The 114,435-nt window shown below is 64.2% G+C and carries 97 protein-coding genes and 2 pseudogenes (1 of these 99 cut by a window edge); 54 read left to right on the forward strand and 45 right to left on the reverse strand.

Annotated features, from left to right (window positions below; genetic code table 11):
• Window positions 1-174: 174 nt before the first annotated feature.
• Genes AC0L3C_RS01810 through AC0L3C_RS01820 form a run of 3 tightly spaced genes read right to left on the reverse strand, consistent with a single transcriptional unit; the run spans window position 175 to window position 3,283 of the window.
• A complete protein-coding gene (locus tag AC0L3C_RS01810; protein ID WP_473406997.1) occupies window positions 175-1,167 on the reverse strand; it encodes a Bug family tripartite tricarboxylate transporter substrate binding protein in 993 nt (330 codons plus the stop codon).
• A gap of 52 nt (window positions 1,168-1,219) precedes the next feature.
• Window positions 1,220-2,479 (reverse strand): CaiB/BaiF CoA transferase family protein, encoded by a 1,260-nt coding sequence (locus AC0L3C_RS01815; RefSeq protein ID WP_473406998.1) that lies wholly within the window; start codon window positions 2,477-2,479, stop codon window positions 1,220-1,222.
• A gap of 9 nt (window positions 2,480-2,488) precedes the next feature.
• Window positions 2,489-3,283 (reverse strand): enoyl-CoA hydratase/isomerase family protein, encoded by a 795-nt coding sequence (locus AC0L3C_RS01820; protein ID WP_473406999.1) that lies wholly within the window; start codon window positions 3,281-3,283, stop codon window positions 2,489-2,491.
• 119 nt (window positions 3,284-3,402) lie between these two features.
• Between AC0L3C_RS01820 and AC0L3C_RS01825 the strand changes: the two genes are divergently transcribed.
• The 6 genes from AC0L3C_RS01825 to AC0L3C_RS01850 all read left to right on the forward strand — a co-directional run bounded on the left by AC0L3C_RS01825 (window position 3,403) and on the right by AC0L3C_RS01850 (window position 7,380).
• Window positions 3,403-4,068: a GntR family transcriptional regulator gene (locus AC0L3C_RS01825; protein WP_473256921.1), complete on the forward strand. Its 666-nt coding sequence runs from the start codon at window positions 3,403-3,405 to the stop codon at window positions 4,066-4,068.
• A 189-nt stretch (window positions 4,069-4,257) separates the two neighbouring features.
• Window positions 4,258-5,229, forward strand: coding sequence for an MBL fold metallo-hydrolase (locus tag AC0L3C_RS01830; protein ID WP_473407000.1), 972 nt, complete (start codon window positions 4,258-4,260; stop codon window positions 5,227-5,229).
• A gap of 200 nt (window positions 5,230-5,429) precedes the next feature.
• Window positions 5,430-6,875, forward strand: coding sequence for an L-lactate MFS transporter (locus AC0L3C_RS01835; protein WP_473407001.1), 1,446 nt, complete (start codon window positions 5,430-5,432; stop codon window positions 6,873-6,875).
• Window positions 6,872-7,027, forward strand: a complete 156-nt coding sequence (locus AC0L3C_RS01840) for a hypothetical protein (protein WP_473278071.1) — start codon at window positions 6,872-6,874, stop codon at window positions 7,025-7,027. Before AC0L3C_RS01835 ends, AC0L3C_RS01840 begins: the two co-directional genes overlap by 4 nt.
• Before the next feature lie 7 nt (window positions 7,028-7,034).
• On the forward strand, window positions 7,035-7,160 hold the full coding sequence (locus AC0L3C_RS01845) for an MFS transporter small subunit (RefSeq protein WP_473278070.1): 126 nt from the start codon (window positions 7,035-7,037) through the stop codon (window positions 7,158-7,160).
• Window positions 7,161-7,170: 10 nt separating this feature from the next.
• Window positions 7,171-7,380 carry a hypothetical protein gene (locus AC0L3C_RS01850; protein WP_473407002.1) on the forward strand — a complete coding sequence of 70 codons (210 nt, stop codon included), beginning with the start codon at window positions 7,171-7,173 and terminating at the stop codon, window positions 7,378-7,380.
• 27 nt (window positions 7,381-7,407) lie between these two features.
• Here the strand turns inward: AC0L3C_RS01850 and AC0L3C_RS01855 are convergent, their stop codons facing one another.
• The 3 genes from AC0L3C_RS01855 to AC0L3C_RS01865 form a co-directional block, all read right to left on the reverse strand.
• Window positions 7,408-8,301 carry a LysR family transcriptional regulator gene (locus AC0L3C_RS01855; RefSeq protein WP_473407003.1) on the reverse strand — a complete coding sequence of 298 codons (894 nt, stop codon included), beginning with the start codon at window positions 8,299-8,301 and terminating at the stop codon, window positions 7,408-7,410.
• A gap of 280 nt (window positions 8,302-8,581) precedes the next feature.
• Entirely contained in the window at window positions 8,582-11,731 is a 3,150-nt protein-coding gene (locus AC0L3C_RS01860) for an ATP-binding protein (RefSeq protein WP_473407004.1), read from the reverse strand.
• Between the two features lie 242 nt (window positions 11,732-11,973).
• Window positions 11,974-13,332, reverse strand: a complete 1,359-nt coding sequence (locus AC0L3C_RS01865; protein WP_473256929.1) for an FAD-binding protein — start codon at window positions 13,330-13,332, stop codon at window positions 11,974-11,976.
• Between the two features lie 326 nt (window positions 13,333-13,658).
• Here AC0L3C_RS01865 and AC0L3C_RS01870 point away from each other — a divergent pair, with 326 nt between their 5' ends.
• On the forward strand, window positions 13,659-15,479 hold the full coding sequence (locus AC0L3C_RS01870) for a peroxidase family protein (protein WP_473407005.1): 1,821 nt from the start codon (window positions 13,659-13,661) through the stop codon (window positions 15,477-15,479).
• Between the two features lie 3 nt (window positions 15,480-15,482).
• Window positions 15,483-16,427 carry a hypothetical protein gene (locus tag AC0L3C_RS01875; protein ID WP_473256930.1) on the forward strand — a complete coding sequence of 315 codons (945 nt, stop codon included), beginning with the start codon at window positions 15,483-15,485 and terminating at the stop codon, window positions 16,425-16,427.
• Here AC0L3C_RS01875 and AC0L3C_RS01880 read toward each other — a convergent pair.
• Window positions 16,424-17,152 carry a haloacid dehalogenase type II gene (locus AC0L3C_RS01880; RefSeq protein WP_473407006.1) on the reverse strand — a complete coding sequence of 243 codons (729 nt, stop codon included), beginning with the start codon at window positions 17,150-17,152 and terminating at the stop codon, window positions 16,424-16,426. The genes AC0L3C_RS01875 and AC0L3C_RS01880 overlap by 4 nt on opposite strands.
• A gap of 116 nt (window positions 17,153-17,268) precedes the next feature.
• Between AC0L3C_RS01880 and AC0L3C_RS01885 the strand changes: the two genes are divergently transcribed.
• Window positions 17,269-17,700: a DUF3772 domain-containing protein gene (locus AC0L3C_RS01885; protein ID WP_473407007.1), complete on the forward strand. Its 432-nt coding sequence runs from the start codon at window positions 17,269-17,271 to the stop codon at window positions 17,698-17,700.
• A gap of 143 nt (window positions 17,701-17,843) precedes the next feature.
• Window positions 17,844-18,509, forward strand: coding sequence for a hypothetical protein (locus AC0L3C_RS01890; protein ID WP_473407008.1), 666 nt, complete (start codon window positions 17,844-17,846; stop codon window positions 18,507-18,509).
• 91 nt (window positions 18,510-18,600) lie between these two features.
• On the opposite strand, the gene glpX is transcribed toward AC0L3C_RS01890, so the two are convergent.
• The 4 genes from glpX to AC0L3C_RS01910 form a co-directional block, all read right to left on the reverse strand.
• Window positions 18,601-19,602, reverse strand: a complete 1,002-nt coding sequence (glpX, locus tag AC0L3C_RS01895; protein ID WP_473256933.1) for a class II fructose-bisphosphatase — start codon at window positions 19,600-19,602, stop codon at window positions 18,601-18,603.
• 96 nt (window positions 19,603-19,698) lie between these two features.
• Window positions 19,699-21,015, reverse strand: coding sequence for a homoserine dehydrogenase (locus AC0L3C_RS01900; RefSeq protein ID WP_473256934.1), 1,317 nt, complete (start codon window positions 21,013-21,015; stop codon window positions 19,699-19,701).
• A gap of 29 nt (window positions 21,016-21,044) precedes the next feature.
• Window positions 21,045-22,265 carry an LL-diaminopimelate aminotransferase gene (locus tag AC0L3C_RS01905; protein WP_018454429.1) on the reverse strand — a complete coding sequence of 407 codons (1,221 nt, stop codon included), beginning with the start codon at window positions 22,263-22,265 and terminating at the stop codon, window positions 21,045-21,047.
• Between the two features lie 214 nt (window positions 22,266-22,479).
• Entirely contained in the window at window positions 22,480-22,755 is a 276-nt protein-coding gene (locus tag AC0L3C_RS01910) for a hypothetical protein (protein ID WP_027517741.1), read from the reverse strand.
• A gap of 254 nt (window positions 22,756-23,009) precedes the next feature.
• Here AC0L3C_RS01910 and AC0L3C_RS01915 point away from each other — a divergent pair, with 254 nt between their 5' ends.
• From AC0L3C_RS01915 to AC0L3C_RS01925, 3 genes are all read left to right on the forward strand, one after another.
• The gene (locus AC0L3C_RS01915; RefSeq protein ID WP_473256935.1) at window positions 23,010-24,818 is read left to right on the forward strand and encodes a PHA/PHB synthase family protein; all 1,809 of its coding nucleotides are present in this window, start codon (window positions 23,010-23,012) and stop codon (window positions 24,816-24,818) included.
• A 65-nt stretch (window positions 24,819-24,883) separates the two neighbouring features.
• A complete protein-coding gene (locus AC0L3C_RS01920; RefSeq protein WP_007591527.1) occupies window positions 24,884-25,282 on the forward strand; it encodes an MAPEG family protein in 399 nt (132 codons plus the stop codon).
• Window positions 25,283-25,463: 181 nt separating this feature from the next.
• Window positions 25,464-26,231: an outer membrane protein gene (locus AC0L3C_RS01925; RefSeq protein ID WP_473256936.1), complete on the forward strand. Its 768-nt coding sequence runs from the start codon at window positions 25,464-25,466 to the stop codon at window positions 26,229-26,231.
• Window positions 26,232-26,379: 148 nt separating this feature from the next.
• Here the strand turns inward: AC0L3C_RS01925 and argC are convergent, their stop codons facing one another.
• The 3 genes from argC to AC0L3C_RS01940 form a co-directional block, all read right to left on the reverse strand.
• Complete coding sequence (gene argC, locus AC0L3C_RS01930; RefSeq protein WP_473256937.1) at window positions 26,380-27,378, reverse strand: N-acetyl-gamma-glutamyl-phosphate reductase; 999 nt, start codon at window positions 27,376-27,378, stop codon at window positions 26,380-26,382.
• A complete protein-coding gene (locus AC0L3C_RS01935; RefSeq protein WP_473256938.1) occupies window positions 27,375-28,043 on the reverse strand; it encodes an FMN-binding negative transcriptional regulator in 669 nt (222 codons plus the stop codon). The genes argC and AC0L3C_RS01935 overlap by 4 nt, the downstream gene beginning before the upstream one ends.
• A gap of 223 nt (window positions 28,044-28,266) precedes the next feature.
• Window positions 28,267-28,797 carry a DedA family protein gene (locus tag AC0L3C_RS01940; RefSeq protein ID WP_473256939.1) on the reverse strand — a complete coding sequence of 177 codons (531 nt, stop codon included), beginning with the start codon at window positions 28,795-28,797 and terminating at the stop codon, window positions 28,267-28,269.
• 273 nt (window positions 28,798-29,070) lie between these two features.
• On the opposite strand from AC0L3C_RS01940, the gene parE reads away from it, so the two are divergent.
• From parE to AC0L3C_RS01960, 4 genes are all read left to right on the forward strand, one after another.
• Entirely contained in the window at window positions 29,071-31,113 is a 2,043-nt protein-coding gene (gene parE, locus AC0L3C_RS01945) for a DNA topoisomerase IV subunit B (RefSeq protein ID WP_473256940.1), read from the forward strand.
• A gap of 434 nt (window positions 31,114-31,547) precedes the next feature.
• Window positions 31,548-32,336, forward strand: coding sequence for an outer membrane protein (locus AC0L3C_RS01950; RefSeq protein WP_473256941.1), 789 nt, complete (start codon window positions 31,548-31,550; stop codon window positions 32,334-32,336).
• 233 nt (window positions 32,337-32,569) lie between these two features.
• Window positions 32,570-32,755: a hypothetical protein gene (locus AC0L3C_RS01955; protein ID WP_007591540.1), complete on the forward strand. Its 186-nt coding sequence runs from the start codon at window positions 32,570-32,572 to the stop codon at window positions 32,753-32,755.
• 21 nt (window positions 32,756-32,776) lie between these two features.
• A complete protein-coding gene (locus AC0L3C_RS01960) occupies window positions 32,777-33,547 on the forward strand; it encodes an SDR family NAD(P)-dependent oxidoreductase (protein WP_473256942.1) in 771 nt (256 codons plus the stop codon).
• Window positions 33,548-33,655: 108 nt separating this feature from the next.
• Here the strand turns inward: AC0L3C_RS01960 and AC0L3C_RS01965 are convergent, their stop codons facing one another.
• Window positions 33,656-34,426, reverse strand: coding sequence for an outer membrane protein (locus AC0L3C_RS01965; protein WP_473256943.1), 771 nt, complete (start codon window positions 34,424-34,426; stop codon window positions 33,656-33,658).
• A gap of 179 nt (window positions 34,427-34,605) precedes the next feature.
• A complete protein-coding gene (locus tag AC0L3C_RS01970) occupies window positions 34,606-35,862 on the reverse strand; it encodes an FAD-dependent oxidoreductase (RefSeq protein ID WP_473256944.1) in 1,257 nt (418 codons plus the stop codon).
• A gap of 119 nt (window positions 35,863-35,981) precedes the next feature.
• On the opposite strand from AC0L3C_RS01970, the gene AC0L3C_RS01975 reads away from it, so the two are divergent.
• Window positions 35,982-36,116, forward strand: a complete 135-nt coding sequence (locus AC0L3C_RS01975) for a hypothetical protein (RefSeq protein WP_456764490.1) — start codon at window positions 35,982-35,984, stop codon at window positions 36,114-36,116.
• A gap of 65 nt (window positions 36,117-36,181) precedes the next feature.
• On the opposite strand, the gene AC0L3C_RS01980 is transcribed toward AC0L3C_RS01975, so the two are convergent.
• Window positions 36,182-37,696 carry a caspase family protein gene (locus AC0L3C_RS01980; protein WP_473407009.1) on the reverse strand — a complete coding sequence of 505 codons (1,515 nt, stop codon included), beginning with the start codon at window positions 37,694-37,696 and terminating at the stop codon, window positions 36,182-36,184.
• 208 nt (window positions 37,697-37,904) lie between these two features.
• Between AC0L3C_RS01980 and AC0L3C_RS01985 the strand changes: the two genes are divergently transcribed.
• The 4 genes from AC0L3C_RS01985 (at window position 37,905) to fabA (ending at window position 42,609) form a co-directional block, all read left to right on the forward strand.
• A complete protein-coding gene (locus tag AC0L3C_RS01985; protein ID WP_473407010.1) occupies window positions 37,905-38,870 on the forward strand; it encodes a helix-turn-helix transcriptional regulator in 966 nt (321 codons plus the stop codon).
• Window positions 38,871-39,168: 298 nt separating this feature from the next.
• The gene (locus tag AC0L3C_RS01990; RefSeq protein ID WP_473407011.1) at window positions 39,169-40,737 is read left to right on the forward strand and encodes a DEAD/DEAH box helicase; all 1,569 of its coding nucleotides are present in this window, start codon (window positions 39,169-39,171) and stop codon (window positions 40,735-40,737) included.
• A 165-nt stretch (window positions 40,738-40,902) separates the two neighbouring features.
• Window positions 40,903-41,970, forward strand: coding sequence for a GGDEF domain-containing protein (locus tag AC0L3C_RS01995; RefSeq protein ID WP_473256948.1), 1,068 nt, complete (start codon window positions 40,903-40,905; stop codon window positions 41,968-41,970).
• 108 nt (window positions 41,971-42,078) lie between these two features.
• Window positions 42,079-42,609, forward strand: a complete 531-nt coding sequence (fabA, locus tag AC0L3C_RS02000) for a bifunctional 3-hydroxydecanoyl-ACP dehydratase/trans-2-decenoyl-ACP isomerase (protein WP_473407012.1) — start codon at window positions 42,079-42,081, stop codon at window positions 42,607-42,609.
• Window positions 42,610-42,612: 3 nt separating this feature from the next.
• Here the strand turns inward: fabA and AC0L3C_RS02005 are convergent, their stop codons facing one another.
• The 8 genes from AC0L3C_RS02005 to AC0L3C_RS02040 all read right to left on the reverse strand — a co-directional run bounded on the left by AC0L3C_RS02005 (window position 42,613) and on the right by AC0L3C_RS02040 (window position 50,197).
• A complete protein-coding gene (locus tag AC0L3C_RS02005; protein WP_473407013.1) occupies window positions 42,613-43,068 on the reverse strand; it encodes a TfoX/Sxy family protein in 456 nt (151 codons plus the stop codon).
• A 162-nt stretch (window positions 43,069-43,230) separates the two neighbouring features.
• Complete coding sequence (locus tag AC0L3C_RS02010; protein ID WP_081747958.1) at window positions 43,231-43,641, reverse strand: HesB/IscA family protein; 411 nt, start codon at window positions 43,639-43,641, stop codon at window positions 43,231-43,233.
• Window positions 43,642-43,702: 61 nt separating this feature from the next.
• A complete protein-coding gene (locus AC0L3C_RS02015; protein WP_007591551.1) occupies window positions 43,703-44,074 on the reverse strand; it encodes an SUF system Fe-S cluster assembly protein in 372 nt (123 codons plus the stop codon).
• Window positions 44,071-45,318, reverse strand: coding sequence for a cysteine desulfurase (locus AC0L3C_RS02020; RefSeq protein WP_473256950.1), 1,248 nt, complete (start codon window positions 45,316-45,318; stop codon window positions 44,071-44,073). The genes AC0L3C_RS02015 and AC0L3C_RS02020 overlap by 4 nt, the downstream gene beginning before the upstream one ends.
• Window positions 45,315-46,619 carry a Fe-S cluster assembly protein SufD gene (gene sufD, locus AC0L3C_RS02025; RefSeq protein ID WP_473278053.1) on the reverse strand — a complete coding sequence of 435 codons (1,305 nt, stop codon included), beginning with the start codon at window positions 46,617-46,619 and terminating at the stop codon, window positions 45,315-45,317. The genes AC0L3C_RS02020 and sufD overlap by 4 nt, the downstream gene beginning before the upstream one ends.
• An 11-nt stretch (window positions 46,620-46,630) precedes the next feature.
• Complete coding sequence (gene sufC / locus AC0L3C_RS02030) at window positions 46,631-47,383, reverse strand: Fe-S cluster assembly ATPase SufC (protein WP_473407014.1); 753 nt, start codon at window positions 47,381-47,383, stop codon at window positions 46,631-46,633.
• Between the two features lie 61 nt (window positions 47,384-47,444).
• The gene (gene sufB / locus AC0L3C_RS02035) at window positions 47,445-48,941 is read right to left on the reverse strand and encodes a Fe-S cluster assembly protein SufB (protein ID WP_007609805.1); all 1,497 of its coding nucleotides are present in this window, start codon (window positions 48,939-48,941) and stop codon (window positions 47,445-47,447) included.
• Between the two features lie 116 nt (window positions 48,942-49,057).
• The gene (locus tag AC0L3C_RS02040; RefSeq protein WP_473407015.1) at window positions 49,058-50,197 is read right to left on the reverse strand and encodes a cysteine desulfurase family protein; all 1,140 of its coding nucleotides are present in this window, start codon (window positions 50,195-50,197) and stop codon (window positions 49,058-49,060) included.
• Between the two features lie 344 nt (window positions 50,198-50,541).
• On the opposite strand from AC0L3C_RS02040, the gene AC0L3C_RS02045 reads away from it, so the two are divergent.
• Window positions 50,542-51,189, forward strand: a complete 648-nt coding sequence (locus tag AC0L3C_RS02045) for an alpha/beta hydrolase (RefSeq protein WP_007591562.1) — start codon at window positions 50,542-50,544, stop codon at window positions 51,187-51,189.
• Between the two features lie 121 nt (window positions 51,190-51,310).
• Here the strand turns inward: AC0L3C_RS02045 and AC0L3C_RS02050 are convergent, their stop codons facing one another.
• The 3 genes from AC0L3C_RS02050 to AC0L3C_RS02060 form a co-directional block, all read right to left on the reverse strand.
• Complete coding sequence (locus AC0L3C_RS02050) at window positions 51,311-51,634, reverse strand: DMT family transporter (RefSeq protein WP_473256953.1); 324 nt, start codon at window positions 51,632-51,634, stop codon at window positions 51,311-51,313.
• A gap of 9 nt (window positions 51,635-51,643) precedes the next feature.
• A complete protein-coding gene (locus tag AC0L3C_RS02055; RefSeq protein WP_473256954.1) occupies window positions 51,644-52,321 on the reverse strand; it encodes a glutathione S-transferase family protein in 678 nt (225 codons plus the stop codon).
• A 107-nt stretch (window positions 52,322-52,428) separates the two neighbouring features.
• The gene (locus tag AC0L3C_RS02060) at window positions 52,429-53,532 is read right to left on the reverse strand and encodes an anhydro-N-acetylmuramic acid kinase (RefSeq protein ID WP_473407016.1); all 1,104 of its coding nucleotides are present in this window, start codon (window positions 53,530-53,532) and stop codon (window positions 52,429-52,431) included.
• A gap of 164 nt (window positions 53,533-53,696) precedes the next feature.
• On the opposite strand from AC0L3C_RS02060, the gene tyrS reads away from it, so the two are divergent.
• The 4 genes from tyrS to AC0L3C_RS02080 all read left to right on the forward strand — a co-directional run bounded on the left by tyrS (window position 53,697) and on the right by AC0L3C_RS02080 (window position 58,995).
• Window positions 53,697-54,950 carry a tyrosine--tRNA ligase gene (tyrS, locus tag AC0L3C_RS02065; protein WP_473407017.1) on the forward strand — a complete coding sequence of 418 codons (1,254 nt, stop codon included), beginning with the start codon at window positions 53,697-53,699 and terminating at the stop codon, window positions 54,948-54,950.
• 57 nt (window positions 54,951-55,007) lie between these two features.
• Window positions 55,008-56,279, forward strand: a complete 1,272-nt coding sequence (locus tag AC0L3C_RS02070; protein WP_473256957.1) for an MFS transporter — start codon at window positions 55,008-55,010, stop codon at window positions 56,277-56,279.
• Window positions 56,280-56,499: 220 nt separating this feature from the next.
• Window positions 56,500-56,904 (forward strand): DoxX family protein, encoded by a 405-nt coding sequence (locus AC0L3C_RS02075; protein WP_007609771.1) that lies wholly within the window; start codon window positions 56,500-56,502, stop codon window positions 56,902-56,904.
• 396 nt (window positions 56,905-57,300) lie between these two features.
• Window positions 57,301-58,995 (forward strand): methyl-accepting chemotaxis protein, encoded by a 1,695-nt coding sequence (locus AC0L3C_RS02080; RefSeq protein WP_473278047.1) that lies wholly within the window; start codon window positions 57,301-57,303, stop codon window positions 58,993-58,995.
• A 124-nt stretch (window positions 58,996-59,119) separates the two neighbouring features.
• Here AC0L3C_RS02080 and AC0L3C_RS02085 read toward each other — a convergent pair whose 3' ends face one another.
• Window positions 59,120-62,917, reverse strand: coding sequence for a YhdP family protein (locus AC0L3C_RS02085; RefSeq protein ID WP_473407103.1), 3,798 nt, complete (start codon window positions 62,915-62,917; stop codon window positions 59,120-59,122).
• A 204-nt stretch (window positions 62,918-63,121) separates the two neighbouring features.
• Here AC0L3C_RS02085 and AC0L3C_RS02090 point away from each other — a divergent pair, with 204 nt between their 5' ends.
• On the forward strand, window positions 63,122-63,814 hold the full coding sequence (locus tag AC0L3C_RS02090) for a peroxiredoxin (protein ID WP_473407104.1): 693 nt from the start codon (window positions 63,122-63,124) through the stop codon (window positions 63,812-63,814).
• Between the two features lie 110 nt (window positions 63,815-63,924).
• The gene (locus AC0L3C_RS02095) at window positions 63,925-65,283 is read left to right on the forward strand and encodes a M23 family metallopeptidase (protein ID WP_473407018.1); all 1,359 of its coding nucleotides are present in this window, start codon (window positions 63,925-63,927) and stop codon (window positions 65,281-65,283) included.
• A gap of 37 nt (window positions 65,284-65,320) precedes the next feature.
• Here the strand turns inward: AC0L3C_RS02095 and AC0L3C_RS02100 are convergent, their stop codons facing one another.
• Window positions 65,321-65,959, reverse strand: a complete 639-nt coding sequence (locus AC0L3C_RS02100) for a TetR/AcrR family transcriptional regulator (protein ID WP_473407019.1) — start codon at window positions 65,957-65,959, stop codon at window positions 65,321-65,323.
• Window positions 65,960-66,173: 214 nt separating this feature from the next.
• Between AC0L3C_RS02100 and AC0L3C_RS02105 the strand changes: the two genes are divergently transcribed.
• The 3 genes from AC0L3C_RS02105 to AC0L3C_RS02115 are packed head-to-tail and all read left to right on the forward strand — an operon-like array spanning window position 66,174 to window position 72,009.
• The gene (locus AC0L3C_RS02105) at window positions 66,174-67,736 is read left to right on the forward strand and encodes an efflux transporter outer membrane subunit (protein WP_473407020.1); all 1,563 of its coding nucleotides are present in this window, start codon (window positions 66,174-66,176) and stop codon (window positions 67,734-67,736) included.
• Window positions 67,737-67,753: 17 nt separating this feature from the next.
• A complete protein-coding gene (locus AC0L3C_RS02110) occupies window positions 67,754-68,878 on the forward strand; it encodes an efflux RND transporter periplasmic adaptor subunit (RefSeq protein ID WP_473407021.1) in 1,125 nt (374 codons plus the stop codon).
• Window positions 68,879-68,889: 11 nt separating this feature from the next.
• Window positions 68,890-72,009, forward strand: coding sequence for an efflux RND transporter permease subunit (locus tag AC0L3C_RS02115; protein ID WP_473407022.1), 3,120 nt, complete (start codon window positions 68,890-68,892; stop codon window positions 72,007-72,009).
• 9 nt (window positions 72,010-72,018) lie between these two features.
• Here AC0L3C_RS02115 and AC0L3C_RS02120 read toward each other — a convergent pair whose 3' ends face one another.
• The 6 genes from AC0L3C_RS02120 to AC0L3C_RS02145 all read right to left on the reverse strand — a co-directional run bounded on the left by AC0L3C_RS02120 (window position 72,019) and on the right by AC0L3C_RS02145 (window position 80,552).
• Complete coding sequence (locus tag AC0L3C_RS02120) at window positions 72,019-73,254, reverse strand: ABC transporter substrate-binding protein (RefSeq protein WP_473256966.1); 1,236 nt, start codon at window positions 73,252-73,254, stop codon at window positions 72,019-72,021.
• A 108-nt stretch (window positions 73,255-73,362) separates the two neighbouring features.
• Window positions 73,363-74,274, reverse strand: a complete 912-nt coding sequence (locus AC0L3C_RS02125; RefSeq protein ID WP_473278041.1) for a DMT family transporter — start codon at window positions 74,272-74,274, stop codon at window positions 73,363-73,365.
• A gap of 138 nt (window positions 74,275-74,412) precedes the next feature.
• On the reverse strand, window positions 74,413-75,294 hold the full coding sequence (locus AC0L3C_RS02130) for an NAD(P)-dependent oxidoreductase (protein ID WP_473407023.1): 882 nt from the start codon (window positions 75,292-75,294) through the stop codon (window positions 74,413-74,415).
• Window positions 75,294-76,425 (reverse strand): peptide chain release factor 2 gene (gene prfB / locus AC0L3C_RS02135; RefSeq protein WP_473407024.1). Its coding sequence is split into 2 segments (ribosomal slippage): window positions 75,294-76,355 and window positions 76,357-76,425, totalling 1,131 coding nucleotides; the frame shifts between segments, so codons are not numbered across the junction. The genes AC0L3C_RS02130 and prfB overlap by 1 nt, the downstream gene beginning before the upstream one ends.
• 111 nt (window positions 76,426-76,536) lie before the next feature.
• Window positions 76,537-79,038 (reverse strand): penicillin-binding protein 1A, encoded by a 2,502-nt coding sequence (locus AC0L3C_RS02140; RefSeq protein WP_473256970.1) that lies wholly within the window; start codon window positions 79,036-79,038, stop codon window positions 76,537-76,539.
• Window positions 79,039-79,265: 227 nt separating this feature from the next.
• The gene (locus AC0L3C_RS02145) at window positions 79,266-80,552 is read right to left on the reverse strand and encodes an N-acetylmuramoyl-L-alanine amidase (RefSeq protein ID WP_473278039.1); all 1,287 of its coding nucleotides are present in this window, start codon (window positions 80,550-80,552) and stop codon (window positions 79,266-79,268) included.
• Between the two features lie 704 nt (window positions 80,553-81,256).
• On the opposite strand from AC0L3C_RS02145, the gene AC0L3C_RS02150 reads away from it, so the two are divergent.
• Entirely contained in the window at window positions 81,257-84,322 is a 3,066-nt protein-coding gene (locus AC0L3C_RS02150; protein WP_473407025.1) for an Rne/Rng family ribonuclease, read from the forward strand.
• A gap of 67 nt (window positions 84,323-84,389) precedes the next feature.
• Here the strand turns inward: AC0L3C_RS02150 and AC0L3C_RS02155 are convergent, their stop codons facing one another.
• Window positions 84,390-85,073, reverse strand: coding sequence for a helix-turn-helix domain-containing protein (locus tag AC0L3C_RS02155; protein ID WP_473407026.1), 684 nt, complete (start codon window positions 85,071-85,073; stop codon window positions 84,390-84,392).
• Between the two features lie 208 nt (window positions 85,074-85,281).
• Between AC0L3C_RS02155 and AC0L3C_RS02160 the strand changes: the two genes are divergently transcribed.
• From AC0L3C_RS02160 to AC0L3C_RS02170, 3 genes are all read left to right on the forward strand, one after another.
• Window positions 85,282-86,778: an amidase gene (locus AC0L3C_RS02160; RefSeq protein WP_473407027.1), complete on the forward strand. Its 1,497-nt coding sequence runs from the start codon at window positions 85,282-85,284 to the stop codon at window positions 86,776-86,778.
• Window positions 86,779-86,893: 115 nt separating this feature from the next.
• Complete coding sequence (locus AC0L3C_RS02165; RefSeq protein ID WP_473407028.1) at window positions 86,894-88,120, forward strand: MFS transporter; 1,227 nt, start codon at window positions 86,894-86,896, stop codon at window positions 88,118-88,120.
• 17 nt (window positions 88,121-88,137) lie between these two features.
• The gene (locus AC0L3C_RS02170) at window positions 88,138-89,370 is read left to right on the forward strand and encodes an NAD(P)/FAD-dependent oxidoreductase (RefSeq protein ID WP_473256976.1); all 1,233 of its coding nucleotides are present in this window, start codon (window positions 88,138-88,140) and stop codon (window positions 89,368-89,370) included.
• A 72-nt stretch (window positions 89,371-89,442) separates the two neighbouring features.
• On the opposite strand, the pseudogene AC0L3C_RS02175 reads toward AC0L3C_RS02170, so the two are convergent.
• Window positions 89,443-90,278, reverse strand: a pseudogene (locus tag AC0L3C_RS02175) (helix-turn-helix transcriptional regulator).
• An 89-nt stretch (window positions 90,279-90,367) separates the two neighbouring features.
• On the opposite strand from AC0L3C_RS02175, the gene AC0L3C_RS02180 reads away from it, so the two are divergent.
• The gene (locus AC0L3C_RS02180; protein WP_473407029.1) at window positions 90,368-91,237 is read left to right on the forward strand and encodes an SDR family oxidoreductase; all 870 of its coding nucleotides are present in this window, start codon (window positions 90,368-90,370) and stop codon (window positions 91,235-91,237) included.
• 35 nt (window positions 91,238-91,272) lie between these two features.
• On the opposite strand, the gene AC0L3C_RS02185 is transcribed toward AC0L3C_RS02180, so the two are convergent.
• The 3 genes from AC0L3C_RS02185 to AC0L3C_RS02195 all read right to left on the reverse strand — a co-directional run bounded on the left by AC0L3C_RS02185 (window position 91,273) and on the right by AC0L3C_RS02195 (window position 94,521).
• Window positions 91,273-92,607, reverse strand: coding sequence for a dicarboxylate/amino acid:cation symporter (locus AC0L3C_RS02185; protein WP_473407030.1), 1,335 nt, complete (start codon window positions 92,605-92,607; stop codon window positions 91,273-91,275).
• Window positions 92,608-92,691: 84 nt separating this feature from the next.
• Complete coding sequence (locus tag AC0L3C_RS02190; RefSeq protein ID WP_473407105.1) at window positions 92,692-93,246, reverse strand: biotin transporter BioY; 555 nt, start codon at window positions 93,244-93,246, stop codon at window positions 92,692-92,694.
• A gap of 87 nt (window positions 93,247-93,333) precedes the next feature.
• Window positions 93,334-94,521 (reverse strand): pyridoxal phosphate-dependent aminotransferase, encoded by a 1,188-nt coding sequence (locus tag AC0L3C_RS02195; RefSeq protein ID WP_473407031.1) that lies wholly within the window; start codon window positions 94,519-94,521, stop codon window positions 93,334-93,336.
• Between the two features lie 218 nt (window positions 94,522-94,739).
• Between AC0L3C_RS02195 and AC0L3C_RS02200 the strand changes: the two genes are divergently transcribed.
• The 10 genes from AC0L3C_RS02200 (at window position 94,740) to aat (ending at window position 104,685) form a co-directional block, all read left to right on the forward strand.
• A complete protein-coding gene (locus AC0L3C_RS02200; RefSeq protein ID WP_473407106.1) occupies window positions 94,740-96,143 on the forward strand; it encodes a M48 family metalloprotease in 1,404 nt (467 codons plus the stop codon).
• Between the two features lie 113 nt (window positions 96,144-96,256).
• Window positions 96,257-97,024, forward strand: coding sequence for a DsbA family protein (locus tag AC0L3C_RS02205; RefSeq protein ID WP_473407032.1), 768 nt, complete (start codon window positions 96,257-96,259; stop codon window positions 97,022-97,024).
• Between the two features lie 207 nt (window positions 97,025-97,231).
• Complete coding sequence (locus AC0L3C_RS02210) at window positions 97,232-98,110, forward strand: DUF1236 domain-containing protein (protein WP_473407033.1); 879 nt, start codon at window positions 97,232-97,234, stop codon at window positions 98,108-98,110.
• A gap of 259 nt (window positions 98,111-98,369) precedes the next feature.
• A complete protein-coding gene (gene aroQ / locus AC0L3C_RS02215; RefSeq protein WP_473256982.1) occupies window positions 98,370-98,837 on the forward strand; it encodes a type II 3-dehydroquinate dehydratase in 468 nt (155 codons plus the stop codon).
• 37 nt (window positions 98,838-98,874) lie between these two features.
• A complete protein-coding gene (gene accB / locus AC0L3C_RS02220) occupies window positions 98,875-99,363 on the forward strand; it encodes an acetyl-CoA carboxylase biotin carboxyl carrier protein (RefSeq protein WP_473256983.1) in 489 nt (162 codons plus the stop codon).
• Between the two features lie 60 nt (window positions 99,364-99,423).
• On the forward strand, window positions 99,424-100,782 hold the full coding sequence (gene accC, locus AC0L3C_RS02225; RefSeq protein ID WP_473256984.1) for an acetyl-CoA carboxylase biotin carboxylase subunit: 1,359 nt from the start codon (window positions 99,424-99,426) through the stop codon (window positions 100,780-100,782).
• 105 nt (window positions 100,783-100,887) lie between these two features.
• Entirely contained in the window at window positions 100,888-102,405 is a 1,518-nt protein-coding gene (locus tag AC0L3C_RS02230; RefSeq protein ID WP_473256985.1) for a sensor histidine kinase, read from the forward strand.
• A complete protein-coding gene (locus tag AC0L3C_RS02235; protein ID WP_007609730.1) occupies window positions 102,402-102,842 on the forward strand; it encodes a response regulator in 441 nt (146 codons plus the stop codon). The genes AC0L3C_RS02230 and AC0L3C_RS02235 overlap by 4 nt, the downstream gene beginning before the upstream one ends.
• Window positions 102,839-103,954: a sensor histidine kinase gene (locus AC0L3C_RS02240; protein ID WP_473278030.1), complete on the forward strand. Its 1,116-nt coding sequence runs from the start codon at window positions 102,839-102,841 to the stop codon at window positions 103,952-103,954. Before AC0L3C_RS02235 ends, AC0L3C_RS02240 begins: the two co-directional genes overlap by 4 nt.
• A 50-nt stretch (window positions 103,955-104,004) precedes the next feature.
• Window positions 104,005-104,685: a leucyl/phenylalanyl-tRNA--protein transferase gene (gene aat / locus AC0L3C_RS02245; protein ID WP_026232743.1), complete on the forward strand. Its 681-nt coding sequence runs from the start codon at window positions 104,005-104,007 to the stop codon at window positions 104,683-104,685.
• 26 nt (window positions 104,686-104,711) lie between these two features.
• Here the strand turns inward: aat and AC0L3C_RS02250 are convergent, their stop codons facing one another.
• Window positions 104,712-105,752, reverse strand: coding sequence for a DUF2155 domain-containing protein (locus AC0L3C_RS02250; RefSeq protein ID WP_473256987.1), 1,041 nt, complete (start codon window positions 105,750-105,752; stop codon window positions 104,712-104,714).
• 255 nt (window positions 105,753-106,007) lie between these two features.
• On the opposite strand from AC0L3C_RS02250, the pseudogene AC0L3C_RS02255 reads away from it, so the two are divergent.
• Together AC0L3C_RS02255 and AC0L3C_RS02260 are read left to right on the forward strand one after the other, a co-directional pair.
• Window positions 106,008-106,142: pseudogene (locus tag AC0L3C_RS02255) on the forward strand (alpha/beta hydrolase); the annotation flags it as partial.
• A gap of 13 nt (window positions 106,143-106,155) precedes the next feature.
• The gene (locus AC0L3C_RS02260) at window positions 106,156-107,172 is read left to right on the forward strand and encodes a Na+-dependent transporter (RefSeq protein ID WP_473256988.1); all 1,017 of its coding nucleotides are present in this window, start codon (window positions 106,156-106,158) and stop codon (window positions 107,170-107,172) included.
• Window positions 107,173-107,234: 62 nt separating this feature from the next.
• On the opposite strand, the gene AC0L3C_RS02265 is transcribed toward AC0L3C_RS02260, so the two are convergent.
• Complete coding sequence (locus tag AC0L3C_RS02265; RefSeq protein ID WP_018454491.1) at window positions 107,235-107,411, reverse strand: hypothetical protein; 177 nt, start codon at window positions 107,409-107,411, stop codon at window positions 107,235-107,237.
• 128 nt (window positions 107,412-107,539) lie between these two features.
• Entirely contained in the window at window positions 107,540-108,481 is a 942-nt protein-coding gene (locus tag AC0L3C_RS02270; protein ID WP_473278029.1) for a GlxA family transcriptional regulator, read from the reverse strand.
• A gap of 91 nt (window positions 108,482-108,572) precedes the next feature.
• On the opposite strand from AC0L3C_RS02270, the gene AC0L3C_RS02275 reads away from it, so the two are divergent.
• A complete protein-coding gene (locus AC0L3C_RS02275; protein ID WP_473407034.1) occupies window positions 108,573-109,259 on the forward strand; it encodes a DJ-1/PfpI family protein in 687 nt (228 codons plus the stop codon).
• A gap of 126 nt (window positions 109,260-109,385) precedes the next feature.
• Window positions 109,386-110,033, forward strand: a complete 648-nt coding sequence (locus AC0L3C_RS02280; RefSeq protein WP_473407035.1) for a glutathione S-transferase family protein — start codon at window positions 109,386-109,388, stop codon at window positions 110,031-110,033.
• Window positions 110,034-110,394: 361 nt separating this feature from the next.
• Here the strand turns inward: AC0L3C_RS02280 and AC0L3C_RS02285 are convergent, their stop codons facing one another.
• Window positions 110,395-110,802 carry an NADH:ubiquinone oxidoreductase subunit NDUFA12 gene (locus tag AC0L3C_RS02285; RefSeq protein WP_354054866.1) on the reverse strand — a complete coding sequence of 136 codons (408 nt, stop codon included), beginning with the start codon at window positions 110,800-110,802 and terminating at the stop codon, window positions 110,395-110,397.
• Between the two features lie 247 nt (window positions 110,803-111,049).
• Between AC0L3C_RS02285 and AC0L3C_RS02290 the strand changes: the two genes are divergently transcribed.
• The 3 genes from AC0L3C_RS02290 to AC0L3C_RS02300 all read left to right on the forward strand — a co-directional run.
• Entirely contained in the window at window positions 111,050-111,730 is a 681-nt protein-coding gene (locus tag AC0L3C_RS02290) for a BA14K family protein (RefSeq protein ID WP_473256991.1), read from the forward strand.
• Between the two features lie 239 nt (window positions 111,731-111,969).
• Window positions 111,970-112,392, forward strand: coding sequence for a response regulator (locus AC0L3C_RS02295; protein WP_473256992.1), 423 nt, complete (start codon window positions 111,970-111,972; stop codon window positions 112,390-112,392).
• Window positions 112,389-114,435: the 5' portion of a CHASE3 domain-containing protein gene (locus tag AC0L3C_RS02300; protein ID WP_473407036.1), read on the forward strand. 206 nt of this gene lie beyond the right edge of the window; only the first 2,047 of its 2,253 coding nucleotides appear in the window; its start codon is at window positions 112,389-112,391; its stop codon lies off the right edge, out of view. Before AC0L3C_RS02295 ends, AC0L3C_RS02300 begins: the two co-directional genes overlap by 4 nt.

Here is a 114,435-nt window from a genome sequence, read left to right on the forward strand (position 1 = left end):
CCCCCCCCCCCCCGCGCCGCCCCCCCCCCCCCCCCCCCGCCCCCGCGGGGGGCCCCCCGCCCGGCCCCCCCCCCCCCCCCCCCCCCCCCCCCCCCCACGGCGGAGTTTGTGGCACGAACGCCGAGATGTAGCTGGAAGGCCTGTCCACGTGGTCACCCATGCAAGAGTGCCGTCCTACTTCACCAACCAGCCCTGCTCGCCCGCGACCTGCTTGACGCGCTCGAGGTCCTCCTTGATGAATTTGTCGAGCTCGTCCCCGGTCAGGAACGTGTCGATTTGGGAGCTCTTCTCGATGTAGTCCTTCCAGTCCGGTGTCGCCTGCACCTTTTTCATCAGGTCAACATAGAATGCGGCCTGGTCCGGGGTGACCTTGCCGGGGAGCCACACTGTCCGCGGCTGCTCATATTGCTTGATGTCGAGGCCCTGCTCGACACAGGTCGGAACGTCGCCCCAGCCCTCGGTCGCGGTGACCTTGGCACCCTGCGGCAGCCGCTTCGGACTGAAAACGCAAAGCGGTCGTTGCGTTCCACCGCGCCATTGCCCGAGACTTTCGCTGGGATTGTTGACGTGGGAGTCGAGATGGCCGCCGGCGAGCTGCACGGCGGTCTCGGCGCCGCTCTTGAAAGGGATATAGGTCAGCTTGATGTGGCCGGCCTTCTCGATCATGCGGGTCAGCACCTCGTCGGTGTCCTTCGACTGCGCGCCGCCCATCTTGAATTCGCCCGACGCGGCCGCCTTCAGATAGTCGCCCGCCGTCTTGTACGGCGCGTCCTGCTTGACCCAGAGCAGGAACTCGTCCTGCGCCATCGCCGCGATCGCAGTGAGATCGGTGTAGTTGAAGGCGACCTTGGAGACGAGCGGCTGCTGCCAGGCATTCGACGTGCCGAAGATCACCTTGTAGGGATCGCCGGCGGATGCCTTGCCGTAAACATAGCCTTCCGCGCCGCTGCCGCCCCCTTTGTTGACGACGACGATCGGCTGCTCCACCAGCTTGTGCTTGGTGATGATGTTCTGCACCGCGCGCGCGAGATTGTCCGTGCCGCCGCCGGGCCCGGCGGTCGCCACGAACTCGATCGGCTTTTGCGGCTGCCAGGCGCTGAGCGCCGGCATCGTACCGGCGAGCACAATTGCGGCGGCGGAGAGCAGAAGTGTTGACGTCCGACCCATGATGTCCTCCAGCTGATTTTTGTCTCTTGTTCTTGTTTTTCTCGACGTCCGGTCAGGCGACGCGTTCCTCGCGTCTTCCTGAGGCCGTGACGATCGCGCCTTCTTTTTCGAGCGCTTCGATCTGCTTCTGGTCGAACCCGTGCTCGACCAGCACCTCGCTTGTATGCTCACCGTAGACCGGCGCGCCGGTGCGCACTTTGCCTGGGGTCTCCGAAAACTTGACCGGCAAGCCGATGGTCTTCACCGGACCGAGCGTGGAATGCTCGACCTCGACCACCATCTCGCGCGCCAGCGTCTGCGGATCGCGAAGCGCCTCCAGCATGTCGTGCACGGGTCCGCACGGCACGCCCTTCTCGTCCAGCGCCGCGAGCCAGTGCGCCCGCGTGCGGGTGCGGAAGCGCTCGCTCAGAACGGCTTCGAGCTCCTTCAGATTGGCCATGCGGTCGGCGCCGTTGATGAAACGCGGATCGGAGGCGAGCTCACTCGCGCAGAGGGCGTCCAGCATCAACAGCCAGTGCTTCTTGTTGGCGCCACCGACCACCAGCCAGCCGTCCGAGGCCTCGAAGGCCTGGTACGGCGCATTGAGCGGATGGGCCGAACCCATGGCGCGCGGCGCGGTGCCCGCCGCGAGCGCGATGGTCGATTGCCAGTAGGTCTGCACCAGCGCGGCCTCGTAGAGCGAGGTCTCGACCCACTGCCCTTCGCCGGTCTTGAGACGATGCGTGTAGGCCGCGAGGATACCCATGCTCGCGAGCAGACCGGCGGTGATGTCGGACAGCGGCGGACCGCATTTCACGGGCGGACCATCGGGACGTTCGCCGGTAAAGCTCATGATGCCGCTCATGGCCTGGGCGACCAGATCGAAGCCACGGCGATGCTTGTAGGGTCCGGTGCGGCCAAAGCCCGACAGCGAGCAATAGATCAGCGCTGGATGCTGCTTGTGCAGATCGTCGTAGCCGAAGCCAAGGCGCTCCATGGCGCCCGGCGCAAAGTTCTCGACCAGCACGTCGGCGCCCGCGATCAGCCGCCGCAAGACCTGCTTGCCGCCATCGGTCTTCAGATCCAGCACGATGCCGCGCTTGTTGCGGTTCATCATCAGGAAGGAGGCCGCCTCGTCGCCAATCTTCGGCGGCACCGAATGGCGGGTGTCGTCACCGTTCGGCGATTTCTCGATCTTGATGACGTCGGCGCCCATGTCGGCCAGCATCAAAGTGCAGGTTGGCCCCGCCATGACATGGGTGAGATCGATGACCTTGAGGCCGGCAAGCGGCCCCGAACGGCGGGAGGTTGATTGCGGGCGATCGCTTTGCATCGGGGCGTCCTATTGGCCGCGCCATTTCGGCGCGCGCTTGGTGAGGAAAGCATCGAGCCCTTCGCGAAAATCCTGGCTCGTGTAGCACATCAGGATGAGGTCCTCGCCTTCGTCCGGCGTCAGCCGCCTTTGCAGGCGCGCAACGGCCTGCTTGGTCGCATTCAGCGTCAGCGGCGCGTGACTGGCGAGCAATCGCGCAACTTCGTCTGCGCGCCTGTCGAGCGCCGCAAGATCCTCGACGACTTCGCCGAGCAGCCCGACACTCGCGGCCTCCGTCGCGTCAACCAGCCGCGCGGTGAAGATCAGATCCTTGACGCGGGCAGCGCCGATCAGTGCGGTGAGACGACTGACATTGGACATCGACAGGCAATTGCCGAGCGTGCGGGCAATGGGAAAGCCGATTTTCGCGCTTTGGGTGCCGATGCGGAGGTCGCAGGCCGCGGCAATGCCCGCGCCGCCGCCGGTGCAGAACCCGTTGATCGCGGCGATCGTCGGCACGCGGCACTGTTCGAGCGTGGTCAGCACCCGATCGATGCGGTTCTCGTAGTCGATCGCGTCCTGCGGTGACTTGAAATCGCGGAACTGATTGATGTCGGTGCCCGCGGCAAACGCCTTGTCGCCGGCACCGCGCAGCACCAGCACCTTGACCGCGTGATCGTCGTTGATCTCCTCGCAGATCGCGGCAAGCCGCTCGTACATCGCGAAGGTGAAGGCGTTGCGGGCCTGCGGACGGTTGAAGGTGATCCGTCCGATACCGTCCTGACGCTCGAAAACGAGGTCTTCCGCCACCACCTGCTGGTCCATTTCCTCAATGTCCTTCTGCTTTTTTACATTTTTGAATGCAAAATAATCGATTTACAAGCTGGAACTTGCATTAATTCGCATCTAGCTTCTATTTTTGCATTCAAATGGACTTCAGACCCATGCTTCATGAGGAAGTCGTCGGCCGCATCCGGACCATCCTGCTCGACGGCGAAATTCCACCGGGCGCGCGGATTCCCGAGCGCGAGCTGTGCGAGCGGCTTCAGATATCGCGCACGCCGCTCCGCGAGGCGCTCAAGGTGCTTGCCGCCGAAGGGCTCGTGCAGCTCCTGCCGCATCGCGGTTCGCGTGCGGCAAAACTGACCGACAAGGACATGCGCGACCTGTTCGAGGTCTGCCAGGGTCTCGAGGCACTCGCCGGAGAACTCGCCTGCGAGCGCATCACGGACGCCGAGATCGACGCGATCGCCGGCGCGCACGCGGACATGGTGCATCATCATCGCGAGGGCGACCTGATCCAGTACTATCGCGGCAACCGCGCCATTCACGAAGGCATCGTCGCTGCGGCCGGAAACCCGGTGCTTGCGGGGCTGTATGCGTCGGTGACCGCGCGCATCCGCCGCGCGCGTTATGTCACGCCGATGACGCCCGAGCGCTGGGCGGTCGCTGTGAAGGAGCACGACGCCATCCTGAATGCACTGCAGAGGCGCGACGGCGTCGGCCTCGCCCATATCCTGCGCGCGCATTTGCGCCACAAGCGCGAAGAGGTTTTACAGGCGGGCTTTGCCGAAACGGAAGGCAGTGACCTGGTGCCGCGGATTGCGTGAGACGGCATTCGCGACGCGGAAAGAAACTTGCGGCCCCGCGACAACGCGCGGTCAAGAGACACAATCGCGACACAATCATTGATTGCATTCAACTGTACGGTCGGATCGTGCTGACGCGAGGCGATCGGCGCAGGCCGAAATAACGCGCAAACAATTGCGCAAAACAAAAGACAAAAGCGGAGGAAACGCATGACAATCGATGTCTCACGTCGCGCCTTGTTCGCCCTCGGGGCTGGCCTTGGTGCCAGCGCAATGCTCGGCAGCAGCGCGATAGCGCGCGCTCCCAAGCTCGGCACCCAGACGCCTTACTGGCACCGCTTCGTTCTCGGCGATGCCGAAGTCACCATCGTCTCCGACGGCCCGCTGCCGCTCGGCGATCCCTCCGGCACCTTCACCGGCGTTCCCAAGGAAGAGGTGAAGAAGATGCTGGCAGACAACTTCCTGTCGCCGGACAATGTCGTGCTCGAACAGAACTCGCCGATCGTCAACACCGGAGACAAGCTCATCCTGTTCGATACCGGCATGGGCAGTTCCAAGCTGTTCGGCGCCACCACCGGACGGCAACAGAAGAGCATGACCGAAGCAGGCATCAAGCCCGGCGACATCGATGCGGTGGTCTGTTCGCATGCCCATATCGACCACATCGGGGGCATCGTGGACGACGGCGGCAAGCCGCTGTTTCCGAACGCGCAGATCTACATCTCGCAGACCGATTTCGACTTCTGGACCGACGAAGGCAAGCTCGGCAGCGACGCCAAGGATTTCGTCGTTCACGCCCGCAAGAACCTGCTGCCGGTGCGCGACCGCATCGTGTTCTTCAAGGATGGCCAGGAATTCCTGCCCGGCGTTCAGGCGATCGCAGCGCCCGGTCACACCGTCGGCCATACCATCTTCATGGTCTCGTCGGCCGGCAAGTCCTTCGCCTTCATGGGCGACCTCTCGCACCATTCGGTGCTGCTGCTGGAGCGGCCGCGGATGGAATTCTCCTACGATACCGATCCCAAGCAGGCAGCCGAGTCACGCGTAAAACTGCTGACCATGCTTGCGGCGAACAAGATCCCGGTGATGTCCTATCACTTCGCCTGGCCGGGCTACGGCCATGTCGCCAAGGCCGGCGAAGGATTCCACTATTATCCCGAACCGATGCAGATGACTTTGTAGATCGTCGAGGTCCGGGCAGCGCCCGCTGCCCGGACTAGTTGCTTCCCGCCCAACACGCTTTTTATATCCAATATTCCGATTTAATCGGCCAATATTATTCGTTTGTCAAAATCGTCCTCCTGCGTAGCCTAGGCAGCGCGGCTATCGCCCGCGCCCTGAACGGCCGCCTCCAAGAATGGCGAAGCACGAGGAGGATGAAGATGACGACGACGCTCGACGCATCGGGAATGCCTGCACGCTCGCTACTGCGGTTTCTCGATCGCGAGCATACGATCGCAAGGCCGGGCTATAGCCGATGGATGGTGCCGCCCGCGGCGCTTTGCGTGCACCTCTGCATCGGGCAGGCCTATGCCTTCAGCGTCTTCAACCTGCCGATGACCAAGCTGATCGGCGTCACGCAATCGGCGCCCGGCGACTGGAAACTGACCGAGCTCGGCTGGATCTTTTCCATTGCGATGGTGTTCCTCGGACTGTCGGCCGCGGTGTTCGGACGCTGGGTCGAGGAAGGCGGCCCGCGGCGCGCGATGTTCACCGCCGGCGTCGCCTGGGCGAGCGCCTTCCTGATCTCGGCACTCGGCGTGTATCTCCACAATCTCTGGATCATCTATCTCGGCTACGGCGTGGTCGGCGGCTGCGCGCTTGGCATCGGCTACATCTCTCCGGTTTCGACGCTGATGAAGTGGTTTCCCGACCGGCCGGGCATGGCGACGGGCATGGCGATCATGGGCTTTGGCGGCGGCGCACTGATCGCCTCCCCCTTCTCGGTCTGGCTGATGAGCAAGTTCGCCAGCGCGACCGACGTCGGCGTGCTCGGCGCCTTCATCACGCTCGGCTGCGTCTATTTCGTCTTCATGATGGTCGGGTCCGCAATCGTGCGCGTGCCCGCGCCGGGCTGGAAACCGGACGGTTACGTGCCGCCGACAACCGCGACCAAGCTGATGACGAAGAATGACGTGTTCGTCTACCAGGCAATCAAGACGCCGCAGTTCTGGCTGATCTGGATCGTCTTGTTCTGCAACACCACGGCCGGCATCGGCGTGCTCGGCCAAGCCTCGGCGATGAGCCAGGAGATGTTCCCGGGGCACATCACCGCGGTCGCGGCCGCCGGTCTCGTCGGCCTGATGAGCCTGTTCAACATGGGCGGACGCTTCAGCTGGGCCTCATTGTCCGACTTCATCGGACGCAAGAACACCTATTTCGTCTACATGGTACTCGGCTTCGCGCTTTACGTGACCGTGCCGTATGCCGGCGCGAGCGGCAATGTCGTGCTGTTCGTGCTGTGCTTCCTGATCATCGTCAGCATGTATGGCGGCGGATTCTCGACGGTGCCGGCCTATCTGCGCGACATGTTCGGCACCCGCTATGTCGGAGCCATCCACGGCATCCTGCTCACGGCATGGTCCATGGCCGGCATCGCCGGACCGGTACTGATCAATTACATCCGCGAATACAACGTCACCCACGGGGTGCCGAAGGCGCAGGCCTACAACACCACCATGTACATCATGGCTGGACTGCTCGTGGTCGGCTTCCTCGCCAACCTCTGCGTCCGCGCCGTCGACAAGCGCCATCACATGAAAGACGACAACGCAGGTTTCGAGCCGGCGCGCGCTTGGGCCGCGGCGGAACAGAAGGAGCGACCATGACAACGACATCGCGAAGCGAAGCGTCATTCTCCCAGCTGCTGCTGAGCTGGATCACCCATCGTGTGTCCCGGATGACGGCGATCGAGCCGTCCCATCGCGCCAGCGAGATCGCTGCCGCCGCCGCGGCGAGCAACAATCCCTCGGGAGCATGACGTCATCATGCATCATGCCAAAATCGTAAAAACCACGCCGCTGCAATTGGCGCTGGCCTGGAGCTTCGCAGGCATCCCCTTGCTTGCGGGCGTCATCCAGACCCTGCTCAACGCGATGAAGCTGTTCCAGTAGGCACGAACCCATGCGCTCGACGGACAAGCCCGCAACGCGCGTCGGCGGCGCGCGGCAATTGATCGCCGATGAGGGCTTTACCTTCTGCATGCTGGCCGCGGTGTTCGCCGCTGCGGTTTTTGCGTTCGGCTTCGACGCGACCCCGGACATCGTCATCGCCATGCTCGCGATCGGCGTGGTCACGGCCGTCGCCGAAACCCACTTGCACCGCCTGCGCTAGTACCCTCCGCCCGCTGCGAGCCTGCTGTCAGTGGCGTTTGCGCACGCTCCGCGCCGGCGTTTCCGTCACGCGCCGCGCTTGCTCGGCGGCGAGGTCGCGCATGATCACAATGGCGTTCTGTACATGGTCGTCCGACTGGTCGACCGAATAGACGACATAGGCCGGCATGGAGAACTTCGGCGCGCCGGCCACCAGGTGCAGGCGCCGCGCCTTCAGCAGCGGCTCGACGATCCGGTGCGCGAAGTAGCCGGAGCCGCCGTTTGCCAGAACATGCTGAAGCCCAAGCCAGCCGATATTGGCAGTCAGCGCGGGCCCCGCAAAATTGGGGAAGACGGCGCTGTGGCGGGCATAGAATTCCGGCCCCCAGTCGACATAGACGTAGCCTTCCTGCGGCTCGGGTTCGCTTTTAGGATTGGTCGAGACCAGCACCAATTGCTCCTCGATCAGCAGCTCGACTTTCAGGCCGGGCCGGCTTTGCGGCGTGTACATCACGCCGATGTCGATGCGGCCCTCGACCAGCCCCTGCATCAACTCGGGCTCGAGCGCGCTCTCGGCGCGGATGGAGATTTGCGGATTGGCCTCCTGCATGCGCGGCAGCCAGAGCAGCAGAAACTCCTCCCACAGCCCGATGCGGCCGCCAATCACCAACGCCCCGCTAAAGCCCTTGGGAACGCCGACATCATGCCGGGCTTGCTCGACGGTGCGCACCAGGGTCGAGGCGTGACGCTGGAATTGGCGCCCGGCTGCCGTCAGCGTCGCCCCGGCCTTGTTGCGCACGAACAGCGTGCAGCCAAGCAGGTCTTCGAGGCTCTGGATCCGCGTGCTGACGGTGGATTGACTGACGTGAAGCCGCTCGGCGGCCGTAATGAAATTGCCCGTCGCGACCACGGTCAGGAATGTACGCGCAAGCTCGGTATCCAAGGGCGGGCCTCACATCGACATAGTCGATATGAAAGGCGCTCTCTTGAGGGATGTCAAACCGTAGAAAGGCTGCCTAGCACCCCGAGCTTGTCCGCCATTCAGCCAAGATCCTTAGCACGGTGTCCCGATTGCCGGATGCCTCGATCAACCCTCTGGAGCGGACCGTATTCGATCGGCCTTACCCATGAAAGCGGTCAACCCGATCTTCTGCGCGGCGGCGAAATCGCCGATGCGCACCGTCTCGCCGGACGATGTCCTGATCGACCCCGGATCTGAGCCGTCAGCGCGAGCGCTCCTGGAGGGAGTGCAACAGCCTGCTGGCCTCCGGACGATCGCCGCCGTCCGGCTGACCGACAAAAAATTGCAGTTCGTGATGCAGGAGCGTCCGGGCGCGCTCGGTCTCTCCTTTGGCGGCGAGCAGGCGCGCAAGACTCTCCGCGGCACGTAGGCCAAATCCGTGCTGGCCACGACGATTGGCAAGCGCGAGCGCCAGCTCGAAGTTCCGCTCGGCCAGCGAAGTGTCGTTGATCTGCGCATGTGCGGCAAATCGCCCTTCGATGCGCAGGCACTCGGCCTCATACCAGTAATTGCCACCCCGCCCGAAGACGTTGCGCGCCTGATCGAGACAACGCCGTGCGTCTGCCAGACGGTCGGCGCGGACATAGGCCTCAGCCAACCAGCAGAGGTAAGTGGGCAGCCAATAGACGAGGTGCGCCGTCTGCAGAAAATCGCGCTGCTTCTCAAGCAGATCGATGCCTTCCGCGAGGCGGCCGCTTTCAACGTCGGCCCAACCGAGAAATGTCCGTGCCACCGAGACCCAGAGCGGAAGCTCCCGTCTGATCGCCCCATCGAGCGTCTGCTGGGCGAGCGCCCGCACCGTCTGCACGTCCCGCTCCAGCGTGTAGAGCATGCAGGCGTGGGCATAGGCGTAACCGAGGGTATGGGCATGCGACAATTGCTGCGCGTGTCGAAGTGCCTCTCGGCCGTGCGTGACCGCGTCGGCAACTCGGCCCACCAGCCAGTAGCAGATGCACAGGTTGGACAGGCTCGTGATCTGCACGTCAGTGCCGTATGTCACGCCCGTCGCGCGGTCGGCGGCAGCATCGTAGAGTTTGGCGGCCCGATCGAGATGGACGCACGCCTGCTCGGTCTCCCCATCGAGCAGCGACGTGCCGAGCAGGCGGTGGCCCACCATCCGATCGGCCCTCGTTCCCTTTTGCTCGGCGAGCGTCAGAAAATCCCGCGCCAGCGTGCCGGCCTCCCGCACGTTGCTTGCAACACGCAAATAAGACCATCTTGCGTACAGCGCCGGAAAGATGCGCGGATCGTTGTCGAGGGCACGGCAGAGCTCGATGGCGCGGCTGCTGACGTCAGCGACCGCATCGGCGCCGAATCCCTGCAGCGCGATCGTGGGTCCGATCAGCGCGATCTGGGCGTTCAGCTCCAGATTGTCCCGTTCAAGTCCCGCCGGAAGCTTCCTGATCTCCTCCAGCGCCATATTGAGCTCGGCGACGGCTTCCAGATTAGCCGAACGTTCTGCTGCCTGCTGGGCCGCCTTGAGCCGCATCTGTGCCGCCCGGGAGGTGCGCCCGGCCTCGGACAGATGCTGCGCAAGATAGCCGGGTTCGGTGATGGCAACCTCCGGCAGATGGAGCTCGATCTCTGCAGCCACGCGGTCGTGAAGCTCTCGTCTCTGCCGTTTGAGAAGCGAATAATAGGCAACGTCCCGGACCAGCGCATGCTTGAAGGAGTAGACCTTTTCGTCGTCGTTGCGCTCAAGTCCTATCAGTCCAGACGCTCGCAGCCGCTCGAGGGCCGGTTCGAGGCCATCTTCAAGCTCGCCGGCGACGGCAGCAAGAAGCCGATGCGGAAAGCTTCGGCCGATCACCGACGCGAGCTGCGCGACCGCCTTGGCATTGCCAAGGCGCTCGAGACGCAGCATCAGGGAGTCGTAGAGCGCCGATGGCACTTCTGAAGGTCCGCTGCCGCCGGCCGTTCGGACGCCCGGATCGACTTGGCCAGTTTCCAGGGCCGCCGCCGCCAGCTCTTCCACGAACAGCGGCACACCGTCCGATCGCGCCACAATCTGCTGGATCAGCTGGTTTGATAGCTGTTTGTCGCGCACGACCGATCCGGCAAGATAGCGGCAGTGCTCATCGTCGAGACGCTGAAGCACTATACGCAGGATCGTGGGCGACACGTGACCAAGCACGGATGCCCGGCTGGTGACCACTAGGAGATTCCGCGTACCGCCGATCTGGCCGGCAATTCGCTCGACGATCTCGATTGTCGATGGATCGGCCCAGTGAAAATCCTCAATCAGGATCAGGCCGGCTTCGCCGCGCGTTTGCGAGATCAACAGCCGCACTGCCGCATCACGCGTCTTTCGACGCTGCTCCTGCGCGTCGGGAATGATCGGGCCTGACGCCGCCGGCACCGCCAAGCCGAGCATCCGGCCGATCAGCGTCAACTGCTCCTCATCGCCGCCGGACGTCGCGGCCACGAAATCACGCAGACGCGCCAAATTCGCCTCGGCGTCTCCATCCCTGCCGATGCCGACGCGCTGCTCGAGCGCCCTCATGATCGGGTATAGCGGCGTGTTCTGATGCGGGGCGGAGGCCTGGATCACCAGCATCAGGTCGTCCGGCAGCGCGGCCCTTTCGATCAGCTCCAATGCCAGGCGCGATTTTCCGATCCCGGGCTCCCCGGTGATCTCCACCGTACGCCCCTGCCCGGTCCGCACCAGCTCCCACGCTTGCAGCAGCTGGTCCATTTCAGCGACCCTGCCCACCAGGCGCGAGGCATTGCGACGGCGTGCACGATGGCCGCCGCCATCTTCCAACGCCTCGCTCACGACGAGAAAGACCTCGACTTTTCGCGACAATCCCTTGAGCGAACGCATACCGAGCGGTTGCAGGGCGAATTTGCCGCGGAGGAGACGCCTGGTCTCACCGCTGATCACGAGTGAATTGGGCTCGCCCATTTCCAGCAACCGGAATGCGACGTTAGGCGTTTCGCCGACGATCTCCGTCGCATCGTGCACATGGCCCGGCCCCGCCTTGCCGATCACCGCAACGCCCGTATGGACCCCGATCCGAACGCGAAGCGGTTCCTGGATCGCCGCGATGGCGCGCTCGCTCAATTCGTGAAGTGCCCGCAACAACACAAGGCCGGCGCGTACCGCGCTCTCGGCCTCGTTCTCCGATGCGAGGGGATAGCCGAATTCCGCACGGATGCCGTCGCCGATGTAGTTGACGACGCTACCTCCGGCATTGCTGATGCATTGCGAGCTTATCGCCTGGAATTCCAGCAATATTTCGCGCAGATCCTCAATGTCGCAACGCTCGGAGAGGCCCGTTGAATCAACGACGTCGCAGAACAGAACGGTGAGCTGCCGGCGTTCGGGTACTCTGTCGTGAGGGTCGTCCATTACTCATCCCGGAATTCTGACAATGTTCCGCGGTTCGATTGGCGCCGCTACCGTTTCCTGAGCGCGCAGAGATTGCGCCATTCTCTTGAGAGAAGTCCACCTCTTGAGAGAAGTCTACGCCGCCGTGGGTGACAATCAATCAGCCACACTGTCCGACCACGTCGCACGAAATTTCCGGTCCAGGTCGGATATTGCAGGCACGTCAACTTCCGTATCACGGCTCCAGGCTGGCCATAACCGGCTCAGAGCAGATTGGCAAAAAACGGGTTCAGCATACGCCCGTGCGGATCCTCCAGCCTGACTTGCGCAGAAAACTGCGTCCATCGCGCTCCATACGCGGCCGTGACATGCTGCCGCGTGACGAACGGACTCTGATTCAGCAAAGGAATGCCATTCCTCTTGTGCGCGAACTCATTGAACTCCTCCAAAAACCCGTCCCACGCCGGCCTGTCCGTAAAAGCGTGAATGGGGTCGACCGAAAAAACGTCTCCGTCATGCGAGTAGGACAACAACGAATGCTCGTCTTTCCGGATGAAGTAGGAGCCAAGCGCCATGTTGCAGCGAAAGTCATGATCCTCGAAATATTTTTCGCTGAAGTCCACGTAGTCGCGCAGCACACTCAGCCATTCAGAGCGCGGAAATGCCCAGAATGTAAATGCATATCGCGCCGACGGCGGCGTCTTGCTGTAGTCGATGGTCTTGTCGGGATTGTACAGCGTCGCCCCGCCGACCAAGTGCAGGAATGACATCAACAACCGGCTGCCAACGAACCACGTGTCGAGCGACGCATCCCGGAGAGGCTTGGTCGGGATGCTGCTGTCGATAAACCTGCCAACGCGGGCTTCCGTATGGTTCCAGAGGGTACGGCGGCCGGCGGCGAACAGCGACCCTAACGGCCCAACCCTGTCGACAGGATGCCGCGTCTGGAAATGCGCCTTTCGACCGACCGTCCAACAGATCAGGCCTCGCGATGCATCGATGATTCCATCCACTTCCTTCTCGGTCAGCTCTCCGATCGGGCGCGGCAAATATCTAAAGTGGACCGCTTCCAGCGCCTTGATGCGAAACGTCACCTCGTAGATGACGCCGCACAGGCCGTAACTCGAGCGCATCAAGTACATCAGTTGCGGGTTTTTATCCTCCGATGCTTCCGCCAACCCGCCGCTGGGCGTCACCCATTTCATCGCTGTGATGTACGAGCCGACCTGCCCAAACTCGCCGCCGTCCAGGCCGTCCTTGGTGTGGCAGCAGGCCGCCGCACCGAGCGTCATGTTCCCGATTTCGATATTGGTCAGAAACTGGAGGTTCATCGCCCGCAATAGCCGCGATGCAGCAATGAACTGGAGACCGGCCTCGGCCGTGAACGTCATGCTGTGTGGATCGATCTTGTGGATGCGGCTCATCCCGGACATGTCGATGATCGTCCCGTCCGAGGACGCGCAAGGCGTCAAGGAATGATAGCTGCCCATCGCCCGAACAGGGCTTGGGTAGCGATCGGCATCCCTGAGGATCGATTGAATCTCGTCGACGGAGCGCGGTGACACCAGCTGCGCGGGAGAGCTTGTGATCCCGCCGTCGTAATTGCGAACCATGATGCCCATCTGCGTCACCCCCTTGACGGCGAAACACGCAACTTAAGATGGCTTTTCGGCCTTGCCGGCGCCGGTGCCAGCCTGGTTCTCACGAGGTGAAGCGCGTTGTCGCGCAGCTTCGCCCCGCTCACGGAAATTCAGCCGGGGCGCCCGATGCACCCACGGCTGTACGCCATCCTATCCGAGCAAACATTTAGCGGACAGCGGAAATCGAACGACCGGGCGACCGCGGCCTCCGGAAAGCCACGTTGGCAAACGGGCATTTTGGTGCTATTGAACTGCATTTACTAGTTGCAAGTTGACTTTATTTCACGCGATTGCGTTTGGGAGCGTCAATGTCCCGCGAGAACGATGGTTTTGGCTTCCATCGTGACCTGCTCCAGGCAATCCTGGATGTTGTCTATCGGGCCATTAACTTCCTTGTGAGATGGGACCACCTGCCGACCCTGCTCGGAGCTGCCAATCTTTCGGTGTTCCGCGACCGGCTGCGCGAGCACAATCTCCACCATACCGGCTACGGCCCGACATCGCCCGGCTGGAGCACCGGCAATGACAGGTGGCGTTCCGCCGACGGCTCGTTCAACAGCCTCGACCATCCGCGCATGGGCATGGCGGGCGCCCGGTTCGGACGCAATTTCCCGCTGCCGGAATGCGTGCCGGACGGCGTCGACGATCTGCTCGAACCCAGTCCGCGCGAAATTTCGACGGAATTGCTGGCGCGCGACCAATTTATTCCCGCGACCAGCCTCAATGTGCTGGCCGCCGCCTGGATTCAGTTCGAAACGCATAATTGGTTCAGTCATGGGGTGCCCGAGCCGGGAAACGAGTTCAAAATCCCGCTAAAAGCGGGCGACCAATGGCCCAAGAATGAGCGGCTCGACGACTGCATGAAGATCCGTCGCACGGTTTGCGACCAGACATCGCGTGAATCGTGGCTCGGCGCCACACCGACATTTCGCAATTTCAACTCGCACTGGTGGGACGCCGGGCAGATCTACGGCAGCGATCGCGCGAGGCAGATGCAGATCCGATCCGGCGTCGATGGGAAGATCAGGGTCGGCGATGATGGGATGCTCCCAGCCGATCCGGTCCATCCGGGTGCCGATCTCACCGGCTTCAATGACAATTGGTGGGTCGGGCTCAGCCTGCTGCACAATCTCTTCGCGCGTGAGCACAATTTCATCTGCGATGGCTTGAAGACCCGGTATCCGGACTGGAATGACGAAGAACTATTCCAGCGTGCGCGCCTGATCAACGCGGCCCTGATCGCCAAGATCCACACCGTCGAATGGACGCCAGGCATCCTCGGCCATCCTGCGCTGGATTTCAGCATGCACGCCAACTGGTCGGGGATACCATACCGGGTGCTGCGCGCAGTGCTCGGCAAGAACAGCGAGGCCGCCTATGGCATCATCGGCTCTCCGACGGACCAGCACAGCGCGCCCTACGCGATGACCGAGGAATTCACCGCTGTCTACCGCCTCCACCCGTTGCTCCCCGACAAGATGGATGTGCGGCGGCTCGATACCACAGAGCCAAAATCTTGCGACTTGGTCAACATGCAGGGGCGCGTCTCCCGCAAGTTCGTTCAGTCTCACGGCTTCGCCAACCTGATGTACTCCTTCGGCACCGCTCATCCCGGCGCCATTCGCCTCCACAATTACCCCAACTTCCTGCGCCAGTTCACTAAAGACGGCCAGCCGCTGCTGGACGTGGCCGCGATAGATATCATGCGCGATCGCGAGCGCGGCGTGCCGCGCTACAATCGTTTCCGCGAGCTGGTCGGCAAGAAGCGCGTCAAGACATTCGAGGAAATCACCAGCATCCCCGGTGCCGCCAAGAAGATGCGCACGATCTACAAGGGCGACGTCGACCGCGTTGATCTGATGGTGGGGCTGTTAGCCGAGGACCTGCCGGACGGTTTTGGCTTCAGCGATACCGCCTTTCGCATCTTCATCCTGATGGCATCGCGGCGTCTCAAGAGCGACCGCTTTTTCACCGACGACTACCGGGCGGAAGTTTACACGAACTTCGGTCTGGACTGGATCCAGAACAACGGAATGAAATCGGTCCTGCTGCGGCATGTGCCGCAACTCGGATCGGCGCTCGAGGGCGTCAACAACGCCTTTGCCCCCTGGAACGTGCTGCGAGGCTGACCCATGGCCCTCATCCTCAGCATTCCGGGCCTCGTCCGCCTCGCTGTCGTCCGCGATCCCGACGAACTGCTCCGCGTCAACAACGCGGGTACCGTCGCCCGCCCACTCTCCGGCCGCGGAGGCCTGTTCAATCGCTCGGTCGCGGCAAAGCTCGCCGTTTTCCGTACGCCCGATGGCGACATCTGGCCGGCGTTTCGCGACCGGCACGATCCATTGCGCGTGGCCCATCAAGCGACCCTCGAATCCGCGCTTTCGAATGTCGAGCCACTGTTGCAACGGATCGCGCCGGAGATCGCCGAGCTCGGCAATTACATCCGCGACGGGCACGCAGATCGCAGCATGGGCGTCGTTGTTCAACAAGCGATAGGCCGGCTCTTCTTCGCCGACTATGTTGCGAGCGAGGAGTCCTACGCCGCCGCGCGCACGTTGCAGGCCTGGCTGTCGGCCTGGCCGCTGCGTGCACACTGGATCAGATGCAGCGGCGCGTTGAAGGCTGCGCTCGATCGAATTGAGGCAGCCTCGCGCGGCGATATGGCTTGCGCGCATGCAACTGCGCTTGCGATGGACAACATCGTGAAGTCGATCGATCTGATGCGCGAGCTGGTGCTTCGCGGCGACAATCTGGCGAAGATCGAACCGCAGGATGCTCTGCTTCGCACGTTGCGCGCGCCCGCGCGCGTGATCCGCGAAGCGCGCGATGGAGACTGTGTTGGTTTGATCCGGCTGCGGTCACGGACGTTGGTGCTGCTAGCGGTCGAGGGCGCCCGACAGCAACGTGCCTCCGACCCGGGATTCGCATTCTTTGCCGATGCGTGGAATCGTTGCCCCGCGCACGGCATTGTCCCCGCGTTGCTCATCGAGGTCTGGCAGGCGGCAAGGACCAACAAGAAGCACAGCGCGACGGGAACGCCACCGCAAGGTGGAGTGCCAACGTCGCGACCGGCCTAGCACCCGAGCTTGTCGGCGATTCCGCCAAAATCCTTGGCGACGATGTCCCAATTGCCGGTGGCCTCGAAATCGACCTTCTGGAGCGGACCGTATTCCGTCGGCCGCGCCACGAAGGCCGTCTTCAGCCCGTTCTTCTGCGCGGCGGCGAGATCGCCGTTGTGGGCGGCGACCATCATCACCTGCTCCGGCTTGAGGCCGAGCAGGCGCGCGGCGCCGAGATAGGTTTCGGGATCGGGCTTGTAGTGCTCGAACAGCTCGGCCGACATGATGAGGTCCCAGGGAAGCCCTGCGAACTTTGCCATGTTGGTCAGCAGCGCGACATTGCCGTTCGACAGCGGCGAGATCACGAATTTCGTCTTCAGCTGCGTCAGGCCCGCCACGCTGTCGGGCCACGGGTGCAGGCGGTGCCAACCCTTGGTGAGGTGATCGAGATCGGCTTCGGTCAGGCCTGGAATCGAAAATTGCGCGACCAGCTTTTCGAGCGAGCGGCGATGCAGATCATCTAACATGACATAGCCGCGCTCGGGATTTTTGCGCACGTCATCCATCGAGGCCATGTACATGCCGCGCCAGCCGTCGACCAAGGCGGTCCAGTCGGCGGAGATGCCGCGGCCCTTCGCCCACCACATGAAGTCCGTGATCAGGCTGGTGCGCCAGTCGACGACGGTGCCGAACACGTCGAAGACGAGGGCTTTGACGGCGGTGAGATCGGAGGTCGTGGTCATGTTTCGCTTCGCGGATTTTCCGCGCTCCGGGTGGCTTTGTCTCAGATGAAGGGCTTTAAAGCATGATCTTTTCCATGCAACAATAGCGCTAGTCCGCCACACCAGACACGCATAAGATGAACAAGGTTACGGGCCTCAACCAGTCGGGGTGCAGCGTATTTGTCATGACCAACCCTGTTGCATTTGTTTTATTAGAGAACGCCGGCCTTCCAGAAGAGAAGGTCCTGGTCGAGACGCTACGCCGCCGACATCCAGGCTTGCATTGGGAGATCAGCACGGCCGCAGCACCTGCGGAAGCCGACGATCTGCTCCTGATCCGCGTGGGCGATCATTTGGCGGGAGTCCTTTTGATGCGTGCGCCAACGCCGATCAATCCGTCGGCGTGGCAACAGGCCTCCTCGGAATGGCCGGAGGCATTGCAGGCGCTGGAGAACCACCGTGCGAACCTGGTCGTCTCAATGACGGGTTCTGCTGCGAAGGGTGCGGAAACCGGGAAGCCCAGTGTGATCGAAAGCACCCGCATCGTCACTGCCGTCGTCGTAGCCTGATTGAGGCGCAGCCTGGCTGTCTGGCCATAGCCTGGAACGGACAATTCGGACGCTCTCCCGAACAGTGGCTAGAGCAGTCCCGCCGATCGTTCGATCCGTTTCCGGATCATCCATACAGCCTATGGATCGAGATTGTTCACTTCGTGAGCGGCAAGACGATTGGGGCTTACACGAAAGGACTATCCGCATTCATCGGACGCGAGATCGAATTTGAGGTGGACGGGCTCGATGAACGCACAGTCACGGCCCGCGTTGCCGGCCTTTCATCCTACCTGATCGCAAACGGCATTGAGGCCGGGCCCAAGAGCGGTGCCGTGTTCGAGGCCGACTCCGAGGTCGATCATCACGTTGCGGTGCTCCATCGCAATTCGCGCTTTCGGATCGGGCCGGTTATCTCGTTCTTTTCTCTTCAAGACCGAGCTGGAAGGCTCAAGACCTACCAGATCATTCCGTCATCTCTCGCGCGAAATCACCCGCTTCTGATCATGCTGGGCAAGGTCGGGCTTTTCGATCCGACGAAGTCCGAAAATCTCATAGAGCTGCGGCCAGATCACTACGTTTCGGAAACTCGCCTGGAGAGCCTCGATGGCGGCGTGTCGCAAGAGCTGTCCAAAATGCTCGCGACCGACGCCTATGCCGAGGCGGACACGAACGCGCGCCGCGCGCTCGCGAGCGGAGACATAGCGTCAGCGACGTCTTTTTTGCAGCCTTGGGCTGAGGAAGTTGGCCAGCTTCAAGAGGCGCTCCAACTCGCTCTGACCTTGTGCGACGCGTTCATGTTCATGCCGGCGGCGGCGCGCCACCCCTAGCGGACACGCGATGGATCAGGTCCGTCGAGGTGCCTACACGGCGGCGTCCGGCTGAACCGGCCGAACGAGCGCACGCGGGATGGTTGCGGACTTAGTCCAAATGGAACTTCGCCAGCTCGCGGTGCTCGGCCTTGATGTAGCGCACCGTGCCGGTGACCGAACGCATCACCACCGTCTCGGTCTCGATCACGCCGTCCTTGCGGAATTTGACGCCCGACAACAGCGAGCCCGTGGTGACGCCGGTGGCGGCGAACAGGCAGTCGCCGCGCGCCATGTCCTCGATGCCGTAGATCATCTTGGGATCGTTGACGCCCATCTTCGCCGCGCGCTCGCGCTTCTCCTCGGAGTCGAGGATGAGACGGCACTGCATTTGGCCGCCGATGCAGCGTAGCGCCACGGCCGCGAGCACGCCTTCCGGCGCGCCGCCGGTGCCGAGATACATGTCGACGCCGGTATTGTCAGGGTCGGCGCAGTGGATCACGCCGGCGACGTCGCCGTCGGTGATGAGGCGCACGGCGGCGCCGGTCGAGCGCACGCTCTCGATGATGCTGGCATGGCGTGGCCGGTCGAGCACGAGAACGGTGATGCCGTCCGGCTTGACGCCCTTGGCCTTGGCAAGGCGGCGGACGTTTTCGGCCGGCGTCGCATCGAGCTCGACGACGCCCTTGTCATAGCCGGGACCGATCGCGAGCTTCTGCATGTAGACGTCGGGCGCATGCAGCAGAGTACCGCCGTCGGCCATCGCCATGGTGGCGATCGACCCCGGCATGTTCTTCGCGCACAGCGTGGTGCCTTCGAGCGGGTCGACCGCGATGTCGACCTGCGGGCCGGCGTTCATGCCGACCTTCTCGCCGATGAAGAGCATCGGCGCTTCATCGCGCTCGCCCTCGCCGATGACGATTGTGCCCTCGATCGGCAGCTTGTTGAGCTCGCGCCGCATTGCATCCACCGCGGCCTGGTCGGCCGCCTTCTCGTTGCCGTGCCCGCGCAGACGCGCCGAAGACACCGCCGCCCGCTCCGTCACACGCACGATCTCCAGCGTGAGAATGCGCTCGAGCAACGCTTGCGGCGGGACTGAAATATGGGTCGACATCGGCTCACTCCTTCGAAACAGTTTTGGACGGACATCTCCGCCGCATCAACTCGTAACACCCACAGTTCGTTCGAACCGTGTCATTGCTAAGCATGCTCAGTTCTTCTCGATCCTGATGACCTGCGGCCGTCCGCTGATCACCTTGTCCTTCTGCACGGCCGCGAGCGCGCGGCGCACGGCGTCCTCGTGCGTGGCATAGGTTATGAGAATGACGGGCACCGGGACCGCCTTGCCGTCTGCCGGCGCAGCGCCGCCATTGGGATGGCGCTGCACGATGGACTCGATCGAAATCTTCTGCTCCGCGAGCCGTGTCGCGATCGCAGCCGCGGTGCCCGGGAAATCGCGTGCCAGAAGGCGGATGTAGTAGCCGCCCTCGTGGCGCTCCATCGGCGCCTTCTTGGTATCGCGCAGCTGTGAAACCGGCCGGCCGAACGGATTGGCGCGGATGCCGCGCGCGACGTCGGCGACGTCGGCGACGACGGCGGATGCGGTCGCAGCGCCGCCGGCACCGGGGCCGACCAGCGTGATCGGCGGGATGCCTTCGCCATCGATCGTGACAGCATTGGTGACACCCATCACCTGTGCGATCGATGAGGATTTTGGAACCATGGTCGGATGCACGCGCTGCTCGATGCCCTTGGCGGTGCGAACGGCGACGCCGAGCAGCTTGAGCCGGTAACCAAGATCGTCGGCGGCACGGAGATCTTCCGGCGCGATGGAGGAGATACCTTCGACATAGACCGCGCTTTGAGCAACTTTCGTGCCGAAAGCGAGGCTGGCGAGAATGGCGAGCTTTTGCGCAGTATCGTGGCCGTCGACGTCGAACGACGGATTGGCCTCGGCATAGCCGAGCCGTTGCGCGTCCTTCAGGCATTCGGCGAAGGACAGGCCCTCCTGCTCCATCCGGGTCAGGATGTAGTTGCAGGTGCCGTTGAGGATGCCGTAGACCCGGTTGATGCCGGTTCCGGCAAGACCTTCGCGTAACGTTTTGATGACAGGGATCGCAGCGCCGACGGCTGCCTCGAAATTCAGCGCGCCGCCGTGCTTTTCGGCGGCCTTTGCCAGCTTGAGACCGTGCTTTGCCAGCAACGCCTTGTTGGCGGTGACGACGGACTTGCCGGCGTTCAGCGCGGCTTCGACCGCCGCCAGCGCGGGATCGCCGGAGCCACCCATCAGCTCGACGAAGCAGTCGATGCCGGGATGCGTGGCGAGGGCGATTGGATCCTTGACCCATTCGACGCCCCGCAGATCGACGCCGCGCTTCTTCGCCTTCGAGCGCGCGGTGACGGCGACGACGCGGATGCCGCGGCCGCTGCGGCCGGCAAGCACGCGCGCCTGCGTTTCAATCAGACGGACAACTTCGGCGCCCACGGTGCCGAGCCCCGCTATGCCCACTTTCAGGGGTGCAACCATGATGCCTTGGAAAACCTGCGGAAGAGAACTTAACGCCGAGTGGCGAGCGGAACGACGTTGTGCAACGTTTCGATGCCGCTTTCAAGGAAGCGGCGCACGCCGCGCGCGGCCTGCCTGATCCGTTGCTCGTTTTCCACCATGGCGATGCGGACATATCCTTCACCATGTTCGCCGAAGCCGACGCCGGGCGAGACCGCGACACCGGATTTCTCCACCATCAGGGTCGCGAACTGCATGCTGCCGACGCTGCGGAAGGCTTCCGGCAGCGGCACCCAGGCGAACATCGATGCTTCCGGCGGCGGGATCTCCCAGCCGGCACGGCCGAACGATTCCACCAGCGCGTCGCGCCGCTTGCGGTAGGTGTCGCGCATCTCCTTGATGCAATCGTCCGGTCCGTTCAGCGCGGCGGTCGCCGCGACCTGGATCGGCGTGAACGCACCGTAGTCGAGATAGGATTTGACGCGGCCGAGTGCCGCAATCACGCGCTCGTTGCCGACCGCGAAGCCCATGCGCCAGCCAGCCATCGAATAGGTCTTCGACATCGAGGTGAACTCGACGGCGACGTCCATCGCGCCCGGCACCTGGAGCACCGAGGGCGGCGGGTTGCTTTCGTCGAAATAGACCTCGGCATAAGCGAGATCGGACAGGATCAGGATCTCGTGCTTCTTCGCGAACGCGACCAGGTCCTTGTAGAAGTCGAGGCTCGCAACATAGGCGGTCGGATTCGAGGGATAGCAGACGACGAGCGCCAGCGGCTTCGGGATCGAATGCACGATCGCCCGCTCGACCGCCTCGAAGAATTGCGGCGTCGGCTCCGAGGGCACCGAGCGGATCACGCCGCCCGCCATCAAGAAGCCGAAGGCGTGAATCGGGTAGCTCGGATTGGGACAAAGGATGACGTCGCCGGGCGCGGTGATCGCCTGCGCCACGTTGGCAAAGCCCTCCTTGGAGCCGAGCGTCGCCACCACCTGGGTGTCGGGATTGAGCTTCACGCCGAAGCGGCGGGCGTAGTAGCCGGCCTGGGCCCGGCGCAGCCCGGGGATGCCGCGGGAGGCCGAATAGCGGTCGGTGCGCGGCTTGCCCAACGTCTCCTTCAACTTCTCCAGCACATGCGCTGGCGCCGGGAGGTCCGGATTGCCCATGCCGAGGTCGATGATGTCGGCGCCGGCATTCCGCGCGGCTGCCTTGGCCCGGTTGACCTGTTCGAACACGTAAGGCGGAAGGCGGCGGATGCGGTAAAACTCTTCCATGGCTCTCTCGGCTCCGGGCAACCGGTCAGGACAGAATCGACAGGCCACAAAGACCAGGCGGACGGCGCCCGCGTCCCTCGCGAAAATTACTCAAGATCAAATACTTAGAGCAATCATCGACAACGGTGACTGAAGTCGTTCGCCCTGACTCTCGGCTGAACTAAGGTCTTTTAGCACGGCGAGCCGGAGGCGCCAGCGATTACCTTGCGGCGCCCTATTTCGCGTCCTTGGTGGCAACCGCCTGACGGTCGCGCGCGGCAGCAAGTTCGGCCTCGATCTTGGCGCGTTGGTCCGGCGGCATGACCGCCTGATCGCGATCCGGCGGCAGATCGTGCACCGGCAGATAGCTACCAGCCTCCCTGGGATGCGCTTGCGCATCGGAAGGCGTCATATCCGCGAGCTGGCTCGAGCAGCCGCCTAAGGCGAGCGTCGCCATCAGCAGCGCGCCACAGATCCGCCGCGACTTTTGCAGGTCCCTCAACGCCAACACTAGGGAAATCCCCACTTCGTCCCAAAGCACGGCCCCGGGGCAACCTTACCCAAGTCCGCGCCCAAGCTCAAACCATTGCTGCCCAAATGGTGCGAGCGAGAAAATAGCCCCAGTCCACCAAGCCGAGCGGTGCGGCTCGATTGTGACGGAACCAAGAAAATTTGTCGCACTGCAACACATCTTCGAGAGTGTTTAACGCCAAACATGCGAGCTTCGCGGTGACGAATACGGAATGAATCGTTACTGTTCGCCTCATGAGTATGGCCACGACCGATACGCCCAAACCCGAGACGAAGTTCGATGCGGAAGCCTTCGCGATGAATGTCGCGCGGGCAATGGAAAGCGGCGGCAAGGCGCTCGCCGCGTACCTGAAGCCGCGCGAGAGCGGCGAGGTGCAGGATCGTCCGCCGGCGGAGCTTACGGAGGTCGTCAAGACCTTCACCGCCGTCGCGGAATACTGGCTGTCGGATACGTCGCGGGCCTCCGAGCTCCAAACCAAGCTCGCCAAGGACTATCTCGACCTCTGGGGCTCGGCGGCGCGCCGCATGGCCGGTCAGGACGCACCGCCTGCGATCGCGCCCTCGCCGCGCGACAAGCGCTTTGCCGATCCGGAATGGAAGTCGAACCAGTTCTTCGATTTCATGATGCAGCTCTACCTGCTCACGACCAAATTTGCGCAGGAGCTTGTGCGGGACGCCGAGGGGCTCGATCCGCAGACCCGCCGCAAGGCCGAATTCTACGTCCAGCAGGTCACCAACGCGATATCGCCGTCCAATTTCGTGCTGACCAATCCGGAAGTGCTGCGCGCGACGGTAGCCAGCAGCGGCGAAAATCTGGCGCGCGGCCTGAAGATGCTGGCCGAGGACATTGCCGCCGGCAAGGGCACGTTGAAGATCCGTCAGTCCGATCCGGACAATCTCGTCGTCGGCGTGAACATGGCGACGACGCCGGGCAAGGTGATCTACCAGAATGAGATGATGCAGCTGATCCAGTATGCGCCGGCGACGGAGAAGGTGCTGCGCACGCCGCTCCTGATCATCCCGCCCTGGATCAACAAGTTCTACATCCTCGATCTCAAGCCGGAGAAATCCTACATCAAGTGGTGCGTCGATCAGGGCATCACCGTGTTCGTGATCTCATGGGTCAATCCCGACAAGCGTCTCGGAGCCAAAAGCTGGGAAGACTACATGAAGGAAGGCCCGCTCACGGCGATGGACGTGATCGAGAAGGTTACCGGCGAGATGAAGGTGCACACCGCCGGCTATTGCGTCGGCGGCACCATGCTCGCGACCACGCTGGCCTGGCTCGCCGAGAAGCGCCGCCAGCGCGTGGCATCCGCGACGTTCTTCGCGGCACAGGTCGACTTCACCCATGCCGGTGATTTGCTCGTGTTCGTCGACGAGGAGCAGATCGCATCGCTCGAGCAGGACATGAAGGCGGCGGGCGTGCTCGAAGGCTCGAAGATGGCGATGGCCTTCAACATGCTGCGCTCCAACGATTTGATCTGGTCCTATGTCGTCAGCAATTACCTCAAGGGCCAGCAGCCGAGCGCGTTCGACCTGCTGCACTGGAATTCGGACGCGACGCGCATGACGGCGTCGAACCATTCGTACTATCTGCGCAATTGCTATCTCGAGAACCGGCTCTCGACCGGCACGTTGGTGCTGGACAACACCCTGCTCGATCTCTCCAAGGTCATGGTGCCGATCTACAATCTCGCAACGCGCGAGGACCACATCGCGCCGGCGGAATCGGTGCTGTACGGCTCCCAGTTCTTCGGCGGTCCGGTGAAATACGTGCTGTCCGGCTCGGGCCATATCGCCGGCGTGGTCAATCCGCCCGCCTCGAACAAATACCAGTACTGGACCAACGACAACCTGAAGTCCGCCAACGTCACCGAGTGGATGAAGGGCGCGGTCGAGCACAAGGGCTCGTGGTGGCCGGACTGGCGGCAATGGCTGGGCGCACTCGATCCCGAGGAAGTCCCGGCCCGCACGGTCGGCAGCGAGGCGTTTCCCCCGATCGAGGACGCGCCCGGCAGCTATGTCAGGGTTCGCGCATAGCAGAATCTTCCGCGCTTTCGTATAAGCTCCACGCCTGCAGCAGAATTTGATGAGGGGACCGGGTTATGACGCGTGAATTGTTCTGGCTGACACTGACGGTGGTCCTGACCGGAATCCTCTGGATTCCCTACACCATCAACCGCTGCCAGATTCGCGGTCTCGGTGGCGCGATGGCCAATCCCTCGCGCACCGACAAGCCGCAATCGGAATGGGCGAACCGGCTGATGTTCGCGCACGACAACGCCGTCGAGAACCTCGTCCTGTTCGCGCCGCTGGTGCTGATCCTGAACGCGATCGACTACTCCTCGAAATGGACGGTGCTTGCTTGCGCCGTCTATTTCTGGTCGCGCGTTGCGCATCTGATCGTCTATGCGCTCGGGATCCCGGTATTCCGCACGTTGGCCTTCACCGTCGGCTTCATCGCGCAGGCCGTGCTGGCCGTCGCGATCTTCAAGGTGGTTTGATCGCATCTCCGATGGCTCAGCGCCTGCAACCAAGGAGTGAAATCCTCGAAAGCCTGCCCGGCTGCTGGTGTTGCCAAAGGATGACAGTGCGACAAAAACAGGGATGCCATCGGTAGACTGACACGAAGGATCGCCCATCCACAGGTATATTTGGTCATCTCATTGATGATTCGGGGCAGATATGAATTGGAAGATTGCATCCGCGCTCGCCGGACTCTCGCTCGCAGCCGTCACCACCCAGGCCAGTGCCGCCGATCTCGCCGCACGTCCCTACACCAAGGCGCCGCCGATGATCGCGGCGATCTATGATTGGAGCGGCTTCTACATTGGCGCCAACGGCGGCTATGGCTCGTCACGCAATTGCTGGGACCAGACCGTTGGTTTCGCCGCCGGCGTTGCGGAAGGCTGCCATGACGCGACGGGCGCCGTCGCCGGCGGCCAGATCGGATATCGCTGGCAGAGCAGCGCCTTCGTATTCGGCCTCGAAGCGCAGGGCGACTGGGCGGACCTCTCCGGCCGGAACGCCAGCACCGTGCTCGGCGTCGCGAACCGCACCCGTGTCGATGCTTTCGGCCTGTTCACCGGCCAGGTCGGCTACGCCTGGAACAGCGCACTGCTTTACGTGAAGGGCGGCGCCGCCGTCACCCGCAACCGCTACCGCGGCATCGGAACGGGCGGTCTGGCCGGAGCCGAGTTCGACGGTGCCGACGATACCCGCTGGGGCGGCACGGTCGGCGTCGGCATCGAATACGGCTTTGCGCCGAACTGGTCGGTCGGCGTCGAATACGACCATCTGTTCATGGGCCGCCACGACGTCACGCTTACCTCCAACGGCGCGCTGGCACCCGTCGGTACGTTCTCACGTACCGACCGCATTGGCCAGGACGTCGACTTGATCACCGCCCGCATCAACTACAGGTTCGGCGGCCCGATCATCGCGAAGTATTGAGGTCTGGTGTCCCGGACGCGGCGCAGCGTGTAGCGCTGCTCCGCAGAGCCGGAACCCAGAAAGCTTAAGCAGGACAATAGGCGCGGGCCCCGGCTCTGCAGCGCATCGCCGAGAGGCGCTGCGCCGCGTCCGGGGCACGAGATTGCTCCTACTCCTCCGGCAATCCGAGCATCAGCCGCATGTTCTGCACGGCCGCGCCGGACGCGCCCTTGCCGAGATTGTCGAGCCGCGCGACCAGCACCGCCTGATGGTACTTGTCGCTGGCGAAGACGTAGAGCTCGAGCGTGTTGGTCTCGTTGAGCGCTTCCGGCTCGAGCTTGCCGCCCTTGGCCGCCTCGTTCTGAAGCGGCATCGCCGAGACGTATTTCGAGCCGGCGTAGCGCTTTGCCAGCGCGGCCTGGAGATCGGCGCCGCTGGGCTTGCCGGGCAGCGTGTCGAGCTGGAGCGGCACCGACACCAGCATGCCCTGCCGGTAGTTGCCGACGGACGGGATGAAGATCGGCCGCCGCGTCAGGTTCGAATAGAGCTGCATCTCCGGCAGATGCTTGTGCTCGAAGCCGAGGCCGTAGAGTTCGAAGGACGGCGCGCCGCCGTCCTCGAAACTCGCGATCATCGACTTGCCGCCGCCAGAATAGCCGCTCACCGCATTGACGGTGACGGGATAGTCCGCAGGCAGCAAGCCGGCATCGACGATCGGTCGCAGCAGTGCGATCGCGCCGGTCGGATAGCAGCCGGGATTGGAGACCTTCTTCGCAGCCTTGATCTTGCCGGCCTGATCCGGCGTCAGTTCCGGAAAACCATAGGCCCAGTCGGGCGCGACCCGGTACGCGGTCGAGGCATCCAGCACCTTCGGGCCCGACTGCCCCATGCTGTCGATGAGCGCAACCGTTTCCCTGGCAGCATCGTCGGGCAGACAGAGGATGACGAGATCAACCTCCTCCATCAGCGCCTTCTTGGCCGCGGGATCCTTGCGCTTGTCCTCGGCAATCGTCTTCACGACCACGTCGCTCTGCAGCTTCAGCCGCTCGTTGATGCCGAGGCCGGTGGTGCCGGAGCCGCCGTCGACGAAGACGGTGGCGGGCTTTGTCGCAGCGCCCGTCTTCGGGGCATTTTTGGTGTCAACGAGACTGGCTTCAGAAAAGGTCATGGCGCGCTCCTTTCGAGCATGTTGGTTTCGGATGCGAAGGCCTCGGGCCTTACGTCCTGCATCAGTTGTGCGATCTCCCTGGCGTCGGCATGGACTTGCGCGCCAAGCGCATTGGCGATCGCCGTATAGTCGGCGTCGGACTTGTGCTGGTTGAGCTTGAAGCTGGCTTCGACCTCCTCAACCGTCATGACCAGACCCACGATCGCCTTCTTCATCGCCTCGAGCCGCCCGGCCGTCATCTTGCCCGACGTCCACGGCTTCTTCGGCAACAGCCAGTTCTCGAACTTGTTGCTGAGCGTATCGATTTGCACGGCCAGTTCACCATCCGACAACAACCGCACCGGCCCGGTCAGATGGACCGACTGGTACAGCCAGGTCGGCACCTGATCCGGCGAGACGTACCAGTCCGGCGACACGTAGGCATCGGGGCCGTTGACCGCGAGCAGCCAGGAGGTCGTCCCGTCGGCAAGCTTTAGCAGCGGATTGTGACGGGCTACGTGAAAGGCGGCCTGCGGCGTGCCGTCCGCGGCATAGGTCAAATAGAACGGCAGCGGCGAGGCCACGGGCTTGTGGCCGTCGAAGGCGCACATGGTGCCGAAGCCCCGCATGTCGGCGAATTTCAGGCTCGCGGCGCGGTCCTGCTTGAAAAAGGGTGGCGTATACATCGTAGTCTCCTGCTGGCCTCCTTGGGGGCCGCCGGATCAGATCGCACTGACAGGAGAGAGAATGCCGCGGACCGGATCCAGCGGCAAAGACGATGATCTCAAACGCGATCGACCGCCCAAACCGCAAAGCTGCGGCGGCGGCGACGGGCGAACAGGATGGTCGCGGCGTTGATCATGGCGCGGGGCTATAAGGCCAGATGCGGTTCGCGTCAAGGTTCGGACGTCACACCACGCGCCAGATCCATTCCATGATCTTCGCGATCACGTCGCCGAACAGCAGCAGCGCCGCCGACCAGACCAGCGCCGAGACGAAATTTGCGGCCTGAAAACTCCAATAAGGCATCTCGAAAATGCCGGCTGCAAGCGGCACGGAGGCGCGCAACGGGCCGAAGAAGCGGCCGATGAAGATGCTCGGCACGCCCCAGCTGCGCACGAAAGCCTCACCCCTGGGCAGGAGTTCCGGATAGCGCGAGAGCGGCCACATCTGGGCGACCTTCTCCTTGTAGCGATAGCCGAACCAGTAGGAGACCCAGTCGCCCAGCGCCGCGCCGATGCCGCCGGCGATCCAGACCGGATAGAAACTGATGCCGCTGGCACCGATCAGCGCGCCGATAGCGACCAACGCGCCCCAGGCCGGGATCAGCAGCGAGATGAAGGCGAGCGACTCCCCGAAGGCGAGCGCAAACACGATGGGAGCTGCCCAAGTCTGGTGAGCGCGCACGAAATCGGCCAGCGCGTGCGCAAACTGCTCCATTCAAAATAGCCTTTCCGCCCTGCCCGAAGGTGCTGCTCGATGAAAAGGACTGGTAAGCCAAGGACTTGTGTGACATCAAGTCACAAAGTCCTATCCAGACCGGACCGGAACGTCACATTGCCGGGAATTGATGGGGCTGCGGCGTAAAATCGCCGGGATTGGCTCCCAACCACACCGCCCGGCCCGCCCTGCGATAACCTTTCCAGGTCAGAAGTGGCATAGTCGGCTCAACCGATTCGCCGTTCATGCGGCCCTCAAAACGCATAAAGATATATGTCCAAGCAGTTGAAGCCCAAAGCAAAAGACGATTTTTTCGGTGGCGATGAGCCGAAGCCTCGTCCCGGCAAAGCAGCCGCGCGCGCGGGCGGCGCCGAAGCCGACTACACCGCAGCCGACATCGAGGTGCTCGAAGGTCTGGAACCGGTGCGCCGCCGGCCCGGCATGTATATCGGCGGCACCGACGAGAAGGCGCTGCATCACCTCTTCGCCGAAGTCATCGACAACTCGATGGACGAGGCGCTCGCGGGGCATGCGACCTTCATCGGAGTCGAGTTGAGCGCGGACGGCTTTTTGACCGTCACAGACAACGGCCGCGGCATCCCGATCGATCCGCATCCAAAATTCCCGAAGAAGTCGGCGCTCGAAGTCATCATGTGCACGCTGCACTCGGGCGGCAAGTTCGACTCCAAGGTCTACGAGACCTCGGGCGGCCTGCACGGCGTCGGCATCTCCGTGGTGAACGCCCTCTCTTCGCTGCTCGAGGTCGAGGTCGCGCGCAGCCAGAAACTCTATCGCATGACCTTCGAGCGCGGGCACCCGAAGGGCAAGCTCGAGGATCTCGGCAAGATCAACAACCGCCGCGGAACCCGCGTGCGCTTCAAGCCCGACACCGACATCTTCGGTGCCAAGGCCGCGTTCAAGCCGCAGCGCCTGTTCAAGATGACGCGTTCGAAGGCGTATCTGTTCGGCGGTGTCGAGATCCGCTGGAATTGCGCGCCCGAACTGCTCAAGGGCATCGACGACGTGCCGGCGGAAGCGACGTTCCACTTTCCTGGCGGCCTCAAGGATTATCTGGCGGCGGCGATCCATGCCGACACGCTGGTGCACCCCGACATCTTCTCCGGCAAGTCGGGCCGCAACGGCGCGCATGGCGCCTGCGAATGGGCGGTCGCCTGGACCGCGGATGCCGACGGCTTCCTGTCCTCCTACACCAACACCGTGCCGACGCCCGACGGCGGCACGCACGAATCCGGCCTGCGCAGCGCGCTGCTGCGCGGCCTGAAAGACCACGCCGAACGCGTCGGCCAAGGCAAGCGCGCGTCGTCCATTACGTCTGAAGACGTGATGGTGGGTGCAGCCGTGATGCTCTCGGTGTTCGTGCGCGAACCTGAATTCCAGGGCCAGACCAAGGACCGTCTCGCCACCGCCGAAGCGCAGCGCATCGTCGAACAGGCGATGAAGGATCCGTTCGACCATTGGCTGTCGGGCAATCCGAACCAGGCCAACAGGCTGCTCGACTTCGTGGTCGACCGCGCCGAGGAGCGGCTGCGCCGCCGGCAAGAGAAGGAGACCGCGCGCAAGACGGCAGGCAAGAAGCTGCGCCTGCCCGGGAAGCTCGCCGATTGCAGCGATGCCGGTCTGGACGGCTCGGAACTCTTCATCGTCGAGGGAGACTCGGCCGGCGGCAGCGCCAAGCAGGCGCGTGACCGCAAGACCCAGGCCGTGCTGCCGCTGCGCGGCAAGATCCTCAACGTCGCGTCCGCCGGCAAGGACAAGCTGACGGCAAACACGCAGCTCGCCGACCTCGTGCAGGCGATCGGCTGCGGGATGCTCGCACAATATCGCGAAGAGGATCTGCGCTATCAGCGCATCATCATCATGACCGACGCCGATGTCGACGGTGCCCACATCGCTTCGCTGCTGATCACCTTCTTCTACCGGCAGATGCCGCGGCTGATCGACGAAGGCCACCTCTTCCTCGCCGTGCCGCCGCTCTACAAGCTGACCAATGGCACGAAATCAGTCTACGCCCGCGATGACGCGCACAAGGAAGCGCTGATCAAGAGCGAATTCAACGCCAACGCCAAGGTCGAGGTCAATCGCTTCAAAGGCCTCGGCGAAATGATGCCGGCGCAGCTCAAGGAAACCACCATGGATCCGGCCAAGCGAACCATGCTGAAAGTGGTTCTGCTCGCCGACGACCGCGACACCACGGCGGATTCGGTGGAGCGCCTGATGGGCACCAAGGCCGAAGCGCGCTTCGCGTTCATCTCGGACAAGGCGGAATTCGCCAATGACGACCTGCTGGACGTCTGATCCGCGGGCGCTGCCTGGTCGGATCCCATCAAGAGCCCCGGCACGAAGCCCGGGGCTCTTTTGTTTTTGGGGACGGCAACCTCCCTACCCCGCCTCATCTCCACTGATTCTCCGCCTTGTCGCGTCGCGACTCGGCCAACGACTCATCGAGCCAGGCCGATGCAGGATTGCCTCCATTTCGGACAAAGCCGGATTCACTAACGAGAAGCTACCAAAAAACAGATCGCAAAATTCGACGTACTGCATTGATAATACGTACTTATTTTGCATTCCAACGACGACGCTCAGAATCCCTGCCGTGCGGCGTTTCCCGGCGACTGTGCCTGCTCTGCAACAGCATTTCGGAGAGAAGTAGCTATAGTCCGGGACATCAGATCACACGGACTTCAGTGCGCTCGCGCCTTCCAGACAGACCAAAGCTTGGGGAATTTAAGATGAAGAAGATTTTGCTCGCACTGACCGCGGTTGCCGCGATGACCGGTTCGGCCTCGGCCGCTGACCTTGGCGCCCGCCCCTACGTGAAGGCCCCGATGGCTGCTCCCGTCGCCAGCTGGACCGGCTTCTACCTCTTCGGCGGCGCCGGCGGCGGTCTCTCGGCCTCTGACCAGCGCGTGCAGACCACGGTCGGCGCAGTTCCCCTGACGATCGATCAGCGCCAGGGTGGCTCGGGCTGGTTTGGCACCGTCGGTCTCGGCTACGACTGGCAGTTCAGCGGCACCTGGGTCGCCGGTGTGTTCGCTGACGGTCAGTTCGGCAGCATCCGTGCTACGATTCAAGATCCCCTGCTCTTCGGCGGCATCACCGGCAACCAGAAGCTGGAAGACTCCTGGGCTGCGGGCGTGCGCCTCGGCTGGCTGGTTGCTCCGAACGTTCTCTCCTACGTTAACGGCGGTTACTCGGGCGCCCACTTCGGCAGCACGAACTTCATGACCTTGGCTGGCGTTCCCGCCGGTGTTCATCTCAACGGTTACAATCGCAACGGTTGGTTCGTCGGCGGCGGCGTCGAGAACAACCTGAACATCTTCGGCATCCAGTCGCCCGGCTGGTTCATGAAGACCGAATATCGTTCGTCCTTCTACAACGCCAAGACCCAGGACATCCTGACCGATGTCGGCAACGTCGCGGTCGGTCAGAGCATCCGCGCCAACACCTGGAACCAGACGATCTCGACTTCGCTGGTTTACCGCTTCAACTGGACCGGTCCGGTCGTCGCGAAGTACTGATCCGATCTGACCTAATCTTCAGACGTCAAAGCCCCGGCATGGTCCGGGGCTTTTTCGTTTGGGGTTATCGAGCGCCCAAGCTGGCCTTCAGCAATCCGAGCGCTCACCTCCGTCCTTGTCCCAAACCATTGTATCTAAATCGAAGCCGGCTACTGTGTAGGCCAAGCTTTCGTGAGCGCAGACGTCATTGATGGACCGCGTCACGACAGAAGCGGACCCATGGGGAGGAATGCATGCGCAGATTTCTGCTTGTAGCAGGCCTGTTTGCCCTCGCCGTCGGGCTGCTCTGGATCGGACAGGGCACGGGCACCGTCGCGTGGCCGCGATCGAGCTTCATGGTCAACCAGTTGCAATGGGCCGGCTATGGCGCAGCCATGGCCGGCTTCGGGCTGGTGCTGATCTGGCAGAGCAACCAATAGAAGAAACCAGGGAATAGCAGCATGACATCCAGTCGGTTCGATCTCCGCGGCAAGGTCGCGATTGTCACGGGAGGCAATGGCGGCATCGGGCTCGGCATGGCCCGTGGCCTCGCCGATGCCGGCGCCAACATCGCCGTGGTCGGACGCAATGAAACCAAATCCGCCGCCGCCGTCGCCAATCTGGCTCAACGCGGCGTGAAGGCAATCTCTGTTCCCACCGACGTCACCGACAAGGCGGGCATCGCCGCGATGGTCGATCGCGTCGTCAGGGATCTCGGCCGCATCGACATCCTCATCAACAATGCCGGCATGAGCATCCGCAAGCCGCCGCACGAGCTCGAGCTCGACGAGTGGAATACGGTGATCAACACCAACCTCACCAGCGCCTTCCTGTGCTCGAAGCTGGCCTATCCGGCGCTGAAGGCGTCCGGCAACGGCAAGGTGATCAACATCGGCTCGATGATGTCGATCTTCGGCGCGAGCTTCGCGACGGCCTACGCGGCGAGCAAGGGCGGCATCGTTCAGTACACGCGCGCCTGCGCCAATGCGTGGGCGCCCGACAACATCCAGGTCAATGCCATCCTCCCGGGCTGGATCGACACCGACTTGACTCGCGGCGCGCGGCAGCAGGTATCAGGATTGCACGAGCGGGTGCTGGCACGCACGCCTGCGGGGCGGTGGGGCGACATCGACGATTTCGCCGGCATCACCGTGTTTCTTGCCTCGTCCGCCTCCAACTTCGTCACCGGCACCGCGATCCCCGTCGACGGCGGGTTCTCGGTGATGGCGTAGGCCGTACGCGATAATCTGCACACAAAAAAGAAGCCCCGGACAATGCCGGGGCTTTTAAATTTGGGCAGTGATCGTCTTTTATGGCTGCTTGGTCGTTCGTTGACCCACTCAGTAGCGGGCGATGACCGGCGCGTCGAACTTGTAGCTGGCGCGCACGACGGCCCACTGGAGATCGCGCGGCTTGGCATCGAAGCTGTAGTTGCCCGACGTGCCGCCAAGTTGATAGGTCTGGCTGGCGAAGGCTGCGTAGTTGTATTCGAGGCCGACGATCCAGTTGCGGGTGATGCCGTATTCCCAGCCGGCACCGACGGTCCAGCCGTTGGCCCAATGGGTCTGACCGCCAGAACCGGTGGCCACGCCGACCGTGTCGGTGACCGAGAGACGGTTGTTCACGCCGGCATAGCCGCCCTTGATGTAGAACAGGTTGTTCTGCACGGCGAAGCCCGCGCGACCGACGACGGTGGCAAGCACATTAGCGCGCCAGGAGAACACGTCGTCACCCGCGCCAAACGCGGTGTTCAAGAACGAGCCCTTGTTGTCGAGGCCCGAGATCGTGCCTTCCATACCGAACACGTAGTTGTTGGCCTGCCAGTTGTAGCCGATCTGGGCGCCGCCCAGGATGCCGGAGTTGCGCTGACGGTAGCCCTGCCCCGGGGTCAGATCGCCGAACGGTGCGCCGGTCCCGTTGTTGATGAACTGCTCGTTGGTCCATGCGCCGCCGATGTGGCCGCCGACATAGAAGCCGGTCCAGTTGAACATCGACTCCATATAGGCCGGCGCCTTTGTGTAGGGCCGTGCACCGAGATCGGCGGCGGAAGCGGCGCCGGTCGAAATCAGAGCGGTCGTGCAGGCGAAGGCGGCAATCAACTTGTTACGCATGGTACACCCCGTGTCCTTTGATGGGTGCACGCTCACACGCAGGTCTTACTCAAATTTGAATCAAGACAGTTAAGACGTTGGATTGGCAAGCAGCGCGCCTTTAATCCGTTTGCGCTGTTGCACGCAGGCAACGCGCCGAGCGCGAATTAACGCCGCGTTATCCCTACCGGGTCCTTGCGCTACCGTGCCGGCGCAGCCTTCGACTGCACGTGCTCGGGCCGGACGCCAAGGGCGAGCAGGCGCGCCGGAATGCCCTGGAGCCACGGCAGCGCGGTGATGAGGCGCAGGACCAGCGGCACTTTCAGCGGCCGGTCGTCGCCCTGCAAAGCGCTGCTGATGATGTTGTTCTGCACGATCATCTGCATTCGCTGCGTCATCTTCACCGGGAATTCGCGGCGACGGCGCACGGCATCGAGCTCGTTCTCCGACGGACAGCCGCGCTGCAGCTTGTCCGCCAGCAGGTTTGCGGTCGCGACCGCATCCTGCACAGCGAGATTGACGCCGACGCCGCCGACCGGCGACATCGCATGTGCGGCGTCGCCGATCAGAAGCAGGCCCGGCCGCGTCCAGCGCGGCAGGCGGTTGATCGCGACGGTGAGCAGCTTGAAATCGTCGAAGCTCTTCACATCCGCGATGCCGCTCTTCAGGACCGGCGCCATGCGAACGACGTCGTCGAGCAGCGCCTGCAATCCCCTCGCCTTCACCGCGTCGTATCGTCCCTTGGCGATGACATAGGCGCATTGCCAATAGTCGCCGCGGTCGAAGGTGATCATCATCTTGCCGGGCTCGACGCGCGCGAACAGGTTTTCGGTCTCGTTCGCGTTGCGGCCGACGCGGAACCACAGCACGTCCATTGGCGCGCCGATCTCCTCGACCTCGAGGCCGGAACGCTGGCGCACGGTCGAATGCCGGCCGTCACAGGCGATGGTGAGATCGGCTTCGATGTCCACGATACCGTCCGGCGTATTCGCCCGCACGCCGGCGATGGTCTCGCCGTGGCGGATCAGATCGACCGCCTCCGTGTTCATCATCACCTTCAGCGAGGCGAAGCGCTGGCCGGCCTCGCGCAGGAAATTCAGGAAATCCCATTGCGGCATGAAGGCGATGAAGGGGAACTTGGTGCGGAGGCGGCTGAGATCGGCGATGCGAACGGGGGTACCGCCGAACAGGCCGTCCATCTTCTGCAGGCGCTGATGCGGCAGCTTCAGGAATCCGTCGATCAGACCGAGCTCGTCCATCACCTGGAGGGTCGAGGGATGCACGGTGTCGCCGCGGAAGTCGCGGAAAAAATCCGCATGCTTCTCCAGCACCACGACATCGATGCCGGCGCGCCCCAAGAGATAGCCGAGCATCATGCCCGCCGGTCCGCCGCCGACGATGCAACACCGGACCTTCAACGAAGAGCCCTGGGGATTCTGCGACGTATCGGGTTTCACGGCCGGGTCCTCATTTACGGGTCAAGGTTTGCGTGCAGTGCAGCAAGCAAGATTCATTTGCCGCAGTTGTGAATGGCCGTTAGCCTTGCCGTCAATTCCGACTCATTCAGGAAATTGCAGTGCAGACAATCCTCATACTGCTCGGCGTCTGGATCCTGATCAACGTGCTTTTCGTCTTGATCATGATCGCACCGCGCAGGCCGCCGCTTGCGCCGGTGCGCATCGAACACAACGGTTATCCCTACGAGGAGTAGGACAAGCTCAAGCGCTTCATCAGGAGCGGGTAGCAAAAGCGTGCGCGACGCCTTCGCCCGCGTCATCACTTGTTGCTGCGGTTCGCGCTGCGGAAGCTCTTGATCTCCGACACGCTGCCGTCGCGATAGGTCAGCTCCACCGAGATGAACTGCGTTGCCGGCGCGAGCTTCATGTAGAGCGGCATGCCGGCGCTGATCGCGCTGGGATCGCGCATGTCGCAGCCCGGCATCTTCAACAGCTGGTTCGGAACGGCGGTGTCGATGCCGATGCGCACCTCGCGGATGGCGCAGCGGTAGGACACGAGGTGCGTGTAGTAGACCAGCAGCCCGTTGAACTCGCGGAATGACAGCCAGCTCGTCGCGGTCATGTCGAGGATCTTGCGCTGGTCGCGGATCAGCGCGGCTTCGGGATCGAACCTGATCGGGAACGGGCCCTGCATGTCGCCGGACTGGTCGACATAGCGGACCTCGATGGTGCCGGCCTGCGCGTCCGGCGGCAATTCGATCGATGGGTTCGGCATCCTCTTGCGCGTGCGTGGGTCGAGCGTATCGATGAAACCGGTTTCGCGGAAATCGCCATTGCCGGCCATGCGCCAGGAAACGCCGAGGGTCGGATCGGCAAAGGAGAACACCACGCTCCAGCCGCCATTGTGGCGCGAGAAGCTCGCGATCGGCGCGTTGGTGGTCTCCTCCTTCGGCACGCGCGGCACCGACACCGGCGGCAGCGCCGCGAGCTTCTGCGCCGGCGGATCGGCCGGGCGCGCGGCGGCGTCCTTGGCGATGCCGCTGAGGAAGACGTCGTCGACCATCTGATCGAAATAGACCGGCACCTGCCTGTGCTTGACGGTGTCGGCCATCTCGCTGACGAGACGGCGCGTACGCTGCGCCACTTGCACCAGGTTCTCGCCGGGCTGGAGCAACTCCTTGGCGAAGGTGCGCGTGAACACCGAATTGGGATTGGCGTCGTCGTTGGAGAGCCGGTCGAGCGCGGTCTGGCGCGGGCCCGCGGAGAAGACCGAGAACACGCCTTCGGGCAGTTGCACCATCGGGGCAAGCCCGCCGCCACCGGCGACGGCGCGGGTACCTTTGCGCTCGAACGGGTTGTTGCGGCAGGCGTCGAACACCAGGATCGAGGTTCGCGCCTTCTTGTTCTGGAGGCGCTCGACGATGCGATCGGCCAGGATGGAGGCATCACGCACCAGCTCTTCCTGCCCTTCCGTCGCCGCCGGCACGTCCGTCGGCAGCAGATAGTTCTGGCCTGCGATTTCGAAGCCGTGGCCGGCATAGAAGAAGAACGCGGTGTCGCCGGGCTCGACCGTCCGATCGAACGCGAGCAGCGTCTCCGAAAATTGCTGCCGGCTCTGGTTTTCGGCGACCATCACCGAGAAGCCGAGCTGCTTCAGCGTATCGCCCATCGTGCGGGCGTCGTTGACCGCCTTGAGCAGTTTCGGAACGTTCCTGTAGTCGTTGTTGCCGACGACGAGCGCAACGCGCTTCTCGGCACAAGCGGGAAGCGCGAAACCGCTGAGGCCGGCCGCGAGGCCAAGCGCTGCCAGTACTCTGAAAAGCCGACGCGTCATCGAAAATCCCTCAAGAACGGCCCACGCCGGTTCCTTCGAACAGCGGTTCATGGGAACCGCGTCGTTGATGTGATAGTCGGCCCAGCCACATCGCTGGTTCAACAGCCCTGAGGAGTCAGGTCTGTCGTCTAGCCTATGGTAGATGCCACCGGAATCTGCTTTTTCTCGGTGAATTCTTGTGGGCAATTCCGCTGGAAGTGGGGCCGCCGTGTATCGCTGGTGCACCGACGAGGTCGAGCCGCACGACCGCTTCGACTTTTGGCGCGAGGTGCGCGCCAAGGGCCTGTTCGGCGTCACCGTCGAACTCGAGCGCGAACGCCGCGCGGACTTCTTCGGCGAATTCTCGCTGCGCCAGCTTGGCGGAGCCGGCCTGGTCGAGCTGAAGGCCTCCCATTACACGGTCGAGCGCAGCACGACCGACATCGCTCACGCGCCGGGCGACAGCCTCTGCGTCTATCAGCAGCTCGGCAGCGGCGCCTGGTTCGGCGGCATGCGCGGCAGCGACTTCACGATCGCCAATGGCAGCTTCGCCACCAGCCATACCGACCAGCCCTATCGCGCGGAGCCGCTGGGCACGGGAGGCTTCCACCTGCGAATCCTGAAGGTACCGCTGAGCGGCCTCTCCACACAGGACAAGCGCATGCGCGAGCTTGCGCCCCGGACGTTCGACGATTCCACCCTGACGCCTCTGCTCGGCGCCTGCTTTGCCGATCTCGGCCAGGTTGCCGCGGGTGATGACGGCGCCGCCGATGCCGCTTCCCTCGTCCAGGCTTTAGCCCATCTGGCGCTGATCGAGCGCGGCATCCTGCGGCCCGGCAGCCGCCTCGGGCAGGCCGCACTGCGGACCGCCCGGCTCTCGCACGCACGGCGCCTGATCGCGCGTCACCTGCAAGACCCAAATCTGGCGCCGACGATGGTGGCCGACCTGCTCGGCGTCTCCGTGCGTCACCTGCATATGTTGTTCGAAAGCGCGGCCAGGAGTTTTTCGCAAACCGTGACGGACGAACGCCTGAACCAGAGCCGCCGTTTGATGCGCGAAGCCCCGGAGCGGCTGATCGCCGACATCGCGACCTCCTGCGGGTTCGACAGCCTCGCGACCTATTACCGGGTCTTCAATGCCGCTTACGGGATGGCGCCCGGCGACTTCCGCGCGCAGGGGCCGGAGGGGGGCTAGCCGACGTTTGGGCCGTTCCGGCCGATCGCCGGATTGGGCGGAAAACCGCAGCCGCGCCCGCTATTTGGGCGAAAACCTCAGGTTTTTTAGGGCCTTCCCGCGCCTGCTCCATTGACTTTGGCCGATTCCGCCCTATGTTCCGTGGCGACGCGGCTCAGATCGAAGAGCGATTCCTGAGCCTGGCGCTTTGTTCGCGTGAGTCAGCACCCCCAGCTTCTTTGAGAGCGCGCCGTTTCGGGGTGGAACGCGACAGCCTTATTACCCTCGATTCCGAACGGCGGTTTCGACCAGAGGCTCAATGTCTTTTACCCATCTCGGACTATCCGAAAAAGTCCTCGCCGCAGTGGCGGCCACCGGTTACACCACCCCCACCCCCATTCAGGAACAGGCGATCCCTCACGTCCTCGCTCGCAAGGACGTGCTCGGCATCGCCCAGACCGGCACCGGCAAGACCGCAGCCTTCGTGCTGCCGATGCTCACCATCCTCGAAAAGGGTCGCGCCCGGGCGCGCATGCCGCGCACCCTGATCCTCGAGCCGACCCGCGAACTCGCGGCGCAGGTGAAGGAAAACTTCGACCGCTACGGCGCGGGTCAGAAACTCAACGTCGCCCTCCTGATCGGCGGCGTTTCCTTCGGCGACCAGGATGCCAAGCTGACGCGCGGCGTCGACGTGCTGATCGCTACTCCCGGCCGCCTGCTCGACCACACGGAGCGCGGCGGCCTGCTGCTCACCGGCGTCGAGCTGCTCGTCATCGACGAAGCCGACCGCATGCTGGACATGGGCTTCATTCCCGACATCGAGCGCGTCTGCAAGCTCGTCCCGTTCACGCGGCAGACCTTGTTCTTCACCGCGACCATGCCGCCGGAGATCCGGCGCATCACCGAAACCTTCCTGCACAATCCGCAGAAGGTCGAGGTATCGAAGCCCGCCACGACCGCTGTCACCGTTACACAGTGTCAGGTCCCGGCCGGGCGCGAGGCGCATGAGAAGCGCGATCTGCTTCGCCGATTGCTGCACGAGGCCAAGGATCTCCAGAACGCGATCATCTTCTGCAATCGCAAGCGCGACGTCGCCGTCGTTCACAAATCGCTGCAAAAGCACGGCTTCAGCGTCGGCGCGCTGCACGGCGACATGGACCAGTCGGCCCGCACGGCGGCACTCGAGCAGTTCCGCAAGGGCGAGCTGCCCCTCCTCGTCGCATCCGACGTCGCCGCCCGCGGCCTCGACATCCCCGAGGTTAGCCACGTCTTCAATTTCGATGTTCCCCACCATCCCGACGACTATGTCCACCGCGTCGGCCGCACCGGTCGCGCAGGCCGGTCCGGCATGGCGATCTCGCTCGTCACGCCGCTCGACCAGAAGTCGATGGTGGCGATCGAAAAGCTGATCGGCCAGAGCATTCCGCGCGCCGAAGGCGATTTCGAAGTCCGCACGGATGCTTCCGATGCTGGCGAGCGTCCGCGCGAGCAGCGCGGCCGTGAACGTTCACGCGGCGGTCGCGGCAAGCCGCAACGCGGCCGTGATCGTGAGCGCAGCCACGAGCCGCGCGAACCACGTGGCGAGGCACAGCCTTCAGCCGAAGCACGGCCCGCTCCCGAAGCAAGGCCCGTTTCCGAAGCGAGGCCCGCGCGCGAGGCAAGGCTTCCGCGTGAAGCCAGACCTCCCCGTGAAGGCAGACCTGCGCGTGAAGGCAAGCCATCATCCGAGCCGCGTGACGGGGCGCGCCAGCAGGCCAATCCGTCGCATGTGCCGTCGATCGGCCGTCCCGAGCCGCGTCGGCAACGCGAGGCCGACAGCGAGCCGGGCGACCACTCGCATCTGCCGGCATTTCTGCTGCGTCCGGTTCGCTCCCCCGCCGGCGCCTGAAGCACGATGTGCTCCGGCTTTGGTTGAAACCAAGCCGGCGCGCACTTTTTCGGATGCATTCGTGGACGTATATTTACGGGGCGTTCACGATCGTCCGTTAGCCTACGAACATAATTTAAGTATTGCTGCGGTCGACGGCGCGCCGATCGTTGTGGGGTATGTTCCGTGGTCAAGGTGCTCGACGAACACGAACGCACGATGGCGTTCGCCGAGGTAGCGCTCGGTCAGATCCGGTCGCTACGGCAGACGGCAATTCCCCGCAATTACGAGATCTGGTACGTCTACGCCACCGGCTACAACGCCCCGCTCAACAAGATCATCAACGAGACGCTGGCGCGGAGCGGCAAGCTGACCGAAGCCGATCTCGATCAGATCTACGAGACCTACCTCTCCCACATCAAGACCACCGACCGCATCGACAAGGTCGGCGCGCGCGTCATCGGCGAGATCGACGACGTGATGAAGGTCCTGGGCGACGCGCTCGGGATGACCGGCTCCTACGATGCCAGCCTGTCGGGCGCGACCGAAAAGCTGTCATCGGCCAAGAGCCGCGAGCAGATCAAGTCGATCGTCGAGACGCTGCTGCGTTCCACCAGCGAGATGCGTGAGACCAACAAGGCACTGGAAGACCGGCTGACGCTCTCGAAGAGCGAGATCAGCAACCTCCAGCAGAGCCTGGAGGCGATCCGCGCCGAGAGCCTGACCGATCCGCTGACGGGGCTCGGCAACCGCAAATATTTCGATCGCATGATCGACATGGCCGTGCAAGGCGCGCTCGCCTCCGGCGAGCCGCTGTCGCTGCTGCTGGTCGACATCGATCACTTCAAGTCGTTCAACGATTCCTACGGCCATCTCACCGGCGACCAGGTGCTCCGGCTGGTCGGCCTGTCGCTGAAGCAGACCATCAAGGGCCAGGACATCACCGCCCGCTATGGCGGCGAGGAATTCGCGGTCGTGCTGCCCAACACCGCGCTGCGCCAGGCCCTCACGGTGGCCGATCACATCCGCCGCGCGGTGATGGCCAAGGAATTGAAGAAGAAGTCGACCGGCGAAATCCTCGGCCGCGTCACCATCTCCGTCGGAGTCTCCATGCTCAAGCAGGGCGACGACACCGAGGCGCTGATCGAACGCGCGGATGCCTGCCTTTACGCCGCCAAACGCAACGGCCGCAACCGCGTGATCTGCGAGGCCGATCCGGAATTCGCGGTCGAGACGCACAACCGGGTGGCGTGACGCCGAAGCCGCGCACCGCCACCCGCGCTTGACATTCTGACCTGACGAACGACATCTCCCTCGCCGCCTTGAGGTGTCCGCCCGCGCGCATCCGGAGGACTTGTCGTCTTGCCCAATCCGCATGATTTTCACTCACCGCAACCGTCCTACACCAGGGACGAGCTGCTGAGATCGAGCGAGGGCGGCTATTTCGGCCCAGGCAATGCGCAATTGCCGGCGCCGCCGATGCTGATGATGGACCGCATCACGGAGATCAGCCTGGACGGCGGCGAGTTCGGCAAGGGCCACATCGTCGGCGAGCTCGACATCGCGCCGGGCCATTGGTTCTTCGATTGCCACTTTCGCGGCGATGCCACGATGCCGGCGTCTCTGGGTTTGGATGCCATGTGGCAGATGGTCGGCTACTGGCTGGGATGGTCGGGCTCCCCAGGCAAGGGCCGCGCCATCGGCGTCGGCGAGGTCGCGTGCACGGGCGAGGTCACACCGAACGCGCAATGCGTGCGCTACGAAGTCTCCATGAGGATGGTCCGGCGCGGCAAGCTGGTGCTCGGTATTGCCGACGGTCGCGTGCTGGCCGACGGCATCTGCGTCTTCACCGCCAAGGACATGCGGGTTGGTCTGACCAAAGCCGTGGAGTGAACCTCAAGCCCTTCGCGTGGCGCGCTTGCGGGCCGGGCTCTTCTTGCCGACTTTCTTCGCCGCTTTCGCAGGCTTGGCGACCTTCTTCGCCGGCTTGTTCGCTGGCTTCTTTACCGCCTCCTTCGCCTTGGGTCGCTTCTTCACCTTGGCGCGCTGGGCGGCGGCGAGAGCCGCCCTCGCCCATTGCGCGAGTTCCGCGGAATCGTCGAACAAGCGCGCGGGCAGCTCCCAATAGGAGTTCACCACCACGGTCTTGGCGCGGGTCGCGTATTGGAACGGCTTCGAGCCCTCCGCTTCAAAATCCGGGATGGTCACCTCGTCGGCGCGGAAAAACAGGCCGGCGCGCAAGGCAAGCGCGAAGTTGATGCCGTCGGCGGAAATGCCGTAGCCGGAGAACATTTTCCGGATGGCGACGGGGCCGAAATCGGCGAACAGGTCGATCAGGAATCCGCGGTCCATGGGCAGGCTCTCTCGTGCCCCGGACGCAGCGCAGCGTGAAACGGTGCGCTGCTGAGCCGGGGCCCAGCGTCTTGGACTGGTGACCATAGCGTGGGTCCCGTCTCTGCGCAGCAACGCAAGCGCGCTGCAGCGCGTCCGGGATACGAGAGCAACGTGAGAAAACTACCCGTCGATCTGCGCCGGACGCAGCTCGACCGACTCGCCGCAGCCGCAGGCGGAGATCTGGTTGGGGTTGTTGAAGACGAACTGGGCCTGCATCTTGTCGGCCTTGTAGTCCATCTCGGTGCCGAGCAGGAACAGTACGGCCTTCGGATCGACCAGGATCTTGACGCCCTTGTCCTCGACGACCTCGTCGGTCGGACGAACATCATGGGCGTATTCGACGGTGTAGGACTGACCGGCACAGCCGCCGTTCTTGACGCCGACGCGCAGGCCAACGATCTCGGAATCGGCGCGCTGGGTCAGCTCGTTGATGCGCTGGGCAGCCGCGTCCGTCAGCCGCATCACCTGCGGGCGGGGCCGCCGCGGCTTTGGAGTGGATGCTGGTGTCGAGCCCGACGATATCTGTGTCATGTCAGTGATGTGGTCCGTTGCCGAGCGAATTCAATGCCAAGGATCGAAAGCAGGTTACGCGTCACCACATATTGAGCACGAGGCGAGCCTCGTCACTCATGCGCTCCGGCGTCCAGGCCGGCTCCCAGACCACCTTGACGTCGACCACGCCGACGCCGGGAACGCTGGCGACCGCGTTCTCGACCATCGTCGGAAGCTCGCCGGCGGCCGGACAATTCGGTGTCGTCAGGGTCATCTGGACGTCGACCGAGCGATCGTCCTTGATCTCGACCTTGTAGATCAGGCCGAGCTCGTAGATGTCGGCCGGGATTTCCGGATCGAACACGGTCTTGAGCCCGGCGATGATCTCGGTGGTCAAACGCTCGGTCTCCTCAGGCGGCAGCGCCGACTGGGTCTCCATCGGATTGGCTTTGATTTCGGCCGTGTCACTCATGCGAACAAATCCCGCGCCTTCAACAGCGCCTGTGCCAGATGATCGACTTCTTCCCGCGTATTATACATGCCGAACGACGCCCGGCATGTGGCCGTGACGTTGAACCGCTCTAAAAGCGGCATCACGCAATGGGTGCCGGCGCGCACGGCGATGCCCTGGCGGTCGATCACGGTGGCGACGTCATGGGCGTGCGCGCCCTTGAGCTCGAAGGAGATGACCGGGCCCTTGCCCCGCGCCGTCCCGATCAGCCGCAACGAGTTGATCTCGCGCAGCTTGTCCTGGGCGTAGGTGACGAGATCGTGCTCATGCGCCGCGATCCGCTCCTTGCCGATCGAATTGACGTAGTCGATGGCGGCGCCAAGTCCGACGGCCTCGACGATCGCCGGCGTGCCGGCCTCGAATTTGTGCGGGGGATCGCCATAGGTGACGACATCGCGCGAGACCTCGCGGATCATCTCGCCGCCGCCGTTGAACGGGCGCATCGCGACCAGGTGGTCGTACTTGGCCCAGAGCACGCCGATGCCGGTCGGACCGTAGACCTTGTGGCCGGTGAAGACGTAGAAGTCGCAGCCGAGGTCCTGGACGTCGACGGGCAGATGCACGGCGCCCTGGCTGCCGTCGACCAGCACGGGAATGCCGCGGGCGTGGGCGATCTTAACGACGTCCTTGACCGGAACGATGGTGCCGAGCGCGTTCGACATCTGCGTGATCGCGACCAGCTTGGTCTTCGATGTCAGCAGCTTTTCGAATTCGTCGATGAGGAAATTGCCCTCGTCGTCGACCGGCGCCCATTTGATCACGGCACCATGGCGCTCCCTGAGGAAATGCCAGGGCACGATGTTGGAGTGGTGCTCCATGATCGAGATGACGATCTCGTCGCCTTCTTTGATGTTCGGTTCACCCCAGGACGAGGCGACGAGGTTGATCGCCTCGGTCGCGTTGCGGGTGAAGATCACTTCCTCGGTCCGGGCAGCGTTGATGAACTGCGCCACCTTGGTGCGGCCGCCCTCATAGGCTTCGGTCGCGGCATTGGCGAGGTAATGCAGGCCGCGATGCACGTTGGCGTATTCGGAGGTGTAGGCCTGCGTCATGCGATCGAGCACGGCGCTCGGCTTCTGTGCCGAGGCGGCGTTGTCGAGATAGACCAGCGGCTTGCCATAGATCTGCATGGCCAGCGCCGGAAAATCCTGGCGCACGCGCGCGACGTCGTAGGCGCCGTTCTTGACTGCCGGATGCGTGCTCATTGGCGCCGCTCCAGCCAGCGCTCGGCAATGCCGATCACGTGCTCGCGCAGATCATCGTCGGCGATCTGCTCGATCGCCTCGCCCACGAAAGCCTGGATCAGCAGGGCCTGGGCCTGCTTCTCCGGCAGGCCGCGCGCCTTCAGATAGAACAGCAGGCTTTCGTCGAGCGCACCGGCGGTTGCGCCGTGACCGCAGGAGACATCGTCAGCGAAGATCTCGAGCTCGGGCTTGTTGTCGGCCTCGGCTTCGTCCGAGAGCAGCAGCGCACGGATCATCATCTTGCCGTCGGTCTTCTGCGCATCGGGACGAACGATGATGCGGCCCTGAAACACCGAATGGGCGCGATCGTCGATCACGGCACGGAAGACTTCGCGGCTGACGCAATTCGGCACGGCGTGGTCGACGACCAGCGTGGTGTCGCCATGTTCGGTCTTCTGCAACAGGTTCACGCCGTTGACGGAGAGCTCACTGCCCTCGCCTGCCAGCGTGATGAAGCCTTGCAGGCGGCTGACCGCAGCACCGGTGGTCATGTTGAAGAAATTCAGCTTCGTGTTCGCACCGACCGTGACGAACTGCGAAGTGATGTTCACCGCATCCGGCGAATCGTCCATCAGGCGGATATGCGCGACGTCGGCGTTGTCGCCGACCGAGAGGATGACGGCATCGTTGACCTGGTAAGCCTTGGCGCCGGCCGCGACAAAGGTCTCGATGATGGTGGCACGAGCGGCCTTCCCGACGGCGACCTGCGAGCGGGTGAAAGCCGACGCGGAAGACGCAACCGCGATGTGAATGACCTGAATCGGCGCGGACAGCTGCACGCCGTCGGCGATATCAACCACGACACCGTCGGTCGCCATCGCCGCGTTCAGCGCGATCACCGCATCGGTCGCCGCGGTCTTCAACAGACCGGAATCCTTCTCCAGCGTCTCCCGCAACGTCTTAAAGCCCGCCTCGGAGGCCAGCGCCTTGACGTCGGAGAGATCGGCAGCGAACACGCCATCGACCAGCACCAGCTTGCGGGCGCCAGCGATCGCATGCGCCTTCACCGCGTCTGCGGCCCGCTTCAACGCAGCCGCATCGGGCGCAGCCGCGAGCGGCAGCACCTCGCCGACCAGCGCGCGCAGATCGGTGTACTTCCACTCCTCGATCCGGCGGTGCGGCAGGCCGAGACGCTCGTAGGTCTCGAACGCCTCGCGGCGCGCCGCGATCACGGAAGGCGAACCCGGCAGACGGCCTTCGGCGCTGGCGAACAGATCGCTCACCGCGCGGCCATTTCCGGTCTTTGCCACAGCAACGTTCATCGCAAAATTCCTTACGCGGCATCCTCGAACTGGGCGTAGCCGGACGCTTCCAGCTCCAGCGCCAGTTCCTTGCCGCCGCTCTTCACGACACGCCCCTTCGACATCACGTGCACGATGTCGGGAACGATGTAGTTCAGCAGCCGCTGATAATGGGTGATGACGACCATCGCGCGCTTGGGCGAATGCAACGCGTTGACGCCGTCGGCTGCGATGCGCAGCGCGTCGATGTCGAGACCGGAATCCATCTCGTCGAGGATGCACAGGCTCGGCTCGAACAGCGCCATCTGCAGCACCTCGTTGCGCTTCTTCTCGCCGCCGGAGAAGCCGACATTGACACCGCGCTTGAGCATGTCCTGCGGGATGTTCAGCGACTTCGAGACTTCGCGAACCTTCTTCAGGAAGTCGGGCGTCGAATACTCGCTCTCACCGCGCGCCTTGCGCTGCGCGTTCAGCGCGGTGCGCAGGAAATTCATGGTGGAGACGCCGGGAATCTCGACCGGATACTGAAACGCCAGGAACACGCCCTTGGCGGCGCGCTCGTTCGGGGCCATCGCGAGCAGGTCTTCGCCCTTGAACAGGATCTCGCCGTCGGTGACCTCGTAACCCGGTTTGCCGGCGATGACGTGGGACAGCGTCGACTTGCCGGAACCATTCGGCCCCATGATCGCGTGGATCTCGCCCTCGTTCACGGTCAGCGTCAGCCCGTGGAGGATCTCACGTTCCTCGACACGAATCTTCAGGTCTTTCACTTCAAGCAAAGCCATCTTGGTGTCCAGTTTATTCAAATGATGCATGGGCGCGCAACGCGCGCCGCGAGGGTCGACGCTAGCCGACCGATCCTTCAAGCGAGATCGAGATCAGCTTCTGCGCTTCCACCGCGAATTCCATTGGCAGTTGCTGCAGCACGTCCTTGACGAAGCCGTTGACGACGAGGCCGACCGCCTCCTCCTGCGTGAGGCCACGCTGGATGCAGTAGAACAGCACGTCCTCGGAGATCTTGGACGTGGTGGCCTCGTGCTCGAACGTCGCCGACGAGTTCTTGGCTTCGATGTAGGGTACGGTGTGCGCGCCGCATTTGTCGCCGATCAACAGCGAATCGCAAGCGGTGAAGTTGCGCGCGCCGGTCGCCTTGCGATGCGCCGTGACGAGGCCGCGATAGGTGTTCTGCGACCTGCCGGCGGCGATGCCCTTGGAGATGATGCGGCTCGACGTGTTCTTGCCGAGATGGATCATCTTGGTGCCCGAGTCGACCTGCTGATAGCCGTTCGAGATCGCGATCGAGTAGAATTCACCACGCGAATTGTCGCCGCGCAGGATGCAGCTCGGATACTTCCAGGTGATCGCCGAACCGGTCTCGACCTGGGTCCAGGAGATCTTGGAATTGTTGCCGCGGCAATCGCCACGCTTGGTGACGAAATTGTAGATGCCGCCCTTGCCTTCCGAATTGCCCGGGTACCAGTTCTGCACCGTCGAATATTTGATCTCGGCGTCGTCGTGGGTGACGAGCTCGACCACGGCCGCGTGCAGCTGGTTCTCGTCGCGCTGCGGCGCGGTGCAGCCCTCGAGATAGGAGACGTAGGAGCCCTTGTCGGCGATGATCAGCGTGCGCTCGAACTGGCCGGTGTTGCGCTCGTTGATGCGGAAATAGGTCGACAGCTCCATCGGGCAGCGCACGCCCGGCGGCACGTAAACGAACGAGCCGTCCGAGAACACCGCCGAGTTCAGCGTCGCATAGAAATTGTCCGACGTCGGCACCACGGATCCCAGATATTTCTGCACCAGCTCGGGATGCTCGCGGATCGCCTCCGAGATCGGCATGAAGATCACGCCAGCCTTCTTCAGCTCCGCCTTGAATGTGGTCGCAACCGAGACCGAATCGAACACGGCGTCGACCGCGATCTTGCGCCTGTTGGGGTCTTCCTCGCCGGGCTTCGGCTCGACGCCTTCGAGCATGGCGACTTCCCGCAAGGGAATGCCGAGCTTCTCGTAGGTCTTGAGGATCTCGGGATCGATCTCGTCGAGCGAGGTGATCGTCTTCTTCGGCTTCGGGGCCGAATAGTAATAGAGGTCCTGGAAGTCGATCTTGGGATAGTCGACGCGCGCCCAGGTCGGCTCGGTCATGGTCAGCCAGCGCCGATAGGCCTCGAGCCGCCACTGGAGCATCCAGGCGGGTTCGTTCTTCTTCTCGGAGATGAACTTGACGGTCTCTTCCGACAGCCCCTTGGGGGCCTTGTCGGACTCGATCAGGGTCTCAAACCCATAACGATACTGATCGACGTCGATGCGCTTCACGCGCTCGACCGTCTCTTGCACGGCTGGCATTCTATCCTCCGCTCGCGGTTTCAAGGACCGCGGTGGATCATCAAACTCGGACGACTATTACGATGTTTCTTGGCGGGACGCACGCGCTTAGAACCGTTCAAGCCGTGTTTCATCGCTTATCCCTTAAGTAGGGTATTACCGAGCTTTCGCCAAGCCTCTAACGCCCTGTTGATGTCATCCGGCCCCGTGGACCAGCCCAGACTAAGACGCACCGCTCCTTGGGCGACGGTCGGATCATACCCCATTGCCGACAACACGTGGGACGGCTGCACCTTGCCCGAGGAACAGGCAGATCCCGAGGACACCGCGACACCTTCGAGGTCGAAACCGATCACCGCGGTCTCGGCTTTCAAGCCCGGAGCCGTGAAAAGAACGGTATTCGGCAACCGCCCGACGTCGCTTGAGAAGACCGTTGCGCCGGCGATGGAGCGAATGCCATTTTCCAAGCGATCTCTTAGGCTTGCCATCCGCTCCGCATCCTCCGGCAAAGCCTCAAGGGCAACCCGCACCGCTGCGCCGAAGCCGGCAATGCCGGCGACATTCTCGGTTCCGGCGCGCCGGTTCAGCTCCTGCCCGCCGCCCCGCAGCACCGGCTCAAGTCCGGCCACACCCTCGGCCACGACCAACGCGCCGATACCCTTGGGGCCGCCGATCTTGTGCGCAGAAAAGGTCGCAAGGTCTGCGCCGATAGCTTTGATATCGAAAGGAATTTTTCCAAGCACCTGGATTGCATCGACGTGCAGGAGGCCACCAGCCCCGTGAACGATTCCCGCGGCCTCGGCGATAGGCTGCAGCGCGCCGGTCTCGTTGTTGGCCGCCATGATAGAGACCAGCGCCGGCGAGCCGTCGCCGAGCAGCGCCTTCAAATGGCCGAGGTCGATCACGCCGGAGCGCGTGACCCGGATCTGGACGATCTTATCCGCTGGGAACCGGCCGCCCGCCAGCACCGAAGCATGCTCGACAGCCGAGACCAGAAGCCGCTCGACAGGCCCGCCAGAAGGCCCTCGAAGGCCCGGTGACAGCGCCAGCGCGTTGGCTTCGGTTCCCGCGGAGGTGAAAACCACGTTCCGCGGCAGCGCGCCTACGGCCACCGCGAGCGTGGTCCGTGCGTCCTCGACAAGCCGACGCGCCTTGCGCCCCTCGGCGTGCACCGAGGACGGATTGCCGATCAGCTCGTAGGCTGCGAGCATTGCGCTTCGCGCCTCGGCGCGAAGCGGCGTGGTCGCGTTCCAGTCGAGATAAACACGGCTCGGCATGACGTACTATATTACCATTATGGTCAGGGCTGTTTCGCGCGCTCTGGTACCCGACATGGGCCCGCAGGGAGCGCTTGGCAATCTCGATTCCCAATCGCGATCGCGCGATGACGGCCATCACACGCTAACGTCTTGAGCGGATTGCGGGATGTTCAAGATGCTTGCTTTTTGACCCTCGCCTCATGTTAGAACGCGCGCGTCAGTTCGCCGCGCGCCGCTCGCGCATCATCCGAGGGCGCCGCTCCACCCTTCCATTCGCGGTTTGATCGGCCAGCAGCCGATGAAATCCGCACAATCGGTTGATTGTTGAAGAGCGTCTTCAAGGGATCAATCAAGAGATCATCATGCCTGAAGTTATTTTCACCGGCCCCGCCGGCCGTCTCGAAGGCCGCTACCATCCGGCCAAGCAGAAGAACGCGCCGATCGCGATGGTCCTGCATCCGCATCCGCAGTTCCACGGCACGATGAATCATCAGATCATCTACCAGTGCTACTATGCGTTCGCGCATCGCGGCTTCTCGGTGCTGCGATTCAATTTCCGCGGCGTCGGCCGCAGCCAAGGCTCGTTCGACCACGGCACCGGCGAATTGTCGGACGCGGCCGCGGCGCTCGACTGGGCGCAGACCATCAATCCCGAAGCGCGCGCCTGCTGGGTTGCCGGCTTCTCCTTCGGCGCCTGGATCGGCATGCAGCTGCTGATGCGCCGCCCGGAGGTCGAGGGCTTCATCTCGATCGCGCCGCCCGCCAACCTCTATGACTTCTCGTTCCTCGCGCCCTGCCCGTCCTCAGGCCTGATCGTGCATGGCGAGAAGGACGCGGTGGTGCCGCCCAAGGACGTCAACACGCTGGTCGAGAAGCTGAAGACGCAGAAGGGCATCGTGATCGACCAGCAGGTCATCCCCGGCGCCAATCATTTCTTCGACGCCAAGCTCGAGCCGCTGATGGAAACCATCACCGCCTATCTCGACATGCGCCTCGCCAACGTGCGCTGAGGCGTCGTCGCTAAGCCCTGTAGCCCGGATGGAGCGAAGCGAAATCCGGGAAGCTCCATGCGCGGAGACAGGGCGCCGGATTGCGCTTCGCTCCATCCGGGTACGAAACTAAAGCTCGGCTTTAGGCTAGCTTGAGCGCAACGATCCCCATCACGACGAGCGCGATGCCCGCAAGCTTCATCGCGCTCAAGGTCTCGCCGAACAGCACGACGCCCATGACGAAGGTGCCGGCGGCGCCGATCCCGGTCCAGACCGAATAGGCGACGCCGACCTCGAGCACCTTCAAGGCACGCCCGAGCAGGACAACGAAGGCGGCGAGCAGCACGAGCGAGACGATGCTCCAGCCAGCCCGCGTATAGCCCTCCGCATATTTCATCGAGATCGCCCAACCGACATCGAGTGCTCCGGCGATCACCAGCATCAGCCAGGCCACGGACTGCGACATCCCGCGTGCTCAGGCCGCAAGCTTGAGCAGATGCGCGTCGTGGCGCACGAGGAAGGCGCGCAACAATTGCGGATAGTCTGCGCCGACGGCGGTACGGACGCTCGAACGCAGCGCCAGCTCGGCGCGCCACGCCCGCACCTTCGGCACATCGCGGAAAATGCCGTGCTCGGTCAGCTCGTCGAACAAATCGAAGTAGCGGAAGACGGGAGCGAACACGGCGTCGACCAGACTGAACGCTTCGCCAGCAAAATAAGGACCGGCACCGAGCGCCGCTTCGACCCGGGCGAATTTAGCGACGAGCGCCTGACGCTTGCTCTCGAAGGTCTCCGCATCGGTGGTGGTCTCCAGGCCCCAGAGGTCGCCGAGCACTGCCGAACCAAACTCCATCCACGCCCGGTGCTCGGCACGCTTCAAGGCATCCGCCGGATGCAGCTTCACACCGCCTTGCGTCTCCTCGATGTACTCGCAGATCACATTGCTCTCGAACAGCGCGACCTCGCCCTTCTCGCTCGTCACGACCAGCACCGGCACCTTGCCAAGCGGCGACAGTTTGAGAAACCAGTCCGGCTTGTTGGCGAGATCGATGTCGACCCGCTCGAACGGGACGCCCTTCTCCTTGAGCGCGATCACCGCGCGCTGCACGTATGGACAAAGCTTGTGACTGATCAGTTTGAGTGAAGCGGTCATGGCAAAGATCCCGGCAGTTGATGCAACTGCATCCAATATAAATGCATCTGCATGTACTCGTCAAGTTCAATGCATTTGCATCAACTGCCATCGATCTCAGGATTACCTCAAGGCCGCGCGATCACCCCGCCCGTCATCGGCATCGGCACGCCCGTGGTCGCGGGATACGACAGCGGCAGGCCCTTCAGGCCGCGCGCGGCCAGGAAGCCGAAGGCCTGCGCCTCGATGGCGTCGGAGGCCCAGCCGACTGTCTCCGCCGCCTCAACGGTGGCGGACCCGACGCGCTCCCGCAGCATCTGGAGCATGGTCCGGTTGCGGGCACCGCCGCCGCAGACGATCCAGCTTCGCGGCCTGCGTGGCAGCAGCGGGATGATGCGGGCGATGGCCGCTGCGGTGAAGGCGGTCAGAGTCGCGGCCCCGTCGGCCGGCTGCACCTCGCCGAGCTTCAGTGCGGCGAAATCGTTGCGGTCGAGCGATTTCGGCGGCGGGCTCGCGAAGAATGGCAACTGCAGCGCCCGCGCGATCCAGGCTTCGTCCGCCTTGCCGAGGGCTGCGAACTTTCCGTCCGCGTCGAACGCCTGATTCATGGTGCGGTACATGAAATCGTCGAGCAGCGCGTTGCCCGGACCGGTGTCGCAGGCGATCAGCGCATCGCTGCCGTCGATGTAGGTGATGTTGGAGACGCCGCCGATATTGACCACGACGATCGGCCCTTCGCGCTCCAGCGACTGGGCGAGCGCCCGATGATAGACCGGCACCAACGGCGCGCCCTGCCCGCCGGCCTCGACGTCGGCGGCACGGAAATCATGCATCACGGGGATATGGATCGCCCTGGCCAGCGTCAGCGCGTCCCCGATCTGCACCGTCAGTCTCTTCTCGGGGCGGTGCAGCACGGTCTGGCCGTGGAAGCCGACGATGTCGATGTCTTCCGGCCTCATCCGGTTCTGGGCGACAAAGGCGGCAACCGCCTCAGCATGCGCCTGGGTCACCGCGCGCTCGGCCTCGGCCAAAATCCCCGGCCGGGCATCGCGCTGCGGCAGGTGCACCGCCTCGCTCAGCGCCTGGCGCAGCAGGTTGCGCTCCGCCGGGCTATAGGGCCGGTAGCCGGAGGGCCCGAATGCCTTCACCTGCTTTCCGTCGGTTTCGATCAGCGCGACATCCACCCCGTCCAGCGAGGTGCCGCTCATCAAACCGATTGCCGTCAGCATCATGGATCAGCGTCCTCAAGAGACCCTTCCGGCATGCCGATCTTGTGCCAGAGGGACACATCTTATAATGCCACAGGCCAAAGTGGCGGGCAGCAACCGAGTTCCCACGGAAGACCCTTAAATTGCTCCCGAAACAGTAAACCAAGAATTGTCAGGCGCGCCGACAAATGACTGCATTCAAATCGGATTTCCTCAACACGCTGCAGGAACGTGGATTCATCCACCAGTGCTCCGATTTCGAGGGGCTGGACGCACTCGCCACCAAGGGTGAGGTGACCGGTTACGTCGGCTACGATTGCACCGCCCGCTCGCTGCACATCGGCAATTACCTGACCATGATGATGCTGCACTGGCTGCAGGACTCCGGCAACAAGCCGATCACGCTGATGGGCGGCGGCACCACCATGGTCGGCGATCCCTCCGGCAAGGACGAGACGCGCGCGATCCGTTCCGTCGCCGAGATCGAGGCGAACAAGGAATCGATCCGCGGCGTGTTCGCAAAAGTGCTGCGTTATGGCGACGGCAAGAGCGACGCCATCATGCTCGACAATGCCGAGTGGCTGACACAGCTCAACTACATCGAGATGCTGCGCGACGTCGGCCGGCACTTCTCGGTCAACCGCATGCTGACCATGGACTCAGTGCGCCTACGCCTCGAGCGCGAGCAGGAGATGAGCTTCATCGAGTTCAACTACATGATCTGCCAGGCTTACGACTATGTCGAGCTCGCCAGGCGGACCGGCTGCAACTTGCAGATGGGCGGCTCCGACCAGTGGGGCAATATCATCATGGGCGTCGATCTCGGCCGCCGCATGGGCACCCATCAACTGTACGCGCTGACAACGCCCTTGCTGACGACGGCCTCGGGGGCCAAGATGGGCAAGACCGCGCAAGGCGCAGTCTGGCTCAACGCCGACCAGTTCTCGCCGTATGATTTCTGGCAGTACTGGCGCAACACCGAGGATGCCGACGTCGGCAAATTCCTCAAGCTGTTCACGACGCTGCCGATGAGCGAGATCAGGAAGCTCGAGGCGCTCGGAGGCTCCGAGATCAACGAGGCCAAGAAGGTGCTCGCCACCGAAGCGACCGCGCTGCTGCATGGCCGCGATGCCGCGAACGAGGCGGCCGAGACCGCGCGCCGCACCTTCGAGGAAGGCGCGCTGGCCGAGAGCCTGCCGACCGTGGAAATTCCGCGCGGCGAGTTCGACGCCGGCCTCGGCGTGCTCAATGCCTTCGTCAAGGCGGGCCTCGTTGCCTCCAATGGCGAAGCACGGCGCCAGATCAAGGGCGGCGGCCTACGCGTCAATGACGAGCCCGTCACTGACGAGAAGATGGCGTTGTCGGCAGCCGACCTGACGCCGGAAGGCGTGGTCAAGCTGTCGTTCGGCAAGAAGAAGCACATCCTCCTCAGGCCTGCATAGGCGTATGAGCTTTTCGCTGCTTGTCAGGGCGCGCTGAAGCGCGCTCCCTGATCGGCAATGGACCAGAACACGCTAGAGGAACAGTCCAAGCAAGCGACCAGGGATCGCGTCACGGCGACGCCGCAGGGCGTCGTTCGCACCGCACTGGTGGTGCTCGCGCTCTGCTTCACACTCGCCGTGCTCGGCCGCGGCCTCAGCGAAAGCTTCACGGTCTTCCTGAAGCCGATCTCGGAAAACTTTGGGTGGGATCGAGCCCAGGTGGTCTCGATCTATTCGCTAACCTGGCTCGTCAGCGGACTGATGGCGCCGTTGGTCGGGCGCCTGTTCGATCATTCCGGACCGCGCATCGTCTATGCACTGGGCCTTTTGCTGCTCGGCTCGGCCTTCCTGATCGCAAGCCACGCGCAGTCACTCTGGCAATTCCAGCTCTCGATCGGACTCTGCGTCGGGATCGGCGTCGCCTTCATCGGCAATGTGCCGAACTCGATCCTGCTCGGCCGCTGGTTCGGCCCCAAGCTGCCGACCGCCATGGCGGTGGTGTACTCGGCCATGGGGGGCGGCGTGCTGGCGCTGCTGCCGGCCTCGCAGCTTTTGATCGATCATCTCGGCTGGCGCGAAACCTACCAGCTGTTCGGCTTCGCCGCGCTCGGCCTGCTGGTGCCGCTCATGCTGCTGCCATGGCGGCTGTTCGCCTCGGGCTCGCCGCATATCGCGAAGAAGACCGATCCGGATTTCGTCGATCACGGCTGGACCCTTCCGAGCGCGATGCGCCATCACGCCTTCTGGGCGCTGTTCTCGACCTTCTTCTTCACCGCGGTTGGCATGTACGCGATCGCCGCCCAGATCGTGGCCTATCTGATCGATGCCGGCTTTCCGCCGCTGCAGGCCGCGACGGCCTGGGGCTTCTCCGGCGTCGTGCTGGTGTTCGGCATGTTAGGGGTGTCAGCGCTCGACGGCCTGATCGGACGCCGGCCATCGGTGCTGCTCAGCTACGCGATCTCGATCCTCGGCATCTTCCTGCTGTGGCTGTTGCAATACTCCGCCAATCTCCTCCTGCTCACCGGATTCGTGGTCTGCTTCGGCAGCATGATGGGCTCACGTGGACCGCTGATCACGGCGACCGCGATGAAGATCTTCGGGGGCAAGCGCGTCGGCACCATCTACGGCACCATCTCGATCGGCAGCGGGCTCGGCTCGGCTTTCGGCTCCTGGAGCGGCGGCCTGATCCATGACGCGACCCATGGCTACAACGCGCTGCTCGCCTTCGCGCTTGCGAGCGTGGTGCTCGGGATGATCCCGTTCCTGGTCGTGCCCGCTTTGCGGCGCTAGGTCTCCTGAAGGTAACCTGCGGACATTCGCGTCACCGGGAAATTACGGATGGGCACGACGCGAATAGCTGCAAAAAAATGTGCATCGCGCGAGGCTGAAAGTCCCGGCTGCGGTGTTTTGTCCGACATGACAAAAATGTCAGCGCAAATTGCCCTTGGGTGGCTTGCAGGGCAGAACTGAATGCGGCTAGTCGCAAGCATTGGATGGAGGGCACAAACCAATGAACTTTCCCTATCTCGTTCGCTTTCAACCGGTTCTCTTGAGCCTGTTTCGCTTCATCACTGGACTCCTGTTGCTCCAGTACGGCATCGCCAAGCTTTTCAAATTTCCGGTGCTTCCCTACTTCGCAAACATCCCGCCGATCATCTACGCAGCCGGTACGCTTGAGCTCGTGCTTGGCGCGCTGCTGATGATCGGCCTGTTCACCCGCCTCGCGGCGTTCATCCTCTCGGGTGAGATGGCCTTCGCCTATTTCATGGGCCACATGTTCAAGGGCGAGACGCCGGTGTTCCTGCCGCTGCTCAATGGTGGCACCGCGGCGATCCTGTTCTGCTTCGCCTGCCTCTACCTCTCGGCAGCCGGCGGCGGCTCGGTCAGCGCCGATGCGGCGATGGGCAAGGACTAGCGGCACAACCGGCGGCGCGTTCGCGCGGCGCTGAGGCGTCAGCAATTGATTCGTGAATAAAGGGATGGCACCAGTACATTTACGGGTGCCATCTCAGCGCGAGCCCAGCACGTTCCAGACCAGGACGAGGACCGCGACCAGCAGCATCGACATGATGAGGCGGTGGACGAATCGGTTCATGTCCGCTCCCACCGGATTCGGTCGGGACTAAAGACCCACACAATCTTTCTCCCAGTTGACTTGCCATGCGCCGACACGGCGCTTTTCCGCATGGATGTTTGCGCATGCGGCTCGCGGACGCCGCTTGCGCGGCAGCCGTCGCACGCGTCCATTCATGATTGGTAAGAATTTCATGCTACCGACGCGAGCAACAATAACCATTCCGTCGAGGCCGTGATGAAGCTGCTGAGCCACCTCAAGATCCGCACCAAGCTCGCCAGCATGGTCTGTCTTTCGGCACTCACGGTCACGGCCATCATCGGGGTGTCGTCCGTGCTCAGCAAGAGCCGCATGCTGGAGGACCGCGTCCAGCAGATGCGGACCGCGGTCGATATGCTCCACAACCTCGCCCAATCACTCGAAGAGGAGGTCGGCGCCGGCAAGCTGACGCAGGCCGAAGCGAAGGTCCAGTTCCACCAGCGCGGCCGCCGCATGAGCTTCAATGGCGGCCAAGGCTATCCGGTAGTCTATAACGCCGATACGTCCCTCATCGTCAACGGCGCCAACCAGCAGCTCGAAGGCAAGATCACCGGTGCGAAGGACTCCAATGGCGTCCTGATCGCCGACGCCATTATCAAGGCCGGCGCTGAGACCGCACAGGGCGGCGTAACCTCCTATCTCTATCCCCGCCCCGGCCAGACGGAGCCGGTCCGCAAGACCGTGTTCGCGCGCAAATTCGCGCCCTGGAACGCGACGATCAGCTACGGCCTCTATGTCGACGACATCGACGCCGACGTGCGAGCCTTGACGCTGGAATTGGGGGCGATCGGCATCGGCCTGATGCTGCTGATGGCGACACTGTCCTGGCTGATTGCCCGCGACGTGCTCGGCGCGCTCGACCGCCAGAAGAACCGCATGCAGGCCATTTCCGAAGGCGCCATCGACGCCCCGGTCGAGGAGACCGGTCGCGGCGACGAGATCGGCCGCATGGCCGAGACCCTCGAAGTGCTCAGGCAGACCGCCTTGACGGCGCGCAAGCTGGAGGCCGAGCAGGTCGCCACCAAGGCCCGCAGCGAACAGGAGAAGCGTGACGCGCTGATCTCGCTTGCCGACCGGTTCGATGCCTCCGTCGGCCAGCTCGTCGGCCTGATGGCCTCGGGCTCCGGCGAGCTGGAGGTCACCGCCAAGTCGATGTCGTCGACCGCTGAAGGCACCAACCGCCGCGCCGCCGTCGTCGGCTCGGCCGCCACCGAAGCCAGCCAGCGCGTCCAGACGGTCGCGGCCGCCGCCGAGGAGCTCTCCTCCTCCATCACCGAGATCAGCCGACAGGTCGCGCAGTCCGCCGTGGTCACCGGCCGCGCCGTGGATAGCGCACGCCGCACCGACACCATCGTGCGCGCCCTCTCCGACGGCGCCCAGCAGATCGAGCACGTCGCCGAGCTGATTTCCAGCATCGCGGCGCAGACCAATCTGCTCGCGCTCAACGCCACCATCGAGGCCGCACGTGCCGGTGAAGCCGGCCGCGGCTTTGCCGTCGTCGCTTCGGAGGTGAAGTCGCTGGCGAGCCAGACGGCGGAAGCCACCCGCGAGATCGGCGACAAGATCGCGCAGATCCAGGGCGCGACCAAGGAAGCGGTGGACGCCATCGGCGGCATTACCGCCACCATCGAGGAGGTCAGCCGGATCGCTACCTCGATCGGCGCTGCGATCGAGGAGCAAGGCGCCGCCACCGCCGAGATCGCCCGCAGCGTCTCGCAGACGGCCGAGGCCACCCAGGAGGTCACCACCAATATCGGGGGCGTCAGCACGGCAGCGAACGAGACCGGCAATGCCGCAGGCATGGTGCTCGCCGCGGCCTCGAACCTCTCCAAGCAGGCCGAGCAGCTCTCCGGCGAAGTCGGGACCTTCCTGGCCGGCGTGCGCGCGGCGTAGGCCGCACCAAAGCCAGCACGTCGTCATGGCCGGGCTTGTCCCGGCCATCCACGTTCTGCGCGCTTATGGAAACAAAATTCGTGGACGCCCGGGAAAGCCCGGGCATGACGAAGTCGCCTCGCCCCTATCGCCGCGCGAGGGTGCAGCCGCTCGATAGCTGGCGCGTCGGCCCGGTCGAGCCATCGCTCGACTGCGACGGGAATTCCTCGAACGGCGAGTTCTGTTTGCCGGTGTTGAATTCGAAGATCTTGCGGAACAGACCGGGCGCCATCGCCGAAATCGGATTGACGCGCATCACGGGCGCGGCCGGCGTGCCGACGACCTCGTAGGTCACCCCGATCAATCCTTCATTGTTGCCGCCGCCGAGGAAGATGCCGAACAACGGGATCTGGCCGAAGATGTTGTTGACGCCATACATCGGCACGAAGGTGCCGCTCATGCAGACCTGATTGCCGGGGAAGTCGATTGAGCCCTCGATGGTGGCACCGATCATCGGCCCCTTGACCACGCCGTCGCGGATCGTGAGCGCGCCGTTCTGCCGCGTGAACTCCGCGCGCAACGCCGTGAAGGCGACGCCGCTCTGCGCACCGTTGGGAGCGCCCGCCGCGACGCGATCGAGTTGATCCATTCCCTTGACCGAGAAGTCGCGCACGTTGATCAGACCTTCCCGTGTCGTAGGCTCCGACGTCGGCGGCTCCATGGCCACCACCATCTGGCCGCCGAAGACCTTGTTGGTGGTGTCTGTGAAGCGCAGGAAGTTGCCGGCATCGCTGGTCTGGAGATAGATGACCTCGCGGTTGCCCTGGGCGCGGCCGCCGCGCAAATCGGCGGCCACGGGCGTGTCTTTTCCGATCCTGCCGCTCAGCGTGAAGGCTTTGACCGCACCATTGCGCCGCGACATCTTGGCCTCGACGCTGCGCATCGCCTCGCCGTTGAAACCCATGACGGCGCCGAGCTTCACGTCCATGTCGAAATCGAGGTTCTTCGTCTTGCTCTTGGCATCGTCCTTGGAACTGCCTGAGATCGCCGATTTCAGGAAGCCGCGGCCGTCGAATACGTCGCCGCGCATCGTGCCCTTCAGCACGCCATCCTGGCTGCGCTCCACCTTCAGCGAGGCCTTGTCGCCGTCGGACGGCGCGTAGGTCGGGAAGTTCGCGTTCATGAGGTCGCCGTTCGGATCGACCTCGAGCGACCCCTTGATCGCAGCGCCGCCGCCTTCGATGACGATGTCCTCCAGACGTGTCGACTGCGCTGTCGGCACCACCTTGAAGCTGGCCTTGCCCGCTCTGCCCGGCAGCTTGACCCAGCCGGGCAGGATGTTGTCGAGCTTGACCGAGGTCAGGTCGGCCTCGATGCCGAGCTTCGTCGTCTGGTCGGGACCCCCGGCGATCTTGCCGGACAGCTTGATCGGCACCGATCCGCTGACGGCGGGGCCCAGATCGAACCCGAGGCGCGCGCGGCTCGCATCATCCAGCGTGGCCTGCAATTTGACGTCCGCATCGCCCTCGGCCGGCTTGCGGTAGTCGAGCGAGGCCGCCTGCCCGTTGATCTTGACGTCGCCCTTGACTTGATAGCCCTGGTTGCTCGCGACGATCTTGAGGTTGTTGGCCTCCAGCTTCTGGTTCATCACCAGCTTGTCGGCACCAAAACCGTTGAGATCGGCGGTAACGCTGTAGGTGGTATCGGCTTTGGTCAGCTCGCCCTTGACCGGCAACCCAAGCTGGACGTTCGCCGAGAACGTCCCCTTGCTGGTATTGGGATCGATGACGGTCGACGACAGATCGCTCAGGCGATCATTGGAAAGCATTTCGGCGGCCGCAGGCACCGGGCCTTCGACACGGAACCTGGTCCGCGACGGCGACGGCTTGGGCGCCATATCGGGCACCTCGAAGACGAAGTCGGAAATCGTGATCTTGCGGCCCGCTGGCGTATCGGCGATGCCCTGCCCGATATTCACGGTGGCGGTGCGGCCGGTCACGCGCGCTTTCAAATCGGCATCGTGCACTACCGGCAGGCCATCGACGGGCCGAACCGTGACACCGCTCGCCACGATATTGACCGACAGGCCGTCATCGGGAATGGGTGGGCCCTTGCGCGGAAGATTCTTCGTCGGCGAGTTAACGCCGATCTCGATGCGCTGGAGCGTTCCACGCTCGATCCGCTCGATCACCCATTCGCGCAACTCGGGAACGACAAGCGTCGGCCACATCCGCTTGAGCGCGGAGGCCGACATCGGCGTTCCCGCAAAACCCAATGTCAGCCGCGGCTCGCCCGAATAGTCGATGGCCCCGGTGCCGGCGACGCCGATCTCTCCGTTGGAGATATCGGCCTGGGTCAACAGCAGCCTCTTGTGGTCGGTGTCGAAGCGGAAGCCGATCGCAATACGGTTGAAGACCAGCGGCGGCTCGTTGTCGATGCCGCCGAGCAGGATCGAACCGCCGCTGAAACCGAGCTGCCAGTCATTGACGGTGCCGTTGGGCGGCTCGACATGAGCCAGAAGCGTCAGGCGGTTCGCGCCCGAGAGGACCTTGAAGGGAGCGACCAGCACCCGCCGATTGGCGTCCCACTCGACATTGATCTCGGCCGAGTCGATCGCCATCGGAAAGTCGGGCGTATCGGTGTCGATGATATTGCCCGCGCCCACCGCGATCTTGCCGCGAAAAAAGGTCGGCACGCCGTCGCGGCCGAGCTCGCCCTTGAGCTCGCCGGTCAGCGGCAGGTCGGCGGTGTAGGTGAGGTCCTTGACCCGCAGCGCCAGCAGGATGTTGGCGGTCGAGACCTTGTCGGCGCGGATATCGACCGAGCGCACGCCGTTCTCGGTGGGGCCGATCGTGGCACGCAGCGACCACGGACGCGCGCCCTCCTCGCCGAGGCTAAGCGCGACGCCGCCACGGCTCGGACGGCGCAGGCTGAGCGTGATATTCTCGAATGTCCATTTGCTGCCGCGCTGCTGATCGTCGACGATCAGATTGCCGTTCTTCAGGCCGATCTCGTTGAGGTTCTGGCCGTCGAGGCCGGTCATGCTCAGACTGTCGAGCCAGTCGAGGCCCTGAAGAATGCCGGTCGGGGCCGTGGGCTGGGTCGCGGCTTGCGATGCATCGGGGGTCGCAGGCTCGGTTGCGAATGGCGGCGGCGGGACACCGTTGCGCGGGAAAGTCGGCGGCAGCCCCGCATCCTTCTTGGAGGCGACGCCAGTCGCGAGCGGCTTTGCGGTGTCGCCAGCCGACACCGTGACGGTGCCGTCAGGCGCGATCCGGATCGCGAGCTCGGCATCGACGAGGTTGAGGCTTTCGGCGCGCAGATGCCCCATCAGCAGGCCCGCCCCCGACAGCTTCACCTCGGCCTTCGGTGCGGTGGCGACAATGACATGATCGTGGTCGCGCACCACGATGTCACGGATACGCACGGCGATGCGGATCCGCCCGGCCCGCTCGATCTGCGTGCCGCCGACCTCCACGGTGTTGCCGTGACCGATATTGTCCTCGATCGCGGCCGCGAGCCACGGCGTCGCAATGTCGAGATTGATGGGACCGGCGCCGAGCCGCCACCACAGCGCGCCGAAACAGCCGACGAAGATGACGATCAGGGCACCGGCGACCACGGCCACGCGCTTCAGCCAGCGACCACCGCCCAGCCAGCGGCGCAACGGACCAAACCCGTCAGTGAATCGATGGAAGCCCGAATTGGAACGCGACAACAGCCGGCGCGCGCGATAGCCCGCCGCCGCTTCCTGATCCGGATCCCAATCGGCGTCGTCCCATTGCTGCTGCTCTGGTTGGCTGCCGCGCCGATCTAAATCCCGATTGTAATCCTGGGGCGACGTATTCCTTGCCATTGCCTCTCGATACAAGCGCCCGTCGTAGGATTGAGCGCCGCCGGGGCTGCAGCCATCGACAGGAAGCGAAGCTTCCTGCCCCGGCATTGCCGCCATACCTCGAATATTCCTTCTGTTCGTCATGTCGCCCCGGGAGCGCGTTCAACGAGCAGTGGGGTGGTGCGTGGAATTCCTTGTAACCAGACTCCGGCGTCGTCAGACTCGCCCCGCCGAGGGCACGATTCCGGCATAGCGGAAAAGGGCTGCAATACCGCTTTGGTTGACCCGCCGAAAGCGACGAAAGGAAGGCGTATGTCCAAGAAATCCCAAAAGGAATCGTCCAAAACGCCCTCCGGCAGGCCGACGGCTAAAAAGAAGCCCGTGAAAGCGCGGGCTGCGACTCAAACTAAGCCCGCGAAAACACAGCGGACACCGGCGAGCAAATCAACTCGGACCATAGCAAAGACAGCATCGCATAAGGCCGCATCGAAACGGTTAAATTCTTCCAAATCGGCTTCCACGCCCGAAACGGCGGCGAAGGCCGGCCTGGCCGAGGGTCAGAAGGCTCCCGCCTTCCGCCTGCCCCGCGACGGTGGCGGTGTCGTCGCGCTGTCGGATTATGCCGGCCAGAAGCTGGTCCTGTTCTTCTATCCCCGCGCCGACACGCCGGGCTGCACGAGGGAGGCCATCGATTTCACCCGGCTGACCGGCGCCTTCGCCACGGCTGGCACCGCCGTGCTTGGTATCTCCGCCGATCCAGTCAAGGCTCAGGACAAATTCCGCGACAAGCACGGTCTCGGCGTGCCCCTCATCTCGGACGAGACACACGAGATGCTGCAGGCCTACGGCGCCTGGGGCGAAAAGTCCATGTATGGCAAGAGCTTCCTCGGAGTTCTTCGTACCACGATGCTGCTTGGCACCGACGGCAAGATCGCCCGGATCTGGCGCAATGTCCGGGTCGACGGCCACGCCGACGAGGTGCTGGAGGCCGCAAGGAGCCTTTAACCAATCATTTAAATTCAAACGGTTCCGTTTCCGGAAAATTAACCATGACTGGCCCAGATTGCCGCGGCAATTAGGCCGTACGGACTCATCCGACCGGCGCGGGAGTGCCGATGTTGAAAAGTTCTGCCCAATTCTCGCAGTACCCCCAACATCACCCCCACGACCACGGTCGAGCCTTTCATCGCCGTGCTGCCGCGGTGGCAACCGCGCTCCCCCTTCCGGACACCGACGACGCCTACACCATCGTGCATCACGGCAAGCAGGTTCGCTTGGGGCCTGTGGTGTTCTGGATCGTGGTCGGCACGGTCGTGTTGCTCGGGCTCTGGTCGGCCGCAACCGCCACCTATTTCGCCTTCCGCGACGACGTCCTCACCCGACTGATCGCCCGGCAGGCCGAGATGCAATACGCCTATGAGGACCGCATCGCCGAGCTGCGCGCCAAGGTCGACCGCACCACCAGCCGGCAATTGCTCGACCAGGAGCAGTTCGACCAGAAGCTCGACCAGATCATGAAGCGCCAGACGGCGCTGGAGTCCCGTGCCACGGCGCTCGGGTCCATGCCAGACGTGACCGGATCGATTTCCCGGTCCACCCCGCAGCGTGGCGATGCCAGCCAGACGACGCAGGGCACGCCAAAGCCCTCGCCGATCAGCGACACCGTCATCTTCGTGGCGCCGCCGGATCGCGAAGCGCGGCTCGAATCGCGCGCGCCGAGCCTTGCAGCTCCGCCCGTCAATCAATTCGCCAAGAATCAAGGGTTCGACAACGTCGTCGTTCGGCTCACGACCTCGCTTGACCAGGTCGAGCGTCGCCAGATGGCCGCGCTCAACGCCGTCGAGGAAGGCATGGATTCACGCATGCGCCGGATGCGCGGCGTCGTCAGCGATCTCGGCCTGAACCTCGCAAATCTCGAAGCCGCCGTGCCGCGCACGGCGATGGGCGGGCCTTTCGTACCCGTTAAGCTCACGGCCAGTTCGGGGCCGTTCGAGAAGCAGCTCTATCGCATCAACAGCACCCGCGCCGAGATGGACCGGCTCAATCGCACGCTCGCACTCGTGCCGTATCGCAAGCCCGTCATCGGCGAGGTCGAGTTCACCTCCGGCTTCGGCGTGCGCAGCGATCCGTTCCTGGGCCGGCCCGCGATGCACACCGGGCTCGACTTCCGCGCCGCGAGCGGCGATCCCGTTCGCGTCACCGCCAACGGCAAGGTCGTCTCGGCCGGCTGGTCCGGCGGCTACGGCCGCATGATCGAGGTCGATCACGGCAATGGCCTTGCGACGCGCTACGGCCATCTCTCCGAGATCAATGTCCGGGTCGGCGAGATCGTCAAGATCGGCCAGGTCGTTGGTCTCGTCGGCTCGACCGGACGTTCGACCGGCCCGCATCTGCATTACGAGACCCGCATCGACGGCGAAGCGGTCGATCCGCAGAAGTTCCTGCGCGCCGGTGTGCGTCTCAGCGCAGGCTAGAGCTGGCCTCTTCCTTCATGCGATATGCGTGAGAATTTCAGCCGCGAGGCTGACACGCTTTCAGGAAGAGATTGAGTCCCGCCTCGATCTCCTGCTCGATCATTCCTTCCGTGAGCTCGTTGAGACCCAGCACGATCAGCAGCGGCAGCTCGCCGCGGATCAGGCTCAGGAATTGTCTGGCGGCTGCGATCGGCTCGTCAAATTCCAGCAGCTTCGCCGCCCTCGCCTCTTCGAGAAAATGAGAGAGCCGCCGGATCGTCGCTTCGGGTCCGCTTTCATAGAACAGCCGCGCGAGCACGGGAAAGCGTCCGCTTTCATTGGCGATGATGCGGACGAAGGCGACGTCTTTCCGGTCGATGAAGGTGCGGACGTATTGCCTGGCGAACTCCCTCAGCGCCTCGGAGAGTCCGGCCGACAGTTTGGGCATCGGCAGGTCGTGTTGCAGGCTGTCGCATTCCGCCACGATCAACGAGGCGAACAAGGCTTCCTTGCTAGGGAAATACGCATAGAGCGTTGCTTTCGACACGCCGGCGGCCTTCGCGATGGCGTCCATGCTGGTTGCGGAAAAGCCGTGGTCGAGAAACAGCTGCCAAGCCGCGCGAATGACAGTTTCCATCTTGCGGCCCGCCGGCGCGCTCGGCTGCTCAGCAGCGGGATGGGCGATCGTTTCGATCAATGATGGCACTCCGTCGGGTCACGAATCGGTGTCGCTGCCGCCAGCGCGCAGAATGACGCCGCATCAACGAGTTGAAAGAACAAACAACCTGATCCTGGGGACTCCGCGTACATCAAAATGTTTGATGCTGCAATAAAACTAAACAGTTCAGTACTGTTGACAATCCGGGCAGGGCCGGTCAAGTACTAAACGGTTCAGTTTAATAAGGCGGCGGATGTCGGCGAGAACATTGCTCCAAACAGGTACTTTACTACCGCTCATTCAGGCTGCCCTTTCCCTTGGCGGCTGCGCGGTAGGCCCCGATTTCGAGTCCCCGGCCGCCCCAGCGGTGAGCGGTTACACGGCGGGCCGACTGCCCGCGACGCAAAGCGCGGACGGCCCCGGCGGCATGGCGCAACGGTTCTCGTACGGCGCCGATGTGCCCGCGGTGTGGTGGCAGGTGTTCCGCTCGCGTCAGATCGAAGCCTTCGTCCGGGAAGCGATCGACAACCATCCCGACCTCTCAGCGGCGCAGGCTGCGCTGCGCCAGGCCCGCGAAGTTGCCGCGGCAGATACCAGCGCGCTGCTGCCGTCCATCACCGGGGACAGCAGCGTGACACGCAACGAAGTACCGCTGGCACAATCCGGACAAGCCGGGCCATCGTCTCTGTACACCCTCTACAAGACTTCGGTCCCGGTTTCCTTCACGCCGGACATCTTCGGCGGCAAGGCGCGGGGCATCGAGGCGGATCTTGCCAATGCGGACTATCAGCGCTTCCAGCTCGAGGCGACCTACCTGACATTGACCGCAAACGTCGTGACGACCGCGATCAGCGATGCGTCCTACGCGGCGCAAATTCGGGTGACCCAGGAGCAGATCGACGGTCAGCGTCAGCTGGTCGCGTTGCTCGACCAGCAGTTTGCCCTCGGCGCCGTCGCCAACAGCGATGTCCTGACTCAGAAGGCCCAACTGGCGCAGACGATTGCGACGCTGCCGCCGCTGCAGAAATCCCGCGCGCAAAATCGCAACCAGCTGATGGCTTATCTCGGCCGGCTGCCGAGCCAGGACAGGGGCGAGGCGGTGCCGCTGGCAAATCTGCGCTTGCCGCGCGATCTGCCGGTCAGCGTACCGTCATTGCTGGTGCGGCAGCGCCCGGACGTTCGTGCCGCCGAAAGTCAGGTTCATCAGGCCAGCGCGAATGTTGGTGTCGCCACAGCCAACATGCTCCCAAACGTGACGCTGTCGGCCTCGGGTGGCAGCTCCGCGGTGGCGCTGTCGGGACTCTATGGTCCGCAATCGGCAGCCTGGAGCGTGGCGGCGAGTGTGACGGGCCCCATCTTCGATGCCGGTGCCCTGTTCCACACCAAGGAGTCCAAGGTCGCAGCTTTGGAGCAGAGCGGCGCAAAGTATCGCTCGACCGTGATCACCGCGTTCCAGAATGTCGCCGACGCGCTCCGCGCGATCCAATCGGATGCCGATCTGCTGAAGGCTCAGTTCGAGGCGGAAAGGGCCTCCGCCGAAAGCCTGAAGATGTCCCAAGCCCAATTCAAGGCCGGCTCCACCACCTTCATCTCCGTCATCAACGCCGAACAGACGCTGCTGACGGCACGGATCAACCGCGTGAAGGCGCAGGCCTCGCGCTATGCCGACACCGTGGCGCTGTACCAATCGCTGGGCGGCGGCTGGTGGAATCGTGTCGATGAAACTCCGGCGGCCGAGGCAAAGTCCGCAGGCATCGCCGCAATATTCGTTCCCGCAGGCGCCCTGCCGGCACAGCCGACCCCACCAGCCAACTGATCCGAGAGTCCGAAGCCATGTTGAAGCGCATGATGATCATGCTGTGTGTCGTCGGTGCGGTGTTCGCCGCGTTGGCTTGGTTCGTCAATTTCCGCGCCGGCATGATCAGGCAAGCCATGGCTGCCCTCGCCGATCCGCCGCAGACGGTGTCGACCACCACTGCGGTGCTCAGCGACTGGCAGTCGGCCCTGACCGCCATCGGCACGTTCCGCGCGGTGAACGGTGCCGATCTCTCGCTCCAGCAGTCCGGCATCGTGGACAGCGTGCACTTCGAGTCGGGCACGGATGTCGCCGCGGGTGACGTGTTGCTCGATTTGCGCAAAGAGGATGACATCGCCAAGCTGCAATCCCTGCAGGCCACCGCTGACGGCTCCGCCATCACGTTGCGGCGCGATCAGGGTCAGTTGAAGATCAGTGCGGTCAGCCAGGCCACGGTCGACAGTGATCTCGTGAACGAGCGCAACGCTTTGGCACTGGTGGCGCAGCAGCAGGCGCTGCTCGATCAAAAGACCCTGAAGGCACCGTTTGCGGGGCGGCTCGGCGTGCGTCAGGTCGACGTCGGCCAATATCTCACCGCGGGCACCGCCATCGTCACGTTGCAGGCGCTCGACCGCCTCTTTGTCGACTTCACGCTGCCGCAGCAGGCGGTCGATCAGGTCAAGGTTGGCCAGCAGGTCGTTGCGCGCATGGACGCGTTTCCCGGGCGCACCTTCAAGGGCGTCGTGCAGGCGTTCAATTCCAAGGTCGATCAAGCCAGCCGCAACGTTCAGGTCCGTGCGATCTTCGACAATGCGGATCGCAAGCTCCTGCCCGGCATGTTCGCGCGGATCGACCTCAACATCGGCCAAGCCGCGAGCTACGTCACGCTGCCGCAGACCGCCATCGTCTACAACACCTACGGAGATTCCGTGTACCTCGCAGTCAAGAGTGAGGACGCGGGCAAGCAGGGGCTGGTCGCCCGCCAGACCTTCGTCAAAACCGGCGCCGCCCGCGGCGATCAAGTGGCGGTGATCTCGGGTCTCGACCAGGGCGCGACCGTCGTCACCGCCGGCCAGATCAAGCTGCGCAATGGCACCCTGCTGAAGGTCGACAACTCCATTGCCGTGGCGAACGATCCTAGTCCGGCACCCGCCGATCAGTGAGGAGCGAGAACGTGTCCTTTACCGACCTCTTCATTCGTCGGCCGGTGCTTGCGATCGTCGTCAGCCTGATGATCCTGGTGCTGGGTCTCAAGTCGATGACTTCGCTGCCGATCCTGCAATATCCGCGGACCCAGAATGCGATCGTCACCGTGACGACGACGTATTACGGCGCGGATCCTGCGATCGTCGCCGGCTTCATCACCACGCCGCTGGAGAACGCCATCGCGCAGGCCAACGGCATCGACTACATGACGTCGAACAGCCAGTCGAGCACCTCGACAATCACGGTCAATCTGCGGCTGAACTTCGACTCCGGCAAGGCGCTGACCGAGATCAACACCAAGGTGAACTCGGTGCTCAATCAGCTTCCGAGCGGCGCGCAACAGCCGGTGCTGACGGTCAAGGTCGGTCAGACCATCGACGCCATGTATCTCGGCTTCAGCAGCGACCTGCTGGCGCCGAACCAGATCACCGACTACCTGATCCGGGTGGTGCAGCCGAAACTGCAGGCGGTGTCGGGTGTGCAGACCGCGGAATTGCTCGGCAACAAGACCTTCGCGCTGCGGGCCTGGCTCGATCCGATCAAGCTTGCGGCCTACGGGCTGACCGCATCGGACGTCTCGACCGCGCTGTCCGGCAACGATTACATCGCCGGGCTCGGCACCACCAAGGGCCAAATGGTGCAGGTCAACCTGACGGCCGCGACCAACCTGAAGTCGCTGCAGGAGTTTCGCGACCTGGTCGTGAAGCAGGCCGGCGCCTCCAACGTCAAGCTGTCGGACGTAGCCAACGTCACCCTGGGCTCCGAAGATTACGACTCGTCGGTCGGCTTCAACGGCAAGCGGGCGGTCTATATCGGCATCCAGGTGGCGCCGAACGCCAACTTGCTCGACGTCATCAAGGGCATCCGCGCGGTCTATCCCGATATCAGGGCGCAGCAGCCGGAGGGGCTGAAGTCCGAGATCATCTATGACTCCACCGAATTCGTGAACAGCTCGATCGACGAGGTGATTCATACCCTGATCGAAGCACTTCTGATCGTCACCGTGGTCGTCTTCCTGTTCCTCGGCTCGTGGCGCTCGGTGCTGATTCCGGTGATCGCAATTCCGCTCTCGCTGGTCGGCACCTTCACCCTGCTGCTGGCGCTCGGTTTCTCGATCAACCTGCTGACGCTGCTCGCGCTGGTGCTCGCGATCGGGCTTGTGGTCGACGACGCCATCATCGTGGTCGAGAACGTCAATCGGCATCTGGCGGAGGGCGCGAAGCCGTTGCAGGCCGCGATCGCCGCCGCGCGCGAGCTTGCCGGTCCGATCGTGGCCATGACCGTGGTGCTGATCGCGGTCTACGTGCCGATCGGATTCCAGGGCGGCCTGACCGGAGCGCTCTTCACCGAGTTCGCTTTTACCCTTGCCGGCGCAGTCGCGGTGTCGGCCGTCGTCGCGCTGACGCTGACGCCGATGTGCTGCGCCTACATCCTCAAGCCGCCGACGAGCGGCAAGCCGACGCTCGACGATCGCATCGTCGCCTTCATCGATGCCCGGATGGAGACGTTGCAGCATCGATACCGGCGCCTGCTCGCCGGCAGCCTGACGACGATCCCGGTCACGGTCGTGTTCGCGGCCCTGGTCCTGAGCAGCATCTACTGGCTCTACATCAACGCCAAGAACGAGCTGGCGCCGGAGGAGGATCAGGGCGCGATCCTGATGCAGTCGACGCTGGCGCCGACCGCAACGCTGCAGCAGAAGCTGCTGTATTCGGCCGAGGTCTACCGCCGCATTTCCGCCTATGCTGAAACCGCCGGCGTGTTTCAGCTCGATCTCGTCGGCAGCTCGATTGCAGGCTGGGTGCTGAAGCCCTGGGACAAGCGCGACAAGACCGCGGCGGAACTGCAGCCGGTGCTGCAACAGGAGATGGCCGGGGTCGCCGGAGCCAAGATCGTGGCGTTCCAACTGCCGCCGCTGCCAGGCGCGAGCGGCCTCCCGATCCAGTTCGTGATCCAGACCACCGACCCCTTCGAGCGGATTGACGGCATCGCCAAAGCGTTCACCGCCGAGGCCCTGAAGACCGGCAAGTTCATCTTCCTCGACAACGACTTGAAGGTGGACCAGCCGCAAACCACAGTGCTGATCGATCGGGAAAAGACCGCACAGCTCGGACTGAAGCTCAGCGATGTCGGCGGTGCCCTCGGCAACATGCTGGGCGGCGGGTATGTCAACTATTTCGGCCTGGACGGTCGCTCCTACAAGGTGATCCCGCAGGTTGAGCAACGCCAGCGACTGAACGCCGATCAGGTGCTGAACTACTACATCAAGACCTCCGACGGCACGTCCGTTCCGCTCTCGACGGTGGCGTCGCTGAAAACGACCACGGTTCCGCAATCCCTGAACCATTTCCAGCAGGTCAATGCCGCCACTATCTCCGGCGTGGCCATGCCGGGCGTGATTACCGGCGAAGCGCTCGCAACGCTGAAGGAGATCGCCGACCGAACCCTGCCCAAAGGCTACAGCATCGACTACGGCGGACAGTCGCGCCAGTTCATCCAGGAATCATCCGGCTTCGCCGCCACCTTCGGATTTGCCCTGATCATCATCTTTCTGGCGCTGTCGGCGCAGTTCGAAAGCTTCCGCGATCCCCTCATCATCCTGGTCTCGGTGCCGATGTCGATCGCGGGCGCCCTGATCTTCATCATGCTGGGCATCAAGGGCGCGAGCCTGAACATCTACACCGAGGTCGGCCTCGTGACGCTGATGGGACTGATCAGCAAGCACGGCATTCTCATCGTCGAGTTCGCCAACGAGCTGCAGCATGCCGGCCGCTCCAAGCGCGATGCGGTCATCGAAGCCACCTCCATCCGGCTGCGCCCGATCCTGATGACGACGGCGGCGATGGTGATCGGCGTCATGCCGCTGATCACCGCATCCGGTGCCGGCGCAGCGTCGCGCTTCAACATGGGGCTGGTGATCGCCTCCGGACTGTCGATTGGGACGCTGTTCACCCTGTTCGTGGTGCCGGCGTTCTACATTCTGCTTGCCGCCGATCATTCCGCGGCGACAGGCGACGCGGCGAAACGCGATGCGGCCGGCCTCGGAACGAACGGCGAGGCGCACGTACTCCAGGAGGGAAGCACGTGACGGCCCTGACTACTGGCCCCGCTCGTGGCCGACCTCACCGGTGATGACGTCGCCGAACAGCTCCCAGGCCTGCCCGTTGAAGCGCATCAGCTGCATCTGCTCGATCGGGAAATAATCGTCGGCCGAGGTGTTGACCATGATGCCGGGCAGCATCAGGTCGGTGTGGAAATCTTTCAGGTTCGTGGCCTGCTTCATCACGTTGTCACGCGTGAGATTGTCGCCGCACTGCTTCAGCACCTGCGCCATCGCCTCTGCCTGGACGTAGCCATAAAGGTTGTTGGCGTTGGTCTTGTCCCCTTCGGGATAGTACTTGTCCATGAAGGTGCGCCACGCGATCACGGCCGGATCCTTGTCCCAGGTCGGGTCGGTCGGATCTTTCAAATATGCGGTCGAGATGATGTCCTTGGAATAGTCGAGCCCGGCGGGCTTGAGCACAGAGGCGATCGACGTAGCCGTATTGGCCAGGAAGAATTTCGGCTTCCAGCCGAGCTCGCCGACCTTCCGGATCGCCTGCGCCGATCCCTTTGGCGCGGCCCAGGAGAAGAAGATGTCGGCGCCGGAATCGTGCAAGGCGACGATCTGCGAGTCGATCGAGGGATCGCTGACCTCATAGGATTTGTCGGCGATGATCATATTGGCCTTGTCGCCGAGCCCGTCCTTCAGGCCCTTGAACTGGTCCTTGCCGGCGTCGTCGTTCTGCCAGAACACCGCGATCTTGCTGTTCGGAAACTTGTCACGGATATATTTCGCGTAGATCCGCCCCTCGCTCTGGTAGTTCGGCTGGAATCCCATGGTCCATGGGAAATTCTTTGGGTCGCCGAACTTGGTGCCGCCGGAGGCAACGAAGAGCTGCGGCACCTTCTTCGAATTCATGTATTTCATGATCGCGGAGTTCGAAGGCGTGCCGAGCGGCTGGAAGATCAGCAACACCTCGTCGCTCTCAACCAGCTTGCGCGCTTGCTCGATCGCCTTCGGCGGCGAATAGGCGTCGTCATAGCTGATGAAATTGATCTTGCGCCCGTTGATGCCGCCCTGGTCGTTGATCATCTTGAAGAACGCGGCCTCGGTCTTGCCGATCACGCCATAGGACGACGCCGGCCCGCTATAGGGCATGATATTGCCGAGCTTGATTTCGGTGTCGGTCGCTCCGGGGTCATATTTCTTCTGCGCCAGGGCCGGTGTCGAGACGAGCACGCCGGCAGCAAGAATGGCGAGGGCAGCAAGGTTATTGCGACGACCCGGCATCGTTCTCTCCCCTGTGTTCTGTAGTCTTGTTTTGCCGAGAGTGTCGCAAGGCCGCCTGCGGCTGGCAAGCGCCGCGATTTTCCGTGAGGTGAAACGGCGGATCTGGAACTATGTGCCGCGCCGCAGCAGGTTCAGAACGCGCCCATCGATCACCAGCAACGCGCTGCCGATCACGATCGCGCCCGCGATCTCACGCATGGCGATCGGCTCGCCCAGCACCAGCGATCCCAGAAGAACGGCGGTGACGGGAATGAGCAGCGTCACCAGCATCACATTGGTCGCGCCCGACCGCCGCAGGATCTGGAAGAAGACGATGTAGGCGAGCGCCGTCGACAGGCCGGCAAGGCCAAGCACCGCGAGCCAAATCGTCACGCCCGGCATCGGGAGACGCCACGGCTGCTCCACCACGCCGGCGACGATCGCCATCATCACCGTGGAAGCCATCAGTTGATATGCTGCCGTCCCCAGCGGCGGGGAGTCCTTCAACAACCGTCGCGCTGCCAATGCCGCAAAACCATAGCTGAAGGCGCCGCCGAGGCAGAGCAGGATGCCCAGCCCCTGCCCCTCCCGTGTTTCAACGCCCCATCCGCGCAGGATGATCACGCCGGCGAGGCCCAGTGCCACGCCGACAACGCGCCGCAGCCGCAAGGCCTCTTCGCCTGCCGCCGCCATCACGATCACCGTGAACAGCGGCGTGGTGGCATTCAGGATCGACGCCAGCCCGCTTGGAATGAAAGTCTGGCCCATCACGATCAGCGAGAATGGGACGACGTTGTTGAGGAGCCCAATCGCGACGAACGGTTTCCAGCCGGCGATGCCCTTGGGAAAACCGATGCCGTGCATGCGGAGCAGCGGCAGCAGAATGGCCGCGCCAAGGGCAACGCGCAAAAGCACCAGCGTGAGCGGCGGCAATTCCCGCAGCGCCGTGCCGTTGAAAAAGAACGAGCCGCCCCAGAGCGCCGAGAGCACAGCGAGCAGCGACCAGTCTCGCGCGTCGATACGGTTGTCGTTCGGGGACATGGCGTCTCATGACGGTGGCCGAGACAGCCGCCTAAGACAACACGGCGAACAGCGCCACCCGATTTCCGACGACGCACCCGTTTACAAGACCGATGCTCGAAAGAGGCGAACGAGGCTGCCCCATGTCGATGTGATCCGCTAGGACAGCCTCTTCGGCCGCGACACCAGCTCGATCATCTTGCCTTCGTCGTCGTCAGGCATCACGGCCTTGGCCTGCGCGTAGGCCTCGACCGCGGCGCGCGCGACCAGCGGCTTGTCGGCCAGCAGGCTCTCGGCGAGTTTCACGGCGTAAGCGGCATCCTTGTGCCGCAGCGCCGCCGTGAATGTCGCGCCGGAAAAATCGCGGGCGACCATGCGCTTGGAGTGTCGTTGCACCTGCGGACTTGCGGCGACGCCCGCCTGAATCGAGTCCAGCACCAGATTCATGTCCAGGCCGGCCTGCTCGGCGATGGCAAGTCCCTCGGCGAGGCCGGCGATCTGAATCGCGCCCATCAGATTGTTGATCAGCTTGTAGACGGTGCCGGCGCCGACCGCGCCGAAATGGCGGATGGTCGAGCCGATCGGTGTCAGATAGGGCCGCGCGCGTTCGAGATCGGCGGCATCGGCACCAACGAGCAGCGTCAGCTTTCCGCTTGCTGCAGCGTCCGGCAATCCCGTCACCGGGCAATCGATATAGATCAGGCCGCGCCCGTTCATTTCGCGGCCCATCTCGCGCGCATGGTCATAGGAGACGGTGGAGCATTCGATCGCGATGGTGCCGGCCTTCGCGGTCTTGGCCGCGCCCTTGGGCCCGAGCCAGACCGCGCGCGAGGCCTCGTCATCGGCGACCATGGTCACGACGGCGTCGGCGTCGATCGCCGCGTCTTCAGGCGAGGTCGCCCACTGCGCGCCGCGCGCGATCAGGTCTTCAGCTTTTGTTTTGCTGCGATTCCACAGCGTCACCGTGAAGCCTGCATCGAGATAGCGACCGGCCATGCCATGGCCCATCCGTCCAAGTCCGACGAAGGCGATGCGGGGCATCAGTCGACGTCCTCGATGTCGGCGCCGGGGGTGCCGAAGGCGCGCTGCGCCAGGGTCGCGGCCATGAAGTCGTCGAGATCGCCGCCGAGCACGCCTGATGTGTCGGAGGTCTGCACACCCGTGCGCAGGTCCTTCACCATCTGGTAGGGCTGGAGCACGTAGGAGCGGATCTGGTGGCCCCAGCCGATGTCGGTCTTGGCGGCTTGGTCGGCGGCGGCTTTCTCTTCACGCCGCTTCAGCTCGATCTGGTAAAGCCGTGCGCGCAACATGTCCCAGGCCTGCGCCTTGTTCTTGTGCTGCGAGCGGCCGGCCTGGCAAACCACGGCGACGCCGGTCGGAATGTGCGTCAGGCGCACCGCGGACTCGGTCTTGTTGACGTGCTGGCCGCCGGCACCACCGGAGCGCATGGTGTCGACGCGGACGTCGGATTCCTTGATGTCGATCTTGATGGTATCGTCGATCACCGGAAACACGGCAACCGACGAGAACGAGGTGTGCCGCCGCGCGTTGGAATCGAATGGCGAGATCCGCACCAGGCGGTGCACGCCCGCCTCGGTCTTGAGCCAACCATAGGCATTGTGACCGGAGACCTGGATGGTCGCGGACTTGATGCCGGCCTCTTCGCCCTCGGACTCTTCCAGCACCTCGACCTTGAAGCCGTGGGTTTCGGCCCAGCGCGAGTACATGCGGAGCAGCATCTGCGCCCAGTCCTGGCTCTCGGTGCCACCGGCGCCGGCATGGACTTCGAGATAGGAATCGAAACCGTCGGCCTCGCCCGAGAGCAGCGCCTCGAGCTCGCGCCGGGCGACTTCCTTCTTGAGGGTCTTCAGCGCGGCTTCGGCTTCCTTGACGACGCCCTCATCGCCCTCGGCTTCGCCGAGCTCGATCATGCCGATGTCGTCTTCGAGCTCCTGCTCGACCTTGCCGATGCCGGAGAGCGCATCCTCGAGCGAGGTGCGCTCCTGCATCAATTTCTGGGCTTTCTGGGGATCGTTCCAGAGGTAGGGATCTTCTGCGAGCTTGTTCAGCTCAGCGAGGCGCGCCGTCGATTTCTCGACGTCAAAGATGCCTCCTCAGCAGCCCGACAGACTGCTTGATCTCTTCTACCAACCGTTCGATTTCGGCGCGCATGGGATTCTCTGGTCTCGCGGAATTGTTCCGCGTTGAATTGCAACGGGATGTAGCGGCGGCGGCTGCAAAGCGCAACCGCCGCGGCGACGAACGTCTGTCTTGTCCTATGCCTTAGTACAGCCCGCCGGTGCCCGGCCGCATGAAGAAACCGGAATCCGGCTGCTGCTGCTGCGACGCCGGCATCCGGCCGTCGGCATCGGCAACGCCGATGACCGAATAATTATCCGGCGGCGCCGTGCCCGGCTTGAAGGCTTCGAGGATGGTTCCGCCGGTCTCGCCCGGACCGGCGCGCATGCCGGTCTTGGCGACGACCCGCACCAGCTTGATGCCGGCCGGCACCTTGAACGGGACCGCGGGCTTGTCGGCGAGCGCGAGCTGGAGGAAGTCGCGCGCGATGGGAGCTGCGAGATGGCCACCGGTCGCGGCGTTACCCTTGCCGAGCGGACGCGGCTTGTCGTAGCCCATATAGATGGCGACGGCGACATCGGGCGAGAAGCCGACGAACCAGGCGTCCTTGGCCTCGTTGGTGGTGCCGGTCTTGCCGGCGATCGGCTTGCCGACCTGCTTGACCACGGTCGCGGTGCCGGCCTGGACCACGCCTTCCATCAACTCGGTGATCTGATAGGCGGTCATGGAATCCAGCACCTGCTCGCGGCGGTCGATCAGCTGCGGCTCGTTCTGGTTTTTCCAACCGCCCGGCGCGTCGCAGCCGCGGCATTCGCGCTGGTCGTGCTTGAAGATGGTGTGGCCGTAGCGATCCTGGATCCGGTCGATCAGAGTCGGCTTCACCCGGCGGCCGCCATTGGCGAGCATCGAATAGGCCGTGACCATGCGCATCGCCGTGGTCTCGCCAGCGCCGAGCGCGTAGGAGAGATAGTTCGGCAGTTCGTCATAGACGCCAAAGCGGCGGGCATACTCGCCGATCAGGGGCATGCCGATGTCCTGGGCGAGGCGCACCGTCACCGTGTTGAGCGACTGCCGCAGCGCATTGCGCAGCGTCACCGGCCCCTGGAACTTGCCCGAGGAGAAGTTTTCAGGCCGCCACACGCCCGCGCCCTGGCCCTGGTCGATTTCGATCGGCGCGTCGAGCACGACAGTCGAGGGCGTATAGCCGTTGTCGAGCGCGGCCGAATAGACGATCGGCTTGAACGACGAACCGGGCTGCCGATAGGCCTGAGTGGCGCGGTTGAACTGGCTCTGGTCGAACGAGAAGCCGCCGACCATTGCCAGCACGCGACCGGTCCAGGGGTCCATGACCACCATCGCGCCGGACACTTCGGGGATCTGGCGCAGCCGGTACTGACCTTCGACAGGCTGGGCGTCCTTGTACAGCGGATCGGCGTAGATCACGTCGCCGGGCTGGAGCACCTGCGACACTGCGCTTGCCGCCCTGCCCTTCGTGGCGCCGGACGCCGACTTTGCCCATTTGATGCCGTCGAGCGTGATAAGGCCGGTCTCGCGCTGCTTGCTCACCGCGCCGCCGAGCTCGCGGCTCGGCTGGAAGCCGATGCGCGCCGACTGGTCGCTGGTCTCCAGCACCACGGCCATGCGCCACGGCGAGATATCGGACAGAGACTTGATCTCGGCGAGCTTCACGCCCCAGTCGCCCGAAATGTCGAGCTTGCTGATGGCGCCCCGATAACCCTGCTGCTCGTCATAGTTCACGAGACCGGCGACCATGGTCTTGCGCGCCATGACCTGGATCTTCGGATCGAGCGTGGTGCGGACCGAGAGGCCGCCCTCGTACAGCTTCTTCTCGCCATAGCGCTCGAAGATGTCGCGGCGCACTTCCTCGGCGAAATATTCGCCGGCGAATGTGTGGGCGCCGTTGGAACGGCTGGTAACGACCAGCGGCTCCTTGCGCGCCTTGTCGGCGTCGGCCTGCTTGACCCAGCCGTTCTCAACCAGACGATCGATCACGTAATTGCGGCGCTCGATGGCGCGGTCGCGGTTGCGAACGGGATGCAGCGTCGCGGGCATCTTCGGCAGCGCCGCGAGATAGGACGCTTCCGCCACCGTCAGCTCGTTCACCGACTTGTCGAAATAAACCAGCGACGCAGCCGCGATGCCGTAGGCGCCGAGGCCCAGATAGATTTCATTCAGATACAGCTCGAGGATCTTGTCCTTCGAGTAGGTCTTCTCGATCCGCATCGCCAGCAAGGCTTCCTTGATCTTGCGCGCGAAGGAGACCTCGTTGGTCAGAAGGAAGTTCTTGGCGACCTGCTGGGTGATCGTGGAAGCGCCCTGCGGACGGCGATTGGAGCCGTAATTCTGGATGTAGACCACGCCGGCGCGCGCCATGCCGGTATAGTCGATGCCGCCATGCTCGTAGAAATTCTTGTCCTCGGCCGCGAGGAAGGCGTTGATCACAAGTTTCGGCACCGCCTGGATCGGCAGGTACAGCCGCCGCTCCTTGGCGTACTCGCCGAGCAGCGAGCCGTCGGTCGCGTGCACGCGGGTCATCACCGGCGGCTCGTAATCCTGAAGCTGAGAGTAGTCCGGCAAGTCCTTGGAGAAATGCCAGATCAGGCCTGCGACGGCACCGACCCCCACAAGGAACAACACCGTTCCCGCGGCGAACAGGAAGCCCATGAACCGCACCAGCAAGCGCATTATCTGTTTATCCGTTCAAACTCTGGATCAGCCCAAAGATCAGCCTCTGGCACCGAAACAGGCGCCAAACCATCGTGAATTCACCGGCCTTACTCAATACTATCAGCACCGGACTCAAGACGCTTGCCGAGCGGGATTCTCGCCGATTCCGGAACCCCCTGCGGCGTTTTTATAAAGCGCCCGCTGTGGCCAAACTAGGGCTTTTGCGGCGGGACGGAAAATCACTCTCAATTCGAGGACCCGGCCGTAGCCATCCGTTTCGCCAAAAACCCGTCGATCGCCTGCGCCATCGAGCCCACGGCACGTGACCGCCATCCCTCGGAGACCAGATGCTCGAGGTCGCCCTTGTTGGAGACATAACCGATCTCGACCAGGACCGACGGCACGTCGGGCGCCTTCAGCACCCGGAAGCCGGCCGACTTCAGGGGATGCTTGTGCATGCGCACCGTCGACTTCATTTCGCCCATCAACAGGCGGGCAAAACGACTTGAAAAGGTGCGGGTTTCCCGCTGGGTGAGATCGATCAGGATGTCGGCGACATCGGTCGGCTCCTCCGCGAGGTTGAAGCCGGCGATGGCGTCCGCCCGGTTTTCAGCATCCGCGAGCCGCTGCGCCTCGGCGTCGGAAGCCTTGTCGGACAACGTGTAGATGGTCGCGCCCTGCGCATCGCCCTCGGCGCGCGGCAGCGCGTCGGCATGGATCGAGACGAACAGCGCCGCCTTGAGGCTGCGGGCGACTTTGACCCGGTCGTTGAGCGGGATGAAGGTGTCGTCGTCCCGTGTCATCACCACGCGATATTTGCCGGTCTTTTCCAGCCGTTCGCGCAGCGCCAGGCCGAACGCCAGCACCAGATTCTTCTCGCTCTCACCGCTCGACTGCGTGCCGTTGTCGATGCCGCCATGGCCGGGATCGATGACGACCACCGCGCGGCCATCGGCCTTCTGCCCGGCTTCAGGGTGTGCAGATGCGGGAACCGTCGCGGGCAGCGGATCGGCAATTGCCGGCCGCAGCTCAGGACGGTTGTCCGGAGCCAGCGACGGCACGAAGGCGGTGCGCTCGACCTCCTCCATTTCGAGCACCAGCCGCGCCGGCTGACCATTGGCAGCCTCCACCACGTAGGAATTGGCGATCTTGGCCGGGCCGGTCAGGTCGAACACGATTCGGGAGCCGCCGGGCATCACCAGCCCATAGCGGAAGGCCTTGACCAGTCCGCGTCCGCCGGACCCGGTGCCGGCGGGAAGTTGAAAGTTGACCTGGGGAACGTCGACCACCACCCGGTATGGGTCGGCCAGCGTGACGGCGCGGAAGCTAACGGTCTGGTCGATGTCGAGGACAAAGCGCGTTTGCTTGCCGTCACCGGCCAGCCGGGCGGCCGAGGCCGTCGGGAAATTCGCTGATGCAACAGGGGTTTGGCTTTCCGCGGCCTTCAGGCGCGAGGAATCAGCACACGGCAATGCCGCCGCACAGAGCAGCACGCATCCCAGCAAGATCCTTTGATTTGCGCGGCTCGCCACCGATTCCGTGCCTCCGAGCAGCCTCTTTAACGCAATAGAACCACAGGGTTAAACGATCCTTAATGACAGACACGCGAAACTCGCTGACTGTGACCGCCGTGCGACGCTCCTTGCACGGATGGCCCAATCCACGTATGTACGGAATGCTGACGGCCGATATTTCCGGTTGTGTCGCATTCAGCCTCCCGGTGCAGCGCCGGAACTCTCAAGGTTTGGGAATTCCAGCGTTTTTCCGTTCCCCTCTAAGTCCAGCGCGGTGCGCGGCAGCAAGGTGGAGCGGGACAAGCCCCGGCGGCGGACGGTCCCCGGTTACCACCACGTTTCCGGGACGGTTCTGACAGCGGCGCAACCCGTTACCCGGTCCCTTAATCCCAAGGGAGCGGTTCGTAATACCCAAGGCGAGCGCGCTCGCGCCATGCCTGGCCAACAGCAACTGATTGAGGGGCGGCCCCGCCGCCCAATGTTTCATACGGGCCGACGCTTGATGCGCCAGACTGTGCCGACCAATTCTGAAGGACCATTCGCGACGCTGCGGAGTGAAAATTCCGCGCGCCACTTTGGTCCTCCGGCTTCCGGTTCGGCAAGGCGCGAGAGACGGCGTTTCGGCCTTCCCCTCACCCCCGAATCAGGTGGACCGTCGCGTCACCCGGCAGCGCTGATGGCGCCCACGGTGAATCGCGCCCGCCGCCGCCAAGAGTTAAGACATGCCCAACAAGATGTTGATCGATGCCACCCACCCGGAAGAGACCCGGGTCGTCGTGGTCCGCGGCAATCGCGTCGAAGAGTTTGATTTCGAGACCGCGCAACGCAAGCAACTGCGCGGGAATATCTACCTCGCCAAGGTCACAAGGGTCGAACCCTCGCTCCAGGCCGCTTTCGTCGAATATGGCGGCAACCGCCACGGCTTCCTCGCCTTCAGCGAAATCCATCCCGACTACTACCAGATCCCGGTTGCCGACCGGCAGGCGCTGATCGAAGCCGAGGAGCAGGCCCATCGCGAGGCCGAGGAAGAGAGCGAGAACCGCTCCCAGGGCCGCCGCCGCTCCCGCCACCGCAATTCCCGCCGCCGTAGCCATGGCGAGCGCGTCCGCAGCGAGGTCGTCGAAGGCGATCCCGCGACCCGGCAGGTCCAGGGCGAGGCGCTGCCCGAGGGCGCTTCGCACGAGGGCGAGCACCTGCACGCCGGCGTAGAGCATCACGGCGAGCACGAAGGCCACGATCATCACGGCCACGAAACACATGACCACGAAGGACATGACCACCACGACCATGATCATGCCCATGGTGACGATCCTCACGCCCATGATCATCACGACCACGATCATCATGGCGAGCACGACCATCACGACCATGATCATGCCGACGAGGCACCGGCGCCTGTCGCAGCGATCGGCGCCGAGCCCGTGGTTGCCGCAGAAGCCGTTGCCGAGCCGCAGGACGTTACCTCCGACGCACACGCCGACGATCTTGCCGAGGCCGTGACATCGGCTGCTGAGCCTGCCGACGCCGTGTACGCCGAAGGCGAGAATGCGCAGGCTCCGCATCACGAATCCGAAGCGACCGCCGAGGACGACGACGAAGACGAGGACGACGAGGAAGCCGAAGAGGACGTCGTCGAATCCGTCGGCGGCGACGATGTGCTGGAGGAAGTGCCGGAGCGCACCTTCCGCCCCCGCCGCCAGTACAAGATCCAGGAAGTCATCAAGCGTCGCCAGGTGATGCTGGTGCAGGTCGTCAAGGAAGAGCGCGGCAACAAGGGCGCGGCGCTGACGACCTACCTCTCGCTCGCCGGCCGCTATGCCGTCTTGATGCCGAACACCGCGCGCGGCGGCGGCATCAGCCGCAAGATCACGAGCGCGCAGGACCGTTCGCGCCTGAAGGAAGTGGTGCAGGATCTCGACGTGCCCGAGGGCATGGGGATCATTCTGCGCACCGCGGGCGCCGCCCGTACCAAGCCCGAGATCAAGCGCGATTTCGAGTACCTGATCCGGATGTGGGAGACGGTGCGCGACATGACGCTGAAGTCGCAGGCCCCGACCCTCGTCTACGAGGAAGGCTCGCTGATCAAGCGCTCGCTGCGCGACCTCTACAACAAGGAGATCGACGAGATCCAGGTGGCGGGTGATGCCGGCTACCGCGAAGCGCGCGACTTCATGAAAATGCTGATGCCCGCCAATGTGAGCGCGGTGAGGCAGTATCGTGACGGCCAGCCGCTGTTCTCGCGCATGGGCGTCGAAAGCCAGCTGGATGCGATGTTCTCGCCGACCGTGCAGTTGCGCTCCGGCGGCTACATCGTGATCAACCAGACCGAAGCGCTGGTCTCGATCGACGTCAACTCCGGTCGTTCGACGCGCGAGCATCATATCGAGGACACCGCGCTCAAGACCAATCTCGAGGCCTCGGAGGAGGTTGCGCGTCAGCTTCGGTTGCGCGACCTCGCCGGCCTGATCGTCATCGACTTCATCGACATGGACGAGAAGCGCAACAACCGCGCGGTGGAACGCAAGCTGTCCGATTGCCTCCGGCAGGACCGCGCGCGGATCCAGGTCGGACGCATCTCGCATTTCGGCCTGCTCGAGATGTCACGCCAGCGCATCCGCGCCAGCGTGCTGGAGTCCTCGACCGATCCGTGCACGCATTGCGGCGGCACCGGCCATGTACGCTCGGTGTCCTCGGTTGCGCTTCAGTTGCTGCGCGGTCTCGAAGAGATACTGATGAAGGGCGCGACCCACAACCTCGTGGTCCGCACCCGCACCGACGTCGCGCTCTATGTGCTGAACCACAAGCGCGGCCATCTGCGCGATCTGGAGAACGGCTTCAAGGTCACGTTGTCGGTCATCGCCGATCCGAGCGTCAACGGGCCTCAGGCCTATGTCATCGACCGCGGCGAGCAGGTGCATACGCTGGAAGCCGCCAAGGCTCTGCTGGCGGCGCAGGCGGCCGCAAGCCCGCCGCCCCTGGTCGAAGAGGCCTATGACGACGAGGAGTTCGATCCGGAAACCGAGTCCGAGGTCGAGACCGAAGAAACCGAAGGTCTCGCCGAGGAGCAGACCACAGGCGATGCCGCTGCTGAGCAGGACGGCCAGCGCCGCAAGCGTCGCCGTCGCCGCCGCGGTCGCGGTGGCCCGCGCGACGAGGAGACGCGCGAGGATGGCGCGCCCGCTCTTGCCGAGACGGCCATGGCGGCCGGCGAAGGCGAAGAGGATGCCGAGGCCGAGCCGGAAGGCGAGGAAGGCGAGGAACAGGCAGCCCGTGGCGAGCAGCAGGGCAGCGCCGATCGCCGTCGCCGGCGCGGTCGCCGTGGTGGCCGCCGCCGTCGCGGTCCCGGCGAGGAAGGTCTCGCCGGCTCCATCAGCGACGAGCTCACTGCCAATGCGCCGTCGGAAGCGACCAACGCTGTCGCCGATTTCGACAGTTTTGGCGGCGAGGCAGCGCCCTCGATCGCGCATGCCGAGCACACGTCAGAACCTCAGGTCACCCAGCCTGAGCCGCGGGCCGAAGCACGGATTGAGGCAGCGGCCAGGCCTGAGCCGGCTCCTGCTGCCGCGGACGAAGAGCACGCCGACGACAAGGCCGCACGACGCCGTTCGACGGTTCGGGAAAAGGTGAGCTTCCCGTCGAGCAGCCAGAGTGAACCGGTACCGGTCGCGCAGGCGGCCGAGCCGGTTGCCGCACCGGCTCCGGAGCCCGCGCCCGCAGCGGCAAGCGAAACGTCGGCCGCACCGCGTCGCGCCGGCTGGTGGTCGCGCCGCTTCGGCGGCGGCGAATAGACGAGCCCCAATCAAAAACGCCCGACTTCGGCCGGGCGTTTTTCGTTCCACGCTCTCTTTGCAGACGTCAGAGCGACGGCGGATCATCCTCGATCGGCGCCACGTCGCGCGATACAATCCGGCGAAGCTGATCGTAAAGGTCAGGCGCCTCGCTGGTGCAGAGGCAGACGCCCTTTGCAGCAGGCGCTGCGCCGGCGTTGAGGTAGGCGTGGCCCATGGTGCTGTCGAGATAGATGCCGTCGCCCTCGGCCAGGATCTCCGGCGCGTAGAACTCGGTGTGGACGGCAACGCGTCCGCTCGTCACCACGAAATATTCCTCGCCGGCGTGGCGCAGCAGAGGGCCGAACTCCTCCAGCGAGCGTGCCCGGACTTCTGCCAGGATCGGCACCATGCGTTTGCCGATCAGATCGGTGCATTGATAGGTGTAGGTGTAGAAGCCGGTCGTGATCACCTGCCCCTGCCCGGCGCGGCTGATGCTCCGTCGTGCCGTGACCGGCCGGCTCTGCTCGGGGCGCGGGGGTGCCGGATTGAACAGCTCGGCGATCTCCATCTTCAAGCCCGAGGTGAGCTGGAGCAGCTTGTCGTAGGTCAGCGACATCAGGCCGTTCTCGACCTTGGACAGGGTCGACAGTGCCATGCCGGTCCGCTCCGCCACCTGCTTGAGCGTCAGCCCTCGCGCCTGGCGGGCAGCCTTGAGGCATTGGCCGAGCTGGGAGTTGGCGCCCTCCGGCGTCGTCAGGATCTCGCTCATGCAGCGAAGCTATCACGGCGGCGGACAATTGTTTGACCGATCCATCTAATCTTTTCGACTGAAGGTGGCCCTGAGTTCCGCATCTGGTCCGCGTTTGGGCAGGTAAGCCAGCATTTGTGCATGAAGCGGCCCGTTCTGACGAATATTGGTGCGCGGCTTCCGCTTTCCGATATGCTAAATTGTTTTCAAATCTTGAAAGGGACTGGCGTTGTCCGAGCTTTGCGATTCCAGCGCCGTTGAGCTGCGCCGCCACCTGTCCGCCCGGGACATCTCGCCCGTCGAGCTGCTGGACTCGTGCCTGTCGCGGATCGCAGCCGTCAATCCCGCCGTCAATGCCGTCGTGACACTGGACGAGCCTGGCGCTCGTGCCGCTGCCAGGGAAGCCGAGGCCGCCATCATGCGCGGCGAGGATCATGGTGCCCTCCACGGGCTCCCCGTTCTCGTCAAGGACACCCAGGACACCGCTCGCCTACGGACCACCTGTGGCAGCCCGTTGCTGAGGGACAACGTCCCGCTCGCCGACCAGGGCTCGGTGGCCCGGCTGCGCGCGGCTGGCGCCATCATCTTCGGCAAGACCAACACACCGGAATGGGCGGCCGGCGGCAACACCCGCAACCCCGTGTTCGGCGCGACCGGCAATCCGTTCGATCCAATGCGCTCGGCGGCTGGCTCCTCCGGCGGCTCGGCGGTGGCGCTCGCCTGCGGCATGGCCCCGCTCGCCTCGGGCTCGGACACCGGCGGCTCATTGCGCAATCCGGCGGGCTTCGCCGGCATTGTCGGCATGCGTCCGTCCTACGGCCTCGTCGCCAGCGAGAAGCGCGTGTTCGGCTGGTCCAATTTGTCGACCGACGGGCCGATGGCGCGTAATGTCGCCGACACCGCGCTGATGCTGTCGGTGATGGCGAGCGACGATGCCCGCGATCCGCTCGCCTATACGCTGCCCGGCGAGTCCGTGCGCGCGCGTGCCGAACGCTGGGCCGCGCCGCGCCCCGCAGAACTCGGCAGGCTGCGCCTCGCCTTCACCGAAGACTTCGGCTTCGCCCCGACCGAGCAGGCGATCCGGCGCGTGTTCCGCCATCGCGTGAGCAAGCTTGCATCGCTCTTCGCGGAGTGCCGCGAGGCGACGCCGGATTGCTCCGGCGCCGACGACGCCTTCGCCGTGCTGCGCGCCGGCATGTTCCTGGCGACACACGGCAAGAACTACAGGGAGCGGCCCGAGATGCTCGGGCCCAATGTCCGCGCCAATGTCGAGGAAGGCCTCGGCTACACCCTCGAAGATCACGCGCGCGCCGCAACGACGCAGACGCGGATCTATCGCGCCTGGCAAAGCTTCTTCGAAAGCTGCGACGTGCTGATCAGCCCGACCATCACGCTCAGTCCGCGGCCGTGGTCGGAGCCCCATCCCGCGGAGATCGACGGGGTACCTACGAAATCCTACTTCCATTGGCTCGCGCTCGCTTATGCGGTCACGCTTCCCGGCCATCCCGCCATCAGCATCCCTCTCGGCCTTGATGAAGCCGGGCTGCCTTTCGGCCTGCAGATCGTTGGTCAGCGTGGCGGCGACGCCGCCGTGCTCACGGTGGCCGCGAGCCTCGAAGCAGCGTTCTCCGGCGACGCGCAATTGTGCCGGCCCGCGCCCGATCTGGCCCGGCTTGCAGTGGCGCCGCCGCTCTCGGCTGCACCCGGCTTCCTGACTTGGGAATGATCAGAACTTGGCAATGAAGAACTTGGGAATGAAGAACTTGGGAATGATCAGAGCTCGGGAATGACCTGAACTCGGCAACGACCGAACCAGCCCTGGCAGCGCAATGGAGACGAGGATGACGGAATTGCCGAGGAAGACCAGCGTCATCGCATTCGTCCTGCTCTACGTCGCCTACTGCATCTCCTATGTCGACCGCGCGGCGATCTCGCTGGCGCTGGCCCAGATCGGCAAGGACTTCAACCTCCAGGCCGCAGATCTCGGCATCGTTATCAGCGCGTTCTTCCTCGGTTACGCCGCAATGCAGGTGCCGGGCGGATGGCTCTCCGACCGCTTCGGATCGAAATATGTGGTGATCATCACCATCGTGATGTGGTCGCTGTTCACGGCGTTCACGAGTCTTGCCTGGTCGCTGACATCGCTGATCGCGATCCGCTTCCTGTTCGGCATCGCCGAGGGCGGCTTCCCGCCGGCGAGCATCCGCGCCGTCGCGGAGGTGTTCAAGAAGGACAGCCGGCCGAAGATGTCGGCGCTGCTGCTGTCATCCAACTATGCCGGCAGCATGATCGCGCCGCTGGTCATGGCGCCGTTGATCCTCTGGCTCGGCTGGCGCCATGCCTTCAACGCGATTGGCATTGCGGGCATCGTCTTCGCGGTGGCCTATTTCGTCTTCGTCCCCTATCTGGGCCGCCCGGGTGCGAACGATCCGACCCCGGCGGGGACGAAGGCCGAGAACAGTGCACCGATGCGCGAGCTCATGAAGAATCCGCTGCTGTGGCAGCTGATGGTGGTGTGGTTCGGCCTCAGTTGCGTCAACAAGGGCCTGGATTCCTGGATGCCGCTCTATCTGCTCCAGCAGCGCGGGCTCGACCTCAAGACGGTCGGCATCGTGGCGCCGATCCCGTTCGTGATGGCGACGATCGCGACTGCGATCGGCGGCTGGGTGATGACGACGTTTTTCGCCGAGCGCGAAAAATATCTGCTGATCGGCGCCTCCGCATTGACCGGCATCTTCCTCTACGCCATGTACAAGGCGGAGACGATCGCGATGTTGATCACCTACCAGTCGGTGGTCTATTTCTTCAAATCCTTCGTGCTGGCCTCGGTGATTGCGCTTCCGACCAAGCTGCTCCGCGACGACCAGATCGGATCCGGCATCGGCATGGTCAATCTCGGCGGCCAGAGCGCGGGCTTCGTCGCACCCGTGGCGATCGGCTTCATCGTGACCGGAACCGGATCGTTCGATGCCGCCTTCGGCTTCCTCGTGGCGATGACGGCATTATCCGTCGTGGTCGCCGCGACCATCAACACGGCCGAGCCGAAGCTCACGCCGCAGACGGCCTGACAGGAGAATTTCTTCCGATGCAAAGCGCGATCGTCCTCGGCGGCGGCATGATCGGCGTCAGCGCGGCGCTGCACCTCCAGCAGCGCGGCTGGTCCGTCACGCTGATCGACCGCAGGGAGCCGGGCCGCGAGACCAGCTACGGCAATGCCGGCATGATCCAGGCGGAAGCGGTGCGCCCCTATCCGATGCCACGCGATCTCGCCACGCTCCTGAAGATCGCGACTGGCCGCACCAACGACGTGCGTTACAGCCTCTCATCGCTTCATCTCCATATCGAGCCCCTGCTCCGCTATTGGTGGCATTCGGCGCCGAAGCGGCATCGCGAAGCGATCGACGCCTGGGCGCGGCTGATCGCCTACGCGACGGCGGAGCACGACATCCTCATTCGCGAAGCCCACGCCGACAATCTGATCCGCCGCGCGGGATACAGGCACCTGCATCGCGACGCAGCTTCGTTCGATCTCGCCGTCAAGGCGGCGGAAGAAGACCAGCGCGAATTCGGCGTGAGGTTTCGTGCGCTCTCGGGCGCCGAGCTCGCCAAGGCCGAACCTGTCCTGCGCGACGACCTGCCCGGCGCGATCCATTGGCTCGACACCTGGACCGTGTCCGATCCCGGCGCGCTGGTCACGGCCTATGCCGATCTGTTCGAGCGCCTCGGCGGCACCATCGTGCTCGGTGATGCCCAAAGCCTGCAGCAGACCGCCACCGGCTGGTCGGTCAAGACAGACGTTGGACACATCGACGCCGCCCACGCCGTCGTGACGCTCGGGCCGTGGTCGCCCGATCTCCTGCTCAAATTCGGCTATCGCATCCCGCTGGTGCGCAAGCGTGGCTACCACATGCATTACAGCGGTGGCGCCTCGCTCGATCTGCCGCTGGTCGACAAAGCCGGTGGCTACGCCATGGGTCCGATGGCGAAGGGTATCCGCATCACCACCGGCGCGGAGTTGACGGGCCTGGACGCGCTCGCAACGCCCGTGCAGCTCGCCAGCGCGGAAGCGTCCGCGCGCGAGTTGATCGACCTTGGCAAGCGGGTCGAGCCCGACCCCTGGTTCGGCACCCGCCCCTGCACGCCTGACATGCTGCCGGTGCTCGGCCCCGCCCCGCGCCATGCAGGCCTCTGGATGAACTTTGGCCACGGCCACCAGGGCTTTACGCTGGGACCCGCGACCGGGCGCCTGCTCGCGGAGATGATGAGCGGCGAAACGCCGGCGATCGATCCGACCCCATACCGGCCGGAGCGATTCTAACCCCAGTGTTGGCGGCAAGCACCGCGCGCGCGTCGCCAGATGCAGGTTGAACGCGCGAATTCGCAAATTCCGTCAATCGGCGCGCTCGGCGAGCAGTGTCCGGATGCGTTCGGCGTCTTCGGGAGTCGCGGGGTTGTAGACGATCATGCTGAGATCGGAGCGTCCCTCGACGATAAAACTCGAATATTCGAACGACATCGTGCCGTGAACGGGATGCCGCAGCCGCTTGGTGCCGTCGCCGTGGTGACGCACGTCGTTGTCGCGCCAGAGCGCGGCGAATTCCGGGCTGGTCCGGCACAGCTCGTCGACAAAATCGGCGACATGCGAGACTGCGCCGGCCCGCGCGGCGTCCGCCCGGAATGCCGCGACGACGAAGCGCGCCACGCTGTCCCAATCGTATTGCGCGGCGCGCACGCGCGGATCGCAGAAGATGAAGCGCAGGATGTTGCGCTGACCCGGCGGGATCGCGCCGTAGTCGGTCAGCACGGCGCTTGCGGCACGATCCAGGCGACGACGTCCCAGGTCGCGGTCCGCACCAGCGCCGGGCTGAATGCGAACGCGTCGAGCACGCGCTGCAGCCGCGGCGAGACGCTCTCGCCGGCCTGGTAGCGCACCTCGGGCGGACGGCCGAGGCCGATCAGGAACAGGTGCTCGCGCTCGACATCGGTCAGCATCAGCGCTCGTGCGATGCGGTCGAGCACATCGGGCGACGGCGCGCCGCCGCGGCCCTGCTCGAGCCAAGTGTACCAGGTCGGGCTGATATTGGCGCGCTGCGCCACCTCCTCGCGGCGGAGTCCCGGCGTACGCCTGCGGCTACCCGCGAAGCCGAACGCGGCGGCGTCGAGCCGGGTACGGCGGTCCTTGAGGTAGGCCCCGAGCAGGTTTTCGGCTGAAGCGGTCTCGCTCATCCTGTTAGCTATTATACCCCGATAATGTCACTACTTTACCCGGATAATCCTGGCGCGGATGGTCGTCTCCACCAACCCTGGAGATACTGATGCGTGTTTTCGTCACTGGCGCCACCGGTTTCGTCGGCTCCGCCGTCGTCCGCGATCTGATCGCCGCCGGCCACCGGGTCACGGGCCTCGCCCGCTCCGACGCGGGAGCCGCCGCGATGGGCGCCGATGTCCACCGCGGGTCGCTAGAGGACCACGCGTCCTTGCGCAGCGGCGCCGCTGCAACGGATGGCGTCCTGCACCTCGGCTTCAACCACGATTTCTCGAAATTCGCCGACAATTGCGAGCTCGACCGCCGCGCGATCCTGGCGATCGGCGAGGAACTCAAGGGCTCCGGTCGCCCTCTCATCGTCACCTCCGGCGTCGCGCTGCTTGCGCCCGGCCGCCTCGCCACCGAGGATGATGTGTCGGCGCAGCGCTTTCCGCGCGTGTCGGAAGCGACCGCGCTGTCGCTGGCCGGCCTCCGCGCCGCCGTTGTGCGTCTTCCGCCCTCCACGCATGGCGAGGGCGACCACGGCTTCGTCCCGATCCTGATCAACCTCGCGCGCCAGAAGGGCGTATCGGCCTATGTCGGCGATGGCAGCAACCGCTGGCCCGCCGCGCACCGCTTCGACGCCGCGCGCGTCTACCGGCTGGCGCTGGAGCAAGGCGCACCCGCGAAGCACTATCACGCGATCGCCGAGGAAGGCGTGCCGTTCAAGGCGATTGCGGAAGTGATCGGCCGGCGGCTCGGCGTGCCCGTGGTGTCCCAATCGCCCGAGGAAGCGGCCGCGCATTTCGGCTGGTTCGCACAACTCGCGGCCGCCGACGTTCCGACCTCGAGCGCGAAGACGCGTGCTTTGCTCGGCTGGTCGCCGCAAGAAAAAGGGCTGATCGAGGATCTAGACCAGCCCTGCTATTTCAAGAACTGACGGCGCGGCTGGCGCCGTCGGTGAGAGCTTGCAGATCAGTCCGTCGTGACCGCGGTTTCCATGTCGGTCGGATCGATCTGCCTGGTGAGGTTGGCGTTGAGCTTGTCGCGATCGAGTTCGCCCTCCCACCAGGCGACGATCACGCAGGCAACGCCGTTGCCGCACAGATTGGTCAGCGCGCGGCACTCGCTCATGAACTTGTCGATGCCGAGCACGATCGCCATGCCCGGCACGAGGCGCGGATCGACCACGGCGAGCGTCGCCGCCAGCGTGATGAAGCCCGCACCCGTGATGCCGGAGGCGCCCTTCGAGGTCAGCATCGCCACCACCAGGATGGTGAGCTGCTGGCCAAAGGTGAGATCGAAGCCCAGCGCCTGCGCGATGAACAGCGTCGCCAGAGTCATGTAGATGTTGGTGCCGTCGAGATTGAACGAATAGCCCGTGGGCACCACGAGGCCGACCACCGACTTCGAGCAGCCGAGGCGCTCGAGCTTTTCCATCAAGGACGGCAACGCGCTCTCCGAGGACGAGGTGCCGAGCACGATCAGCAGCTCGTCCTTGATGTAGGCGAGGAACTTGAAGATGGAGAAGCCGGCGAAGCGCGCGATGATTCCGAGCACGACGAACACGAACAGCGCCGCGGTCAGGTAGAACGTCGCGATCAGGCCGATCAGGTTGAGGATCGCCCCGGTGCCGAACTTGCCGATCGTGTAGGCCATCGCGCCGAAGGCACCGATCGGCGCCGCGCGCATCACGATGGAGATGACGCCGAACACCGCATGCGCGGCGTCGTCGATGAACGAGCGGATGGTGTGGCCGCGTTCGCCGAGCCCCATGATGGCGAAGCCGAACAGCACCGAGAACAGCAGCACCTGCAGGATCTCGCCTTGCGCGAAGGCGCCGACGACGGTGTCCGGAATGATGTGCAGCACGAAGTCGACCGACTTCTGGCCTTCGGCCTGCTTGGCGTAATTGGCGACGGCCTGCGCGTTGGCGGCGGCGCCGCCGAAGCCCGCACCCGGCTTCACCAGATTGCCGATGATAAGTCCGATCACCAGCGCGAAGGTCGAGACGATCTCGAAATAGACCAGCGCCTTGACGCCGATGCGGCCGACCTTCTTGGCGTCCTGAATGTGGGCGATGCCCGAAACCACGGTGCAGAAGATGATCGGGGCGATCACCATCTTGATCAGCTTGATGAAGCCGTCGCCGAGTGCCTTGATCCACTCATTGGTGGCGACTGACGGCCAGAGCCAGCCGACGATGGCGCCGAGCACGATCGCAATCAGCACCTGGATATAAAGGACCTTGTACCACGGCTTGGCGGCGGGCGGCGCGACCGGCGCCCCCACCATCGTTGTCGTCGTCATTGTTTCACTCCCCCTCAAAACGCTAGGCCAGCCAAGATCAACTTGGCCGGCCCTGTCAATCGGAACTGCTCGATATTGCGCGCTTTACCCGCGATCGACCGCCCGGCGTATCGCCGGCATCAACGTCGCGCCCAGCGCGTTCTTGACCAGCGACGCCGCAATGAACGGCAGCAGGCCGACCTGCCACGCCTTTGCGGTGCCAAGGCCGAGGCCGAAGGCGAGCCAGCCAAAGCCCGCGGCCAGAATGAGGATGTGTCCAACGGCCATGGCCGCAAACAGCAGCACTACGCTGCGATCCCAGCCGCGCTCGGCGAGCCAGCCGGTGACGAAGGCGGCGCCAATGAAGCCGAACAGATAGCCCGCGGTCGGGCCGACCAGCGGTGCGATCCCACCAACGGGACCGGCGAACACTGGCAGGCCCATCGCACCCTCGGCGAGGTAGGCGATCATGGTTGCGCTGCCAAGCCGCCAGCCATAGGCGGCGCCGATCATCAACACGACCAGCGTCTGCAGTGTCATGGGCACGTAAGGCAGCGGCAGGTTCACCTTGGCTGACAGCGCCATCAAGGCGGTGCCAAGCGCAATCAGCACGACGGCGCGCAAGGCACCGACAGTTTCACCCGGCCGGATCGGCCACATCAATGCGGCGAGAGGAGAATGTGTGGCGGTAGACGGGACGGAACGGTCGGACAAGTTGCACTCCAGAAGGCTGGCGAAAACTGCCGGCTATTTAAGCCAGTGAGCGATCCGGTCAACTGCTTCCCGCATCTCCGCAGCCGAACGCGCATAAGAGAGCCGTATGAACGAACGACCATGGATTGGATCGAAGTCGAGCCCCGGCGTGACCGCGACATGGGCCTGTTCGAGCATCTGCTTGGCGAAGTCGAAACTGTCGGAGGTGAAGTCCGAGACGTCCGCGTAGAGATAGAACGCGCCGTCGGCCGGCAGAAACCTGGTCAGGCCAGCCTTGGGCAATCCCTCGATCAGGATGCGCCGGTTCTCCTGATAGCCGTGCTTGATCTCTTCCATCTCGGCCGCGCCGTCGAAGGCCGCTTCGGCGGCGATCTGCGACAGCGACGGCACCGAGATCGACAGGTTCTGCTGCAGCCGCTCGATCGGCCGTACCAGAATCTCGGGCACGACCATCCAGCCGACGCGCCAGCCCGTCATGCAGAAATACTTCGAGAACGAGTTGATCACGAGCGCGTGCTCCGACAGCGCCGCAGCCGTCACGGCGGGAAACGCGTAGTCGAGCCCGTGATAGATCTCGTCCGAGATGAAACGGATGCCCGCGCCTTCCGCCGCCGCGATCAGGCCCGCGAGCGCCTCGCGGGACATCATGGTCCCGGTCGGATTGGCGGGGCTGCCGACCAGCACGCCCTTCAGCGGCGCCTTGCGATGGGCGGCCAGCAGCGCCTCGCCGGTCAGCGCATGACGCGTCTCGTTCGTGGTCTCGATCAGCACCGGCTCGCAGCCGAGCGCGGTGAGGATATGGCGGTACGGCGGATAACCCGGCACCGTCACGGCGACGCGGTCGCCCGGCTCGAATATCGCGAGGAAGGCCAGAATGAACCCGCCGGAGGAGCCGGTGGTCACCACAATCCGCTCGGGGCTGAGGTCACAGCCATAGGCATCGCGATAATGCCGCGCGATGCGCGCGCGCAAGGAGGGGATGCCGAGTGCTGAGGTATAATCGATCCGCCCTGCCTCGAGCGCCGCATGGGCGGCCGCAATCGCGGTCTTCGGCGCGCCGGCGGCGGGCTGGCCGACCTCCATATGGATCACATGGCCCCCGGCCGCCTCGATTCGGGCCGCCGCGGCCATCACGTCCATCACCATGAACGGGGGAACATCGCTGCGGCGGGAGGGCGCGAGCCACTCTCCCAATGGGTTCCTCAAGGTCGCATCGTGCATCGATTTCTGCTATTCGCTGGCGGGGCCGATCCGTCCGACCCGGGAAAAACGGGGTGCTTGCGCCCCAGACTGGCCGCATTGTACGGCTCATAAGGGGTACGGCTCAAAGGGGCATATCGCGTATCCGGTCCGCCGCCAATCGCCAAAACCAATCACTGAACTGCTTGACCAGGAATGCCTGACAAGCCTGCTGACAAGACCGTTTGACCCAGACCGTGATGTTGTTCCAGATCGCATTGCGCAAGAAGGCCACCGCCCTCACCTCCCTCGTCGCGGCGGCTGCGATCGCGCTGACGCCGTTCTCGGCCGCGCATGCGCAGGCCAAGGGACCGCCGGTCCTGCGCGACACCGAGACCGAGCAGCTGCTGCGCGAATACACGCGCCCGATCCTGCGCGCCGCCGGTCTGGAAAAGCAGAACATCCAGATGGTGATCGTCAACGAGGGCTCGTTCAACGCGTTCGTCGCCGATGGCCGCCGCATCTTCGTCAATTACGGTGCGATCCTGCAATCGGAGACGCCGAACCAGATCATCGGCGTGCTCGCGCACGAGACCGGGCATCTGGCCGGCGGCCATCTGTCCAAGCTGCGCGAGCAGCTCGCCAACGCCCAGACCCAGATGATCATCGCGATGCTGCTCGGCGCCGGCGCGATGGCCGTAGGCAGCACCCGCGGCAGCGGCAGCGCCGGCAACAATGGCCTGGCCAATGCAGGAGCCGCCGCCCTCGCCGGCCCCCAGGAGATGATCCGCCGGACGCTGCTGTCCTATCAGCGCCAGCAGGAGGAGAACGCCGACCGCGCCGGCGTGAAATTCCTGACGGCGACCCAGCAGTCGCCAAAAGGCATGTACGAGACCTTCAAGCGCTTCACCAGCGAGAGCCTGTTCGCCGCACGCGGCGCCGATCCCTATCTCCAGTCGCACCCGATGCCCGCCGAGCGCGTCGCTTCCCTGCAGGAATTCGCCAGCTCCAGCCCTTATTGGGACAAGAAGGATGATCCCGCGCTCCAGCTCCGCCATGACATGGTGCGCGCCAAGATCTCCGCCTTCATGGAGCGGCCGGAGACGGTGTACCGCCGCTATCCCCTGACCAACGACAGCATGCCGGCGCGCTACGCCCGCGCCATCAGCACCTATCTGCATGGCGATTTGCGCAGCGCGCTCACCCAGATCGACGCGCTGATCCAGATCCAGCCCAACAATGCGTATTTTTACGAGGTGCGCGGCCAGGCGCTGCTGGAGGGCGGCAAGCCGGCCGAGGCAATTCCTGCCCTGCGCAAGGCTGTCGCACTTTCGAACAACGCGCCCCTCATCGAGATGTTACTTGGGCAGGCTCTGGTTGGGTCCGATAATAAGGCCTACACCGATGACGCCGTTCGGATTCTCCGGGCTGCGGTGGCACGGGAACCGGAGGCCATTCTCGGCTACATGCAGCTCGCGATGGCCTATGGCCGGAAGGGTGACTATGCCGAGGCCGATCTGGCGTCGGCGCAGGCCGCTTATCTGCGCGGCGACAACAAGACCGCCCGCGAGCTTGCGACGCGCGCGAAAACCCGTTTCGCCGTCGGCACGCCCGGATGGGTCAAGGCCGACGACATCGTGGCGTCGAAACCGCCGCGCAACTGACCAGACCAAGACGACGCCTTACGCCACCACGCCTTACGAAACGACGTCACGACACCGAGCTTAAGTCCGCCGGGACGTTTTCCGAAACCTGCTTTGGATAAGAGGATTTGCCTATGCCTTCGCTGCGCCTGCTTGCTCCCGCGCTGTTTGCGCTCGCCATGTTCGGCGCAGCCGTGCCCGCGTCGGCCGACAGCTTCTCCGATGCCCAGCGCACGGACATCGAGGCGATCGTCAAGAACTATCTCGTCACCCATCCCGAGGTGCTCGAGGAAGCGATGGCCGAACTCACCAAGCGCCAGGCCGCGGCCGAGACGCAGAAGCACGAGGCCAGCGTCGCGCAGAATTCCGATGCGATCTTCAACTCGCCGCGTCAGGTCGTGCTCGGCAACAAGGACGGCGACGTCACCTTCGTCGAGTTCTTCGACTACAATTGCGGCTACTGCAAGCGCGCGATGGACGACATGCTCACCCTCATGAAAGCCGATCCGAAGCTGAAGGTGGTGCTGAAGGAGTTTCCGGTGCTGAGCCAGGGCTCGGTGGAAGCAGCCCAGGTCGCCGTCGCGGTGCGCATGCAGGATCCCTCCGGCAAGAAGTACCTCGACTTCCACCAGAAGCTGCTCGGCGGCCGTGGCGCGGCCGACAAGGCGCGTGCGCTTCAGGCGGCCAAGGAAGCCGGCCTCGACACCGCGAAGATCGAGAAGGACATCGGCAGCGCCGAGGTGCGCAGCACCATCGAGGAGAACTTCAAGCTCGCCGAAGCAATGGGCATGAACGGCACGCCCAGCTACGTGATCGGAAAGCAGATCGTTGTCGGCGCCGTCGGTGTCGATAGCCTCAAGGAAAAGATCGCTGTGGCCCGCTGCGGCAAAGCGACCTGCTGACAAGGCGACCCGCTGATCACGTTAAAAATCACGCATGCAAAGGCCGGCTGAAAAGCCGGTCTTTTCATTGCGCCGAAATCTGGCGCGCGCGTTCATCTGGCGTTCAACAAACAAAAGCCTCGGAACCACCAAAGTTCCGGAACTACTCAAATCTCCTTTCGTTGTCGGCGCGGGCAATGACGCAAATGAACACGTGAGGAGAATTCCATGTCTAACCGCTTTATGATCTCGGTTGCCACACTCGCGCTCGTCGCGGGCACCGGTCTGGCGAACGCACAGGGCACCATGAACCGCGACAGCGGTGGCGGCGCCGGTGGTGCGCAGATGCAGCATTCGCAGCCTTCCGGCGGCGCCGCCGAACGCGGCGGCTCGATGGGTAAGGAATCCGCCCATGAGAAGGGCACCGTCGGTCAGGCTGGCGGCTCCAGCAGCATGAAGTCCGGCGGAGCAGCCGAGGAGAAGTCGTCGGGCGGGATGGACAAGTCCGGCGCGATGAACAAGAACGCGACCGACGAGAAGGCCGGCGCGGCGAAGGGTGAGCACGCCCAGGGCGCGCAGGAAAAGTCCGCGCAAGACAAGTCCACGCAGGACAAGTCCATGCATGACAAGTCAGCGCAGGACAAGGCAGCGCAGGACAAGGCAGCGCAGGACAAGTCGAAGAGCACGATGGACAAGTCCCAGACGGACAAGTCCAAGAGCACGGAGACTGACACCAAGAGCGGCAACATGAACGCCCAGACCAAGGGCGCAGACAGCCAGACCAAGGGTGCGGACAACAAGGCTGCCGATACCAAGTCTCAGACGACGACCGGCACAGCCTCCGCGACCGCTTCTGCGCCGCCGCCCGAGAAGCGGACCGAGATCACATCCGCGATCAAGTCGACCAAGATCGAGGAAACGACCAACGTCAACTTCAACATCTCAGTCGGCACGACGGTCCCTGCCAGCGTTCATTTCCACCCGCTCCCGCCGCGGATCGTCGAGATTTATCCGGAATGGCGCGGCTATGATGTGATCTTGGTGCACGGGCGGTACGTCATCGTTCGTCCGCAGACGCGCGAGATCGTGTACATCATCGAAGGCTAAGTCGCTTCGCTGAAGCTCCAAATGAGCCCTTGCCGAGAGATCGGCAGGGGCTTTTGGGTTACCGGGCGGCGTCTTCCCGCACACGCCGGCCGGCAGCCATGCTTCGGACTGGTTAACAAGCGATTTCCGTAGCTTGCGCACAGGTTTTTGCACCTGGGATGAGCTATCTGAAGCCACCTGGGAGGTCCTTCAAGGCTTCCCCTCACGCGCTTTGTTACCTATAACCCCGCCACGCCGAAGCACCTCTTGCGGGATTGGAATGGCCGAACCAGCAACCGACACGATCCTTGTCCTGAACGGGCCGAACCTCAACATGTTGGGGACGCGCGAGCCCGAGAAGTACGGGCATGCGTCGCTGGCCGACGTCGAGGCGCTGTGCCGGGAAACGGCGGCCACGTTCGGCCTCAAGGCCGACTGCCGGCAGTCCAACCGCGAAGGCGAATTGATCGACTTCATCCACGAGGCATACGCCCGCAAGATGAAGGGCATCATCATCAATGCCGGCGGCTATTCGCACACGTCGATCGCGCTGCACGACGCGCTGCTCGCTGTGCAGATCCCGACGGTCGAAGTGCACGTCACCAACATCCACGCCCGCGAGAATTTCCGGCATCACTCCTACACCGCGCGCGCGGCCTTCGCCTCGCTCTGCGGTTTCGGCATCGAGGGCTACCGCCTCGCCATCCAGGGCCTTGCCGCCAAGCTCGGCATCAAGCCCAAAGCCTGACGCTCCCCCTTCACACAGAACATTCGGATCAAACAACATGGCGCGCCAGCCAGACGACAAAGCAGCCGCAAAGTTTTCCAGCGAGGATTCCGCCCTCGTCCGCGAGCTCGCCTTGCTGCTCGATGAGACCAGCCTCACCGAAATCGAGATCGAGCGTGCCGGCCTGCGCCTGCGCGTCGCCCGCAACATCAGCGTCGCCGCGACCATGCCGATGCAGATGGCGGCCGCCCCCACCGCCCTCCCGGCGACCGCAGCTGCCGCCGCGCCTGCCGCTGCCGACCTGTCGAAGCATCCCGGCGCCGTGACCTCGCCGATGGTCGGCACCGCCTATTGGGCGCCGGAGCCCGGCGCCAAGCCGTTCATCGAGGTCGGCAGCAAGGTCTCGGTCGGCCAGACGCTGCTGATCATCGAAGCCATGAAGACCATGAACCAGATCCCCTCGCCGCGCGCCGGCACGGTGACGCAGATCGTGATCGAGGACGGCCAGCCGGTCGAGTACGGCGAGCCGCTCGTGATCATTGAGTGACGGTCGAGGGCGATCTCATCGCCCTCGCCGCTTTCCGCGCGTCAGTCCAATAAGGACACCATGTTCGACAAGATCCTCATAGCCAATCGCGGCGAGATCGCCCTTCGCATCCTCAGGGCCTGCAAGGAACTCGGGATCGCGACCGTCGCCGTGCACTCCACCGCCGACGCCGATGCCATGCATGTGCGCCTCTCGGACGAGAGCGTTTGCATCGGGCCACCGGCGTCCAAGGACAGCTATCTCAACGTGCCCGCGCTGCTCGCGGCCTGCGAGATCACCGGCGCCGATGCCGTGCATCCCGGCTACGGCTTCCTGTCGGAGAACGCGCGCTTCGCGGAAATCCTCGCCGAGCATAATCTGCATTTCATCGGCCCGAAGGCCGAGCACATCCGCCTGATGGGCGACAAGATCGAGGCCAAGAGAACCGCCAAGAAGCTCGGCATTCCCGTGGTGCCCGGCTCCGACGGAGGGGTCGGCCCCAACGACGACGCTATGGCGATCGCCAGGAAGATCGGCTTCCCCGTGCTGGTCAAAGCCGCGGCGGGCGGCGGCGGCCGCGGCATGAAGGTGGCCGAGAGCGAGGCCGATCTTCAGGTCGCGCTGTCGACGGCCGCCAACGAGGCCAAATCCGCCTTCGGCGATGCCTCCGTCTACCTCGAAAAATATCTGCAGAAGCCGCGCCACATCGAGATCCAGATCCTCGGCGACGGCCGCGGCGGCGCGATTCATCTTGGCGAACGCGACTGCTCGCTGCAGCGACGCCACCAGAAGGTCTGGGAAGAAGGCCCCTCGCCCGTGCTGACTGCGGCTGCACGCGCCAAGATCGGCGAGACCTGTGCCAAGGCGATGCGCGAGATGAAATATCTCGGCGTCGGCACCATCGAATTCCTGTTCGAGGATGGCGAGTTCTACTTCATCGAGATGAACACGCGCATCCAGGTCGAGCATCCCGTCACCGAGAGCATCACCGACATCGACCTCGTGCTGGAGCAGATCCGCATCGCCGCCGGCGGCGACCTGCCGGCGAGGCAGGACGAGGTTCAGGTCATCGGTCACGCGATCGAGTGCCGCATCAACGCCGAAAATCCGGAGACCTTTCGTCCTTCGCCCGGCCGCATCACGCAATATCACCCACCCGGCGGGCTCGGTGTGCGGATCGATTCCGCGGTCTATCAAGGCTATACGATCCCGCCTTATTACGACTCGCTGGTCGGCAAGCTGATCGTGCACGGCAAGACCCGCGGCGAGTGCCTGATGCGGCTGCGCCGGGCGCTGGACGAGATGGTGGTCGAGGGCATCGAGACCACCCTGCCGCTGTTTCGCGCGCTGGTGCGCGAGGACGACATCATCAACGGCGACTACCACATCCACTGGCTGGAACAATATCTCGCCGGCAAGGCGGAACCCGCCCCGAAGTAGCCGTCCCTCCGCATGGAACCCTTTGGCCCTAATCGCGTTTAGGACGTGGGGACAGTTCCGAGGGGGCGATTTGAAGTCCGGCAAGCCTGATCGAGCGAGACCGTCGTGACCGCTGACGCACAGCGACGGCGTAGATTTTGGCAGATCCTGCTGCTCGCAGCGGGGCTCTTGGTGCTGACCGTGATCAGCGCCGGCTCCGTCTACCTCGTCAACAAGGCGAGAGACGACAGCAAATGGGTGATTCACACCATCGAGGCGGAGAACCAGATCAACGCCCTCCTGCTGGAAATCCGCAGAGCTGAGAGCACCGCCCGCGGCTACCTCCTGACACAAGGCGAGGATTTCAAGGTCGACCATGACAAGGCCGTGGCGGCCGTCATCCCGGCTCTCGACAAGCTCACGCGCCTGACCGGCGACAATCCGGCGCAACGCGAGAACATCGAGAAGCTGAGCGCGGCGATCGAGACCCGTCTCGGCCAGTTCGCGCAGGAGATGGATTTCCTCCGGCGGGGTGAGCCGGAGAACGCCGCAGCGCTGGTCCGCGAGGTTGTCTCCACGGACGCGACAGCCGCGATCGCCAAAGTCGCGACCGGGATGATCCAGGAAGAAGAACGGCTGTTCCGGCTGCGAACGGTCAATTCGGACCGCAGCCAGACCCTGGCCGCGTCGATGACCGGCATTGGCTCGGGCCTCGTCGTGCTGCTGGCGCTGATCTCGATCTGGCTGGTGCGGCGCTCGGCCCTTGCCCGTGACGACGCCGAGGCGCGCCTGCGCGATGCCAATGTCAATCTGGAGGCCGTGGTCGACGAACGCACGGCCGATCTGCGCGAAGCCAATAACGAGATCCAGCGCTTTGCCTATATCGTCAGCCACGATCTGCGCTCGCCACTCGTCAACATCATGGGCTTCACCAGCGAACTCGAAGAGCTCGGCGGCGACATTTTCCGCCGTATCGGTGGCCTTACCCACGTCCCGGCCGACGGGCCGCCGCTGCCGGACGGCGAGATCGCGCTCGAAGGTCCCGACAAGCAGCTCTCAGCGGATTTTTCCGAAGCGCTGGGCTTCATCAAGTCGTCGATCGCCAAGATGGACCGCCTGATCTCGGCGATCCTCAATCTCACCCGCGAGGGCCGGCGCGAGTTCCAGCCGGAAAAGATCGACACGCGCGAGCTGATCGAAGCCATCGTGTCGACGCTGGCGCATCAGGCCGCCGAGGCACAGGCCGAGATCCATGTCGCTCCCCTGCCCAATCTCGTCAGCGATCGCCTGGCACTGGAGCAGATCTTTTCCAATCTGATCGACAACGCCATCAAATATCTCAAGCCCGGCGTCCCCGGCGAGATCAGAATTCGCGGGCGCACCAAGCTCGGCTACGCTATCTTCGAAGTCAGCGATAACGGCCGCGGCATCGACCCAAAAGACCACCAGCGGATATTCGACCTGTTTCGCCGCGCCGGAACCCAGGACAAGCCCGGTCAGGGCATCGGTCTTGCCCATGTGCGTGCACTTGTGCGTCGCCTCGGCGGCACCATGTCGGTATCATCGGAACTGAATACGGGCAGTACCTTCACCATCACGTTGCCCATCACCTGGAACGCCAGCAACCGGAACGCGGATCAATGACTCAACCCGTCAGCATCATCATGATCGAGGACGACGAAGGACACGCGCGGCTGATCGAGCGGAACATCCGAAGGTCCGGCGTCAACAACGAGATCATCTCCTTTGCCAACGGCACGGACGCGATGAAACATTTGTTCGGACCCGATGGCAGCGGGCTCGTGCAGAAGGGCAATGCGCTCCTGATCCTGCTCGATCTCAACCTCCCCGACATGACCGGGATCGACATTCTGAAGCAGATCAAGGAGAACAAATATTTGAAGGCCTCGCCCGTGGTGGTGCTGACCACCACCGACGATTCCCAGGAAATCAAGCGCTGCTACGAGCTCGGCTGCAACGTCTACATCACCAAGCCCGTGAACTACGAGAATTTCGCCAATGCCATCCGGCAGCTCGGCTTGTTCTTCTCGGTCATCCAGGTTCCGCCCGCCGCCCCATGAACCAGCGCATGCCCACACTGCTCTACATCGACGACGACGGGGCGCTTGCGCGCCTGGTCGATCGCGGCCTGACACGGCGCGGCTACAAAGTCGTTCACGCCGCGAGCGGCGAGGAAGGCCTCGAGCTCATCCGCCGCGCGGGCGCGCAAAACAGCGTCGATAGCGGTATCGACGTCGTGGCGCTCGACCAGTACATGCCCGGCCTCGACGGGCTCGAGACGCTGGAGCAGATCATGGCGATACCAGGCGCACCGCCGGTGGTCTTCGTCACGGCGTCGCAGGATTCCAGCATTGCGGTGACGGCGCTGAAGGCGGGCGCGGCCGATTATCTCGTCAAGGACGTCAAGGGCGACTTCATCCCCCTGCTCCACGTCGCGGCCGACGGCGCGCTGCGTCAGGCCGAACTGCAGAAGGCGCGCGAGGAAGCCGAAGCCGAAATCCATGCCTCGCGCGACCGCTATGCTGCGCTCGCCGCCGAGCGCGAGCTGCTGCTGCGGGAGGTCAATCACCGCGTCGGCAACTCGCTGCAGATCATCGCCTCCCTGCTGCATCTGCAGGCAAGCTCCGCCGCGCAGGACGAGGTCAAGGCTGCGTTGACCAACGCGATGGGCCGCGTCGCCGCGGTCGCACAGGTGCATCGCCGCCTCTACACCTCGCAAGACCTGAAGAGCGTGGTCCTGAACCAGTATCTGGATTCGCTGCTCGAGGATCTCAGGCGCTCGGCCGAGGGCAACCGGATGTCGCGCCTGACGCTGAAGGCCGAACCGATCGAGATCGATCCGGACCGTGCGGTCGCCGTCGGCATCATCGTCAACGAACTGGTGATGAACGCAGTGAAATACGCCTACCCTGACGGCGCCGGCCCGATCCATGTCGAGCTGACCTCGCAAGGCGACGATCTCCTGCTGTCGATCAGCGACGATGGCGTCGGCGACAACGTCAAGGCCGATCCGCGCTCCACCGGCATGGGCCAGCGCATCGTCGCAGCCATGGCCACCAAGCTCGATGCTTCGGTCGAGCGCGACCCCACCCATTCCGGAACCCGAATCATGTTGATGTTCCGCCGTGTCCCGGCTGCCGCCGGCAAGCCGGCTGCAGCCGCAGCGAACTGATCCGCACCGCCCATCGCAACCGCATTGCGATCCTGCTATTGTGGCGAGCCATGACTTCGCGCGACTCTGCCCCGTCTGAAATCACGCCGGCCGTGCTGCTGCGCGCCTATGCCTGCGGCATCTTTCCGATGGCCGAAAGCGCCGATGATCCGACCCTGTTCTGGGTCGAGCCGGAGTTGCGCGGCGTCATCCCGCTCGACGGATTTCGCGTGGCCTCGCGGCTCGCGCGCACCGTGCGTTCGGATTCATTCCGCGTCACCGTCAATACCGCCTTCAAGGCCACGATCGCAGGCTGCGCCGCCCCGCAGGCCGGGCGCGAGGACACCTGGATCAACAAGCGCATCCGCGACCTCTATGGCGGCCTGTACGAGCTCGGCCATTGCCACAGCGTCGAGGCCTGGCAGGGCGAGGACCTCGTCGGCGGGCTTTACGGCGTCAGCCTGGGGCGGGCTTTTTTCGGCGAGAGCATGTTCCACACCGCGCGCGATGCCTCCAAGGTCGCGCTGGTGCATCTGGTCGCGCGGCTCATCCATGGCGGCTTCGAGCTGCTCGACACCCAGTACGTCACCGAGCACCTGAAGAGTTTTGGCGCGGCCGAGATTTCGCGGCGGCGCTACACCGCGCTGCTCGACAAGGCGCTCGCGGGCGAGCCCGGCGATTTCCTTAGGCTCTCCGCCGGCGAAGCGATCCCGGGCGCACGCGCCCTCGAGATCATCGCGGCGCGCCAATAGTCAGGCCAAACCCCGGGGGATTTGGCCTAGCGGCCAAACCCGGGGATACCGAACAGACCCGGCCGCTGCTCGGGCGGCGGAGGTGGTGGCGGCGGTGCCGGCTGCTGCTGCTGGATCGGCGGCAAGGGCTGCGGCGGACGCTGCTGCACCTGCTTGGGCGCGGCTTTCTTCTGCGCGGGCGGCGGCGGTGCTGCCGGCTTGGTGCCGGGATCCGGAGCCGCGGTCGCAATCGTTTGCTGCGGCTCTTTGCAGTCGGTGAGCCAGATATCGTAGATCGGGTGCTCGACGCCGTGCAGGCCCGGGCTTGCCGCGTACATCCAGCCCGAGAAGATGCGCTTGACCTCGCCCTGCAAGGTGATCTCGTCGACCTCGACGAAGGCGTCGGTGTTGGCGGCCTCGGTCGCCGGCCGCGTGTAGCAGGCGTCGGTTTTGACGCGCAGCGCACCGAACTGCACGGTCTCGCCGATCTCCTCGTCGAAATTGATGATGCGCCCGGTGATCTTGTCGAGACCGGAGAAGGTCGCCTTCTTGTTCACGATCTTCTGGGCCGGCGGCTCGGTGACGACCTCGTCGCCCGGCTGAAGGCTCGCCGGCGTCTGCGGGACAGCGCCGCCCGGCCCGCCCTTCTGCTGTGGCTGGCGCTGACCAGGCGCACCCGGGGCGCCTTGCGGAGTGGGCGGAGCGACCGCGACGGGCGGCGGCTGGTTTGGTGGAGCGGCGCTCGACCCGGGCGGCGGCGCCAGAGGCTGGCTCTCGACCGGCCCCGGCATCACATTGCCCTGCCGGCCCGGCGGGGGCGCCATCGGGCGCGACGGCAGCACACGGCCTTGCGGCGGCAGCTCCGGCACTTCTTCGTCGTCGTCGGGGATCTGCGGCTGGGGCTGGCCACGCGGAATGTTGCCGGGCGGCCGCAGTGGCGGCGGATCGGAGAAGATCGTGCCGATCTGCGCCTGCGCCGGCGTTGCAGCCGTCAGTGCGGTGGCGGCCAGAAGCGCCGCAAGGCCTGTCAGGGTAAATGTTCGAAACATCTCGCGCGGCTTCAACAGCGAATCGGGCTTGCTGGACATTCTACAGGGGATACCGCCGCTCGCAGGCCATCCGGTTAACACGGCGAATACGGCGGGGGAAGGGCGGCATCCCTGCCCTTCCCGGCCCGGTCTGGCCAGATCGGCCCCCGGATGGAATAGTCGAGCACTCCTCTCCGCGGTCAGGCGGGCGCTGCCCCCGAAAATGACGTCCAACGAACAATCAGAAACCCGCAAGGTCGCTTCCCCATGCCCGTTGTGCTCGATCCCGATGCCGCCGCCGTCTACAAGGCCTTCCAGGAGGCCGGCGTGCCCGTGGCCACCAAGCATTATCCCGGCCAGTTCCACGGCTTCCTCACCATGGGAAAATTGCTGCGAGAGGCCAATGTCGCCGTGAGCGAGATCGGCGCCTGGCTGAAAGGATTGGGCTGAAACGCCGTTCCCGATGCCGCCGGTTCTTCAAAGCATATTCGCCCTCCCCCTGCGCGGGCTGACATGGCTCGGCGGCCAAGGCACCCGCGCGGTGGCCGCCGTCGTGTTCATCGCGCTCGCGGTGCCGCCGCTCGGGGTGATGCTGCGACCCTATGTCACCGAGGCGATCTTCGTTCTGCTCTGCATCTCCTTCATGCGGGTCGATCTCGCCGCGCTCACCGGCCATCTGCGGCGGCCGGCGCTGGTCGGGACCGCGACCGTCTGGACCATGATCGGCGTGCCTGTGATCGTCGGCCTGATTGTCCATCTCACCGGGCTCACGGCGCGCGCGCCCGACCTTGCGCTCGCATTGATGCTGCAGAGCATGGCCTCGCCGATGATGGCCGCGCCGGCGCTGGCTGCGCTGATGGGCCTCGACGCCACGCTGGTGTTGGTCACGCTGGTGAGCGCGACCGCGCTGGTGCCGTTCACGGCATCGCTGTTCGCAAGCCTGTTCCTTGACGGCATGCTCAGCATCTCGCCGCCTGCGCTGGGGCTGAAACTGCTCGGCATCCTCGCAGCATCGCTGCTGGCGGCGACCGTGATCCGACAGGTCTTTGGGGCAGCCGCGATCCAGCGTCACAGGCAGCCGATCGACGGCTTCAACATCGTCATCCTGCTGGTCTTCGCGACCGCGATCATGGGCGACGTCGCGAGCGATCTCGTCGCCCGGCCGGTCTCCACCATCGGGTTCGCGGCGCTCGCGTTCGCGATCTATTTCACGCTGCTCGCCGTGACCACGCTGCTGTTCCGCCGCATCGGCTATGAGCGCGCGCTGGCGCTCGGGCTGATGGTGTCACAGCGCAATCTGGGCCTGATGCTCGCCGCGACCGCCGGCGCGCTGCCGCCCACCACCTGGCTCTATTTCGCGATGACGCAGTTTCCCATTCACCTGGCGCCCTACATGCTGATGCCGATCGCGCGGCGCTTGACGGCGCGCGCACAGGCCTCGGGCGCCGCGGCAACCGGCGGCAAGGCCGCATCGGGCTGACCCAAATAGCAAGTCTTGTCCGCTCTGCCATCGCGAGACTGCTGGTGACCAAGCGAATGTCGTCACGCAGCGCGCCAATGTCCCTTGTGAATATCGAACTTCACGGCGCCTTCGTCACGCATCTTCAACAGGAGCGATTGGCAGTCGTCCTGGTTCTTGATGTTCACGCGCTTCATGACTTCGAAAGTCTTCAAAGGTTTTTCGCGAAGGGCAATCAGAATCTTTTCTCGATCAGTCATTGGGGTTCCTTGCATCGGGATCAGCGACGGTACGTGTTGTACTGATCGTCTGCAACGGGTGACGCAAGGCCGGGGAATATGCAAGTCTGCTCACCCGCTAAAGCGGCCTCTCCAATCGATGAATCTCCCTACCCCGCCCTTGCCGCGCGCCGTAGCGCTTGCGGCGGCTGGCCGAAAGCGCGGATGAACGCACGCCGCATGCGCTCGGGGTCGCGGAAGCCGGTCGCCTCCGCGACGAGCTCGATCGCCTCGCGCGAGGACTGCACGCGCTCGCGCGCGACCTCGATGCGCAAGCGCTCGATGGCCTTCGAGGGCGTCGTGCCGGTCTCGGCGGCAAAGGCGCGGGCAAAATGCCGCGCGCTCATGCCGGCACGGTCGGCGAGATCTTCGACCGTCAAACGGGCGTCGAGGTTCTCGCGCGCCCAGGACAGCAGCGCACCGAAGCGGCCGTTCGGCGTCTTCAATTCCAGAAGTGACGAGAATTGCGACTGGCCGCCGCTGCGGCGATGATACAGTACGAGCTGCCGCGCGACCTGTTGCGCGATCTCTTCGCCATGGTCCTCGGTCACCATCGCGAGCGCAAGGTCGATGCCCGCCGTGATGCCCGCCGACGTCCACACATTGCCATCGCGCGTGAAAATCTGGTCCGGCTCGAACTTCACCTTGGGATAGCGCGCAACGAAATCGCGTGTCCGCCCCCAATGCGTGGTGGCGCGGCGTCCGTCGAGCAAGCCTGCTTCGGCGAGCACATAGGCGCCCGAGCAGACGCTCGCAACCCGCACGCCGCGCTTCGCCAGCCGCTGCACGAAGGCGCGCGTGACCTCGCAGCGCGCGGCGTCCGTCACGCCCGCGCCTCCTGCGATGACCAGCGTGGTGATCGCGTTCGCCGACTTGAAGTCGCGCGCCATCATCTCCACGCCGGACGAGCTGCGCACGGGCCCCGCGTTCACCGCCAGCACGCGGATCCCGGGCGTCGTCTTTCCTGTGCAGCGCGCCGCGATCTCGAACACCGAGATCGGGCCGGCCGCATCGAGCAACTGGAAGTCCGGGAAGATCAGGATGCCGATCATGCTCATGTCCGAAAGCGAGGGAAATACGCCATTTTGGACAGAAGGGCATCATGAGAGGCTGCATCCGTCAAGCTCATAATTGGAGGCTCTCATGTCGTCCCCGCTCCAGATCGGCCTTTTGGTGTTTCCGCGCGTCACCCAGCTCGATTTTACGGGTCCCTTGCAGGTGTTCTCCGCCGTGCCGGGTGCAAAACTGCATCTGATCTGGAAACGGATCGAGCCGGTGCCGAGCGATTCCGTGCTGACGCTGACGCCGACCATGACGTTCGCCGATTGCCCGCAGCTCGATGTGATCTGCGTGCCCGGCGGCCGCGGCACCGACGATCTGCTCAATGACGAGGAGGTGCTCGGTTTCCTGCGCCGGCAGGCCGAGGGCGCCAAATATGTCACCTCGGTCTGCACGGGATCGCTGGCGCTCGGCGCTGCCGGCCTCCTGAAGGGCTACCGCGCCGCGACGCATTGGAGCGCGATGGAGATGCTGGCCCAGTTCGGCGCGACGCCGACCAAGACGCGCGTCTGCGTCGACCGCAACCGCATCACCGGCGGCGGCGTCACCGCGGGAATCGATTTCGCGCTGACGCTGGTGTCGATCCTGGTCGATCGGACCACGGCGGAAGCGATCCAGCTCGGGATCGAATACAATCCGGCGCCTCCGTTCAATTCCGGTTCGCCGGATACTGCGTCAGCCGACGTGCTGGCGCAGGTCAAGCAACGGATCGCGCCGAACCAGGTCCGCCGTCTCGAAGCCGTTCAACGGGCGGCGGAACGGTTGGACTAGCCTCTGCCGTCATGTCGCCGACGCGCGGCACTGCTGACACGACGCTGTCAGGAGCCTGGTGCGACGATCTGGCCCGCGATTGACAGCCACGGCCGCTCCCGGCCGCGCGCACAGGAGGAGCTGACCATGGCCCGATACCGGCTGCACTGCGTCGGAGCTTCTGGCAATTCCTTCAAGGTCGCGCTGTTCCTCAACTGCGCCGGGCTCGACTGGGAGCCGGTCGGCGTCGACTTCGCCGGCGGCGAAACCCGCACACCGGACTGGCGGGCCGCAACCAACGTCATGGGCGAAGTCCCCGTCCTCGAGGCGGACGGCCTGCATATGACTCAGTCGGGCGCGATCCTGATGTGGCTCGCCGAAACTCACGGCATGTACGGCCCGACGCGCGAGGAAACATTCGAGGCGACGCGCTGGCTGCTGTTCGACAACCACAAATTCACGTCGAGCTTTGCCCAGCATCGGTTTCAGCGCTGCTTCATGCCGGAGCCCGCTCATCCCGCGGTGCTCGCTTATCTGCGAACCCGGACCGAAAGTGCCTTCTCGATCGTGGACAGGCACCTGTCCGAACGCAGCTTCATTCTGGGCAGCCGGCCGACCATCGTCGATTTCTCGCTGTTGGGTTACCTGTACTATCCAGCCGAGGAGACAGGTTTTGATCTTGCCACGGCATTTCCGGCCATTGATGCCTGGCGCGGGCGTGTCGCCGCGTTGCCTGGCTGGAAGGCGCCCTATGAAATGATGCCGGTCGGCAACTCGCCGCGGCTTTATCTTTGAGCGGCCGCGCCAGCCGAAAAGCAGATCAAAGAAAAAGGCCGCCCGGTTTCCCGAGCGGCCTTTCCTGTCTTACGGCGGCTGCACATTTCATCGGGCGATTTCGGAGCTTGCAGACCGGGGGCCTATCTCCCGATCGAGTCCTGGTCGGCGGCCGCTGCATTTCGGGACAGTCGCGAACTGTTGCCCGAACCGAACGCGATGGTCTCCCATCTCCGTAAGATGCGACCATTGAGCCGCATCGCTCGCGTGGCTGCAACCCGCGCGCAGGACTCATCCCCGCTGTTCCCGCTGTCCACAGCAAGGCGAGGCGGATGCGGGTGCATCCACTCCGACGACAAGGGTTCAGGCGGGGATCGGGAGCCTAGCTGGGCGTCCAGGGCTGATAGTCGCCGGTCGCCTTCGGCCGCTTGCCGCTGGCGAGCGTCGAGCCCGAGGGACGGTAGGCGTTGGCCGTGCCGGTGAGATTGGGCTGGTGCGGCTTTTCCCACTCGCGCGGCTGGTAATTGTCCTGCGTCGGCGGCACATCGACGGTGTGATGCATCCAGCCGTGCCAGGACGGCGGGATACGGCTGGCCTCGGCATAACCGTTATAGACCACCCAGCGCCGCTCGAAGCCGAGCGCCGGGTCGATCGCCCCGCCGCGGGTGCGATAATAGAGGTTGCCCTGCTCGTCCTGGCCGACCAGCTCGCCGTAGCGCTTGGTCCAGAGTTGGGTGCCAAACGTCTGGCCATTCCACCAGGTGAAGAACTTGAGGAAGAATTGTTTCATTCGGCAAGGGCCCTGCTTCGTCGGGTCCTGATGCCATCCGGACGGCGAAATGTCCAGTTCGGCGCGGGCGGCCGCGCCCCGCTGCAGATCTGGTCTACCGGCACGGAACGCTGCCGCAAAGCGGACGCGATCCGTTCATGTGGGATACAGCGTCGCCATGTGAGCTTGTCCTCGCACGCAAACCCCCGTGATCCCAGGAACTCCAGCCCTTTCATGGGGTTTGCTTCCGGGAAAAGGAGTTTTGATCATGAAAAGTCTGAAAGTCTTGAGCACGGCTGCGGCAGTGGCATTGGTTATCCCGTTGGCGACGCCGAGCTTTGCCCAAAGTCGGGCCGCAGCGGTTGGAGGCGGTGCCCACATTGGCGGCGGCCTTGGCGGCGGGGCACACTTTGGCGGCGGCGGCGGTGGGGCACACTTCGGTGGCGGCGGCGCTCACTTTGGCGGTGGCGGCGCCCGCATGGGCGGCGGCAACTTCGGCGGCGCACGGATCGGTGGCGGCGGTGGCCATTTCGCGGCCGGCGCAGCAGTACGTCCCGGCGGTGGCAGCTTCGCAGCCGGCACGGCGAGCCGACCGGCCTTCTCACCGTCGTACAGCGGTACACGCAGCGTCGCGACTGCGCGCAACTGGCAGGGCGGTAGCGGCAATTGGAGTGGTCGTCACTGGCATCATCGTCACGGCGGCGGCTTCTGGCCCGGTGTCGCGGCGGGCGCTGCGATCGGCGGCCTCGGCTCGTACGCCTATTACGGCGGCGGCTACTATGACGACCCCTACTATTATGGCGACAGCTACTATGATGAACCGACAGTGGCCGTGGTCCCCGATAGCGGCGGCGATTCCGCGGGCTACTGCGCGCAGCGCTACAAGTCCTACGATCCCGCCTCCGGCACCTATCTTGGCTATGACGGCCAGCGTCATCCCTGCCCGTAAGCACACCGAGAGCACTTGAAGAAGAAGGCGTCGCAGCGATGCGGCGCCTTTTTCATTCCGGCGCCCCACCTGTTTCGCTCGCTTCGTATTCGTCATCGGCGATGCCGCGAACAACCGATGCGAGTGGACCTCTATTCACCGCACCGTGCATATCTACCCTTATCCAATCCCAAATTGACCCGACGCGCGATTCACCTGTATCAACTTGGCTGTGGGGACTTCGATGACTGGGAAGTGTCATGCCGCGCATTCTCGTGGTTGATGACGATCCGATGGTCGGCGCGACCATCGAGGTCCTCCTCCAACGTCAGGGCTTCGACGTCACGTTGACTGACGGCGGAGAAACGGGTCTGGCTGCGCTCGAAACCCAGAATTTCGACGTGATGCTGGTCGACATCTTCATGCCGCACATGCGCGGCTTCGAGTCCATTCGCATCTTTCACGAGCGCGCGCCGGCGGTTCCGCTGATCGCGATGTCCGGCTACGCCTTTGCATCATCCGCCTCGCCCTCTCCCGATTTCCTCCGAATGGCGCTGGAACTCGGCGCGACTCGCTGTCTGCGCAAGCCGTTCACGCCGGACGCGCTGCTGACCACGATCCGGGAATGCATCGCCGAGCCGGGCGGTGGCTCACAGCCGAAGGACAAGAAAGAAGCCCCTTGATCCCAACGCAGCGCGTCATTCTCGGTGCTGGACTTGCCATCCTCCTGATCATCACCGCAGCCTCGATCGGCCTCGACGTCAAGTCACGGTCCGACGCGGCCTGGGTCAATCATACCGTCCAGGTGCTGAAGAAGATCTCCGACCTGCGCGTGCTGATGCGCAGTGCCGAGAGCGCCGCACGCGGCTACGAGATCTATCGCAACCCGAGCTTCAGCGAAGAATTCCAGGCGGTGCACGCACGGATCGCACCGGCACTCGCCGATCTCAAGCGCAGCGTGCGCGACACTCCCGAACATGTCGCGCTGCTCGAGGGCACCGAGCCGCTGGCGCTGCGCCGGATCGAGATCGCCGCCGAAGTGATGCGCCTGCGCGCCGGAAACGATCAGGCCGGCATTGCCGCGGTCCAGGGCAAGGGCGAGGGCCGCGGCCTCATGGACACGGTGATGGGCAATTTCGATCATTTGAGCGCAGAGCAAGAACGATTGCTCGCCGCGCGCTCCCAGGATTCGCGCCGCACCGGCATCGTGCTGCTCGGCATCGACGTCGCCGGCGCGCTGGTGATCCTGCTGCTGGTGGTGATGATGATGCGCGAGAGCCGGCGCAGCGAGGGCGCACTCAAGAGCACGCTGTTGGAGACCACGGCCGCCAATCAGCAGCTCGAGGCCGCAGTGGCCGAGCGCACCGAGCATCTGGTCACCGCGCATGACGAGCTGCGCCTGTCGGTCAACGTGCTCCAGAGCACCTTTCACAGCATGGCGGAGGCGGTGCTGGTCATCGATGCCGAGAGCAACGTCCTTCTGTCCAATCCGGCCGCGGAGCGCATGCTGCTGCACCGGACCGGCATGAACCTGCGCAATCTGCGCGCGATGTCCAGCGTGCTTCACGGCGACGGCGTCACCCCGCTCAAGCCCGACGAGCTGCCGTCGGCACGCGTGCTGCGCGGCGAGCCGTTCGAGAATATGGAGATGATCGTCCGCCCGCACAGCGGCAATCCTTCCCGCCATCTCATGATCAGCGGCCGGCCGATGCTGGACGGGCAAGGCAACGTCTCCGGCGCGGTGCTGGTCTATCACGACGCGACCATTTCGCGCGAGACCGAGCGGCAATTGTACCAGTCGCAGAAGCTGGATGCGATCGGCAAGCTCACCGGCGGCGTCGCGCACGACTTCAACAACATGCTGACCGTGATCTCCGGCAATACCGAGACGCTGGTGGCAAGCCTGAAGCAGCAGCCCGACCTCCAGCGCGTCGCGCGCCTGATCGACGAAGCCGCCGAACGCTGCGCCGAGCTGATCCAGCATCTGCTCGCCTTTGCGCGCAGGCAGCCGCTGCAGCCGCGCAACGTCGAGATCAACGCCGCGGTCGGGGACATTGCGAAACTCCTGCGCCCTACCCTCGGCGAGCAGATCGAGATCGAGACCGTGCTCGAACAGGGGCAGATGACCGCGCACATCGATCCGTCCCGCCTCACCAATGCCCTGCTCAATATGGCCATCAACGCCCGCGACGCCATGCCGAACGGCGGCAAGCTGCTGCTCGAGGCCCACCGCGTCGTGCTCGACCAGGCCTATGCGCAAAACAATCCCGACGTTCGGCCCGGCCCTTACGTGATGCTCGCCGTCAGCGACACCGGGACCGGCATGCCGGCCGAGGTGCAGCAGCAGGCGTTCGAGCCGTTCTTCACCACCAAGGAGGTCGGCAAGGGCAGCGGCCTCGGCCTCTCGATGGTCTACGGCTTCGTCAAGCAGTCCGGCGGCCACATCAAGATCTACAGCGAGGAAGGCCACGGCACCACGATCAAGCTCTATCTGCCGCCGGGCGAAGGCATGGCCGAGGCGGCTCCCACCACGACGCCGCAGGCGGAAGGCGGCGCCGAGACCATTTTCGTGGTCGAGGATGATCCGCTGGTGCGCAACTTCGTCACCGTGCAGCTCCAGAGCCTCGGTTACCAGACCGTCGCCGCGCCCGACAGCAAGGCCGCGCTGGAGTTGATCCGGGCCGGTCAGCCGTTCGATCTGCTGTTCACCGACGTCGTCATCCCCG

Source organism: Bradyrhizobium sp. WSM4872 (assembly GCF_055811715.1).

What these genes read in the sequence shown, in the direction of transcription:
- AC0L3C_RS01900 (WP_473256934.1), bottom strand. Translation starts at nt 21,015, where the DNA reads ATGGTTGCACCCCTGAAAGTGGGCATAGCGGGGCTCGGCACCGTGGGC.
- AC0L3C_RS01990 (WP_473407011.1), top strand. Translation starts at nt 39,169, where the DNA reads ATGTCTTTTACCCATCTCGGACTATCCGAAAAAGTCCTCGCCGCAGTG.
- AC0L3C_RS01865 (WP_473256929.1), bottom strand. Translation starts at nt 13,332, where the DNA reads ATGGGCATCATGGTTCGCAATTACGACGGCGGGATCACAAGCTCTCCC.
- AC0L3C_RS01965 (WP_473256943.1), bottom strand. Translation starts at nt 34,426, where the DNA reads ATGCGTAACAAGTTGATTGCCGCCTTCGCCTGCACGACCGCTCTGATT.
- AC0L3C_RS02010 (WP_081747958.1), bottom strand. Translation starts at nt 43,641, where the DNA reads ATGACACAGATATCGTCGGGCTCGACACCAGCATCCACTCCAAAGCCG.
- AC0L3C_RS02235 (WP_007609730.1), top strand. Translation starts at nt 102,402, where the DNA reads ATGACTCAACCCGTCAGCATCATCATGATCGAGGACGACGAAGGACAC.
- AC0L3C_RS02070 (WP_473256957.1), top strand. Translation starts at nt 55,008, where the DNA reads ATGGACCAGAACACGCTAGAGGAACAGTCCAAGCAAGCGACCAGGGAT.
- AC0L3C_RS01875 (WP_473256930.1), top strand. Translation starts at nt 15,483, where the DNA reads ATGGCCCTCATCCTCAGCATTCCGGGCCTCGTCCGCCTCGCTGTCGTC.
- AC0L3C_RS02290 (WP_473256991.1), top strand. Translation starts at nt 111,050, where the DNA reads ATGAAAAGTCTGAAAGTCTTGAGCACGGCTGCGGCAGTGGCATTGGTT.
- AC0L3C_RS01840 (WP_473278071.1), top strand. Translation starts at nt 6,872, where the DNA reads ATGACAACGACATCGCGAAGCGAAGCGTCATTCTCCCAGCTGCTGCTG.
- AC0L3C_RS02240 (WP_473278030.1), top strand. Translation starts at nt 102,839, where the DNA reads ATGAACCAGCGCATGCCCACACTGCTCTACATCGACGACGACGGGGCG.
- AC0L3C_RS02015 (WP_007591551.1), bottom strand. Translation starts at nt 44,074, where the DNA reads ATGAGTGACACGGCCGAAATCAAAGCCAATCCGATGGAGACCCAGTCG.
- AC0L3C_RS02055 (WP_473256954.1), bottom strand. Translation starts at nt 52,321, where the DNA reads ATGACCGCTTCACTCAAACTGATCAGTCACAAGCTTTGTCCATACGTG.
- AC0L3C_RS01845 (WP_473278070.1), top strand. Translation starts at nt 7,035, where the DNA reads ATGCATCATGCCAAAATCGTAAAAACCACGCCGCTGCAATTGGCGCTG.
- AC0L3C_RS02270 (WP_473278029.1), bottom strand. Translation starts at nt 108,481, where the DNA reads ATGATCGGCATCCTGATCTTCCCGGACTTCCAGTTGCTCGATGCGGCC.
- AC0L3C_RS01815 (WP_473406998.1), bottom strand. Translation starts at nt 2,479, where the DNA reads ATGCAAAGCGATCGCCCGCAATCAACCTCCCGCCGTTCGGGGCCGCTT.
- AC0L3C_RS02120 (WP_473256966.1), bottom strand. Translation starts at nt 73,254, where the DNA reads ATGCCGGGTCGTCGCAATAACCTTGCTGCCCTCGCCATTCTTGCTGCC.
- AC0L3C_RS01825 (WP_473256921.1), top strand. Translation starts at nt 3,403, where the DNA reads ATGCTTCATGAGGAAGTCGTCGGCCGCATCCGGACCATCCTGCTCGAC.
- AC0L3C_RS01915 (WP_473256935.1), top strand. Translation starts at nt 23,010, where the DNA reads ATGAGTATGGCCACGACCGATACGCCCAAACCCGAGACGAAGTTCGAT.
- AC0L3C_RS02090 (WP_473407104.1), top strand. Translation starts at nt 63,122, where the DNA reads ATGTCCAAGAAATCCCAAAAGGAATCGTCCAAAACGCCCTCCGGCAGG.
- AC0L3C_RS02190 (WP_473407105.1), bottom strand. Translation starts at nt 93,246, where the DNA reads ATGTGGCCGATCCGGCCGGGTGAAACTGTCGGTGCCTTGCGCGCCGTC.
- AC0L3C_RS01925 (WP_473256936.1), top strand. Translation starts at nt 25,464, where the DNA reads ATGAATTGGAAGATTGCATCCGCGCTCGCCGGACTCTCGCTCGCAGCC.
- AC0L3C_RS02180 (WP_473407029.1), top strand. Translation starts at nt 90,368, where the DNA reads ATGCGTGTTTTCGTCACTGGCGCCACCGGTTTCGTCGGCTCCGCCGTC.
- AC0L3C_RS01835 (WP_473407001.1), top strand. Translation starts at nt 5,430, where the DNA reads ATGACGACGACGCTCGACGCATCGGGAATGCCTGCACGCTCGCTACTG.
- AC0L3C_RS01885 (WP_473407007.1), top strand. Translation starts at nt 17,269, where the DNA reads ATGAACAAGGTTACGGGCCTCAACCAGTCGGGGTGCAGCGTATTTGTC.
- AC0L3C_RS02195 (WP_473407031.1), bottom strand. Translation starts at nt 94,521, where the DNA reads ATGCACGATGCGACCTTGAGGAACCCATTGGGAGAGTGGCTCGCGCCC.
- AC0L3C_RS01980 (WP_473407009.1), bottom strand. Translation starts at nt 37,696, where the DNA reads ATGACGCGTCGGCTTTTCAGAGTACTGGCAGCGCTTGGCCTCGCGGCC.
- AC0L3C_RS02075 (WP_007609771.1), top strand. Translation starts at nt 56,500, where the DNA reads ATGAACTTTCCCTATCTCGTTCGCTTTCAACCGGTTCTCTTGAGCCTG.
- AC0L3C_RS02050 (WP_473256953.1), bottom strand. Translation starts at nt 51,634, where the DNA reads ATGTCGCAGTCCGTGGCCTGGCTGATGCTGGTGATCGCCGGAGCACTC.
- AC0L3C_RS01820 (WP_473406999.1), bottom strand. Translation starts at nt 3,283, where the DNA reads ATGGACCAGCAGGTGGTGGCGGAAGACCTCGTTTTCGAGCGTCAGGAC.
- AC0L3C_RS02125 (WP_473278041.1), bottom strand. Translation starts at nt 74,274, where the DNA reads ATGTCCCCGAACGACAACCGTATCGACGCGCGAGACTGGTCGCTGCTC.
- AC0L3C_RS02295 (WP_473256992.1), top strand. Translation starts at nt 111,970, where the DNA reads ATGCCGCGCATTCTCGTGGTTGATGACGATCCGATGGTCGGCGCGACC.
- AC0L3C_RS02275 (WP_473407034.1), top strand. Translation starts at nt 108,573, where the DNA reads ATGTCGTCCCCGCTCCAGATCGGCCTTTTGGTGTTTCCGCGCGTCACC.
- AC0L3C_RS02095 (WP_473407018.1), top strand. Translation starts at nt 63,925, where the DNA reads ATGTTGAAAAGTTCTGCCCAATTCTCGCAGTACCCCCAACATCACCCC.
- AC0L3C_RS02280 (WP_473407035.1), top strand. Translation starts at nt 109,386, where the DNA reads ATGGCCCGATACCGGCTGCACTGCGTCGGAGCTTCTGGCAATTCCTTC.
- AC0L3C_RS02130 (WP_473407023.1), bottom strand. Translation starts at nt 75,294, where the DNA reads ATGCCCCGCATCGCCTTCGTCGGACTTGGACGGATGGGCCATGGCATG.
- AC0L3C_RS01920 (WP_007591527.1), top strand. Translation starts at nt 24,884, where the DNA reads ATGACGCGTGAATTGTTCTGGCTGACACTGACGGTGGTCCTGACCGGA.
- AC0L3C_RS01810 (WP_473406997.1), bottom strand. Translation starts at nt 1,167, where the DNA reads ATGGGTCGGACGTCAACACTTCTGCTCTCCGCCGCCGCAATTGTGCTC.
- AC0L3C_RS02140 (WP_473256970.1), bottom strand. Translation starts at nt 79,038, where the DNA reads ATGCGCTTGCTGGTGCGGTTCATGGGCTTCCTGTTCGCCGCGGGAACG.
- aat (WP_026232743.1), top strand. Translation starts at nt 104,005, where the DNA reads ATGACTTCGCGCGACTCTGCCCCGTCTGAAATCACGCCGGCCGTGCTG.
- argC (WP_473256937.1), bottom strand. Translation starts at nt 27,378, where the DNA reads ATGACCTTTTCTGAAGCCAGTCTCGTTGACACCAAAAATGCCCCGAAG.
- sufD (WP_473278053.1), bottom strand. Translation starts at nt 46,619, where the DNA reads ATGAACGTTGCTGTGGCAAAGACCGGAAATGGCCGCGCGGTGAGCGAT.
- AC0L3C_RS02005 (WP_473407013.1), bottom strand. Translation starts at nt 43,068, where the DNA reads ATGGACCGCGGATTCCTGATCGACCTGTTCGCCGATTTCGGCCCCGTC.
- AC0L3C_RS01950 (WP_473256941.1), top strand. Translation starts at nt 31,548, where the DNA reads ATGAAGAAGATTTTGCTCGCACTGACCGCGGTTGCCGCGATGACCGGT.
- sufB (WP_007609805.1), bottom strand. Translation starts at nt 48,941, where the DNA reads ATGCCAGCCGTGCAAGAGACGGTCGAGCGCGTGAAGCGCATCGACGTC.
- AC0L3C_RS02250 (WP_473256987.1), bottom strand. Translation starts at nt 105,752, where the DNA reads ATGTCCAGCAAGCCCGATTCGCTGTTGAAGCCGCGCGAGATGTTTCGA.
- AC0L3C_RS02200 (WP_473407106.1), top strand. Translation starts at nt 94,740, where the DNA reads ATGTTGTTCCAGATCGCATTGCGCAAGAAGGCCACCGCCCTCACCTCC.
- AC0L3C_RS01960 (WP_473256942.1), top strand. Translation starts at nt 32,777, where the DNA reads ATGACATCCAGTCGGTTCGATCTCCGCGGCAAGGTCGCGATTGTCACG.
- AC0L3C_RS02085 (WP_473407103.1), bottom strand. Translation starts at nt 62,917, where the DNA reads ATGCCGGGGCAGGAAGCTTCGCTTCCTGTCGATGGCTGCAGCCCCGGC.
- AC0L3C_RS02150 (WP_473407025.1), top strand. Translation starts at nt 81,257, where the DNA reads ATGCCCAACAAGATGTTGATCGATGCCACCCACCCGGAAGAGACCCGG.
- AC0L3C_RS02155 (WP_473407026.1), bottom strand. Translation starts at nt 85,073, where the DNA reads ATGAGCGAGATCCTGACGACGCCGGAGGGCGCCAACTCCCAGCTCGGC.
- AC0L3C_RS02260 (WP_473256988.1), top strand. Translation starts at nt 106,156, where the DNA reads ATGCCGCCGGTTCTTCAAAGCATATTCGCCCTCCCCCTGCGCGGGCTG.
- AC0L3C_RS01860 (WP_473407004.1), bottom strand. Translation starts at nt 11,731, where the DNA reads ATGGACGACCCTCACGACAGAGTACCCGAACGCCGGCAGCTCACCGTT.
- AC0L3C_RS02045 (WP_007591562.1), top strand. Translation starts at nt 50,542, where the DNA reads ATGCCTGAAGTTATTTTCACCGGCCCCGCCGGCCGTCTCGAAGGCCGC.
- AC0L3C_RS02285 (WP_354054866.1), bottom strand. Translation starts at nt 110,802, where the DNA reads ATGAAACAATTCTTCCTCAAGTTCTTCACCTGGTGGAATGGCCAGACG.
- AC0L3C_RS02105 (WP_473407020.1), top strand. Translation starts at nt 66,174, where the DNA reads ATGTCGGCGAGAACATTGCTCCAAACAGGTACTTTACTACCGCTCATT.
- AC0L3C_RS01830 (WP_473407000.1), top strand. Translation starts at nt 4,258, where the DNA reads ATGACAATCGATGTCTCACGTCGCGCCTTGTTCGCCCTCGGGGCTGGC.
- AC0L3C_RS01850 (WP_473407002.1), top strand. Translation starts at nt 7,171, where the DNA reads ATGCGCTCGACGGACAAGCCCGCAACGCGCGTCGGCGGCGCGCGGCAA.
- AC0L3C_RS02110 (WP_473407021.1), top strand. Translation starts at nt 67,754, where the DNA reads ATGTTGAAGCGCATGATGATCATGCTGTGTGTCGTCGGTGCGGTGTTC.
- AC0L3C_RS01905 (WP_018454429.1), bottom strand. Translation starts at nt 22,265, where the DNA reads ATGGAAGAGTTTTACCGCATCCGCCGCCTTCCGCCTTACGTGTTCGAA.
- AC0L3C_RS02185 (WP_473407030.1), bottom strand. Translation starts at nt 92,607, where the DNA reads ATGACGACGACAACGATGGTGGGGGCGCCGGTCGCGCCGCCCGCCGCC.
- accB (WP_473256983.1), top strand. Translation starts at nt 98,875, where the DNA reads ATGGCGCGCCAGCCAGACGACAAAGCAGCCGCAAAGTTTTCCAGCGAG.
- parE (WP_473256940.1), top strand. Translation starts at nt 29,071, where the DNA reads ATGTCCAAGCAGTTGAAGCCCAAAGCAAAAGACGATTTTTTCGGTGGC.
- AC0L3C_RS02265 (WP_018454491.1), bottom strand. Translation starts at nt 107,411, where the DNA reads ATGACTGATCGAGAAAAGATTCTGATTGCCCTTCGCGAAAAACCTTTG.
- accC (WP_473256984.1), top strand. Translation starts at nt 99,424, where the DNA reads ATGTTCGACAAGATCCTCATAGCCAATCGCGGCGAGATCGCCCTTCGC.
- sufC (WP_473407014.1), bottom strand. Translation starts at nt 47,383, where the DNA reads ATGGCTTTGCTTGAAGTGAAAGACCTGAAGATTCGTGTCGAGGAACGT.
- tyrS (WP_473407017.1), top strand. Translation starts at nt 53,697, where the DNA reads ATGACTGCATTCAAATCGGATTTCCTCAACACGCTGCAGGAACGTGGA.
- AC0L3C_RS02165 (WP_473407028.1), top strand. Translation starts at nt 86,894, where the DNA reads ATGACGGAATTGCCGAGGAAGACCAGCGTCATCGCATTCGTCCTGCTC.
- AC0L3C_RS01955 (WP_007591540.1), top strand. Translation starts at nt 32,570, where the DNA reads ATGCGCAGATTTCTGCTTGTAGCAGGCCTGTTTGCCCTCGCCGTCGGG.
- AC0L3C_RS02040 (WP_473407015.1), bottom strand. Translation starts at nt 50,197, where the DNA reads ATGCCGAGCCGTGTTTATCTCGACTGGAACGCGACCACGCCGCTTCGC.
- AC0L3C_RS01880 (WP_473407006.1), bottom strand. Translation starts at nt 17,152, where the DNA reads ATGACCACGACCTCCGATCTCACCGCCGTCAAAGCCCTCGTCTTCGAC.
- AC0L3C_RS01935 (WP_473256938.1), bottom strand. Translation starts at nt 28,043, where the DNA reads ATGTATACGCCACCCTTTTTCAAGCAGGACCGCGCCGCGAGCCTGAAA.
- AC0L3C_RS02020 (WP_473256950.1), bottom strand. Translation starts at nt 45,318, where the DNA reads ATGAGCACGCATCCGGCAGTCAAGAACGGCGCCTACGACGTCGCGCGC.
- AC0L3C_RS02080 (WP_473278047.1), top strand. Translation starts at nt 57,301, where the DNA reads ATGAAGCTGCTGAGCCACCTCAAGATCCGCACCAAGCTCGCCAGCATG.
- AC0L3C_RS02210 (WP_473407033.1), top strand. Translation starts at nt 97,232, where the DNA reads ATGTCTAACCGCTTTATGATCTCGGTTGCCACACTCGCGCTCGTCGCG.
- AC0L3C_RS02060 (WP_473407016.1), bottom strand. Translation starts at nt 53,532, where the DNA reads ATGATGCTGACGGCAATCGGTTTGATGAGCGGCACCTCGCTGGACGGG.
- AC0L3C_RS01870 (WP_473407005.1), top strand. Translation starts at nt 13,659, where the DNA reads ATGTCCCGCGAGAACGATGGTTTTGGCTTCCATCGTGACCTGCTCCAG.
- glpX (WP_473256933.1), bottom strand. Translation starts at nt 19,602, where the DNA reads ATGTCGACCCATATTTCAGTCCCGCCGCAAGCGTTGCTCGAGCGCATT.
- aroQ (WP_473256982.1), top strand. Translation starts at nt 98,370, where the DNA reads ATGGCCGAACCAGCAACCGACACGATCCTTGTCCTGAACGGGCCGAAC.
- AC0L3C_RS01940 (WP_473256939.1), bottom strand. Translation starts at nt 28,797, where the DNA reads ATGGAGCAGTTTGCGCACGCGCTGGCCGATTTCGTGCGCGCTCACCAG.
- AC0L3C_RS02205 (WP_473407032.1), top strand. Translation starts at nt 96,257, where the DNA reads ATGCCTTCGCTGCGCCTGCTTGCTCCCGCGCTGTTTGCGCTCGCCATG.
- AC0L3C_RS02170 (WP_473256976.1), top strand. Translation starts at nt 88,138, where the DNA reads ATGCAAAGCGCGATCGTCCTCGGCGGCGGCATGATCGGCGTCAGCGCG.